General features: G+C 69.1%; 89 protein-coding genes (2 of these 89 cut by a window edge). 44 read left to right on the top strand and 45 right to left on the bottom strand.

Translation table 11 applies throughout. The features are described 5' to 3' along the window. Both HUA75_RS14610 and HUA75_RS14605 read right to left on the bottom strand, forming a co-directional pair. Positions 1 to 6,849 carry the 5' portion of a HAMP domain-containing protein gene (locus HUA75_RS14610; RefSeq protein ID WP_217446117.1) on the bottom strand. 330 nt of this gene lie to the left of the window's left edge, so 6,849 of the gene's 7,179 nt are visible here — the first part of the coding sequence; it begins with the start codon at positions 6,847 to 6,849; its stop codon lies off the left edge, out of view. A gap of 469 nt (positions 6,850 to 7,318) precedes the next feature. Next, positions 7,319 to 8,209, bottom strand: a complete 891-nt coding sequence (locus HUA75_RS14605; RefSeq protein ID WP_174454094.1) for a hypothetical protein — start codon at positions 8,207 to 8,209, stop codon at positions 7,319 to 7,321. A 182-nt stretch (positions 8,210 to 8,391) separates the two neighbouring features. Here HUA75_RS14605 and HUA75_RS14600 point away from each other — a divergent pair, with 182 nt between their 5' ends. From HUA75_RS14600 to HUA75_RS46670, 3 genes are all read left to right on the top strand, one after another. Further along, a complete protein-coding gene (locus HUA75_RS14600; RefSeq protein WP_174486741.1) occupies positions 8,392 to 10,887 on the top strand; it encodes a TonB-dependent receptor in 2,496 nt (831 codons plus the stop codon). 214 nt (positions 10,888 to 11,101) lie between these two features. Then, a complete protein-coding gene (locus HUA75_RS14595; protein ID WP_174486740.1) occupies positions 11,102 to 11,701 on the top strand; it encodes a transglycosylase domain-containing protein in 600 nt (199 codons plus the stop codon). Between the two features lie 202 nt (positions 11,702 to 11,903). Further along, positions 11,904 to 12,866, top strand: coding sequence for a hypothetical protein (locus tag HUA75_RS46670; protein ID WP_254627573.1), 963 nt, complete (start codon positions 11,904 to 11,906; stop codon positions 12,864 to 12,866). Positions 12,867 to 12,870: 4 nt separating this feature from the next. Here the strand turns inward: HUA75_RS46670 and HUA75_RS14585 are convergent, their stop codons facing one another. Genes HUA75_RS14585 through HUA75_RS14575 form a run of 3 tightly spaced genes read right to left on the bottom strand, consistent with a single transcriptional unit; the run spans position 12,871 to position 14,306 of the window. Then, positions 12,871 to 13,167, bottom strand: coding sequence for a cyclic-phosphate processing receiver domain-containing protein (locus HUA75_RS14585; protein ID WP_141646814.1), 297 nt, complete (start codon positions 13,165 to 13,167; stop codon positions 12,871 to 12,873). 25 nt (positions 13,168 to 13,192) lie between these two features. Then, on the bottom strand, positions 13,193 to 13,426 hold the full coding sequence (locus tag HUA75_RS14580) for a hypothetical protein (RefSeq protein WP_141646813.1): 234 nt from the start codon (positions 13,424 to 13,426) through the stop codon (positions 13,193 to 13,195). A 34-nt stretch (positions 13,427 to 13,460) separates the two neighbouring features. Further along, complete coding sequence (locus HUA75_RS14575; RefSeq protein ID WP_174486739.1) at positions 13,461 to 14,306, bottom strand: 2-oxo acid dehydrogenase subunit E2; 846 nt, start codon at positions 14,304 to 14,306, stop codon at positions 13,461 to 13,463. Positions 14,307 to 14,419: 113 nt separating this feature from the next. Here HUA75_RS14575 and HUA75_RS14570 point away from each other — a divergent pair, with 113 nt between their 5' ends. Next, positions 14,420 to 15,355, top strand: a complete 936-nt coding sequence (locus tag HUA75_RS14570; RefSeq protein ID WP_174486738.1) for a DUF1684 domain-containing protein — start codon at positions 14,420 to 14,422, stop codon at positions 15,353 to 15,355. A gap of 85 nt (positions 15,356 to 15,440) precedes the next feature. Here the strand turns inward: HUA75_RS14570 and HUA75_RS14565 are convergent, their stop codons facing one another. Then, a complete protein-coding gene (locus HUA75_RS14565; RefSeq protein ID WP_174454087.1) occupies positions 15,441 to 16,022 on the bottom strand; it encodes a type 1 glutamine amidotransferase domain-containing protein in 582 nt (193 codons plus the stop codon). A 205-nt stretch (positions 16,023 to 16,227) separates the two neighbouring features. On the opposite strand from HUA75_RS14565, the gene HUA75_RS14560 reads away from it, so the two are divergent. The 3 genes from HUA75_RS14560 to HUA75_RS14550 all read left to right on the top strand — a co-directional run bounded on the left by HUA75_RS14560 (position 16,228) and on the right by HUA75_RS14550 (position 20,190). Then, on the top strand, positions 16,228 to 17,394 hold the full coding sequence (locus HUA75_RS14560) for a sorbosone dehydrogenase family protein (protein WP_174486737.1): 1,167 nt from the start codon (positions 16,228 to 16,230) through the stop codon (positions 17,392 to 17,394). A 70-nt stretch (positions 17,395 to 17,464) separates the two neighbouring features. Next, positions 17,465 to 19,060: a sodium:proton antiporter gene (locus HUA75_RS14555; protein WP_246137899.1), complete on the top strand. Its 1,596-nt coding sequence runs from the start codon at positions 17,465 to 17,467 to the stop codon at positions 19,058 to 19,060. Continuing rightward, positions 19,057 to 20,190, top strand: a complete 1,134-nt coding sequence (locus tag HUA75_RS14550) for an NAD-binding protein (protein WP_174486736.1) — start codon at positions 19,057 to 19,059, stop codon at positions 20,188 to 20,190. The genes HUA75_RS14555 and HUA75_RS14550 overlap by 4 nt, the downstream gene beginning before the upstream one ends. A 133-nt stretch (positions 20,191 to 20,323) precedes the next feature. On the opposite strand, the gene HUA75_RS14545 is transcribed toward HUA75_RS14550, so the two are convergent. From HUA75_RS14545 to HUA75_RS14530, 4 genes are all read right to left on the bottom strand, one after another. Next, positions 20,324 to 21,496 (bottom strand): tetratricopeptide repeat protein, encoded by a 1,173-nt coding sequence (locus tag HUA75_RS14545; protein WP_174486735.1) that lies wholly within the window; start codon positions 21,494 to 21,496, stop codon positions 20,324 to 20,326. An 88-nt stretch (positions 21,497 to 21,584) separates the two neighbouring features. Continuing rightward, positions 21,585 to 23,303: an aldehyde dehydrogenase gene (locus HUA75_RS14540; protein ID WP_141648247.1), complete on the bottom strand. Its 1,719-nt coding sequence runs from the start codon at positions 23,301 to 23,303 to the stop codon at positions 21,585 to 21,587. Between the two features lie 80 nt (positions 23,304 to 23,383). Beyond that, on the bottom strand, positions 23,384 to 25,987 hold the full coding sequence (locus HUA75_RS14535; protein WP_174486734.1) for a M56 family metallopeptidase: 2,604 nt from the start codon (positions 25,985 to 25,987) through the stop codon (positions 23,384 to 23,386). Between the two features lie 4 nt (positions 25,988 to 25,991). After that, on the bottom strand, positions 25,992 to 26,375 hold the full coding sequence (locus HUA75_RS14530) for a BlaI/MecI/CopY family transcriptional regulator (RefSeq protein ID WP_141648249.1): 384 nt from the start codon (positions 26,373 to 26,375) through the stop codon (positions 25,992 to 25,994). Positions 26,376 to 26,679: 304 nt separating this feature from the next. Here HUA75_RS14530 and HUA75_RS14525 point away from each other — a divergent pair, with 304 nt between their 5' ends. Continuing rightward, positions 26,680 to 28,866, top strand: coding sequence for a PAS domain-containing protein (locus tag HUA75_RS14525; RefSeq protein WP_141648253.1), 2,187 nt, complete (start codon positions 26,680 to 26,682; stop codon positions 28,864 to 28,866). A 3-nt stretch (positions 28,867 to 28,869) separates the two neighbouring features. Here the strand turns inward: HUA75_RS14525 and HUA75_RS14520 are convergent, their stop codons facing one another. The 3 genes from HUA75_RS14520 to HUA75_RS14510 all read right to left on the bottom strand — a co-directional run bounded on the left by HUA75_RS14520 (position 28,870) and on the right by HUA75_RS14510 (position 32,328). After that, positions 28,870 to 30,261, bottom strand: coding sequence for a hypothetical protein (locus HUA75_RS14520; protein WP_141648250.1), 1,392 nt, complete (start codon positions 30,259 to 30,261; stop codon positions 28,870 to 28,872). A gap of 152 nt (positions 30,262 to 30,413) precedes the next feature. Beyond that, positions 30,414 to 32,024, bottom strand: a complete 1,611-nt coding sequence (locus tag HUA75_RS14515; RefSeq protein WP_174486732.1) for a phospholipase D-like domain-containing protein — start codon at positions 32,022 to 32,024, stop codon at positions 30,414 to 30,416. 64 nt (positions 32,025 to 32,088) lie between these two features. Next, complete coding sequence (locus HUA75_RS14510) at positions 32,089 to 32,328, bottom strand: chaperonin (protein ID WP_141648252.1); 240 nt, start codon at positions 32,326 to 32,328, stop codon at positions 32,089 to 32,091. 415 nt (positions 32,329 to 32,743) lie between these two features. Here HUA75_RS14510 and HUA75_RS14505 point away from each other — a divergent pair, with 415 nt between their 5' ends. Together HUA75_RS14505 and HUA75_RS14500 are read left to right on the top strand one after the other, a co-directional pair. Next, a complete protein-coding gene (locus HUA75_RS14505; RefSeq protein WP_141641306.1) occupies positions 32,744 to 33,307 on the top strand; it encodes a hypothetical protein in 564 nt (187 codons plus the stop codon). Positions 33,308 to 33,416: 109 nt separating this feature from the next. Then, positions 33,417 to 34,205, top strand: coding sequence for a hypothetical protein (locus tag HUA75_RS14500; protein WP_141641307.1), 789 nt, complete (start codon positions 33,417 to 33,419; stop codon positions 34,203 to 34,205). A 21-nt stretch (positions 34,206 to 34,226) separates the two neighbouring features. Here the strand turns inward: HUA75_RS14500 and HUA75_RS14495 are convergent, their stop codons facing one another. The 7 genes from HUA75_RS14495 to HUA75_RS14465 all read right to left on the bottom strand — a co-directional run bounded on the left by HUA75_RS14495 (position 34,227) and on the right by HUA75_RS14465 (position 39,644). After that, complete coding sequence (locus tag HUA75_RS14495; RefSeq protein ID WP_141641308.1) at positions 34,227 to 34,685, bottom strand: hypothetical protein; 459 nt, start codon at positions 34,683 to 34,685, stop codon at positions 34,227 to 34,229. Next, complete coding sequence (locus HUA75_RS14490; RefSeq protein ID WP_141641309.1) at positions 34,682 to 35,329, bottom strand: anti-sigma factor; 648 nt, start codon at positions 35,327 to 35,329, stop codon at positions 34,682 to 34,684. Before HUA75_RS14490 ends, HUA75_RS14495 begins: the two co-directional genes overlap by 4 nt. A gap of 73 nt (positions 35,330 to 35,402) precedes the next feature. Continuing rightward, a complete protein-coding gene (locus HUA75_RS14485; protein WP_141641310.1) occupies positions 35,403 to 36,017 on the bottom strand; it encodes an RNA polymerase sigma factor in 615 nt (204 codons plus the stop codon). Between the two features lie 76 nt (positions 36,018 to 36,093). Then, complete coding sequence (locus tag HUA75_RS14480; RefSeq protein WP_217446073.1) at positions 36,094 to 37,014, bottom strand: Immediate early protein ICP0; 921 nt, start codon at positions 37,012 to 37,014, stop codon at positions 36,094 to 36,096. A 429-nt stretch (positions 37,015 to 37,443) separates the two neighbouring features. Beyond that, on the bottom strand, positions 37,444 to 37,947 hold the full coding sequence (locus tag HUA75_RS14475) for a hypothetical protein (RefSeq protein ID WP_254627572.1): 504 nt from the start codon (positions 37,945 to 37,947) through the stop codon (positions 37,444 to 37,446). Between the two features lie 5 nt (positions 37,948 to 37,952). After that, positions 37,953 to 38,867 carry an oxygen-dependent coproporphyrinogen oxidase gene (gene hemF / locus HUA75_RS14470; RefSeq protein ID WP_141641311.1) on the bottom strand — a complete coding sequence of 305 codons (915 nt, stop codon included), beginning with the start codon at positions 38,865 to 38,867 and terminating at the stop codon, positions 37,953 to 37,955. 21 nt (positions 38,868 to 38,888) lie between these two features. Beyond that, entirely contained in the window at positions 38,889 to 39,644 is a 756-nt protein-coding gene (locus HUA75_RS14465; protein ID WP_174487036.1) for a hypothetical protein, read from the bottom strand. 169 nt (positions 39,645 to 39,813) lie between these two features. Here HUA75_RS14465 and HUA75_RS14460 point away from each other — a divergent pair, with 169 nt between their 5' ends. Next, entirely contained in the window at positions 39,814 to 40,407 is a 594-nt protein-coding gene (locus HUA75_RS14460) for a hypothetical protein (RefSeq protein ID WP_174486731.1), read from the top strand. A gap of 28 nt (positions 40,408 to 40,435) precedes the next feature. Here HUA75_RS14460 and HUA75_RS14455 read toward each other — a convergent pair whose 3' ends face one another. Then, entirely contained in the window at positions 40,436 to 40,726 is a 291-nt protein-coding gene (locus HUA75_RS14455; RefSeq protein WP_141641313.1) for a DUF3467 domain-containing protein, read from the bottom strand. Positions 40,727 to 40,795: 69 nt separating this feature from the next. Here HUA75_RS14455 and HUA75_RS14450 point away from each other — a divergent pair, with 69 nt between their 5' ends. From HUA75_RS14450 to HUA75_RS14400, 11 genes are all read left to right on the top strand, one after another. Then, positions 40,796 to 41,596, top strand: coding sequence for a carboxylesterase (locus HUA75_RS14450; protein ID WP_141641369.1), 801 nt, complete (start codon positions 40,796 to 40,798; stop codon positions 41,594 to 41,596). 54 nt (positions 41,597 to 41,650) lie between these two features. Beyond that, positions 41,651 to 42,367 (top strand): ABC transporter ATP-binding protein, encoded by a 717-nt coding sequence (locus tag HUA75_RS14445; protein WP_174454076.1) that lies wholly within the window; start codon positions 41,651 to 41,653, stop codon positions 42,365 to 42,367. After that, entirely contained in the window at positions 42,364 to 44,904 is a 2,541-nt protein-coding gene (locus HUA75_RS14440) for an FtsX-like permease family protein (RefSeq protein ID WP_174486730.1), read from the top strand. The genes HUA75_RS14445 and HUA75_RS14440 overlap by 4 nt, the downstream gene beginning before the upstream one ends. A gap of 4 nt (positions 44,905 to 44,908) precedes the next feature. Continuing rightward, positions 44,909 to 46,174 (top strand): lipocalin-like domain-containing protein, encoded by a 1,266-nt coding sequence (locus tag HUA75_RS14435; RefSeq protein ID WP_174486729.1) that lies wholly within the window; start codon positions 44,909 to 44,911, stop codon positions 46,172 to 46,174. A 200-nt stretch (positions 46,175 to 46,374) separates the two neighbouring features. Next, positions 46,375 to 47,241 carry a hypothetical protein gene (locus tag HUA75_RS14430; RefSeq protein ID WP_217446072.1) on the top strand — a complete coding sequence of 289 codons (867 nt, stop codon included), beginning with the start codon at positions 46,375 to 46,377 and terminating at the stop codon, positions 47,239 to 47,241. Positions 47,242 to 47,325: 84 nt separating this feature from the next. Then, positions 47,326 to 48,174, top strand: a complete 849-nt coding sequence (locus HUA75_RS14425) for a helix-turn-helix transcriptional regulator (protein ID WP_174486728.1) — start codon at positions 47,326 to 47,328, stop codon at positions 48,172 to 48,174. A gap of 105 nt (positions 48,175 to 48,279) precedes the next feature. Then, entirely contained in the window at positions 48,280 to 48,879 is a 600-nt protein-coding gene (locus tag HUA75_RS14420) for a TetR/AcrR family transcriptional regulator (RefSeq protein WP_174460831.1), read from the top strand. A 126-nt stretch (positions 48,880 to 49,005) separates the two neighbouring features. Then, positions 49,006 to 50,118: an efflux RND transporter periplasmic adaptor subunit gene (locus tag HUA75_RS14415; RefSeq protein ID WP_174486727.1), complete on the top strand. Its 1,113-nt coding sequence runs from the start codon at positions 49,006 to 49,008 to the stop codon at positions 50,116 to 50,118. A 42-nt stretch (positions 50,119 to 50,160) separates the two neighbouring features. Next, positions 50,161 to 53,280, top strand: coding sequence for an efflux RND transporter permease subunit (locus tag HUA75_RS14410; protein ID WP_174486726.1), 3,120 nt, complete (start codon positions 50,161 to 50,163; stop codon positions 53,278 to 53,280). 159 nt (positions 53,281 to 53,439) lie between these two features. Then, a complete protein-coding gene (locus HUA75_RS14405) occupies positions 53,440 to 54,879 on the top strand; it encodes a TolC family protein (protein ID WP_174486725.1) in 1,440 nt (479 codons plus the stop codon). A gap of 5 nt (positions 54,880 to 54,884) precedes the next feature. After that, the gene (locus tag HUA75_RS14400; protein WP_254627571.1) at positions 54,885 to 56,222 is read left to right on the top strand and encodes a POTRA domain-containing protein; all 1,338 of its coding nucleotides are present in this window, start codon (positions 54,885 to 54,887) and stop codon (positions 56,220 to 56,222) included. 63 nt (positions 56,223 to 56,285) lie between these two features. Here HUA75_RS14400 and HUA75_RS14395 read toward each other — a convergent pair whose 3' ends face one another. Next, a complete protein-coding gene (locus HUA75_RS14395) occupies positions 56,286 to 57,251 on the bottom strand; it encodes an MBL fold metallo-hydrolase (protein WP_174486724.1) in 966 nt (321 codons plus the stop codon). 439 nt (positions 57,252 to 57,690) lie between these two features. Here HUA75_RS14395 and HUA75_RS14390 point away from each other — a divergent pair, with 439 nt between their 5' ends. The 6 genes from HUA75_RS14390 to HUA75_RS14365 all read left to right on the top strand — a co-directional run bounded on the left by HUA75_RS14390 (position 57,691) and on the right by HUA75_RS14365 (position 65,692). Beyond that, complete coding sequence (locus HUA75_RS14390; RefSeq protein WP_254627627.1) at positions 57,691 to 59,313, top strand: hypothetical protein; 1,623 nt, start codon at positions 57,691 to 57,693, stop codon at positions 59,311 to 59,313. A gap of 52 nt (positions 59,314 to 59,365) precedes the next feature. Beyond that, positions 59,366 to 60,856 carry a glycerol kinase GlpK gene (gene glpK / locus HUA75_RS14385; RefSeq protein ID WP_141641323.1) on the top strand — a complete coding sequence of 497 codons (1,491 nt, stop codon included), beginning with the start codon at positions 59,366 to 59,368 and terminating at the stop codon, positions 60,854 to 60,856. Further along, a complete protein-coding gene (locus tag HUA75_RS14380; protein ID WP_174486722.1) occupies positions 60,853 to 62,238 on the top strand; it encodes a hypothetical protein in 1,386 nt (461 codons plus the stop codon). The genes glpK and HUA75_RS14380 overlap by 4 nt, the downstream gene beginning before the upstream one ends. Before the next feature lie 56 nt (positions 62,239 to 62,294). Further along, positions 62,295 to 62,606 carry a 4a-hydroxytetrahydrobiopterin dehydratase gene (locus tag HUA75_RS14375; RefSeq protein ID WP_141641325.1) on the top strand — a complete coding sequence of 104 codons (312 nt, stop codon included), beginning with the start codon at positions 62,295 to 62,297 and terminating at the stop codon, positions 62,604 to 62,606. A 44-nt stretch (positions 62,607 to 62,650) separates the two neighbouring features. After that, positions 62,651 to 63,919, top strand: coding sequence for a hypothetical protein (locus HUA75_RS14370; protein ID WP_174461198.1), 1,269 nt, complete (start codon positions 62,651 to 62,653; stop codon positions 63,917 to 63,919). 222 nt (positions 63,920 to 64,141) lie between these two features. After that, on the top strand, positions 64,142 to 65,692 hold the full coding sequence (locus tag HUA75_RS14365) for a hypothetical protein (protein ID WP_254627569.1): 1,551 nt from the start codon (positions 64,142 to 64,144) through the stop codon (positions 65,690 to 65,692). 120 nt (positions 65,693 to 65,812) lie between these two features. Here HUA75_RS14365 and HUA75_RS14360 read toward each other — a convergent pair whose 3' ends face one another. Both HUA75_RS14360 and HUA75_RS14355 read right to left on the bottom strand, forming a co-directional pair. Beyond that, the gene (locus HUA75_RS14360) at positions 65,813 to 66,232 is read right to left on the bottom strand and encodes a cell envelope biogenesis protein TolA (RefSeq protein ID WP_174486720.1); all 420 of its coding nucleotides are present in this window, start codon (positions 66,230 to 66,232) and stop codon (positions 65,813 to 65,815) included. A 128-nt stretch (positions 66,233 to 66,360) separates the two neighbouring features. Continuing rightward, positions 66,361 to 67,515 carry a hypothetical protein gene (locus tag HUA75_RS14355; RefSeq protein ID WP_174486719.1) on the bottom strand — a complete coding sequence of 385 codons (1,155 nt, stop codon included), beginning with the start codon at positions 67,513 to 67,515 and terminating at the stop codon, positions 66,361 to 66,363. Positions 67,516 to 67,700: 185 nt separating this feature from the next. On the opposite strand from HUA75_RS14355, the gene HUA75_RS14350 reads away from it, so the two are divergent. Then, positions 67,701 to 68,111 carry a hypothetical protein gene (locus tag HUA75_RS14350; protein WP_174486718.1) on the top strand — a complete coding sequence of 137 codons (411 nt, stop codon included), beginning with the start codon at positions 67,701 to 67,703 and terminating at the stop codon, positions 68,109 to 68,111. 34 nt (positions 68,112 to 68,145) lie between these two features. Here HUA75_RS14350 and HUA75_RS14345 read toward each other — a convergent pair whose 3' ends face one another. The 4 genes from HUA75_RS14345 to dapE form a co-directional block, all read right to left on the bottom strand. Then, entirely contained in the window at positions 68,146 to 68,916 is a 771-nt protein-coding gene (locus HUA75_RS14345) for a LytTR family DNA-binding domain-containing protein (RefSeq protein ID WP_141641330.1), read from the bottom strand. Further along, positions 68,913 to 70,064, bottom strand: coding sequence for a sensor histidine kinase (locus HUA75_RS14340; RefSeq protein WP_371745528.1), 1,152 nt, complete (start codon positions 70,062 to 70,064; stop codon positions 68,913 to 68,915). Before HUA75_RS14340 ends, HUA75_RS14345 begins: the two co-directional genes overlap by 4 nt. 81 nt (positions 70,065 to 70,145) lie before the next feature. After that, complete coding sequence (locus HUA75_RS14335; RefSeq protein ID WP_174467199.1) at positions 70,146 to 70,898, bottom strand: hypothetical protein; 753 nt, start codon at positions 70,896 to 70,898, stop codon at positions 70,146 to 70,148. 270 nt (positions 70,899 to 71,168) lie between these two features. Continuing rightward, entirely contained in the window at positions 71,169 to 72,251 is a 1,083-nt protein-coding gene (gene dapE / locus HUA75_RS14330; RefSeq protein WP_141641333.1) for a succinyl-diaminopimelate desuccinylase, read from the bottom strand. A gap of 243 nt (positions 72,252 to 72,494) precedes the next feature. Here dapE and HUA75_RS14325 point away from each other — a divergent pair, with 243 nt between their 5' ends. Next, positions 72,495 to 74,219 carry an ankyrin repeat domain-containing protein gene (locus tag HUA75_RS14325; protein WP_174486717.1) on the top strand — a complete coding sequence of 575 codons (1,725 nt, stop codon included), beginning with the start codon at positions 72,495 to 72,497 and terminating at the stop codon, positions 74,217 to 74,219. A gap of 66 nt (positions 74,220 to 74,285) precedes the next feature. Here the strand turns inward: HUA75_RS14325 and HUA75_RS14320 are convergent, their stop codons facing one another. From HUA75_RS14320 to HUA75_RS14305, 4 genes are all read right to left on the bottom strand, one after another. Continuing rightward, complete coding sequence (locus tag HUA75_RS14320; protein WP_174486716.1) at positions 74,286 to 76,043, bottom strand: hypothetical protein; 1,758 nt, start codon at positions 76,041 to 76,043, stop codon at positions 74,286 to 74,288. A 109-nt stretch (positions 76,044 to 76,152) separates the two neighbouring features. Beyond that, the gene (locus HUA75_RS14315) at positions 76,153 to 76,788 is read right to left on the bottom strand and encodes a cupin domain-containing protein (protein WP_174487033.1); all 636 of its coding nucleotides are present in this window, start codon (positions 76,786 to 76,788) and stop codon (positions 76,153 to 76,155) included. 62 nt (positions 76,789 to 76,850) lie between these two features. After that, the gene (locus HUA75_RS14310) at positions 76,851 to 77,675 is read right to left on the bottom strand and encodes a 2,3,4,5-tetrahydropyridine-2,6-dicarboxylate N-succinyltransferase (RefSeq protein ID WP_141641337.1); all 825 of its coding nucleotides are present in this window, start codon (positions 77,673 to 77,675) and stop codon (positions 76,851 to 76,853) included. A gap of 64 nt (positions 77,676 to 77,739) precedes the next feature. Further along, on the bottom strand, positions 77,740 to 78,045 hold the full coding sequence (locus tag HUA75_RS14305; protein WP_174486715.1) for a hypothetical protein: 306 nt from the start codon (positions 78,043 to 78,045) through the stop codon (positions 77,740 to 77,742). 205 nt (positions 78,046 to 78,250) lie between these two features. On the opposite strand from HUA75_RS14305, the gene HUA75_RS14300 reads away from it, so the two are divergent. Further along, a complete protein-coding gene (locus HUA75_RS14300; RefSeq protein ID WP_174486714.1) occupies positions 78,251 to 80,647 on the top strand; it encodes a carbohydrate-binding domain-containing protein in 2,397 nt (798 codons plus the stop codon). A 22-nt stretch (positions 80,648 to 80,669) separates the two neighbouring features. Next, positions 80,670 to 82,340, top strand: a complete 1,671-nt coding sequence (locus HUA75_RS14295; protein ID WP_174454053.1) for a DUF1501 domain-containing protein — start codon at positions 80,670 to 80,672, stop codon at positions 82,338 to 82,340. Positions 82,341 to 82,391: 51 nt separating this feature from the next. Here HUA75_RS14295 and HUA75_RS14290 read toward each other — a convergent pair whose 3' ends face one another. Beyond that, complete coding sequence (locus tag HUA75_RS14290) at positions 82,392 to 82,631, bottom strand: SelT/SelW/SelH family protein (protein ID WP_246137016.1); 240 nt, start codon at positions 82,629 to 82,631, stop codon at positions 82,392 to 82,394. Positions 82,632 to 83,027: 396 nt separating this feature from the next. On the opposite strand from HUA75_RS14290, the gene HUA75_RS14285 reads away from it, so the two are divergent. Continuing rightward, positions 83,028 to 84,470: an aminotransferase class I/II-fold pyridoxal phosphate-dependent enzyme gene (locus tag HUA75_RS14285; protein WP_174486713.1), complete on the top strand. Its 1,443-nt coding sequence runs from the start codon at positions 83,028 to 83,030 to the stop codon at positions 84,468 to 84,470. Here HUA75_RS14285 and HUA75_RS14280 read toward each other — a convergent pair. After that, positions 84,448 to 86,955 (bottom strand): ATP-binding protein, encoded by a 2,508-nt coding sequence (locus HUA75_RS14280; RefSeq protein ID WP_174486712.1) that lies wholly within the window; start codon positions 86,953 to 86,955, stop codon positions 84,448 to 84,450. The genes HUA75_RS14285 and HUA75_RS14280 overlap by 23 nt on opposite strands. A 200-nt stretch (positions 86,956 to 87,155) precedes the next feature. Between HUA75_RS14280 and HUA75_RS14275 the strand changes: the two genes are divergently transcribed. Further along, positions 87,156 to 87,875, top strand: coding sequence for a glycosyltransferase family 2 protein (locus HUA75_RS14275; protein ID WP_141641343.1), 720 nt, complete (start codon positions 87,156 to 87,158; stop codon positions 87,873 to 87,875). 39 nt (positions 87,876 to 87,914) lie between these two features. On the opposite strand, the gene HUA75_RS14270 is transcribed toward HUA75_RS14275, so the two are convergent. Beyond that, on the bottom strand, positions 87,915 to 90,026 hold the full coding sequence (locus tag HUA75_RS14270) for a cation:proton antiporter (protein ID WP_141641344.1): 2,112 nt from the start codon (positions 90,024 to 90,026) through the stop codon (positions 87,915 to 87,917). A gap of 168 nt (positions 90,027 to 90,194) precedes the next feature. Continuing rightward, complete coding sequence (locus HUA75_RS14265; RefSeq protein WP_174486711.1) at positions 90,195 to 90,671, bottom strand: hypothetical protein; 477 nt, start codon at positions 90,669 to 90,671, stop codon at positions 90,195 to 90,197. 361 nt (positions 90,672 to 91,032) lie between these two features. Between HUA75_RS14265 and HUA75_RS14260 the strand changes: the two genes are divergently transcribed. The 3 genes from HUA75_RS14260 (at position 91,033) to HUA75_RS14250 (ending at position 93,660) form a co-directional block, all read left to right on the top strand. Continuing rightward, positions 91,033 to 91,575, top strand: coding sequence for a hypothetical protein (locus HUA75_RS14260; protein WP_141641346.1), 543 nt, complete (start codon positions 91,033 to 91,035; stop codon positions 91,573 to 91,575). A 169-nt stretch (positions 91,576 to 91,744) separates the two neighbouring features. Next, complete coding sequence (locus HUA75_RS14255; RefSeq protein ID WP_141641347.1) at positions 91,745 to 92,779, top strand: rod shape-determining protein; 1,035 nt, start codon at positions 91,745 to 91,747, stop codon at positions 92,777 to 92,779. 119 nt (positions 92,780 to 92,898) lie between these two features. Continuing rightward, positions 92,899 to 93,660, top strand: a complete 762-nt coding sequence (locus HUA75_RS14250) for a hypothetical protein (RefSeq protein ID WP_141641348.1) — start codon at positions 92,899 to 92,901, stop codon at positions 93,658 to 93,660. Between the two features lie 7 nt (positions 93,661 to 93,667). Here the strand turns inward: HUA75_RS14250 and HUA75_RS14245 are convergent, their stop codons facing one another. After that, positions 93,668 to 94,453 carry a glutathione S-transferase family protein gene (locus HUA75_RS14245; protein ID WP_174486710.1) on the bottom strand — a complete coding sequence of 262 codons (786 nt, stop codon included), beginning with the start codon at positions 94,451 to 94,453 and terminating at the stop codon, positions 93,668 to 93,670. Between the two features lie 46 nt (positions 94,454 to 94,499). On the opposite strand from HUA75_RS14245, the gene HUA75_RS14240 reads away from it, so the two are divergent. From HUA75_RS14240 to HUA75_RS14225, 4 genes are read left to right on the top strand one after another with little or no spacing between them, the layout of a single operon-like run. After that, entirely contained in the window at positions 94,500 to 95,138 is a 639-nt protein-coding gene (locus tag HUA75_RS14240; protein WP_174486709.1) for a macro domain-containing protein, read from the top strand. A gap of 50 nt (positions 95,139 to 95,188) precedes the next feature. Continuing rightward, entirely contained in the window at positions 95,189 to 95,998 is an 810-nt protein-coding gene (locus tag HUA75_RS14235; protein WP_254627568.1) for a YdeI family protein, read from the top strand. 22 nt (positions 95,999 to 96,020) lie between these two features. Continuing rightward, positions 96,021 to 96,782 (top strand): ABC transporter ATP-binding protein, encoded by a 762-nt coding sequence (locus HUA75_RS14230; protein WP_174486708.1) that lies wholly within the window; start codon positions 96,021 to 96,023, stop codon positions 96,780 to 96,782. 2 nt (positions 96,783 to 96,784) lie between these two features. Further along, a complete protein-coding gene (locus HUA75_RS14225; RefSeq protein ID WP_174454045.1) occupies positions 96,785 to 97,591 on the top strand; it encodes an ABC transporter permease in 807 nt (268 codons plus the stop codon). Positions 97,592 to 97,595: 4 nt separating this feature from the next. Here HUA75_RS14225 and HUA75_RS14220 read toward each other — a convergent pair whose 3' ends face one another. Together HUA75_RS14220 and HUA75_RS14215 are read right to left on the bottom strand one after the other, a co-directional pair. Next, complete coding sequence (locus tag HUA75_RS14220; RefSeq protein WP_174460810.1) at positions 97,596 to 99,674, bottom strand: prolyl oligopeptidase family protein; 2,079 nt, start codon at positions 99,672 to 99,674, stop codon at positions 97,596 to 97,598. 149 nt (positions 99,675 to 99,823) lie between these two features. Then, entirely contained in the window at positions 99,824 to 100,819 is a 996-nt protein-coding gene (locus HUA75_RS14215) for a zinc-binding dehydrogenase (protein WP_174486707.1), read from the bottom strand. Positions 100,820 to 100,918: 99 nt separating this feature from the next. Between HUA75_RS14215 and HUA75_RS14210 the strand changes: the two genes are divergently transcribed. The 3 genes from HUA75_RS14210 to HUA75_RS14200 all read left to right on the top strand — a co-directional run bounded on the left by HUA75_RS14210 (position 100,919) and on the right by HUA75_RS14200 (position 109,760). Continuing rightward, positions 100,919 to 101,242: a helix-turn-helix domain-containing protein gene (locus HUA75_RS14210; protein WP_141641356.1), complete on the top strand. Its 324-nt coding sequence runs from the start codon at positions 100,919 to 100,921 to the stop codon at positions 101,240 to 101,242. A 49-nt stretch (positions 101,243 to 101,291) separates the two neighbouring features. Further along, entirely contained in the window at positions 101,292 to 105,488 is a 4,197-nt protein-coding gene (locus HUA75_RS14205; RefSeq protein ID WP_174486706.1) for an MG2 domain-containing protein, read from the top strand. 213 nt (positions 105,489 to 105,701) lie between these two features. Beyond that, positions 105,702 to 109,760 (top strand): MG2 domain-containing protein, encoded by a 4,059-nt coding sequence (locus HUA75_RS14200; protein WP_174486705.1) that lies wholly within the window; start codon positions 105,702 to 105,704, stop codon positions 109,758 to 109,760. A gap of 28 nt (positions 109,761 to 109,788) precedes the next feature. On the opposite strand, the gene HUA75_RS14195 is transcribed toward HUA75_RS14200, so the two are convergent. The 6 genes from HUA75_RS14195 to HUA75_RS14170 form a co-directional block, all read right to left on the bottom strand. Beyond that, complete coding sequence (locus tag HUA75_RS14195; protein WP_174486704.1) at positions 109,789 to 110,517, bottom strand: 2OG-Fe dioxygenase family protein; 729 nt, start codon at positions 110,515 to 110,517, stop codon at positions 109,789 to 109,791. A 139-nt stretch (positions 110,518 to 110,656) separates the two neighbouring features. Next, positions 110,657 to 111,376 (bottom strand): double-CXXCG motif protein, encoded by a 720-nt coding sequence (locus tag HUA75_RS14190; protein ID WP_174486703.1) that lies wholly within the window; start codon positions 111,374 to 111,376, stop codon positions 110,657 to 110,659. A gap of 4 nt (positions 111,377 to 111,380) precedes the next feature. Beyond that, positions 111,381 to 112,049: a TIGR02269 family lipoprotein gene (locus HUA75_RS14185; protein ID WP_174486702.1), complete on the bottom strand. Its 669-nt coding sequence runs from the start codon at positions 112,047 to 112,049 to the stop codon at positions 111,381 to 111,383. 53 nt (positions 112,050 to 112,102) lie between these two features. After that, positions 112,103 to 112,927: a c-type cytochrome gene (locus HUA75_RS46665; RefSeq protein ID WP_246137018.1), complete on the bottom strand. Its 825-nt coding sequence runs from the start codon at positions 112,925 to 112,927 to the stop codon at positions 112,103 to 112,105. A gap of 15 nt (positions 112,928 to 112,942) precedes the next feature. Then, complete coding sequence (locus tag HUA75_RS14175; protein ID WP_141641362.1) at positions 112,943 to 114,061, bottom strand: metallophosphoesterase; 1,119 nt, start codon at positions 114,059 to 114,061, stop codon at positions 112,943 to 112,945. A gap of 13 nt (positions 114,062 to 114,074) precedes the next feature. Beyond that, on the bottom strand, positions 114,075 to 115,343 hold the 3' portion of the coding sequence (locus HUA75_RS14170; protein WP_141641363.1) for a cytochrome-c peroxidase. 45 nt of this gene lie beyond the right edge of the window; only the last 1,269 of its 1,314 coding nucleotides appear in the window; its start codon lies beyond the right edge, outside the window; the stop codon is at positions 114,075 to 114,077.

Genomic DNA, 115,343 nt, shown 5'->3' with positions numbered 1-115,343 from the left:
GTTGCGCATGTCGTCATCGACGACGAGCACCTTCTTGCCCACCACCTCCGACTCCTGCTCGCTGCGCTGCGCCAGGGCCGCCCGCGCGCGGGGAGGCAGGTTCTGGTCCAGTCGGTGCAGGAACAGCGCCGTGTCACTGAGCAACTGTTCGGGACTCTTCGTTCCGCTCTTGAGGATGACGCTGCCGGTGTAGCGGCGCAGGCGCGTGTCGTCCTTCGGCGTCAGCTCCTTGCCCGTGTAGATGACGATGGGCAAGTCCCTGAAGCGCTGCTGCGTCTTCACCTCCTCCACCAGCTTGATGCCGTCCATGTCCGGCAGGAGCAGGTCGATGACGAGGCAGTCGTACTCACCCTCCTCCAGCTTCTGGAGGACCTCCTGGCCGGTGGCCACCGCCGTGACGGCGACGTCGCCGCCCTCGGCGAGCAGGCTGACCAGGCTGTTGCGCTGGACGTCGTCGTCCTCCACCAGCAGCAGCCTGCGCTCCGTGCGCTCCAGGAACTTCGCCAGTTGGTTGAACACCCGCTCCAGGCCTTCCTTGCTGACGGGCTTGGTGAGGTAGCCGAACGCGCCCTGGGCGTTGCCCAGGTGCTTGTCCATGACGCTGATGATGTGCACCGGGATGTGGCGCGTGCGCGGGTTGCGCTTGAGCCTGTCGAGCACGCTCCAGCCGTCGACGACGGGCAGCTGGATGTCGAGCGTCACCGCGTGCGGCTGGAACTCGTTGGCCATGGACAGGCCGGTGTCGCCCCGCGTGGCGACCAGGGCCTTGAAGCCCTTCTCCCGCGCCAGCTGCACCATGATGCGGGCGAACTTCAGGTCGTCCTCGATGATGAGCAGGACGCGGTCACCCTCGCGGATGTGGTCCCGGTCGTCCTCCACCGCGAGCGGCGGAAGCAGCGAGTCCACCTGAGGAGGCGGCAGCGCCGCGTCCAGCACATGGGCGTTCTCGGCGGCGGTCGGCGGCACCGGCACCGGCGAGGGCGTCGGGAACAGGGGCTCCGACGAGACGTGGGACATGCGAGACAGCGGCTCGAGCGGCGAGGGCATGACCGGCATGACCGGCATGACCGGCATGCCGTCGTCCTCGGGGCCCACGTACTCAGGCGGCAGGTACAGCGTGAAGGTGCTGCCCTTGCGCGGCTCGCTGTGGACGTGGATTTCGCCGCCCAGCAGCTTGGCGATTTCGCGGCTGATGGACAGGCCCAGGCCGGTGCCGCCGTACTTGCGCGCGGTGGAGCCGTCCGCCTGCTGGAACGCCTCGAAGATGAGGCGCTGCTTGTCCTTGGCGATGCCGATGCCCGTGTCCGTCACCACGAAGGCGAGCACGAAGCGCGAGCGCTTGAGCACCTCGTGGTCCAGGCGCGTGCCCGGCTCGGCCAGCTTCACCGTCATCTTCACGCTGCCTTCGTCCGTGAACTTGAAGGCGTTGGAGAGCAGGTTCTTGAGCACCTGCTGCAGCCGCTGCGGGTCGGTGCGGATGTGGCGGGGGGCGCCCTGCGCCACCTCCACCGTGAAGGCCAGGTTCTTCTGGTCCGCGACGGGGCGGAAGCTGCGGTCGATGAACTGGTTCAACTCCGACAGGACGATGTCCCGCGGCTCCACCTGCATCTTCCCGGCCTCCACCTTGGACAGGTCGAGGATTTCGTTGATGAGGCTGAGCAAATCACCACCGGAGGCGTAGATGGTGTTCGCGTACTCCACCTGCTTGGTGCTGAGGTTGCCGTCCTTGTTGTCGGACAGCAGCTTGGCCAGGATGAGCAGGCTGTTGAGCGGCGTGCGCAGCTCATGGCTCATGTTGGCCAGGAACTCGCTCTTGTACTTGGAGATGACGGTGAGCTGCTCGGCCTTCTCCTCCAGGCTGACGCGCGCGCGTTCGACCTCGTTGTTCTTCTCCTCGACGCGGCGGTTCTGCTCCTCGAGCAGCTTCGCCTTGTCCTCCAGCTCGCTGTTGCTGCGCTTGAGCGCGTCCTGCTGCTGCGTCAGTTCGCGCGACTGGCTCTGCAGCTCCTGAGTGAGTCCCTGCGACTGCTGCAGGAGCTGCTCGGTGCGCATGTTCGCCATGATCATGTTCAGGACCACGCCGATGCTCTCGGTGAGCTGGTCCAGGAAGATTTGATGGATGGCGCTGAAGGTGTGGAACGAGGCCAGCTCGATGACGGCCTTGACCTCACCTTCGAACAGCACGGGCAGGACGATGATGTTGAGGGGCGCGGACTCGCCCAGGCCGGAGGAGATGGTGATGTAGTCCGGCGGCACGTGGGTGAGCAGAATCGTCTTCCGCTCCAGGGCCGTCTGCCCGACGAGTCCCTCGCCCAGCCGGAACCGGTTGGCGATGTGCTTGCGCTCCCGGTACGCGTAGGTGCTCGTCAGCTTGAGCACCGGCGTGCCGGAGTCGGTGTCCATCAGGAAGAAGGCGCCGTGGTGCGCGGAGACCAGCGGCGTCAGCTCGCTCATGATGAGGCGGCTGACGGCGTCCAGGCTCTTCTGGCCCTGCATCATGCCGCTGAACTTCGCCAGGTTCGTCTTGAGCCAGTCCTGCTCCTGGTTCTTCTGCGTGGTCTCACGCAGGTTGACGATCATCTGGTTGATGTTGTCCTTCAGCGCGGCGACCTCGCCCTCGGCGACGACAGTGATGCTCCGGGTGAGGTCACCCTTCGTCACCGCGGTGGCCACGTCGGAGATTGCGCGCAGCTGGCTGGTCAGCGTACCGGCGAGCTGGTTCACGTTGTCGGTGAGCTGCCGCCACGTGCCGCGCGCACCGGGCACGCGGGCCTGACCGCCCAGTTTTCCTTCGATACCGACTTCGCGGGCCACCGTGGACACCTGCTCGGCGAACGTCCCCAGCGTGTCCGTCATGTTGTTGATGGTGTCCGCGAGCGCGGCCACTTCGCCCTTCGCGTCGACGATGAGCTTCTGGGTGAGGTCACCGTTGGCGACCGCCGTCACCACGCGCACGATTCCGCGCACCTGCGTGGTGAGGTTGGAGGCCATGAAGTTCACGTTGTCCGTGAGGTCCTTCCACGTGCCGGCCACACCGGGCACGCGGGCCTGTCCACCCAGCTTCCCTTCGACACCGACTTCGCGGGCCACCGTGGACACCTGCTCGGCGAACGTGCCCAGCGTGTCCGTCATGTTGTTGATGGTCTCCGCGAGGGCCGCCACTTCGCCCTTCGCTTCGACGACCAGCTTCTGCTTGAGGTCGCCGTTGGCGACGGCCGTCACGACCTTGACGATGCCGCGCACCTGCGTCGTCAGGTTGCGGGCCATGAAGTTCACGTTGTCCGTCAGGTCCTTCCAGACGCCGGACACCCCGCGCACTTCCGCCTGTCCACCCAGCTTGCCTTCCGTGCCGACCTCGCGCGCGACGCGCGTCACCTCCGAGGCGAACGAGTTGAGCTGGTCCACCATGATGTTGATGGTGTCCTTCAGCTCCAGAATCTCGCCCTTCGCGTCGACGGTGATTTTCTTGGAGAGGTCACCGTTGGCGACCGCCGTCGTCACCAGCGCGATGTTTCGCACCTGCGCGGTGAGGTTGGAGGCCATGCTGTTCACGTTGTCGGTGAGGTCCTTCCACGTGCCGGCGACCCCCGGCACCGCGGCCTGACCGCCCAGCTTGCCGTCCGTTCCCACTTCCTTCGCGACGCGAGTCACCTCGGCGGCGAACGCGCGGAGCTGGTCCACCATCGTGTTGATGGTGCTCTTGAGCTCCAGGATTTCGCCCCGAGCCTCGACGGAGATTTTCTGCGACAGGTCGCCATTGGCGACCGCCGTGGTGACCTTGGCGATGTTGCGCACCTGGTCCGTGAGGTTGCCGGCGAGGACGTTCACGTTGTCGGTGAGGTCCTTCCACACGCCCGCGACTCCGGGCACCGCGGCTTGCCCGCCCAGCTTGCCCTCGGTGCCGACTTCCTTCGCGACACGCGTCACTTCCGACGCGAAGCCTCGGAGCTGGTCCACCATCGTGTTGATGGTGTTCTTCAGCTCCAGCACCTCGCCCTTCACGGAGACGGTGATCTTCTGCGACAGGTCACCGTTGGCGACGGCCGTCGTCACCTTGGCGATGTTGCGCACCTGGTCCGTGAGGTTTCCGGCGAGGACGTTCACGTTGTCGGTGAGGTCCTTCCAGACGCCGGACACGCCCTTCACGTCGGCCTGACCGCCCAGCCGGCCCTCGGTGCCGACCTCCTTCGCGACGCGAGTCACCTCGGCGGCGAACGCGCGGAGCTGGTCCACCATCGTGTTGATGGTGCTCTTGAGCTCCAGCACCTCGCCCTTGGCGTCGACCGTGATTTTCTTCGACAGGTCGCCATTCGCGACAGCCGTCGTCACCTCGGCGATGTTTCGCACCTGGGCCGTGAGGTTGTTGGCCAGCAGGTTCACGTTGTTGGTGAGATCCTTCCACGTGCCCGCGACGCCCGGCACCTCCGCCTGGGCGCCCAGCTTGCCTTCGACACCCACCGTGCGGGCGACGTCCGTCACCTGCTGGGCGAAGATGGACAGGGTCTGCGTCATCGCGTTGATGGTCTCCGCGAGGGCGGCGATTTCGCCCTTCGCGTCCATGATGAGCTTCTGGGTGAGGTCTCCGTTGGCGACCGCCGTCACCACGCGCACGATGCCGCGCACCTGGCTGGTGAGGTTGGAGGCCATGAAGTTCACGTTGTCCGTGAGGTCCTTCCAGACGCCGGACACCCCGCGCACTTCCGCCTGACCACCCAGCTTCCCTTCGGTGCCGACTTCCTTCGCGACGCGCGTCACTTCCGACGCGAAGCCTCGGAGCTGGTCCACCATCGTGTTGATGGTGCTCTTGAGCTCCAGCACCTCGCCCTTGGCGTCGACCGTGATTTTCTTCGACAGGTCACCATTGGCGACGGCCGTGGTGACTTCGGCGATGTTGCGGACCTGGTCGGTGAGGTTGTTCGCGAGCAGGTTCACGTTGTTGGTGAGGTCCTTCCACGTACCCGCGACGCCCGGCACCACCGCCTGGGCCCCCAGCTTGCCTTCCACGCCCACCGTGCGAGCGACGTCCGTCACCTGCTGCGCGAAGATGGAGAGCGTCTGCGTCATCGCGTTGATGGTGTCGGCCAGCTCGGCGACCTCGCCCTTGGCCTCCATCTTCAGCCGCTGCGTCAAATCCCCGTTGGCGACCGCCGTCACCACCTTGGCGATGCCACGCACCTGGGTGGTGAGGTTGACGGCCATCACGTTCACGTTGTCCGTGAGGTCCTTCCACGTACCGGAGACGCCCTTCACCTCGGCCTGTCCGCCCAGCTTGCCGTGCGTGCCGACCTCGCGCGCGACGCGCGTCACTTCCGAGGCGAACGAGTTGAGCTGATCCACCATGGTGTTGATGGTGTTCTTCAGCTCCAGAATCTCGCCGCGAGCATCGACCGTGATTTTCTTCGACAGGTCGCCATTGGCCACCGACGTCGTCACCAGGGCGATGTTGCGCACCTGGGTGGTGAGGTTGGAGGCCATGCTGTTGACGTTGTCGGTGAGGTCCTTCCACACGCCAGCGACGCCCTTCACATCGGCCTGACCGCCCAGCTTGCCGTCGGTGCCCACCTCGCGCGCGACGCGCGTCACTTCGGAGGCGAACGCGCGGAGCTGGTCCACCATCGTGTTGATGGTGTCCTTCAGCTCCATCACCTCGCCCTTCACGTCCACCGTGATTTTCTTGGACAGGTCGCCCTTGGCGACGGCCGTCGTCACGTCGGCGATGTTGCGCACCTGGGCCGTGAGGTTGTTGGCCATCAGGTTGACGTTGTCGGTGAGGTCCTTCCACGTGCCGGCGGCGCCGGGCACCTGGGCCTGGGCGCCCAGCTTGCCCTCGACACCCACCGTGCGCGCCACGCTCGTCACCTGCTGGGCGAAGACGTTGAGCGTGTCCGTCATGTTGTTGAGCGTCGCGCCCAGGGCGGCGATTTCGCCCTGCGACGGCACCATCAGCTTCTGGGTGAGGTCACCGTTCGCGACGGCCGTCACCACCTTCACGATGCCGCGCACCTGCGTCGTGAGGTTGGACGCCATGAAGTTCACGTTGTCCGTGAGGTCCTTCCACGTGCCGGACACACCGGGCACCGCGGCCTGACCGCCCAGCTTTCCTTCCGTGCCCACTTCACGCGCCACGCGCGTCACTTCGGAGGCGAAGCCGTTGAGCTGGTCCACCATCGTGTTGATGGTGCTCTTCAGCTCCAGCACCTCGCCGCGCGCGTCCACCGTGATTTTCTTGGAGAGGTCGCCGTTGGCGACGGCGGTGGACACCTCGGCGATGTTTCGCACCTGGGCCGTGAGGTTGTTGGCCATCAGGTTCACGTTGTCCGTGAGGTCCTTCCACACGCCGGACACGCCCTTCACCTCGGCCTGTCCGCCCAGCTTGCCGTCGCTGCCGACCTCGCGCGCGACGCGCGTCACCTCGGCGGCGAACGAGTTGAGCTGATCCACCATCGCGTTCACGGTGGTGCCGATGCGCAGGAACTCGCCCTTCACCGGCTGGCCGTCGATTTCGAGGGCCATCTTCTGCGTCAGGTCGCCTTCGGCCACCGCCACCAGCACGCGAGCGACTTCCGTCGTCGGCTGCACCAGGTCGCCGATGAGCGCGTTGATGGAGTTGATGCTCGTGGCCCAGTCGCCGCGCGCGTCGCCCAGCGACACACGCTCGCCCATGCGGCCCTCGCGGCCCACCACGCGGGAGACGCGCACCATCTCATGCGTCATGGCCGAGTTGAGCGTCACCACCGCGTTGAAGGCGCGGGAGATGTCATCCATCACCGGGAGGGTGGAGAAGTCCGGCAGGCGCACGGAGAAGTCTCCGCCCTGCACGGCCCGCAGCGCGGCCAGCAGCGTCCGCATCGGGTCATCCCCTCGGATGCGCGCACCACCGCCGGGCGTCCTGGCGCCGCCGCCACGACTCCGCGCACCCTCGTCCGCCTGCCTGCCCGCCCCATGAGAGGGCTTCGAGTCACTCGCACGGGTGCGGGTGCGCTCGGCTTCCACGCGGTGGGCCGCGAGGGTGTCGCTGGAGGTCTGCGGGCTGGAAGCCACATCGCTCCGAGGCTGCTTGCGCGTCGAGGCGCGCTTCTTGCCATTGCTGGAGCTGGGAACCTTGGTGTCGTCCACGAGGAGAACCCTTCTGATCGGGATGAACGCCGTGAGCTGTGTTTCACGACGGACGGCCGGGGCGCGAATCTCCTGTGAGTTCGCGGGCTTGTCGATTCAAAGCCCGCCCTGACAGGACGATTTGTCGCCTACTGGACTTCCACTCCGGACTTCCGGACGCCCCGTGTGGAAACCACGGGACCCGGAGCCTTTGTGCAACATGTCAGGGCGGCGGCGCCGTGCAGGGAAAACCGTCACAGCCCTGGACATAGAGCGGCCGGCCGGAGAGCCGGCGAGCAGGGGCCAGACTCCGGTATTCCGGTGCTTTCTCACGCATTCCGGTGCGCACATCGACCGAGAACGACGGTGCCCCGGACGGTGTGCAGCCGATCAACAGCCGGTCCGGTTCATCCAGCCACCACACGGTCTCCACCGCGCAGGGGAGGTCCAGTTCAACGGGGGTGAGGGTGCGGGTGTCGAAGACGCGCAGCAGTCCTTCGGAGAGCACGGCGGCCAGCACGCCGCCCGAGCCCACGGAGAGTCGGCCCGTGGTTCCGGGAACGAGCGTTTGCGCGAGCACCGTGCCCCCAGGCGCCACGGAGACGAGCTGTCCGGAGGCATCCAGGGCCAGCATGCCGTGGGAGTGGCCGGCCAGGGCCATGGGCTCGAAGTCGCCCATGGGGCGCAGGGTGGCGCCGTCCTCGCGCAGCAAGCGGCCCGCGGCGGAGAGCCACAGCCGGTTGTCTCCGTCGAAGGCGAGGGCGAGGGTGCCGGTGAGTTCCCTGCGCGTGGCGGCGTCACCGGGGCCGCAGACGGCGACGGCGTGGGGGCCGTAGACAGCGGCGCGCGTGGCGTCCGGGGAGACGGCCCAGCCCAGCCGGGCTTCGGGGTGGGCCTTGGAGAGACAGTGGTTGAGGGCGCCGAAGTTCGGGTCCGTCGTCGGGGAGGAGACGAGGTAGGGCAGGCTGGTGGTGGCGACGTAGAGGAGGAGGCCCAGCGAGACGGCGGTGGCGAGGGTGAGCGGCCAGGGCCGGAGGCTGCGAGCGCGCGTATTCCTCGCGGACGCGCGTGCGCCCTTCCTTCCCGTGGTCACCGCGCTCTCGCGTCCACTCAAGGTTGAGACCTCGTGACAGTGCTGCCCCGGCCCTCGGCCTCACACGAATAGCGCCCGGCCCGCTTCCGAGCCACCCACCCCGAGGCTGGCTCCAGCACAGCACGGAATCATCACGGGTGCCTGCCTGCTTCGTGCGGAAACCATGACGAACGACGCTCGGGCCCCATGGAAGGTTCTGGGAGATGCGGAACCTGACCGTGTTTCACGTCGTCGTCGGAGTCCTCGTGGGGATGAGCCAGGCACCCACTGCCAGGGCGGAGCCCACGAGCAGCATCTCCGGCACGGTGATTGATGCCCTGAGCCGACAGCCCCTCGGGGATGTCGTGGTGACCGCTTCCGCGTCCGAGCCCCAGGGCGAGTTTACTGTCGTCACGGAAATGGACGGCACCTACCGAATCGAGCCCCTTCCCCCTGGAACGTATGAGCTGCGCTTCGAGAAGGAACAGTTCATCCCACTGACGAGGGACTCGGTCCTCCTGCGAGAAGCGCGTGCCTTGCGCGTGAATGTCGAACTCATCCCCGGGCCCTTGGGTGAGATGCTTGAGTTCCGTTGCTGGACGCTCCCCTCCTTGGACTACGAAAGTACGGGTGTCTCCGAGTCCTTCGACCATCTCATCACCGACCTTCTCCCCATCGCACGGCCCATCCCGGGCAGTGCGATGCGCTCGGTCGACAGGCTTCAGTCCTTGCGTTCGGAAGCAGTCGACACGGACCAGGGGCTCACACTCCTTGGCGCGAGTCCCTCGGAGAACGGATATGTGCTGGACGGCCTCTCCACCCAGGACGGCGTGTTCGGGCGCAATGCCGTACCCCTGAGCCTGGAGCTGCTTCAGTACAATAGGGGTGAGCTGCTGTTCCGTGGACGCATCCCCCAATACGGCCGAGCCACGGGAGCCATCATCGATGCGGGTGATAGCAATTCCGGTAGCAATGAGTTCAACGGGTCCGTATTCGCCCACTGGGCCACCGGATTGCTCCAGGGGCGTCAGCCGGTCCAGGACGGTCCCCATGAAGCGCTCCAGCATATGGGAGAGCTGGGCGCGGTCCTCTCCGGCCCCATCCTGAAGGACCAGCTCTGGTTCTCCCTGGGGCTGATTCCCTCGGTTCAGCGAGTGGAGAGCACTCGCAGGGAGTCGACTCTCTCCGAAGAGGAGACATCCCCTACCGTTCACTTCGACCAACGAGAGCTCCAGGCCTTGGGCCGCCTGACCTACCTGTTCAACGCGTCCAACAGAACGACGCTGACGTTCATCACAATACCAGCCACGCAGCGATGGCATGAGGGGGCGACTGCTTTCGCGCCACGCGCGCTGGAGCGCGACACCCTGTTGCTCGGACTCGGGCACAGCGGGGCGCTGTTGGACAATGCGCTGTTGCTCGACATCGATGCACGCTGGCTTCGACAGCACTTCGCCCAGCGCCCTGCTCCATCCGGGGAAACGGGGGCGGACACAAAGGGCCTCGCCTGTGGCTCAACGCTGTTGGCGCGCTACACCCGATGCGGAGACGAGGAGCACGACACGAATCAATTCCAGGTCCGTGGGTGGGCCCGCCATCGGACGTATCGAGCCCTGGGAATCTCCAAGCTGCAGCAGACCCTGAAGGTGGGGCTCGATGCGGAGTGGTTGGTCCACGAGGCGGTGCAGAGAGTCCCCAGCACGCAACGCTGGCCCCCTCGCGGCCTCCAGGCGGTTCCCCCGAGCATCGCGACCCGGACGAACCGCGACATGGTGAGCGGCTTCGTCCAAGGCTCCTGGGCGTACTCATACTTCCTGACCGTCAACGCCGGACTCCGTTACGACATGCAGCGACTCCTGCCCGCACATGGGGAGACTCGTGCCATCAGCCACGCGCTCTCGCCTCAATTGGGCGTGGTGGTGGACCCCTTCGAGCGTGGCGAGATGCGCCTCTTCGCTCATTACGGCAAGTATCGCGGGCAGACGCTGCTCGGACTGCTCCTTCCCGATGTATCGGGTGAACAGGTTCGCGACGTGGAGGTGGACCCCCATCTGTCACCCGCGTCCACCAGCGAGGCCACACTCGGCGCCGCCGTGGCAGTGCTGCGCGAAACGGTCTTGAGCGTGACCTATGCCCGCAGGGAGCTGGATACGGGACTGGGGCTCATGAGCAACCCGGGAGGCGATGAATGGCGGCTCGTCAATCCCGGGAATGGGTTGGGCTCCGACCTACCCAGGATGGAGCAAACTCATGACGCGGTGACGTTGGAGCTGGCACGAACGGCCGGTTACGACTGGATGGGGCAGGTCAGCTACACGTGGTCGCGCTTCGGCGGCAGTCGTGAGGACCCTCTGAACCACATGCTGCGAGGAACATCCGCCGTGGCACGGCGCACCCATGTCCTCAAGGCCTCCGGGGCAAGGCGGCAGCGATTGACCCCGGCGCTATCAGCCCGTCTGGGCCTGGCCTATGTCGCCGCGTCGGGCACACTCGAGGCAGGACAGCGTGCATCCACGCCTTGGTTGCATGTCGTCGATGCGCGGTTCGGAATGGACTATCACTTCGACCGCGGCAAGGCACTGTCCTTCGACCTCGATGCCTTCAATCTCTTCAACATCCAGACGGAGACGCGGATGACTTCGAGCAGCGATGGCCCCACCGTGGCCCTGGAGCATCAACCACCGAGACAGGTGCGCTTCGGGGCGCGGTACACGTTCTGAGTCCTGGCCTGAAGGCTGCACTGCGCCGAGGCCCATGCGATGGAAGCGCGGCTTGCGGTGGCTGGTGTGTCTGCTGGGACTCGCGGTTGTGGTGCCATTGGCCGCACTGGAGGGCTTCTACAGCCACACGCTCGCGAAGGTCCCTGTCCTTCCCTCCAAGCCCGTGCCTCTTTTCCGACCCGCGGAGCAACTCCGGCTCCGATGGTGGATGAGCATGGAGCGACCTCAGGTGACTCACGTCCAACCCATCTGGCCCTGGACAGTGGCCCTCGGTGTATTGCAATTGATCCCTTTTACAACCGCCTGCTTCGCAGAAATCGAACCCGAGGGATTCGGGCTCGCACTCGATGCCGCGTATCGCTGGAGTGCCGACCTGGAACAGCGCGGCGCCGACCGCATTCGGCCTGGGGAGCGCGTCGCGCTGGCGGTCTGGCTCACTCGCCACTGGAGCGCGGAGGACCTGGTGCTGCACGAACTCCGGCACCGCGCACTCCACGAGCAGCAACAGGGTGTCTTCGACGTTGCCAGGAGTATCTTCGGCAAGGAGTGGGCGGAGCTCGACTTCGCGAGCATCGCGCTGCTCAAGGCGGTCTACGACGCCCCCATGAGACAGGACCCCTGGTGCAATCCGGAGTTCAGCCTCGAGAGTCGCGATTGGTTCCTGCGAGCCTCTCACGCGAACGCGACCATCACCGTGGATGAACTGGAAGAAGCCCTCAGGGCGCGGCCCCTCCTCGCACCACGCCCCGTGCAGTGGCCTCCCTGCGAAGAGACTCGTGAGGGTGACACCTGGGATTCCTCCCCGCCTCATTGACGAGGACGCACCCGCCCACAACAGACACCACTTCTCCGTCGACGCCCGGCTGAGCCCTCCGCGCTCCCCTCCCTTCCTGCTCGCAGGGACGCCGCGCGGACGGACATCACTCCAGATGAATGCGAGCGTGCGAGCTTCCGCGAGGCTCGCTTGTCGCCAGGGCCCCAAGCCTCAACCTTGAGCACGAGGAAAGGACCCCACCATGCGACGAGCGCTCTTCTCCGCGGCCCTGACGTTCAGCTTCTTGATGACTCCCGTTGCCCTCGCGCAGACAGCGGGCGGTGGGTCGAGCGGTGGGTCGTCCGCTCCTGGAATGACCTCACCTCCACAGAACCAGCAAGGCCGAGGTGTCTCGGGAGATACCGGCACGCAGCCACCGGGCACATATGAGTCCGGCAGCTACTCTCCCGTCCCACAGGGCGCCACCGGAGCCGAGGACAACCTCGGTACGCCGAACACGGATTACTCGGGCACGGGTGGCTCCGGAAACACGAACAACACCCCGGCCTCGAACCAAGGCGCTGGAAACCAAGGCTCTGGAAATGACGTCCCCAGCGGCAGGGCGCCCCCCACGCAGGGAGGCACCGAACCTTCCGACGCGGCGGGTGACGCGCATGGCGGCAGCGCGGAGGCCGCTTCCTCGGGGAAGGACCTGAGCCCGAAGCAACTGACTCGTGAAGTCGCGATGCTTCGCTCCGATGTCCTGCGCCTCCAGCGACAGGTCAACGCCCTGCGCGGCCCGCACTCGGACAAACAGGACGAAGGCACCGGCGGCTCGGGACAGGCGGCCTCGGGACAGGCGGGCTCGGGACAGGCGACCTCGGACCAGAGCACGCCCCCCAAACAGAGCGCGTCCCCGGAGCCCGCGCGGGACACGGGGGCGGACCCCGAGAAGACCGTGGTCGCCAACGTCGTCATGCGCGGACAGGTGGCCTCGACCTCGAAGGGACGCGTCGTGGTCCGAGACGCGGAGACCGGAGACCTCTACAACCTCCGCGTCGGCCAGAACACCCAGGTGGTCCGCAACGGACAACGCATCTCACTCGAGAGCCTGCCCCAAGGCACCGCCGTCCAGGCGGCCTTCAGCCTCATCGCCGACGGCAGCACCAACGCGACCCGCATCCAGGTCGCCCCGAGCCCGAGTCCAACTCCGCGCTCACGCTGAGCCGTCACCGCTCGCGAACGAAACGCTCGATGCGCTCCATCGCCAGCTCCATCTTGTGGCGCGCGGAGCTGTTCGCTGAATGCACCCGGACACGCGGAGGAACAAAGCCCCGCGTGGCCACTGCTTCCTCGAGCCAGAGCAGCACGTCGTAGCCCGTGCCGTGCTCATCGTCTCCAAGGTCATGGTCGAGGCTGAGCTCGACCACCTGCCCACCTTCGAGCAACGCGATGGCCTCCTCCGGCCACCGCACCGCCACCCAGCCCTCCGGCGTGGGCCTCTCGTCGTCCAGATAGACCTTCATCGAAGGGCCTGCTCCACCGAAGACCTCAGCGCTCCTCGTCCTTGGACGACTTGCTCTCCGCGAGCTGCCGCATCTTCGCGGCGAAGGGGCTCTCCCCTTCCGCGCGATTGGGCCCGCCCGCCAGTCGCTGGCGTCGAGTCATCGCCAGTGGACCTTCCGCCGGGCCCTCGAGCGCTTCCTTCTCGTAGCGGTCCTGCCCTCCGAGCGCGCGCCCCACGGGACGGGCGGAGGCAACGCGACGATTGGTATCCACGGGCATGACGGGACCTCCAGCAGTGGCGACGTGTCCCGTTCTACCCCACCCGCGCGCCGCTCGCAGCCCCCCACGTCTCCTCGGGCGACTCCAGCGCCGCGCCCACGTGCCGCAGCACCTTCGCCACCACCTCCACGTCGAGCGCCCGCGCGTCCCACGTACACGTCAGCGTCATCATCCGCCCGGGAACCAGCTCGCCCGCCTCCACCACCGGCACGGACCGCACCGCACCCGGCGCGAGGATGAGCGGCACCCGCGTGTACGGCACCGTCGCCACGAAGCCGCGCTCCAGCCCCAGCGAGCCCAGGCTCGTCACCACCACCGAACCAAACGGGTCCCTGGGCATCCCCACCCAGCGCAGGTCCACGTTCAGCGTGAACCAGACGAAGGACAGGAGCCGCAGGGCCAGCCCCATGAACATCCCGGGGATGCGATACGAGCGACGCTTGCCCCGCTCGATGACCGCGTCCTTGCGCGAGCGCACCTGGGACACGACGGCCTCCATCGCCCGCGCGAACTCCTCCAAGGACAGGGTGTCCGCCCGAGGCACCGTGGCCGTCGTCAGGTCCGCCCGTCCCGACTCCTCGGGCTGCACGACGAGCACGCACACCCCCACGTCCACACGCAGCGAGGGCGCGCCCCAACGCAGGAGCACGTTGGCCTCGGGGTGCAGGCGCAGCGCATCCGCGGACGCCTTGGCCACCAGGTGTGTCACCGTGAGTCGCTGTCCGGTGCGAGCCCGCCACGCCTCCAGGAACGCGACGGCCTTCTCCATGCGCACTTCGAGGGACGCATAGGCGCTCGGGTCCTTGGGCGAACGCCACGCCCCCAGGGCGAGCTTGCGGAAGGCACCTGGCGGCGGTGCCGGCTTCAGGTCGAGTTCCACGGCGGGTGTCCGGCTTCGCACGGAGCCCGGTCGCCTGCAACCCTGCGCCGCGCACCCCACCCTGTTAGACAGGGGGCCGCTGCTGGAAGCCCCCTCTCACCGAGGCACCCGACATGACGCCCCTTGCCCTGGCCCTGTCCCTCGCCCTCCAGGCCGCGCCGGCCCCGCAGAAGGCCCCGCCGCCGAAACCCGCTGCCCCCGCCAAGACTGTGTCCACTCCCACGACGCCCGAAGACCTCACCGCCTCCACCCGCGCCTGGCATGAGCAGCGCATCCAGCGACTCCAGTCCGAGGAGGGTTGGTTGACGCTCGTCGGCCTCTTCTGGCTCAAGGAGGGCGAGCAGACCGCCGGCTCCGCACCCGAGAGCGAACTGGACTTCCCGGCCGGTACGCCCGCGAAGCTCGGCACCTTCACTCGCAAGGGCAACACCGTCAGCTTCCAGCCCGCGTCGGGTGTGCAGTTCACGCGCAACAACGCGCCCTTCACCGGGGGCGAGCTGAAGACGGACGAGAAGGGCTCTCCGGATGTGGTGAAGCTCGGCAGCCTCAACTTCCAGGTCATCCTCCGAGGCGACAAGCTGGGCGTGCGAGTGAAGGACTCGCAGGCGCAGGCGCGCAAGCAGTTCCACGGCATCGAGACCTATCCGGCGAGCCCCACGTGGCGCGTCACCGCGCGCTTCGAGCCCTCGGCCACGCCGCGCACGCTCCAGGTTCCCAACGTGCTGGGCACCACGGAGGAGATGAAGGCGCCGGGCACGCTCGTCTTCACGGTGGACGGCAAGGAGTACCGCCTGACGCCGGTGGAGGAAGAGGGCTCCAACCAGCTCTTCATCATCTTCGCGGACGAGACGAACCGCGATGCGACGTACGGCGCGGGCCGCTTCCTGTACTCGGACATGCCGAAGGACGGACAGGTGGTGCTCGACTTCAACCGCTCCTACAACCCGCCCTGCGCCTTCACGCGCTTCGCCACCTGCCCGCTGCCTCCGCGTGGCAACCGCCTGGCCCTCCGCGTGGAGGCCGGCGAGAAGCGCTACGGCGACCACTGAGGTCCAGGGAGCTGTTCATCCCGCCGTGCCCACCGGAACAGGCCACGAGCCGACACACCCCGTCCGCTCGTGGCCCGTGACTGAGTCAGTGCACGCTGGACGGCTGCTCCGAAGTGGCCTCGCGCCCGCGCGGTGATTCCAGGCGTGGGGCGATGCCCTGGGCCACCTGTCGCAGCAGCGCCTCAGTGAAGGCCGGCAGGTCCCCCGGGTTGCGCGAGGTGATGAGGTTGCCATCCTCCACCACCTCGCGGTCCACCCAGCGCGCGCCCGCGTTGATGAGGTCCGTGCGGATGGAGGGCCACGACGTGAGCGTCATCCCATCCGCGATGTCCGCCTCCACCAACATCCACGGCGCATGGCACACGGCCGCCAACGGCTTGTCCGCGCGGTAGAAGTCCCGCACGAAGCCCACCATGTCGATGTCCATGCGCAGGTGGTCCGGTGAGTAGCCCCCCGGAATCACCAGCGCATCGAAGTCCCGGGACGACACGTTCCGCACGGCCTTGTCCGGGGTGATGACCTCCTTGCCCTTCTTGCCCTTCACGGGCGTGTCGGCCTCCACGCCGATGACGACCGCCTCGTGCCCCGCTTGCTTCACGCGGTCATACGGAATGCGGAACTCGGAATCCTCGAAGTCGTCGGCCAGGATGAACGCGATGCGCGCCATAGGACGTCTCCTTGTTGCGAATGGACGGGTTGTCCCGTGCGCTCAAGGTGCCCACGCGCCCCGTGGCGACACAGGCGCGCCTCCGCGCTCGGCCCGCCCGCCTGCCCACCCTCCCGACGAGGGACGCCTCCCCGAGCGTCCTCACCCTCACGTCCGCCATCCGCCACGCTGGCGCCCCCACCCGACCGCGGACATTAATCGCCCCATGCGCGCCTCTCGCCTGCTCGCCTCCGCCCTCGTGGTGCTCGCCATGTCGGCCTCCGCCTGTCGCAAGAGCCAGTCCCAGGGCACCGCCTCACCCGAGGACTGCGTGCGCGTCGCGGACGACTGGGGCCCTGATGGCGCCGTGCCCATCACCGTGGACGTCGTCGCCGAGGGCCTGGAGGTCCCCTGGGGCATCGCCTGGCTGCCGGGTGGAGACGCGCTCGTCACCGAGCGACCCGGTCGCGTGCGACTGCTCAAGGCCGGCGTGCTCCAGCCCCAGCCCGTGGCCACCGTGCGCATCACCCGCGCCGCGGAGGGCGGCCTGCTCGGCATCGCCGCGCACCCGGACTTCGCGACGAACCGCCAGTTCTACGTGTACGTCACCACCGACGCGGGCGGCCAGGACGAGAACCGCGTGGAGCGGTGGACGCTCTCCGAGGACCACACCACCGCGACGTTCGACCGCGTCGTCTTCGGCGGCATCCCCTCCGCGACGTACCACGACGGAGGACGGCTGCGCTTCGGCCCCGACGGCATGCTCTACGCGGGCACCGGTGACGCCCGCGAGCCGGACCGCTCGCAGAACGTCAATGACCCGGCGGGCAAGCTCCTGCGCCTGACTCCCGAAGGACAAATCCCCCAGGACAACCCCTTCCCCGGCTCCCCCGCGTTCCTCACCGGCATCCGCAACCTCCAGGGCTGGGACTGGAAGGATGCCACCACGCTGTACGTCACGGACCACGGCCCGAGCGGCGAGACGATGCGCCGGGGGCACGACGAGGTGAGCCTCGCCCGTCCTGGGAGCAACCTGGGCTGGCCCGGCATCTACTCGTGCGAGCTTCACGCGGGGCAAATCACGCCCTCGCTCACCTTCGCGGACGCGATGCCTCCCGGGGGCGCCGCCCTCTACACCGGCACCGCCATCCCCGAATGGACGGGCTCGCTGCTGGTGGCCACGCTGGGCTCGCGGCACCTGCACCGTGTGCGGTTCGCCGCTGACAACCCCGCCCGAGTCACCCTCCACGAGGTCTACCTGCGCGACACGTACGGCCGGCTGCGCGAGGTGAGCATGGGTCCGGACGGCCACCTGTACGTCACCACGAGCAACTGCGATGGGCGTGGGGACTGCGGGGCGAAGAAGGACCTCATCCTCCGCCTGAGGCGCTGAAGCCCGCGGCCAGCCGGCCTCTCAAGATGGGGTCGTGACCTCGCTCTTCCGTTCTGGAAGACTGCGCGCCGTGCACTTGGAGATGCCTCTCGTCATTGGATTGATGGTGGCTGCCATCGTCCTGGCCATCGCCGCCAAGCGGGCGAACATGCCCTACAACGTGGCGCTCGTGGTGGGAGGCCTGCTCATCTCGGTGGGCAACCTGCTCCCCGGCGTGCCGCCACTCAACCCGGAGGTGGTGTTCCTCGTCTGCCTGCCGGCGCTGCTATTCGAGGGCGGCATCACCGCGGACCTCAATGGCATCCGCGCCAATGCCCTGCCCATCCTCATCCTGTCCACCGTCGGCATGGTGCTGGCCATTGGCGCCACGGGCACCGCGCTGCACTACCTGGTGGACCTGGCCATCTGGCCCGCGCTGCTCCTGGGCGCGCTGCTGGCCGTGACGGACACCGTCTCCATCCTCTACGCGTTCCGTCGCGCCCCGGTGCCGCCGCGCCTGTCCGGCATCATCCAGGGCGAGAGCCTCTTCAACGACGGCACGGCGCTGGTGGCCTACGCGGCCATCGCCAGCGTGGTGGCGGGAGCAGCGGCGCCGTCGCTGCCGATGTTGGCCGCGCGTGTGTTGCTCGCCTCGGCGGGTGGCGCGGTGGTGGGACTCGCGGTGGGCATGCTGGGCGCCTTCGTCATCCGCCGCACCGAGGACCCGCTGGCCGAAATCATGGTGACGACGGCCGTGGCCCTGGCCTCGTTCGTGGTCGCCGAGCAGATTCACCTGTCGGGTGCCATCTCCGCCGTCGTCGCGGGACTGGCCGTCGGTGTCGGGCTGCGCAAGGACGTGTCCCCGCAGAGTCGGGTGGCCATCCACTCCTTCTGGGAGTACGCCACGTTCGGGGTGAACACCTTCCTGTTCCTGGCGGTGGGGCTCACCACCAAGCCGGAGACGCTCAGCGGCTACCTGCCGGAGACGGCCATCGCGGTGGGCTGTGTGTTGGGCGGGCGCGCGGTGGCCATCTACGGGCCCTTCCTGCTCCTGCGGCTCATTCGTCCGGCGGAGGCGGTGCCGCCGCGCTGGCAGCACGTCTTCATCGTGGGCAACATCAAGGGCGCGCTCTCCATCGGACTCGCGCTGGGTCTTCCGGAGACGACGCCGGGCCGCGAGAAGCTGGTGGCCATCGCCTTCGGCGTGACGCTGGTGTCGCTGGTGGGCCAGGGATTGGTGCTTACCCACGCGTTGAAGTGGCTGGGCCTGTTCCAGCAGGACGAGGTGGCGCTGGCCATGTCCGAGCAGCGCGGCAAGCTCATCGCCAGTCGCGCGGCGCATCAGGAACTGGCGTCGCTGCATGAGCAGGGATTGGTGCCTCGGGCCGCGTATGACCACCTGCGCAGCGAGTACCAGGTGAGCATCGCCCGCGCGGAGCGCGAGCTGCGGCGGCTCAATGACCATCACCTCGCGCAGGGTGCAAGGGACCTCATCGCCATGCGGCGTCGGCTCATCGACGCGGAGCGCACGGCGCTGCAGGTCGCGCGCAGGAGCGGCCTCATTCCCGAGACGACGGCGGAGCACATGCTGGCGCAGTTGGATGAGCGGACACTGAATCTGGAGAAGGTGTTGCACGGAGCGCACGGCGACGAGCCGGCAACGGAGCCCGGGAGGAAGGCGTCGTGAAAATCGTCATCGCGGGTGGGGGACGGGTGGGCAGTGTGCTGGCGTCCCGGCTGGTGGCCGAGCAGCACACCGTGACGGTCATCGAGAAGGACGCGAGCATCTGCACGCGGCTCTTCGAGGAAGTGGGCGTGGTGGCGGTGTGCGGGGACGCGACGAGTCCGCAGGTTCTTGAAGCGGCGGGAGTGGCGTCCGCGGACGTGGCGGCGGGGGTGCTGGCGAGGGACCCGGAGAACCTGGCGTTCGCCATGCTGGTGCGCAGCATGTCCCCCGCGCGCATCATGGTGCGCATGCTGGACACGAGCTACCGCGAGGCGTACCGGCTGGCGGGAGTGAAGGAGCTGGTGGCGGAGGCGGAGGTGGTGGTGGCGAAGATGACCACGGCCATCGACTTCCCGCAGGTGGCGGGCTCGCTGCCGCTGGGCGACGGTGACACGGTGCTGTTCGAGCTGGCGCTGCCGTTGCGCGCGCGCGTGGCGGGACAGACGGTGGCGCAGGTGCGGGCCATGGAGGGCTTCCCGCGCGAGTGCATCTTCATCGGCATGGTGGACCCGCAGGGCCGCGCGGCGCTGCCGGATGGGAGCACGGTGCTGAAGGCGGGGCACACCATCATCCTCGTGGCTCGACGCGCGCAGCTCGCGGAGGCGGTGTCGTTCCTCACGGCGGAGCCAGTGGGGACGACAGGCGCGGCGGCGCTGGCGGCGACGCTGCGCAAGGTGGACTTCCTGGCGCCGTTGAATCCGGAGGAACTGGAGACGGTGGCGCGCGGCGCGGAGCACCTCCAGTGGCCGGCGGGCACGGAGCTGTTCCGACAGGGCGACGCGGGAGAGAGCTTCTACGTGGTGCTCGCGGGCGAGGTGCAGCTCAGGGACACGGGAGGACAGGCCGTGGCCACGGTGAAGCCGGGAGGCTTCTTCGGGGAGCTGGCCCTGCTGACGGGAGAGCCGCGCACGGCCACGGCGGTGACAGCCACGGCTTGCGAGCTGGCGGCGGTGGGCCGCGAGGACTTCCGCAGCGTCGTCATGGCCAACCCGGGCGTGGCGCTGGAGATGAGCCGCATCCTGGGAGAGCGGCTGTCGCGCGCGCAGGGAGGAAAGGCGCCCACCAAGCGCTGGGGCCTCTTCGGCCGGTAGCGCCCGCGAGGGTGGTGCGCACGAAGCATCAGGGCGTCTCCACCCCGGAAGCCTGGCGTCGCGCCTTCCATGGGCCGAGGCCCAAGGGTTGCTGGGCACACGGTGCCGTGCCCAACAACACCGCGCGAGGCCCTCAGCCCTCGTTCAGCTTCTTCAACAACCGCTCAGCCTGTTCCCGGACGACGCCTTCACCCAGCGCCTGCGCACGCTGCGCATGGTGGATGCACGCGGCGCGGTCGGTCAGAAAGGTGGCCACCGCCACGTTGAGGTGCGTCGTCGCGTCCTCGGGATGCGCGGCCAGCGCCCGCTCCAGGAGCGGCTTCGCGCGAGCGTGTTCGTCGTCCTGCATCAAGAGCAACGCCAGGTCATTGACGGGCCCCAGCTCGGTGGGCACCAGCGCCACCGCCTCCTCCAGTCGCCGACGAGACTCCGCGCGCTCACCCAACGCGCCATGCATCTGCGCCAGCGCCTGCAACGTCTGCCAGCTCCTGGGCGCCAGCCGCAGCGCCTCCTCGAAGAGGTCCTTCGCCTCCGCGAAGCTGCCCGCGCTCATCACCGCCAGCCCGTGCATGTACACGTAGTTGATGTGCGTCGGCTCCAGCTGGCGCAGCTCCAGCACGGTGCGCTTGGCGCCCTCGGGACTGCCCCCAGACAGGTACAGCTTGAAGAGGTCCTCCAGCACCGCGCGACGAAGGCCTCCCTGCGCCTTGTCCAACGCCTGCGTGCCCGCCTGGATGCCCAACCCCAGCGCCCCCTGTGCCGAGTGCGCGCGCATCAACATCAGCAGCGGCATCGCCTCCTGCGGCGCGCCCTCCGCCGCCTTCTGGAAGTGCGTCACCGCCGCGGCCGGCGTGCCCTGCTGCAGATGGATGCGCCCCAGCTCGAAGTGCGTGTGCGCGCTGTCGGGCGCCACCTGGAGGGCGGACTCATACGCGGCCCGCGCGCCATTCAAGTCGCCCCGGTCCAGCAACAGGCCGCCCAGGTTGAAGCGCTCGAAGTAGCCCGACGTGGGGGCCGCGGCCAGCACCTTGAGTGCCTCCAGCGCCTCCGCGTTGCCCGCCTGGGCCCTCAACATGGCGAGGTGCGCCTGCCCCTCCGCATGGTCCGGCTTCGCCTTCAGGAGCCGCAACGCCGCGGCCTCCGCGTCGCCCGCCGCGCCCGTGCTCAGGTACGTCCGGACGAGTCCCAGCAGACAGTCCACGTCGTTCGGGTCGATGGCGAGCCCCTTCTGGAAGCTCTTCACCGCGTCCTGGGGCTGACCCACCTGGAGAAACCGTCCGCCTTCCCGAGCATGCGTCGATGACATGCTCCGGGTTTATCACGGGGTGGCGAGCCCCGGCAGCCCGAGGAAGGGCCACCCCCGAGCCTCCGCTCACAGAGCGATTCCACGACACTCAGCGACGCAGCGCCGCCGCCGCGATGCCCGGCATCTTGAGCCAGGACGGGGACCGCTCGAACTGGACCAGCCTCCGCCCCAGGTCACGCACGCTCCGGTGTCCAGGGACCCACGGCGGGGCGAGCAGGCTCGTCAGCGGCGCGCGGAGGACGGACTTCTCCACCTGCTCCAACATGAGGCTGTTGTGAACCCAGCCCTGGCCACTCTGGATGTCCTGGGGCGTCGAGGACGGATGCCCACCCCAGGGCAGCGAGACGAGCGCATAACCCGCCGCGGGCCAGGTGTTCACCGCCACCGTGCCATACCGCAGCTCGCGAATGGCCTTCTCCAGCGCGGCCGCCACGGCCGGGTCCTTCAGCGAGCGCGGGTGGATGATGAGGGTGGCGTTCAGCGTTCCCCACACCTTGTCGTTGAGGAACGACACCGCGCTGTCGAGGAAGGCCACCGGGTCATCCGCGCCGGGCAACCCCGTCTCCGAGAGCACCGTGCACCAGGGCTCGTGACGGAAGACGCGGTCCTCGGACTGGCGCGAGTCCACGTCCGGAATCAACGCGAAGGGCAGCTCGCCCACGCCCGCGTGGCCCACCTGCCGCAGTTGGGAACGCCCCTCGGTGAACTGGCGCCAGCGCTGGTCCGCGCCCGGGTAGTACGCGCGTCGCACGGCGGCCTTGCCCAGGCTGACCTCCACCGCATCCACGACGTGCTCGCGCGGCTTCCAGGCCTTGGGCTGCACCAGCAGCTTCGCCGCGTTGCAGTTGAAGGACGCGTTGTTGGCCACCATGCCGGCGATGCTGTCCGCCTGGAAGCGCAGCTCCCCTTCCGAGTACGGCCCCGGCACCACCACCACCGGCGAGATGTTGCCCAGCTCGCTCGTGAAGGGCTTGCGCAGCAACGGCTCGTTGCGCGCGCGACGGGCCTCCGCCTCCGGACCCGGCGGCCCCCACACCAGCGCGTCATGCGTCTTGTCGCTGCCGGTGATGTGGACTTCGTCCACCGCCGCGTGCCCCACCAGCACCGCGCCCTCCTCCGCGCCGCCGTACACCACGGCGAAGACATCCCGCCGCGCCAGCGAGGCGAAGGCCTGCTCCAGCATGGGCCCCAGGTAGGCGTTCACCGGGTTCATCTTGAGGACGCACGCGGCGCCCTCGACGAAGAGCTTGTAGAGACAGTCAGCGGGCGGAATCGAGTTGACGTTGCCCGCGCCGAGCACCGCGCACAGGCGTCCGTCGTGTGGCTTGCGGTAGAACGAAGCCTGGTGCTCGCGGAGGTTGCTCGCCGTGACGCCGGGGAGGAAGTGGACCTCCCCCTCGGCGTGAGGCAGCAGCATCCCCTCGAGCGCGTTCATCGGGTAGATGCGCGCCGCGAGCCTTCCGTCCTCCAGCGTGCGCAGGCGAGAGGCCGGGATGCGCGGGACACCGTGACGTTGGATGTCTCGCAGGGAGGCGGCCAGCAGGCGCAGGTTGCGCACCACCACCATGGGCCCGGCCAGCCATTCCTCGCCAGCCAGGGGGCTGTTCGGGTCGATTCCCTTCGCCTCACACGCCGCGCGCACGCTCGGCTCGGCGATGGCCATGTAGCCACGGCTGAGGTCCTCCAGCAGCGAGAGTCGTTCGGGAATCCCGAGCTTCACCCACGCTCGCGAGCCTGCCTTCACCCGCTGGATGATGGTCTCCAGCGTACCGGTGGGAGTACTGCGGGGCGTGGCGGCGAGGCTCATGGGGACCTCCGGCAGCGGACGGGCTCCTCAAGGTAGAGGAGCGCCAGCCCGCGCGTCACAAGTCCCCACGCGGACCGTCATCAGGTGGGCAACGGCTTGCCCAGGCCCTTGCGCAGCGCCTCGTCGATGACGGACTGGACCTTCTTTTCCGCGTCGCGAACCTGGTTCTCATGTTGCTTGCCGAGCTTCTCCTGCTCGCGGCCCAGCTCCTCCTGTTGCTTGCCGAGCTTCTCCTGCTCGCGGCCCAGCTCCTCCTGTTGCTTCGACAACTCCTCCTGCTTCGCGTCGAGGGCGTCGATCTCCTTGTCGAGTTCGGCCTCCTGCTTGTCCAGCTCCGCCTCGCGACGCGCGCGCTCAGCCTCGGAGAGCGAGTCCAGACGAGCGGATTGCAGATGCAGCCCCGCCCGCTTGTGAGCCAGTTCGGCGTGCTGCAGGCCCAACTGTCCCTGCTGCACTCCCAGCGCGCCCTGCTTCATTCCCAGCTTGCCCTGCTCCTCGCCCAGCGCGCCCATGCGCGTACCCACTCCACCTTGGACCAGGCCGAACTTCCGGATGGGCTCCAGCGCGGCCTTCATCGCCGCCAGGGTGGCCGTGTCGCGGATGATGAACGCCTCGCCCTTGCGGCGGACGTAGAGCAGTTCGCCGCCGTTCTTGTCCTTGAACATCTTCGCGAGCTTCAGGTCCACCGTGCTGCCGCGCATCGTCGCCTTGTCACCGGAGAGCAGCACGTAGCTGGAGTCGTCGTCATCGTCGTAGTCGGGAGGCGAAGGCGGAGTCGGAGGCGCCACGGGGGCGGCGGGCACACCGGCCATCGCCAGACGCGGAGGCAGAGGGACAGCGCGCGGCGCCGCAAGGGACAGCATCGGCCTCGGCGCGACAGGAGACGGCCCGGAGGGAGACGCCACCGCCATCGGAGCGATGGGGCGCAGCCCCACCGGTGACGCCACCCCCACCGGAGCGACGGGGCTCGGTCCCACTGGAGACGCCACCGCCATCGGAGCGATGGGGCGCAGCCCCACCGGTGACGCCACCCCCGTCGGAGCGACGAGGCTCCGCCCCGCTGGAGACGCCACTCCCATCGGTGCAACAGGGCTCGGTCCAGTCGGAGACAGGGCCGCCACCGGCGCGACGGGGCGCGGCCCCACCGGAGACGCCGCTATCGGCGCAACAGGACTCGCAACGGCGATCGGCGTCGCCGCGTCCATCGTCCCGGTGCGCACCGTGCCCTGCTTCCTAGAAGGCACTGCCGCCGGCTGGGCGCTGTCGGTCGACGTCGGCCCACCGGGACGCGTCTCCGCCACGGCCGTCAACGCGGGAGGAGTGCTCGACGCGCTCCCCTGCTTCGACTCTGTCTCCGCCACCGACTTCGCTTCCTGTCGGGCGACGACCTGGAAGGGAATCAGGGCCACGAGCCCCAGCGCGGAGAGCGTCACCTTCAACCAACGACGGGAACGGGAGGAACCGATGTCGACGTGCTCCAGCATGCTCAACCTCCTGTGCAACGCGTGAACGTGGGCGGACGCACCGAGCGCGGCGGCGGTCCCATGAGGACGGGTGACTCCGAAGGCGAGCAGCAACTCGCCGTAATCCGCGGGCTCCGCGCCGGTGAGCCGCAGCGCTTCCGCGTCACACGCCTCCTCACGGGCCAGCGCGTATTCACGGGCCGCCCGACGCGCGAGCGGATGAAAGAAGAGCAGCGCCTCCGCGAGCGCCGGCACCCAGCCGAGCCACAAGTCACCGCGCTTCAGGTGCGCCACCTCGTGCGCCAGCGCCATGCGCAGCCCTTCCACCGGAAGCCGCCGCACCGCCTTCGTCGGCAGCACCACCACCGGAGACCACAACCCCGTGGCCAGCGGGCTCGCCACCTCGTCCGACACGAGCAACCTGGGCGCACGTCGCAGTCCCGCGCTCTCGGACAGCTCGAGGACCTCGGACTCCAATACCGGGTGCTCCAGCGGGCGGGCGTTTCGGCGCAACCGCCGCATCAACGCCCAGCTCCGCACCTGCGCTCGCACCTGCCACAGCACGCCCACCACCCACGCAGCCAGGAGCGCCAGCACGACGAACTGCTTCCAGCCTGCTCCCGAGGCACGTGCCCCAGGCGTCGACGGCTTCAGCAGTCCGCCCGCGATGGCGTGCCCGCCCTCCGTGAGATTCGGAGATCCTGCCTCCGACATCCTCGCGCCCTGCCCGCCTTCCGCGAGACGCGGAGACTCGGCCCCCGGCGCCTTCGTGCTCTGTCCCGCCGGCACCAGGTGGACGGCGCCTCCCACCATCCCGAGGTTGCCCACGTGCGCGTCACGCTCGCCCACCAGACCGTGCGCCGCGCCGATGGACGGAGCCCATCCCTCCGAACCTCGTGACACGGGCGACGCACCCACCGCTCCGCCCTCGACGAGCGGCGCGCCATCGGACTCCGACGACTCCGCCTGCCCGGAGAGGAACGCGAGCGACGCGGGCAGCACCGGCAGCGCCAGCGGACGCGGTCCCCCCAGCGACACCACGAACTTGAGCGCCACCAACCACCACATGCCCGCGCGCAGCGAGGCCGGCATCCGCGTCCACAGTCGCGTCACCGCCCACACCAGCGCGGCACACAGCGCGCCCTGCCACGACGCTCGCCACAATCCTTCCGGCCACGACGCCAACCACGTGGCCCCATCCATCAGCCATTCGGTCCGCATGGAGCTATTCCTTCCGCTTCTTCGAGCGAAGCCGCGCCACCACATCCTGGAGCTGCGCGAGGTCCTTGTCGGAGACGTCATCCGCGTCAGAGAGATACGCGGCGAACGGCGACAGCGAGCCGGACAGCGTGCGCTGGACGAAGTCACCCACCACGTCCCGCAGCAGCTCCCCCTCCCGCACCGGCGAGGCGTACTGGAACACGCCCTCCACCTTGCGCCGCGTGAGGTAACCCTTCAGCCGCAGCCGCTCCATCACCGTCAGGATGGTGGAACGCGCCAACCCCTGCGGCTCACCGAAGCGCTCCACCACCTCGCCCACCGTCGCGGGCCCGTGCTCGGCCACGTACCGCAGCACCGACAGCTCCTGCTCTCCCACCGGCTTCTTCATGACCGTCCTCTGACGACAACTGTAGTCACAAGAGAAGTACGCGTGACTACAGTCGTAGTCAAGCGGGTACCAAGGGAAGAAGCGACCCTTTCCCGCCACTGGGACGAGTCCCATGTTTGGGAATGAGCGGGCGACATGCCGCACGGAGGTGGCGCCAGTGTCGAAGGGCGACATGCGGGAGGGGCAGGCAAGGCCGGACGCCTCCGCTCCGGCGAGTCCGTCCCGTGCGCCAGAGCGACTCCTCCAGGTGGGCACAAGCCTCCACGCCGCGCTCATCGTGGACGCGAAAGGGCGCATCGTCTGGATGGACACGGTGCTGGCCCTGGCGGCCGGTTGGGAGCAGGGCGACGTCGAGGGACGGAGGTCTGAGGAGGTGCTCGCCCGGCTGCCCTGGCTCGCGCGCGCGGTGGAGTCCGCACTGTCGAGTGGACAGGGGCTGGGCGAGGGCAGTGGACGGGGGCAGCGGCTGCGAGCCCTGGTGCTGGCCGTCCATGGGGACGACGGCTCGGTGCTGGGAGCCTGTGCGCGACTCCAGCCTCGGGAGTCTCCAGAGGTGGCGCGAGACGCGCTGACCGCGGAGCTCTCACACGTCCGCAAGCGCTACGAGGACTTCATCGACAGCATCGACGGCATCGTCTGGGAGGCCGACGCCGAGTTTCGCTTCACCTTCGTCAGCAGACAGGCCGAGCGGCTCCTGGGCATCCCCGCGGAGGAGTGGATGCGCGGCCCGGATTTCTGGGCGCGACATGTCCACCTGGATGACTGGGCGGGGGTCGTGTCCTCCTGTCTGACCGCCTGGCGACAGGGGCGGCCCCAGGAGTTCGAGTACCGCATGCTGGCCGCCGACGGGCACATCGTCTGGATGCGCGCCCACGTCACGGCCGTCTCGGAAAATGGCCAGCAGATGCTGCTGCGCGGGCTGATGGTGGACGTCACCGAGCAGCGCCAGTCCCGCGAACGCCTGGAGCACGCCCACTCGGTGCTGCGCGCGATGTTCGACTCCATCGCGGACGGCGTCATCGTGGTGGACGCGGAACGACGAATCATCGCCTACAACAAGCGCTTCCAACTCATGTGGGGCCTCAGCGACGAGGTGATGGAGTCACGCATCGCGCAGCGGGCGCTCGCGGCGGCGGCGCCGTTGACGAAGGACCCGGCGCGCTTCGTCTCGCGCATCCAGGACCAGTACCTCCCCTCGGACGACATCAACGTGGACCCCATCGAACTGCGCGACGGGCGCATATTCGAGGGCACGTCCCTGCCGCAGCGGATGGGCGACGCCATCATCGGCCGCGTGTGGAGCTACCGGGACGTGACGGAGGAGCGCCGCGCGAAGGTGGAGCGCGAGCGGCTGCTCGTCGCGGAGCAGAATGCCCGGGAGCAGGCCGAGGAGTCCTTCGCGCTGCTCGACACGTTCCTCAACCACGCGCCCGTGGGGCTCGCCTTCATCAACCGGGAGCTGCGCTACCTGCGCATCAACGAAGCGCTCGCGTCACTGCATGGGCGCACGCGCAACGAGGAGCTGGGCAGGACGGTGTGGGAGATGAACCCCAACATGGCCCCCGCTTTCGCGCCGCTGATGCTCCAGGTCATGGAGACGGGCGTCCCCCTGAGCGACATGGAGATGTCCGGCCACGTGCCCGCGACGCCCCACGAGTTGCGGCACTGGCGCGTCAGCTACTACCCGGTGCGGACACCCAGCGGCGGCATCGTCGGCCTGGGCGCCGTCGTCATGGAGGTGACGGCGGAGCACCGCGCCCAGCAGGAGCGGGAGCGGCTGCTGAAGGAAGCACAGGAGGCCATCAGCGTCCGGGACGACTTCCTGTCCATCGCCGCCCACGAGCTGAAGACGCCGCTGACGCCGCTCAAGCTGCACCTCCAGATGATGAAGCAGCAGTCCTCCGCCGGCCATGCCCCCAAGCCGCACCACGTGGACAAGGCGCTCGCCCAGGTGACGCGGCTGTCCGTGCTCATCCACGACCTGCTGGATGCCACGCGCATCGAGGCCGGCAGGCTGGAGCTGCGCCGGGGGCCCGTGGAGTTGCAGGCACTCGCCAACGAGGTGCTCGCGGAGGTCCGCCCGCTCGGCCCGCAGCACACGCTGGAGTACGAGGCGCCCCCGGAGCCGCTCGTGGTGAAGGGAGACCGGGGGCGGCTCGCGCAGGTGCTGACCAATCTGTTGGAGAACGCCTTCAAGTACAGCCCCAGCGGGGGAGTGGTGCGGCTGACGCTGGAGCGCGACGGAGCCGAGGCCCGGATGTCGGTGAAGGACTCAGGCATCGGCATCCCCGAGGACCAGCGCGGGCACCTCTTCCAGCGCTTCTTCCGCGCGCGCAACGCGCCCATCTCCGGCTTTGGCGGGCTGGGGCTGGGGCTCTACATCTGCCGCGACATCGTCGAGCGCCACGGCGGCCACCTGGAGGTGGACACGGAGGTGGGCCAGGGCTCCACCTTCCGCGTCACCCTGCCCTTGGAGCCTGGGGACACCTGAGGCTCAGCGCTGGAAGTCCACGCCCACGCCCATGCCCGCCGTCACGCCGCGCACCAACTGCCCATCCGCCTGCGGGAAGTGCACCGTGCCTCCGGAACCCCAGGCGTACAGGTGGTTCACCAACCGCTGGCGGACCTCCACGCCCAGCGAGTAGCGCGGCCTGTCTCCCAGCGCCGTCAGCACCGCGCGCGCCAGGGCCCGGGTGCGGCCTCCAGGCAGCTCGAAGCCCGCGGACACATCCAGGTCGGTGCGGCCGAAGCCGTGGTACTGCGCGGCCAGGCTGCCCAACAGCAGCGTCGTGTCCGCACTGCCCTTGGCGATGGACGCCTCCAGGTAGCCGGCGAAGCCGTCGGGGAGTTCCTCGTCGGCGATGGGCTGCTCCGTCAGGCCCGTGCCAGAGAATCGCCCCAGCTCGTAATCCGGACCGAACATGCCGAAGCGGAAGCGCCCGCCCTGCTTGCGGCCCTGCAGCGTGAAGCTCAGCTGCGTGCCGCTCTCCATCTGCCCCTCCATCGCCACGCCCAGCAGACCCCCGACGGCCGGCGAGTGCGCCTCCGCGAAGCGCGCGCCACCGGCGAGCAGCGCCCACGCGCGCAGGCGCTCACCCTTGTAGAGCGCCACGTCGCCGCCCACCGAGGCCAACGTCATGTTCGGCGTCTCGCCACCCGCCTTCGCCGCGTCGTGCGCGGCGGACAGGCGCAGCAGGTAGCGGTCGAACTTGTTCGCGTCGTCACTGGCGGCGCGGCCCAGGTCCAACATCACCTCGCCCGCGAAGATGCGCGCGCCCAGCACGTCGCTGGCCAGAATCTCCGCGCGCACCGGCCCCTTCAACATCGTCAGCGAGCCACCCGCGGGGTGATAGTCCGGCGACAGCACGTTGCTGTAGCGACCCATCAGGTATCCACGGCCCAGCGACTCGTCGGCGAAGGGCTCCACGCGCAGGTAGAACGGCGACTGCCCCTCCTGGCCAATGCGCAGCATGCGCACCACCTGGCCGATATCGCTCAGCTCGTCCCAGTCCTCGCGGCGCAGGCGCCCGCCGTAGTCGCCGTCCGCCTGCTTCGGCTCCTCGTCCACCATGCGCAGCCGCAGGTTCGCGCCCAGTCGCAACACGAAGCTGTCCCCCTTCGTCAGCCCCAACGACGGGTACACCCGGATGAACAGGTCCTGCCCGCCGTCCGGCGTCCCGGAGGGAAGGCTCAGGCCACCGGCCTCGAGCTGACCGCTGAAGCCAAAGCCCTCGCCGCCCACGCGACTGCCGGGCGGCGCGGGCTCATCCAGGCGCGCCGCCGACACGGGCGTGTCCTGGCTGGAGGGCGCGGGCTCCTCCTCGTAGATGGTGGAGCTCTGGTTGGAGACGAGGGCGAAGAGAGCGAGAAGGGGGGCACCAGTCATCGTCCCCTGAGTCTACCCGGCCCCGTGCTCCAGCGAAGCAGCCAGCCCTCACGGTGTGGGTGACACTGCCGAGCCTCGGCACACCCGCCGCGCGGGGGTGACACCCATGTCACGCTCCGCCGCTGCCCGAGCGGGCCCGCGCACCGACGGCCTCAGCCTCCGCAGCGGCCGCTCTCGTCATCCGGGCCCGCGGGGAGAATCGCGCGGTGGGGACGCTCCTCCGCCGCGCCCACCAGCCAGCGCGACAAGAGCCGGACGCCTGAGGCGAACAGCCCGTCCTCCGCGCCGCGCAGCGCCTCGAAGAGGGACTCGTCCAGCACGGAGTCCTCCGGGTCGATGACCAGCTCCTCCGGCTCCAGCGACTTGAGCAGCGGGCTCTGGTCGAACACCGTCTCCAGGGGGTGCGGGCGGAGCCGGTGCAGGCCCGCGCTCGCCACCGCGTCCAGCCAGTCCACCCACGTCGGGTCCGCGCGAGCCAGTGGCATCAGCTCCTCCGCGCCCGACAGCCCCGCGTGCTCCGCCAGGAGCGACACGCGGACGCGGCGGATGGCACGAGCGACGACGTCGCCCGCCTCTTCCGACTCCCAACTCAGGTTCAGCTCCGAGTCCAACCCGAGGCTGCGATTGGTGGTGTTGGCCGAGCCCAGCGTGAGGAAGCGGTCATCCACCACCATCACCTTCGAGTGGATGTATGTGAAGACATCGGCGCCCGTCTCCGGATTGCGCCCCGCCGAGCAGTACACCCGGAAGGTGTGTCCCGTCTCCAGCGCCATCCGCTCCAGCGTGCGCAACAGCCGCACCTGGGCCACGCCCATGGCCAGCTGCTCGCGCAGGGCCTCCGGCTGCCGGGGCAACACCAGCACCACCTGAATCGGTGGACGTCCGGACGCGCGGAAGCGCTTCACCAGGGCCTGGAAGATGGCCCGCGACGAAAAGTATTGGTTCTCGATGTAGATGAACCGGTCGGCCGCCTCGATGGCGTCCAGGAACAGCGCGCGCACCTCCTGCACGGCCTCCTGCGGCGGCACGAGCGTCTTTCCGAAGGTGCGGCTGATGGCCACCGGCCCGGGTGGCGCCGGCACACTGGACGAGAACGTCACGTCATCCCGCGCCACGCGCGGCAGGTGCAGCTCTCCTCCGCCCGAGTGCGCCCAGCGCGCCTCGAACAGCTCCGTCAGGCGCTCCACCACCGGCCCGGTGAGCACCGACTGCACGTCATGGTAGGGCCCGTGCGGGTCCCTGCCGCTGTCACACCGCAGCGCCGAACCCACCCGGTGGTCGCGGTCATCCCAACGGCAATCACAGACATCCATCCCGCCCGTGAAGGCCTGCACCCCGTCCACCACGACCAGCTTCTGGTGATGGGCGCCGTACAAGGGACTGGAGGCGTCGAAGCGGAAGCGCACGCGCTCGTTCGTCGTCCAGTTGAACAACAGGTGCTGCATCCACTCGCGCTCCATGGCGAGCAGCAGGCTGAAATCCCACGCCAGGATGTAGACGTGCAGCTCCGGGTTGGCCCGGCACAACGCGTCCAGCATGGGCAGCAGGCGCACCTCGCCACCCCGCGCTTCCTCCAGGTCCTCGCCCCGAAGCAATGACACGTCACTGTCGAACTGCCAGCCCGTCATCGCGATGTAGCGACGGGCCTTCTTCGCGGCCCGGTACAGCTCTCGGTAGTAGGCGCGCCCGTCCACCAGCACGCCGCCGTCGCTCGCCTCTTCCACCGTCCAGCAGTTGCGCCCGGGAATGATGATGCGCTTCACGCTGTCCGCTCCCCTCGCCGCCCTCCCCCAGCGCCACGCCCCGTGGCGCCCCGCGCGCGCAACCTCAGCCCACGAAGACGATGTGCTTGCCGGTGGCCAGCGTCATGTCCGTGGAGGACATCACCTGCTTCACCTTCTTCACCTCGCCCCCCACGGTGTCGAACGCCGCCGCGATGAGGTCTCCCAGCGTCACCTGCACCTGCCGTGCGTGCTTCCCCGCACCCGACACCGCCCGAGCCGTCGTCGCCTTCACCTGCCGAGCCTTACGACGGATGACCTGCCCACGCTGCTGAGTCTTCGCCATGGTTCTTCTCCAAGGATGAGGGATGCACCGCGCCACCACACCGACCCGCCACCGCCGCCGCCGCCCGCCTGCCCCCAGCCCAAGAGCAACCCACGTGCCGAACGACAACCCCGCGTCTTCACTGGAATCGGGTGCTCCAACCCACCCCTCAGCCGGGGGAAGGACTGCCATTTTTTCAGTCCGGCGTGCGAACTCCGCACGACCTGACAGCCCCGCCGCGCCAGCACACCCGCGCCCCACTCCTCCCACGTGAGTGTTTGGAATCAGACACGAGACATCGAGACATGGGTCAGCCTTACCCCCAATGTAAAACGTATTCACGCCAGCGGAAAAGTTTAAACATATCAGTCAATTTGAAAAGACCTGAGAAAACGGCTTCAATGCGTGGCATCGCTTCTTCCGAGGACATCCACGTATGGAATTGAAGACTCCTCCCGCACAGCCCACCTTCGCGACCTACCAGGGCGTCGAAATCGTCGGACAGTCCATCCTCGCCATCGTCAACGGAATGGAGCTGGCGCAGGCCCGGGCGCTGCGAATCCTCGCGGAGAATGGCATCACTCCACTGGAAGCGAAGACGTGGTACCCGATGCCCGCGTTGCTGAAATCTTTCAGCCTGGTTTTCGAGAAGATTGGCCCCAGCACGGTGCGAACGATTGGCCGGAAGATTCCAGACAGCGCGCACTTCCCGCCAGACATCGACAACCTGGAAAAAGGCCTGCGCGCGGTGGACCTGGCGTACAAGATGAACCACCGGGGCAAGGGCAACATCGGGGGTTACCACTACGAGCCGGTGGACAAGCGCAACGCGAAGATGCGCTGTGACAATCCCTATCCGTGCGATTTGGACTACGGCCTGCTGGAGGCAATCACGGACAGGTTTCGCCCCAAGGATTCGCTTTGGGTGCGTATTGAACATGACCCCAGGAGTTGCCGTCGCAGGGGAGATGGGGCCTGCACGTACAACATCAGTTGGTAGCGCACATCGCAGGCCTCCAGGCCCGCGTGGCTCCCCGCGCGGACCTGGGCACGTCGTCAAAGACACTCCGCCTGGGCCGAGCGGAGACATGCATCCGGGAGGGACATCCATGAAGGCCGTGCTCCAACACATCGCGGTGTGCGAGGAGCGGTTCGCCTCACACCCTTTCTTCGCGGACCTGAAGCAGGACCGACCGATAGAACAGGTGATGGCATTCGCGCCTCGCCTCACCTTCTGGGTGATGACGTTCCAGGATGTGCTGCGCCTCAACGCGCACTTCATCCAGGACGCGCACCTGAAGGAGCTCGCCACGCATCACCATGCGGAGGAAGGCGGGCATGACCAGTGGTTCGAGGACGATATCGCCCAGCTCACCGGGGGCTCGCTGAGCATCGGCGCGCTCTACGGCAAGGCCCACGCGAAGACGCGCGACGCCGCCTACTCCATCATCAGCGAAGTCTACCGCTCGGTGGATGACCGGCTGCGCATCGTCCTCTTGTGGGCGCTGGAGTCCACCAGTCACGTGTTCTTCAGCCGCACCGCCGTCATCAGCGCGGCGCAGGGCGCGGACGACAAGCTCAAGTACTTCTCCGACCACCACATGCAGGCCGAAGCGCAGCACGCCATGTTCGAGCAGCAGCTGGCGGAGGAGCTGGAGGCCATGGTGCTGGCGCCGGAGGTGCGCGAGGACGCGCTGGCCATGGTGAACCGCATCTACGCGGCGTTCGACACCATGTTCGACGGGCTGCGCATCCACCTGGAGCACGAGCGCGCCGACCAGACGGAGCCGCGCCGCGCCACGCTGGCCCCGGCCGCGAATGCGGAGGCAGAGGAGCCCTTCGAGCTGGATGAGGCTGACTTCAGCGACGTGGCGCTGGCGGTGGACCGGGCCGCCTGAGGCGACCCGCGGCAGGTCCGACTACTTCGAGGGCGGGGAGAGCACCAGGATGAGCTCTCCGCCCACGTGTTTGCCCGCCTTCTGATAGACGGCGCCCTGCCGGCCCAGCTCCACGTCCAGCGTGGGCTGGCGCGGAATGGCCACGCGCACGGTGGCGGTGCCTTCCTTCATGCCCAGCAGGAGCAGCGACGCGTTGCTGCCGTTGGGCAGCTTCACCTCGGTGGCCGTCTTCGCGCCCACTTCCAGCTTCTCGTTGGACAGGCGCTTGAAGGACGTGAAGTTGAAGTTCTGCTTCTGGAACTGCTCCTTCATCTTCGCCAGCTCCGGGGGCTCCACTTCCGAGCCCTTCTTGGAGGCGAGCACCACCTCCACCTGGATGCTGACCTTCTGCTCCTCCTGGGCCTGGCCGACCACCGGCATCAGCAAGCCCAGGCCCAGCACGGCCAGCAGCAGCCGGCCGGACGACACGTTCTTCTTCACAGGGGACCTCCCGAGGGGCGCTCCACTTCGGTCTTCGGCTTGCCCAGGGGCTTGGGCCCCTTGCCCTTGTTGCGAAGCCCGCCGCCAATGTCCTCTTCCAGCTCCTCGTCCTCTTCCGACGGGGAGCCGTCCTGCGTCTCTTCATCCACCAGCCAGATGATGGTGCCACCGTTGTCGGTTTCCATCACCACCGGCGCCACGCGGGCGTCCTGGTAGGGCTGGATGGACTTCACCGTCATCCGCTCCGCGCCGTAACCCACCGGGGCCTTGTCGCTGAGCAGCAGCGGCAGCCCCACCAGCACGAGCACCGCCGCCGTCGCCAGCGAGGAGACCATCGCCGTGCGCTGGTAGAGGAACATTTCGGACAGCGCCAGCTTCAGCCGCTCCAGGAGGGGCGGCTTCTCCGGCGTCACCCGCGCCATGACCTTCTGCGCGAAGTCCTTGAAGTCGACGTCATCCACCGCCATGTCCAGGCCGACCCGGAGCAGGCCCGACTCGGCCCGCAGGTCCGCCGCGCGCCCCGTGCAGTCGCGGCACGCGCCAAGATGACGCTCCACGTTCACCCGCTCCGCGGGGGTCAGCTCCCCGTCGACATACGGGGAGAGCATGGGGACAAAACGCTCACATGCGGGATTTCCGGCCATAACCTTCACCCTGCTCGGTGGTGGATGCTGCGAACGCTGTGACGCGGGGGTCCCTCAGATATTCGAGGGCCCTTCATTCGCTGCCCACTCCGCTCTTCGCTTCGTCCAACTCCAGGTATTCACTCAGGATTTTCTGGACCTTCGCCCGGGCATGGAAGAGGCGGCTCATCACCGTGCCCTTGGGAATGTCGAGCGTCCGGGCCAGGTCCTCGTAGGACATGCCTTCGATCTCCCGGAGGAGGAGGATGGCGCGGTGCTTCTCGGGCACCGTGGCGAGCGCTTCCTGAATCTTCTCCGCCAGCTCACGCCGGAGCGCGCTCTTCTGGGGATTGGTGCCCAGGCGGCTGCCGAGCGCGCCGATGCGGGCCTCGGACAGGTCCATGGCCTGGTTCTCGTCGAACTCCACCGCCTCGCCTCCACCTCCGCGCTTGCGCAGCACGTCGATGCAGATGTTCACGGTGATGCGGTAGAGCCAGGTGTAGAACGACGAGTCGCCCTTGAAGTGGTCCAGGTACTTGTAGACCTTGACGAACGCCTCCTGGGAGACGTCCATCGATTCCTCCTTGTCCTTGAGCATGCCGAGCGCAACTGCGTACACCTTGCGCTGGTAACGCTCGACGAGGAGTTTGAACGCGCGCTGGTCGCCGCTCCGGACGCGCTTGACGAGTGTAAGGTCGTCGGTTGCCAATGGGTGCGGCAACGTACCACAAGCCGGCCAACGCCGAGGACTTTCCACCGCCGGGCAGCCTCCCCGGCAAGTCTCCCTAGAGGCTCACGAGCGCCAGCACCAGGAGGGCGATGCCCGCCAGGGCCAGCATGGCCCCGAAGGCCGCCCTGTCCCACTGCCCCTGCGACACCGCCCCGTCCTCGGGGTCCGCGCGGAACCGGTGCAGCACGTTCCAGAGCATTTGCGGCCCCAACCGCTTGCCCGAGGAGCGGCGCCGGCCGTCGGAATCCGAGGGCTGTTCGTCGGAATCCTCGGACTCGGACGCCCTCATGCCCAGCGGCGCGGGGCCGCCCCGGAGCGTGTCCGGTCCCCGGGCCTGCATGGCGAGAGCTCCCTCGGCCACCCCCTCCTTGCGGACGGCGGCCTCCGAGTGGCGGACCTCCGGGGGCGGCTCCAGCCGGACGGTGGCCACGCGCTCGCGGGCCTCGTCGGGTGTCCTGGCCTCCAGCACCCACAGGCCCTGCGTCACCCCGTCCTGGCCGGTGCGCGCGTCGCGCAGCTCCGCGAAGCCCTGGCCCTTGAGCGACTCGCGGAAGGCCTCCTGCCCCTCCTTCTGGGGCGGCTGGGCCACGGCGGCCTCGGCGTAGGCGGCGAAGAAGGCCCACAGCCGGGTGGCGCGCTCGGTGCTCGACAGCTGCGAGGGCTTGAGGTGCTGGGCCAGCAGCGCCGCGTCCGAGCCGAAGCGCAGCCCCAGCTCCTCCTGGCCCGCCACCTTCTCGAGCCCGGGGGGAATCAGCTCCGCTACCTTGCGCAGCGGCGCCCGCTCAGTGCCACCCAGGGTGGGATGGCCGCCGGGGATGGCGCCCTTGGTCCGGAAGGCGTCGTGCTTCCCATGGCCCCCACCCTCCAACCCACCTCCTTGGGGAACCTTGGGGCCGCGCGGCCCTCCCGCGGGCGACTTGAGGATGAGCTGGGCGAGCCGGCTGAAGTTGGAGGTGATTCGCGAGGAAGCGGACATGAGCGGTGCCTCGTCATCCGTCGTGGGAAGGGGCGTCTCTGGCACGTCCCCGGTGGGCTCCGCCGAAGGACTCCGGGAGCCTAACGCGGGCGCGTCCCGGGGGCTGTTTTGGGAGCTGAACGAAGTGTCCGCCAGCGACGCCGTGCCCCGGGGAGCATTTCCGCTCTCACGCGGTGTGTCGGAGACGGGGGCACGCCAGATGCGGGTGGGCTCCGCGCCTTCTGGCTCCATGCCATCCGCCAGCAGGGGCAGCCCCGCTGGGGGCGTCCGAGGACTGGCGCCCGAGTTGGACGACGCGCGCGGGCCATGCTCGCCACGAGGCTCCCCGCCGCCCCTTCCTGCCCGGGGGCCGTCGCGGGGCCCCCTCATGTCGCCGACGTGGCCCATTTCCCAGATTCTCGCCCGGAGCGAGGATCAGGTTGCGGCCAACTACTCGCCTTCGCGTTCCACCTCGACGGGCGTGGTCATTCCGTTGGCGTCCAGACGCACTCGGTAGACGGAGTTCAGCCCGTCGCCGTCGAAGTCGCCGCGCGCCAGGCACGACACCTCGGGCTCTCCCACGGGGCTCTCCTGCACCACCACCTCGTACTGGAAGCGCACCTTCCCCTCCGGCTCGAAGCCGAGGCGGTGGAAGACGTCGTTCTCCGGGAAGGGCACCGACTCGCCGCCGCGCGGCACGTCCCGGGGCGTGGGGCCCGCGACCTGATAGGCGCCATGCTCGTCGCGGTACGCCTGCACCGCGTCACACAGCGCCAGCACGTTGAGGCGCGCCTCGGTGTCGGTGGGTCGCTCGCTCGACTGCCCGACGTGCCGGAGGCCGAGGACGCCCAGGATGGCGGCGAGGACTCCCAGCCCGGCGGCGAGCAGGGGCCACCGCTTGAGGAGGTTGCCCGGCGGGGACGGAGGCGGCGGGGATGTGAAGGGGTCGGACATGGGCCTCAGCTCTCCCGCGTCCAGGCGGCCCAGTCGCGGGGCTGCTTCAGCACGTCCACCAGCCGGGACTCCCAGCTTCCGGGCTCCGGGTGATGGTCATAGCGCCACCGCGTCTGGGGCGGCAGGGACATGAGGATGGACTCGGTGCGCCCGCGCGTCTCCAGCCCGAAGACGGTGCCGCGGTCATAGACGAGGTTGAACTCCACGTAGCGCCCGCGCCGCACCTCCTGCCAGAAGCGCTGGGCCTCGGAGAAGGGCGTGTCCTTGCGTCGCTCGGCGATGGGCAGGTACGCGTCCAGGAAGGCCCGGCCGCAGTCGCGCACGAAGTCCAGCTCGCGCTCCAGGTCGCCGCCCATGTTCTCGAAGAAGATGCCGCCCACGCCGCGCGTCTCCTCCCGGTGACGCAGGTGGAAGTACTGGTCGCACGCGGCCTTGAAGCGCGGGTAGTACGCCAGGTCGTGCGCGTCACACGCGGCCTTGTGCACGCGGTGGAAGTGCGCCGCGTCCTCTTCGTAGAGGTAGTACGGCGTCAGGTCCGCGCCGCCGCCGAACCACGCCTTCCCGCCCTGATGGATGAAGCGGTAGTTGGCGTGCACGGTGGGCACGTGAGGGTTGCGCGGGTGCAGGACGAGGGAGATGCCGCCGGCCCAGAAGGAGCGCCCCTCACCCTGGAGCTTCTTGGCGAACTGGTCCTCCAGCTCTCCGAAGACCACCGACGTGTTGACGCCCGCCTTCTCCAGCACGGCGCCGTCCTCCAACACGCGGCTGCGTCCACCGCCCCCGCCGGGCCGCGTCCAGGCGTCCTCGCGAAAGCGTCCCGTGCCGTCCAGGCGCTCCAGTGCGCCGCAGATGTCGTCCTGCAGCGACTGGGTGAAGGCGGCCATCCGCTCCTTCAGACTCTCCACGTCCACCTTCGTCATGCGTGCTCCTGGCGATTGCCGCTACGGCGCGGAGTAGTCGGCCGGCGCCTCGAAGTCCACAGGCGGAACGGGGGGCGCGTTGTGGCCCGCCGCATCGAACGCCTCGATGCGCGCCCGGTAGCTGCGGCCATCCTCCATGGCGAACGTCCCGCTGCACGCCTCGTGGCCGATGAAGGCCGTGTTGTTGTGCACCGGCACCACGTACTGCTGGATGCTGGGGCCCGGACGCCGGGGCTCCAGCTTCACCACGAGATACGCGGGGCTCTCCTCCTTCAGCGACAGGTTGAGGCGCACGAAGCGCGCGGTGCCCTGGGCCGTGCGGCGAAGGAAGCCCTCCGAGACGGCGGGGCGCTTCTGCCAGCGCGGCGGCTGGGTGTCGGCGCCCTTGCCCGTGTTCCATTCGGGCAGCGCCCCCGCCCGGCCGTTGAGCACGGCGACGTTGGGCAGCAGCTCGTCGAGCCGCAGCGTGTAGCGCTTGTCCGGCTCCAGCTTGCCCACCACCTTGAGGACGATGGTGGCTCGACCCAGGCTGCTCTCCCAGCCGCGCTGCGCCTTCACCTCCACCTCGTGGGTGTCCGCCACCAGCCGCAGCTTCTTGCCCACCAGCGCGACCACGGACTCCCGGGCCGTGCCCACGCCCTCCAGCAGGAAGCGGCTGTTGATGGGGACGATGGCGCCGGGCGTGGGAAACAGCTGCACTCCGTCACCCAGGCATTGGGCGGAGGCGGCACGAGCGAACAGCAGCACGAACAATGAGACGAGGATTCTGAGCACGATTTCCCAAGTCTGCGCCCCTGCGGGATGGATGCCAACCCGTTCAGTGCCCCCGGCGATATGGGGGACACGCACCGTGCGTTTCCAGGAATAGTCCCCCGCGCGCCGGGCCCCGGGCTCGCGGGCAGCTGCTCCCTCCGTTTTCCTCCGGGGACGTTCCGAGAACATCACCATGCGCTCACGCCTTTCGACGTGGGTGACGGTCGGGCTCCTGTGGGGAGCCTGCGGCTGCGCCGTCACGCCTGAAACCCGCCAGCAGTTGGTGGAGACCACCAGCGGCAACGCCGTCTACAACCTGTCGGCGGACGCCCTGCTGACGACGACGCGGCGCCTGCTCGCGGAGCAGAAGTACGAGCTGCTCCCCAGCTCGGACCCGCTCTACATCCACACCACCTGGCGCATCCGGGGCAACACGGACATGGGCGCCAGCTGGAGTCGCATCTTCGTGCAGGTCCATCCGCTGTCGGACGGCCGCGCCGTGGTGCGAGCCTACCGGATGGCCTACACCACCAACGGGCGCGCGCCCATGCACCCGACCCTCGGTGCTGGCACTCGGGACTCGAAGTTGGGGGATGGAGCGGCGACGGCCTACGTCCAGGGAGAGCCCATGTCGCCGGCGAAGCCCATCGTGCGCCGCGCCTCGGATATCGAATGGGAGGTGCTGTCGCGCGTGGAGCCCAGGCTCGCCGCCCACCTGGAGGCCCGCGCGGAGGCGTACCTGGCCACCGGACGGAAGGACCCGAGCGCGCCCACCGAGGAGGAGTGAGCGCGCCGCCGGGCGACGTGGCTTCGCGTCAGTGCATGCCGCCGTCGTCCTCGCGCAGGACGATGGCGCCGTACTTCGCCTCGTAGCGGTTGAGGTTGTCCTGCATGGCCAGCATCAGCCGCTTCATGTGCTTGGGGCTGGTGATGATGCGCGAGCGCACCTTGGCCCGGAGCTGCTGCGGCTGGACGTAGATGAAATCCAGCGTGAATTCCGTGTCCGTATGGTTCACGAGGGCCATGTTGGCGTACTGACCATTGGCGACGTCCTCGTCGATTTGAATCTGCAACTGCATGTCCGGGGGCTTCGGAGTGTCCGCCATGAGGCATGGGGCATAGCGCCTGCGCCTCCGCGTGGCCAGCCTGACGTCATGATGGATGCCTCGCTCGCCATGGACGCGGAGAAGACGGAGCCCTTCGAGCTGGGACGGGGCCCGGACGCGTGCCTCTTGCTGCACGGCTTCACCGGCAGTCCCTGGGATGTGCGCCCGCTGGGAGAGGCGCTGGCGGCGCGGGGGATGCATGTGGTGGCGCCGCTCCTGCCGGGCCACGGCACCACGCCCCAGGCGCTGCTGGGCGTCACCTGGCGCGACTGGCGGGACGCGGCCGAGCACGCCCTGGGCGCGCTGCGGGGTCACCGGAGCATCTTCGTCGCGGGGCTGTCCATGGGCGCGCTCCTGGCGCTGGGGCTGGCGGCGGACCATCCGGAAGCGGTGCGAGCGCTGGCGCTCGTCGCCCCGGCGGTGCGCTTCCGGGGACCTCGGATGATGCTCATCCGGCAGTTGTCGCGCACGCCGTTGTTGGAGTGGGCCCGGCCGTGGGTGGAGAAGACGGGCACGGACATCTCGGACCCGGTGGCGCTGGCCCAGGCGCCGGTGCTCTCCGGCTTCCCGGTGGCGCGCCTGCGGGATTTGGTCACCCTGCAGGACGCGGCGGCGCGAGGTGTGTCGCGGGTGCGCTGTCCCGTCCTGGTGGCGGTGGCCGAGCAGGACCACGTCGTGGACCCGGAGGGGGGACGGTGGCTGGCGCGCCGGCTCACCGCGTCGCCGAGCGTGCGCGTGGTGTCGCTGCGACGCGGCTTCCACGTCATTCCCCGGGACACGGACGGCCCCCTGCTGGCGAGCGAGGTGGGTGGCTTCCTGACGCAGTGGCGTGACTTCGGGGAATGGGAGCCACAACCGGCGGGCGCGTGAGCGGGGCTCGGGACGCGGCGAAAGGGGCCGCATCCGTATATCAAGGGCACGCACATGCCTGAGTCCGACACTCCTCCGCTCGTCGAGCTGCGTGACGTCACGAAGTCCTATGCCGAGGGCGACACCGCGCGCGAGGTGCTCTCCGGCGTGCGGCTGACCCTGCGCCGGGGTGAGTTCGTGGTGCTGCTGGGCCGCAGCGGCTCGGGCAAGTCCACGCTGCTCAACCTCATCAGCGGCATCGACCTGCCCACGCGCGGCGAGGTGCTCGTCGACGGCCGGAACCTGGGCACGATGAGCGAGCGCGAGCGCACGCTGCTGCGCCGCGAGCACGTGGGCTTCATCTTCCAGGCGTTCAACCTGCTCCCCACGTTGACGGTGGAAGAGAACGTGCGGCTGCCGGTGGAGCTCAACGGGCACGACGCGGCGGAGGCGAGCGCGAAGGCGCGGGCCCTGCTGGAGCGCGTGGGACTGGCCTCGCGCGCGAACAGCTTTCCGGACCGGCTCTCCGGTGGCGAGCAACAGCGCGTGGCGGTGGCGCGGGCGCTCGCGCATTCGCCGCCGCTGCTCCTCGCGGACGAGCCCACGGGCAACCTGGATGAAGCCACGGGGCGACAGGTCCTGGACCTGCTGGAGGGCCTCACGCGGCAAGGTCACGCGTGCGCGTTCGTCGTCACACACGAGCCGGGCCTGGTGGCCCGCGCGGACCGGGTGCTGGAGATGACGGGCGGACGGCTGGTGGAACGCGACGTGCCGCGAAGGGAGCCGCGGTGACAAACCTCTTGGTGCGCTCCAGTCTGCGCCACCTGGGCCGCCATCCGTGGCTGACAGCGCTGTCCCTGCTGGGCATCGCCCTGGGTGTCGCGGTGGTGGTGTCCATCGACCTGGCGAGCGGCAGCGCGCTGCGGGCCTTCGAGCGCTCCACGGACGCGGTGGCGGGACGCGCCACGCACCAGCTCGTGGGGGGCACCTCCGGGCTGCCGGAGGGCGTGTATCGGGACTTGAGGCTGCGTCCGGACGCGCCCGTGTCCGCGCCGGTGGTGGAAGGGTACGTGCAGGCGGCGGTGGGGGACCGGCGCACGCTCACGGTGCTGGGCGTGGACCCCTTCGCGGAGACGCCATTCCGCGACTACGCGGGCGGCGAAGCCGTGGGCGACGTGGGCGCGCTGCTCACCCAGCCGGGCACGGTGCTCCTGAGCGCGCGGGCCGCGCGGGCGCTGGGCGTGGAGGCCGGCGGCGTGTTGCCGGTGCGCGTGGAGGGACGCGAGGCCTCGCTGCGCGTGGCGGCGCTGCTGGCGCCCGAGGACGAGGACACCGCGCGGGCACTGGAGGCGCTGGTGCTGACGGACCTGTCCACGGCGCAGGAGGTGCTTGGGCGCGTGGGGCGACTGACGCGCGTGGACCTGCGACTGCCAGGCGGAGAGGCGCAGGCGGACCGACTGCGCGCGACGCTGCCGACAGGGACCGAGGTGGTGCGCGCGTCGGCGCGGGCCGGCACGGTGGAGCAGATGACGAAGGCGTTCCGCACCAACCTCACCGCGCTGTCGCTGCTGGCGCTCGTGGTGGGGATGTTCCTCATCTACAACACGATGACGTTCTCGGTGGTGCAGCGGCGCGGACTGCTGGGGCGGCTGCGCGCGGTGGGCATCACCCGGGGCGAGCTGTTCGCGCTGGTGCTGGGCGAGGCGCTGGTGTTGGGCATGGTCGGCACGGTGGCGGGCCTGCTGCTCGGCATCCTGCTGGGACGCGGGCTGGTGGGGCTCATCACCCAGACCATCAATGACCTCTACTTCGTGGTGAGCGTGCGCGGGCTGGCGCTGGAGCCCTTCACGCTGGCCAAGGGCCTGGCGCTGGGCCTGGGGGCCACGTTGCTGGCGGCGCTGGTGCCCGCGTGGGAGGCGGCGCGCTCGGCGCCCGCGACGACGCTGCGCCGCTCGACGCTGGAGGACGTGTCTCGCACGCGAGCGCCGAGGCTGGCGCTGCTCGGGTTGCTGGTGCTCGCGGGAGGCATCGGCCTTCTGGGCTGGCCCACGCAGGCGTTGGTACCGGCGTACGCGGGACTCTTCGCCGTGTTGATTGGTGCCGCGCTGCTGGTGCCGTGGGTGACGGAGCGGCTGTCCCTCTTCGCGGCGGTGCCGTTGGGACTCGCCTTCGGTCTGCTGGGACGCATGGCGGCGCGCGGGGTAAGGACGAGCCTCAGCCGAACGGCGGTGGCGCTGGCGGCGCTGATGGTCGCGGTGGCGACGACGGTGGGCGTGGGCCTCATGGTGTCCAGCTTCCGAGGCACGGTGCTGTCATGGCTGGAGGCCTCGCTCCTGGCTGACGTGTTCATCTCCCCGCCCTCGCTGGTGGCTCGACGCGGAGACTCCACGCTGGTGCCGGGACTGGTGGAGCGACTGCGCACGACGCCGGGCGCCTCCGGCAGCAGCACCCTGCGCGTGACGCGGGCCCGGGTGAATGGCGTGCCCACGGACTTGCTCGCGGTCGATTTCAGCCGTTCGCCGGCACGGCCCTATCGCTTCAAGCAGGGCGACGAGGCGGCCGTGTGGCGGGAGCTGGATGCGTCCACGGATGCGCTCATCGTCTCGGAGCCCTTCGCCTTTCACCGGGGCGTGGGTGTCGGCGACACGGTGCAACTGGCCACGGACCGAGGGCCTCACGACTTCCGCGTGGTCGGCGTGTACTTCGACTACGGCTCCGACGTGGGGACGATGCTGATGCCTCGCGCCACGTATGAGCACTGGTACGAAGACCGGGGTGTGAGCGGCGTGGCGCTTTACGCGGCGCCGGGACAGGACGTGGATGCACTGGTGGCCTCGGTGCGTGAGCGCGCGGGAGGCGAGCAGGCGCTGCTGGTGAGACCCAATCGCTCACTGCGACAGGCGTCGATGGAGGTGTTCGACCGCACCTTTACGATTACGCAGGTGCTCCGACTGCTGGCCATCGGCGTGGCCTTCGTGGGGGTGCTCAGCGCGTTGATGTCATTGCAGTTGGAGCGGGCGCGGGAGTTCGCGGTGCTGCGGGCCACGGGGCTGACGCCTCGACAGCTCTGGGGGCTGGTGTCGCTGCAGACGGGCCTGCTGGGCCTGCTGGCGGGGTTGTTCTCCATGCCGCTGGGGGTGGGGCTGGCGTACATCCTCGTGTATGTCATCAACCAGCGGTCCTTCGGCTGGACGCTGCGGCTCGCCGTGACGCCGGAGACGCTGGGACAGGCGATGCTGCTGGCGCTGGTGGCGTCGGCGCTGGCGGGGCTGTATCCGGCGTGGAAGATGGCACGCGCCAATCCCGCGCTCGCGTTGAGGGAGGAGTGACGCCATGAGCAACGGCCGAGGGCTCGTCATCGGGACGGCGGTGGTGCTGGCGGCGTTGGCGGTGGCGGCGTTCATCGTCACGAGAGAGACGGAGCCGCCCGCGCTGGCGAGGAGCGGGACGCTGACGGTGGCGAAGGCGCTCGGTGGAAGTGATGGGGGAATGGAGGGCTATGCACGCGCCTTCGAGCCACGTCCGTTCCACTTCCCCGAGGACCACGGCCCGCATCCGGAGTTCCGCACGGAGTGGTGGTACTGGACGGGAAATCTCGAGACGGCGGACGGGCGCGCCTTCGGCTATCAGTTCACCCTGTTCCGCAATGCGCTGGCGCCCGGTGCACCAGCACGGGACTCCGCGTGGGGAACGCGAGAGGTGTACCTGGGGCACTTCACGGTGACGGACGTGGCCGCGGGACGCTTCCACGTCGCGGAGCGCTACAGCCGCGCGGCGCTGGGGCTCGCGGGCTCGCGCGCACAGCCGTTCAAGGTGTGGCTGGAGCAATGGGAAGCGGCGAGCGTGGGCGAGGCGATGTGGCCCGTGCGGCTGCGCGCGGAGACGGACGAAGTCGAGTTGGAGTTGTTGCTGGAGCCGGGCAAGCCGCCGGTGCTCGAAGGCGACCGGGGGTTGAGCCAGAAGAGCGCGGAGCCGGGCAACGCGTCGTATTACTACTCGATGACACGCATGCCCTCGCGCGGCACGGTGCGACTGGAAGGACAGACGTACGCGGTGACGGGTGAGAGCTGGATGGACCGTGAGTGGAGCACCAGCGCATTGGGCGCGGACCAGGTGGGATGGGATTGGTTCTCGCTCCAGCTCTCGGATGGTAGCGAGCTGATGTATTACCAACTGCGTCGCGAGGACGGGACGGTGGACCCGTTCAGTTCGGGGACGTGGGTGCCGCCCGTGGGTGCGGCGGACAGCGCTTCCGTGCATCTGACCCGGGATGACGTGGAGCTCGCGGTGCTGGACACGTGGAAGAGTCCGCGCGGCGGGGTGTATCCGTCCAAGTGGAAGCTGCGGGTGGCGAAGCTCGGGCTGGAGCTGACGGTGACGCCAAAGCTCGCGGACCAGGAGCTGCCGGTGAGCGTGCGCTACTGGGAGGGCAGCGTGAACCTGGATGGCGTGCGCCAGGGCCAACCCGTGAAGGGACGCGGCTACGTGGAGCTGACGGGCTACGCGGACACGGCGGCCTCGACACAACGGCCGGAGGCCCGGGCCCGGGGGACTCCGGAGGCCCGAAGCACACCAACGACAGACAGTCCTCGCCACTGATTCCAGCGAAACCACACCCCTGTCGCGGCTCGCTGAAACGGACTTCGTGAGGAATCACCCCGAGTTGCACGGCTGGATACAGCTCAGAAGCCAACTGCCGTGACGATGGGTGGCGATGTAACCATTGCGCACACGAGGGTGCGCCCTTGGCGGGCAGGCTGAAAGAAAGCCTATGCTTCACCCCTCACCCGGGGGGTGTCATGAGTCATGACAATGAAGCGAACACCAGTACAGGAGTGTCCGCCGTCGCGGCTGTGCCATCTCATGGGGGCCTCGCGCCTCCCTCGACAGGCACCATCACCGCCATTCCCCACCCCCAGAATCAGCGACTGCTGATCCTCACCACCGCGCTGCCGCTGCTCAGCCTCGCGGCGGCGTGGTTCGTCGCGCCCGGCTGGAGCTACATCGCCGCGTCCGCCGTGCTGCTCGCCTTCCTCGCCGTGCTCGGCCAGAGCATCACCGGGACTCCCTTCGGTGTGCTCATCAGCGAGCGCAACATCATGAGCCTGTCTCGCTTCCAGGCCGTCACGTGGACCGTCGTCGTCGTCGCCGGCTACCTGACGATGGTCATCGCCCGCGTGAAGGCAAACACACCCAATGCCGTCGACGTCGCAATCCCCCAAGAACTCTGGTGGGCCATGGGCATCGCCTCGACTTCACTGCTCGGCACCTCGCTGCTGCTCAGCGGCAAGCGCTCCAAGACCCCTGACGCCAGGGCCGTCGACGCCACCGCCGCCCAGCTCGCGGAGACACCCTCCGAAATCAACGCCCAGCGCCAGGGCGCCCTCTACGCCAACAAGGGCATCCAGGACGCGCGAATCTCAGACATGTTCCAGGGAGACGAGGTCGGCAACACCGCGCAAATCGACCTCGCCAAGGTGCAGATGTTCTATTTCACCGCCATCGCCGCGGTGACCTACTTCGTCGACATCTCCATGGCCATCCAACGCGGCTCCCTCACCAGCCTCCCACAGCTCTCCGAAGGCCTCGTCGCCCTGCTCGCCATCAGCCACGGCGGATACCTCGTCAGCAAGACCACCGACCACTCCAACTCCAAGCCCGCCTGAGGCACCCGCCCGCCGTATGCTCGGCCCCGGCGCGCCCTCACGAGCGCCGGGCGCCCGAGCACGCAAGCACGGAGGAACGTCGCGGTGCCCAAGCCCCTGGTGGACGTGGACGCGGCCCCCGCGTCCTCCTTCTGTCTCACCGACACGCTGACGCCCCTCACCTCCGGCTGGCACACCCACCGCCGCCACCAGCTCCTCTACGCCGCTCGCGGCGCCCTCCACCTGGAAGTCGCCGAGGCCCAGTGGCTCCTGCCACCCCAGCGCGCCGCCTGGCTCGCCGCCGGCACCCGCCACCGCGTGCGCTCAACCCAGCCCGCCACCCTCTGCACCGTGTACCTGGAACCCTCGCGCGTCCCCTCCGCCCCCGAGGGAACCTGCCGCGTCTTCGTCCTCCCCCCACTCGCGCGCGAGATGCTCCTCTACTCCACTCGCTGGGGACCCGAGCGCTCCCCGCGCGATGCCGTGGCCGAGAGCTTCTTCTCCGCCCTGGCCCACCTGCTCTCGGAATGGGCCGCGGAACCTCGTGAATGGCGCCTGCCTCGCGCCCGCACGCCCGAACTGGAACGCGCCATGGCCTACACCCTGGCCCGACTCGCCGGCCCCGCCACCCTCGCCGGCGCCGCACGCGCGGCGGGACTGTCCCAGCGCACCCTCGCGCGCCGCTTCGAGGAGGAGGCCAGCACCTCCTGGCGCCGCTTCCTCCACGACGCCCGCATGCTGCGCGCCATGGAGCTGCTCGCCGAGGACGGCGCCCGCGTCACCCAGACGGCCTACACCGTCGGCTTCGAGAGCCTCGCCGCGTTCACCCACGCCTTCACGTCCTTCACCGGCGAGAGGCCTCGCGACTTCCGCCAGCGCGTCGCACGAGGCGTCGTCGTCCCACCGCCCCGCGCCACACCCCGCCCCAGGCGACCTGCCAGACGAGCCCCTTGAGGCCCGCCCGAACTCCACGGCGCTTCAGGTAGGCGCCGGCGGCACATCAATCCCTGCCGAAAGGGGACTTGCGATGACCAACTGACCAGATTACCATTCTGGTCAATGAGTTCCGACCCTCGCATCGCCATCCTCAAGGCCGCCGGCGAAGTCTTCGCCCGATTCGGCTTCAAGAAGGCCTCGGTGGAGGACATCGCCAAACGAGCAGGCGTCGGCAAGGGCAGCATCTACCTGCACTTCGAGAGCAAGGAAGCGCTGTTCGAGGCGATTGTCCGGCAATCGCACGAGATGAGCCTCGCCGAGCTCAAGGCGAGCGTCCAGCGCGCCACGACGCCCGAGGCCCAGGTCCGCGCCTACATTCGCTGCAAGCTGGAGCAGAGCGTCCGCAAGCCCGACGGGGAACGCCTTGAGATGGCCACGCTCTTCGAGCTGGGCACCCAGGTGATGCACCTCGTTCCCCAGATGCAGGACGCGGATGCGGCCATCCTGGCGCGCGTCTTCGAGGACGGAGTGGCGGGCGGGGTCTTCACCGTCAGCGCCCCCCAGTTGGCGGCTCGCGGCTTCGTGGAGCTCATCACGATGCTCGTTCCCAAGCTGATGACCCAGGAGACCAGCCCCCTGACGCTCGAAGCCCTGGACGCCTCGTTCGAGCTCTTCATCCGCGGCCTCTCGGCCCCACCCGGCCCGACTCCACCCACTCGCTGACTCCCCAGGCCCCACTCCGTGCCCGGAGGATGGGGTGTTCGTTTGCCCGGGACTGACCAGAAAACCAATTCAGTCATTCAGTGCCGGAGTCCCATGAGTGCCGGCCCCACGACGAGGAACGCAGCGATGAAGACGACCTTGAAGGCAGCAGTGGTGGTGGTGGCCGTGGTGGCGGGGGCGTGTGGTGGCGGTAGCAAGCCCGTGGCGCCGTCTCCCTCGGCGCAGGCCGTCCAGAAGCCCGTGGGCGTCAAGGCGCTCACGCCGGCCACGAAGCTGGAGGCGAGCGTCCTGCAGGCCACCGGCAGCGTGCGCGCCAAACAGGAGGCGACGCTGAGCGCGGAGGCCTCCGGCACCCTGACGAAAGTCACCGTGAACGCGGGCGACGCGGTGAAGCGCGGTCAGTTGCTCGCGCAGTTGGACACCTCCAACGCACGCCTCACCGCAAACCAGGCACGCGCCGCCAAGGCAGCGGCTGAAGCGGCACTGGAGGGCGCGAAGACGGAGGTGGAGCGGGCACGGATGCTGGCGCAGTCAGGCAGCCTCGCGCGCGCTTCGCTCGACAAGGCGGAGGTGGGCTACCGACAGGCACAGGCCCAGGCCGAGCAGGCCGCCGCGGTCCTCGCCAGCGCGCAGGAGGCGCTGCGCGACGCCACCCTCACGGCGCCCTTCGACGGCGTCATCACCAGCCGCAGCCGCAACGAAGGGGACTACGTGTCGCCAGGCACAGCCATCTTCGGCCTCGTCAACACGCAGGCGCTCGAGGTGCGCGCCCCGGTGCCCGAGGCCTTCGTGGACCGCGTGAAGGTGGGCACCATCGTCAAGGGCACGCTCAACCCCTCCGGCGCGCCCTTCGAGGCGAAGGTGCGGAGCCTCGGCGCCGTCATCGACGCGCAGACGCGCACCGTGGAGGTGCTCGCGGACGTACTGCCCTCGAAGGAGGACGGGGCGCGGCTGCGCGCGGGCGCCCTGGTGGAGCTGGACTTCTCCGACATGATGGCCACCGACAGCGCCCCAGGACAGGCGGGCCTCTTCCTGCCGTCACAGGCCGTCAACGCCAAGGGCCAGCAGGGCTTCGTCTGGGTGGTCCAGGACGGCAAGGCGCAGCGCCGTGACGTCAAGGTGGAGCGCGTGCTGCCCGGCTTCGTGCGCGTGGTGCATGGGCTCGGCCACCAGGAGCGCGTCGTCGCCGACGCCAGCCTGCCGCTCCAGAACGGCGTCGCGCTCCAGGTCGTCCAGTAGCCCTCTTCCCTTCCCTCCCATCTTCCGACGAGCGCCACTGCCATGCTCCAGACCTTCATCAAACACTCCGTCTTCACCGTCATGCTGATGGCGGCGGTCGTCGTCTTCGGCCTGTATGCCTATCCGCGCATCGGCGTGGACCAGTACCCCAACGTCGACATCCCCGTCGTCACCGTCACCACGCTGCTGCCGGGCGCGGACCCCGAGTCCATCGAGAAGAACATCTCCGACCCGCTCGAGGAGGCGCTCAACACGCTCAGCGGCGTGGACGAGCTCAACTCCATCAACCTGGAGAACGTCAGTCAGGTCACCATCAGCTTCAAGCTGGGCACCAACGTGGACGTGGCGGCCCAGGACGTTCGCGACCGGGTGCAGGCCACGCTGCGCGAGCTGCCCGACGACATCGAGACGCCCGTCGTCGAGAAGTTCGACATCGGCGCGGCGCCCATCCTCACGCTGTCGCTCTCCGGCGCGCTGCCCATCGAGGAGCTGACGCGCGTGGCGGAGGACGTGGTGAAGCCCTCGCTCCAGAGTCAGGCGGGCGTGGGCAGCATCGGCGTGGTGGGTGGCCGCGAGCGGGAGATTCAACTGGTGGTCGACCCGCAGCGGCTGCGCGGCTACGGGCTGGCCATCGGCGACGTGAGCCAGGCGCTCCAGGCGCAGAGCGTGGACCTGCCCGGCGGCCGCGCGACGCAAGGAGGCCGCGAGCGAGTCGTCCGTCTGACGGCCGAGGCGCGCAGCGTGGAGGAGATTGGCGGCATCATCGTCGCCAGCCCCAACGGCACGCCGGTGCGCGTGCGTGACGTGGCGGCGGTGGTGGACGGCGCGCAGGAGGCGCGGGGTCTGGCGCGCTCCGACACGGGCACGGCCCTGGCGCTCGTGGTGCGCAAGCAGTCGGGCGCCAACACGGTGCAGGTCGCGGAGAACGTCAAGGAGTCGCTCGCGGAGCTCAACTCCGAGCTGCCCCAGGGCGTGACGGTCAGCACCATCAGCGACAACTCGACGACGATTCGCGCCTCCATCCACGCGGTGCAGGAGGACATGCTCATCGGCGGCGTCCTCTCCGTCCTCATCGTGCTCATCTTCCTGAGGGACTGGCGCTCCACCTTCGTTTCGGCCATCGCGCTGCCGGTGAGCGTCATCGGCACGTTCGCGGTGATGGCGATGCTGGGCTTCACGTTCAACATCATCACCATGCTGGCGCTGACGCTCTCCATCGGCCTGCTCATCGACGACGCCATCGTGGTCATCGAGAACATCGTGCGCCACCTGGAGGAGGGGAAGACGCCCATGCAGGCGGCGCTCGAGGGCACCTCGCAGATTGTCATCGCCGTGCTCGCGGTGACGCTCGCCATCGTCGCCGTGTTCATCCCCGTGGCCTTCATGGAGGGGACGATTGGCCAGTTCTTCTACCAGTTCGGCGTCACGGTGGCCGTGGCGGTGCTCATCTCCTACGCGGTGTCGATGACGCTCACGCCCATGCTCTCCAGCCGCCTGCTCAAGGCCCACGCCCACAGCGGGCCTCGCAACCGCGTGAGCGCCGCCATCGAGCGCGTGCTCGTGGGGATGGAGCGCGGCTACCGCCGAATCCTCGGCTGGGTGCTGGAGCGGCGCGCCCTGGCCATCGCCGTCGCGGTGGGTGTGCTGGTGCTGACGTTGGGCATGGCCCGCTTCCTCAAGTTCACCTTCATCCCGCCCTCCGACAACGGCGCCGTGCGCGTGACGGTGGAGCTGCCCGTGGGCTCCACCCTGGAGGACACCGAGCGCGAGCTGGGAATCGTCGCCGCGCAGGTGCGCCCGCTGGAGGGCGTGAAGGAGACGTTCAGCACGGCCGGTGGTGGCACGCTCGAGGAGGTGCACAAGGGCGAGGTGCTGGTGAACCTGGTGCCGCGCAAGGAGCGCGCCTTCGACCAGGAGGCCTTCAAGGTGCGCCTGCGCGACGCGCTGGCCGAGCGCCCCGGGGTGATGCTCTCCGTCCAGGACGTCTCCGGTGTCGGCGGTGGTGGCCGCACCCAGCAGGTCCAGTACGTGCTGCGCGGAACGGACTGGCCCCAGGTCGTCGCGTCCAGCGAGAAGCTGCTCGCCACGATGAAGTCCCACCCGGGCTTCACCGACGTCGACACCACGTTCCGCAGCGGCAAGCCGCAGTTCGACGTGCGCGTGGACCGCGAGCGCGCCGCGCAGATGGGCGTGCCGGCGGCCCAGGTGGGCATCGCCCTGCGGGCCTACCTGGGGCGCGACGAGTTCATGACCTACCGCGAAGGCGGCGAGACGTACGACGTGAAGCTGCGCCTGCCCGACGCGACGCTCGCCTCCGAGGAGGCGCTGGGACAGCTCACCGTGCGCACCACGGGCGGGCAGTTGGTGGAGCTGCGCAACGTGGCCACCATCACCCCTTCCGAGGGCCCGGTGCAGATTGACCGTCAGAACCAGAAGCGGCAGATCACCCTGCTCGCCAACCTCGCGCCCGACTACACCCTGGGCGAGGGCATGGGCTTCCTCACCGCGCAGGCGGAGCAGGACCTGCCCCAGGGCGTGGTGGGGAGCTTCGCCGGCAACGCGAAGGAGATGAACAAGACCGTCGGCGCCTTCGCGACCGCGCTGGGGCTGGGCATCCTCCTGCTGTACATGATTCTGGCGGCGCAGTTCGGCAGCTACATCCACCCGTTCACCATCATGTTGTCGCTGCCCTTCGCGCTCATCGGCGCCATCGGCGCGCTGCTGCTGTCGGGCAACGCCATGTCGATGATTGCCCTCATCGGCGTCATCATGCTGATGGGTCTGGTGGTGAAGAACGGCATCCTGCTGGTCGACTTCACGCAGCAGCTTCGCGACGCGGGCAAGAGCGCTCGCGAGGCACTGCTGGAGGCCGCGCCGGTGCGCTTGCGTCCCATCCTCATGACGACCATCGCCATGGTGGCCGGCATGATTCCGGTGGCGCTCGCCAAGGGTGACGGCGCGGAGACTCGCGTGCCGATGGCGCTCGTCATCATCGGCGGCCTCATCAGCTCCACGGTGCTGACGCTGGTGGTGGTGCCCGTCGTCTACTCGCTGCTGGACGGGCTCTCCGCCCGCTTCAGCCGCCGCGAGAGTAACGCCCCCGCATCGGAGGACGTGGTCGCGCCGAGTGGCCCGCTCCTCGCGGAGGAAGGCTCCCACTGAAGCACGAGCCCACTCCCCGCTGACGGCGGAACCGGGAGCCACATGCCCGGTTCCGCCTCTTCCACCTGACTCGCGAGGTCGACGCTCCGGTCCTTTCAAGCGACCGCGACGCACCTCGTGTGCCCTCTCTTCCCTGACGCATCCACCTCGGTCTTCACCATGCTCCTCCACGCGCTCCTCACCAGCGTCCTGCTGACGCAGGCCCCCAGCGTCGCCGCCACTCCCGGACGCGCCCCCACCTCCCCGTCGGCCCCCGCCGCCACCGACACGCCCGTGCGGGACGCGGCTTCCAGCGACTCCGCCGTGCCGATGTCCGCGTCCGGCACGAAGGCGACCGCGCTCCCTCTGCTCACCCTCCAGGAGGCCATCGCCCTCGCGGAGAAGCAGAGCCCCAGCCTCGACGCCGCACGCGCGCGGCTCCAGCAATCCAAGGAGCTGGGCAACAAGGCCTGGTCCGGCTACCTCCCCAGCGTCACCGCGAGCGGCTCGTACATCCGCAATCCGAAGGAGCTGAGTTTCGCGCTCCCCGGTGCTCCGGACCCCGTCACCCTGCAGAAGCAGGATCAGCTCTCCGGGCAAATCTCCGCGCGGCAGGCCCTGATTGTCCCCACGCTGTGGCCCGCCATCAAGAATGCCTACCTGGGCGAGAAGGTGGCGGGGCTGACGGCGGAGAACTCGCGACGCGAGATTCTCTTCTCCGTGGCCCAGGCCTATCTCGGCGCCGCGAGCCTGCGGGAGGCCATGGCGGTGCAGGAGCAGCTCCTGGAGGTTCGTCGCGGCTTCGAGCGCGACGCACAGAACCGCTTCGAGGTGGGTGACGTGGAGCGGCTGGCGCTGCTGCGCGCGACGCTGGACCGAAAGCAGGCCGAGCAGGAGGTGGTGCGCAGCCGCAACGCCTATGCGACAGCGAAGAGCTCCCTCGCCGCGCTCCTCGCTCGGCCGGTGGACTTCGACGTGGCGCCCCCCCAGGAGACGGCCGTGCCACTCCCCGCGGAGACAGGGGATGTGGCGTCCGCCGAGAAGACGGCCCTCGACCGGCGGCCGGATGCCTCGGCGGCGCGCCTCAACGTGGACCTGGCGCGCGGCGGGCGCAAGCAGGTGCTCTTCGAGTACCTCCCCAACCTGCATGCCACGGGCAACGTCTCGACGAGCAACACCGCCGGCCTCACCGGCGTCGCGTCCACGTGGACAGCGGGACTGGCCCTGTCATGGAACCTGTTCGACGGCGGACTGCGCGAGGCCAACCTGCGGGAGTCCTCTGGAAAAATCGCCGAGGCGAGCGCCAACCTGCGCGGCACCGAGGAGAAGATTCGCGATGAGGTGCGCAAGGCGCGCAGCGAACTGGAGAGCGCGGAGGTCAACCTCAGTACGGCCGAGGAGCGGGTGAAGCTCGCGTGGGAGAGCGCTCGACTCGCGAAGCAGAGCTTCGACGCGGGGGCCACGACGTATCTCCAGGTGACGGACGTCAACGCGACGCTCGCGAGCGCGCAGATGTCCGCCGTGACAGAGGCGCTCAACGTGCAGTTGTCACGCCTGGCCCTGGCCCGAGCAACGGGACTCTTCGACCCCACCGGCAACTCGCTGGCGCCCGTGCCTTGAACGCCATGAAGAACGCATCCGTCATGAACGCGTCACTGACCCAGGTCCGCCGACTCGTGGTGCTGCACGCGGTCGGGCTCACGTGCACGGCCTGGGCGCAAGACACAGCGCCCACATCGAGCCCCTTACCAATCGCGGGAGAAGTGACGATTGAAGCCTCGGCGCCACCACCCGCGACGCTGACGGGGCGCATCGAGCGCATCGACATCCAGGGCAACACCCGCACCCAGGAGTCCGTCATCCTCCGGGCCATGCGAATGGCTCCGGGGGACATGCTCACCACCGGGGACGCCGCCGAGCTGAAGCGCAGGCTCCTCAACCTGCAGCTCTTCAAGAGCGTGGAGGTGCTGACACGCCCCGAGGGCGAAGGCGTCGGACTCCAAATCACGGTGGAGGAGCGCTGGACGCTGCTGCCCATCCCCGTCTTCTCCTCGGGAAAGGGGCAATGGCAGGCCGGTGTCTTCGCCGTCGAGAGCAACCTCTTCGGGCTGCGCAAGACGCTGGTGGGCGGAGGCATGTGGGGCAACCGGGGCGGCACCCTGTTCTCCATGTACCGGGACCCGAGCATCGGAGGCAGCCCGTGGACGGGCCTCCTCTCGTTCCAGTTCGCCAAGACGGACCGGGAGCGCCACGTCCGCGATGTCATCAGGGATACGTACACGGACAGGCGCTTCGACATCGCGGGGACGCTCGGCTACCAGGTAACGCCTGAGCTGAATGTCGGCGCGGGTTGGTTCTCCCTCATCAACAAGCCCCTGGCCTTGCCGGAGGGCCCGGAGACACCCCAGCGGGGAGAGGTGCACGGGGTGAGCGTCTCGGCCGAGTACCTGGGCCAGGACTTCCACTTCTATTTCAACGAGGGGCTGGTGGCCCGGGCGCTCTACCGTGAGGGATTGGGCTTCCTGGGTTCTTCTCGCGAAATGCGTCAGGTGTCGCTCTTCGCGAGCTACACGCTGCCTGTCTTTGGCAACCATGCGCTGACCTTGACGGCCCAGCACGGACAGACGCGAGGAGACGCGTTCCTGGACGCGCAGCTCCTGGGCGGCCGCACGGGGAGCCGGGGCTTCGCCGCTGGAACACTGTGGGCGGAGATGGCGACCTCCGCGACGCTGGAGTACCAGGTGCCACTCTGGAGCCCCAGCATGCTGACCCTCACCGCGCATGCCTTCGTGGATGTGGGCCGGGTGGAGTGGAGGAACTCACTGCTCAAGTACGTCTCCCCCGGCGTGGGCGTTCGCGCCTATGTCCGCGAAGTGGCCATTCCGGCGGTCGGCATCGAGCTGGCGCGGGACCCTCTGTCGGGCGACATCGTGACCTCGGTCGCGGTGGGCTTCGGTTTCTAGAGTTCTTCTGAGCGCGGGCCGCCGTTCTCGCGGCGGCCCGTGAAGCCTGGGCCCGGACGGAACTCACCCGCCGCAGGCGACGCGATGGACCAGTCCGTACACACCGTAGCGCACCATGTACGGCAGCGCGTACTCCGGGAAGGCCGCCGCCGCGCGCTTCTCCAGCTCCGCGTGGTGGGGCGCCGCCGCATCACCGCACAGCTCCGACTTGCGCCCGCCCAGCTCCGCCGCGTACGTCGTCACCACCGTCACCATTCCATTCAGGTAGCGCTGCTGCGCGGCAATCGCCTCCGCCACCGGCGCTGACATCCCGCGCCCTCCGTACACCGTGGCGCGCGGCCACGCGGACAGCTCCCCCAGCGCCGCCTTCCACGCCTCCACGTCCGGCACCACCTTGCCGTCACGCACCCCACCCTCCAGCCACGCATGCGCGCCGTGGTGCACCAGGTCTCCGACGATGAGCGCCTCACGCCCCGGCACGTACGCCACCGTCTGCGTCACCGTGACACCCGCGTGCTTCAGCTCCGTCAACTCCACCTTCGCGCCGCCCTCCAGCGGCAGCGAGTACGCCCCCTGGAACGTGACATCCACCGTGGCCTGCGCCGGATAGGTCTCCTCGGTGAAGGCCTTCGCCACGTTCACCCAGAAGTACTTCTTGTACGCGTGCACGGCGGGAATCGCGGCGGCGGTGGCCTCGCTCGCCACCACCTTCGCACCCGCGCGCTGGAACACCGCCGCGCCGTTGAACTTGTCGGGGTTCGGATGCGTGATGACCACGTAGCGGATGGGGTGGTCGGTCCGTGAGCGGATGTGCTCCAGCACCCGGTTCGCCTCCGCCTCGGTGAACTGCGCGTCGAAGACCACCACCTCCGCGCCCGTGTCATAGAAGAACGAGTGCGTGTCGAAGCCGTTCGCGTCACTCGTGTAATGCGCCACCTCGGAGTCGCCCAGGTTCGCCTTCGTCCCCGCGCACCCCAGCACCAGCAGCGCCCCCAGCGTCAGCACCGTCGAGTTCTTCGTGAAGCCCATGGTCATCGTCCTCGCGTTGGAATGCCGGGACCTCCACAGGGGCCCCGGCGAGCGAGGCGAAACATGCGCGCGTGGCGGCTGGCGTGCTTTCGCGCATCGGCCATCGATTTGTTCGAATCCGCCAGATGTCCCGGCACGTCGACCATGAAGACAGGCGCAGCCGCCCTGTCGACGGGCTTCGCTCGAGTCGCGCTGCTCACCACGTGACGCCGTTCCCGACCTCGGGTGCCAGGCCGCGCATTTCCTCCCGTGGGCAGCGCGACGCTTCCTCACGCACCTCGCGTCACCCAGTCAATCCCGCGCTGCGCCCCATCCCGGCCTCCACGCGGCTGGCACCTGACTTGCCTGTGAGCCACCGGCGCTCGAGGGACGTTCGCCCAAGGACGTCGGAGGCGGGACAAGCATGTGCGGGCATGGACGAAGCGGATGGTGGCTGGGATTGCTGGGCGCGCTCTTGCTCGCCGGCTGCAAGGAAGGCGCGGAGACGCGGACTCCTCCCATCGAGGACCAGGACGGACAACCCGACGCGGGCACGCCTCCCGTCGATGATGACGCCGGAGTGCCCGATGCCGGCGAGCCTCCCGACGCGGGACTCCCTGACGATGCGGGCACACCCGACGCGGGCCCACCGGATGCCGGAGCGCCCGACGCGGGCCCGGCCAGCGGCCCTCCCATCCCTCCGGATGCGAGCGGCTGGCGCTTCCTCGGCTCCGCGCAGGGCGGACCGCGCGAGGTGCTGGGCGTCACCCAGGACGAGGGCGGAAACATCTGGGTCGCGGGCGGCGAGGACGGCCTGTGTCTGGTGCGCCCCGGTGCGAACACCTTCCAGTGCTTCGCGATGGCGGACGGCCTGCATCCCTGGGCCGCGTGGAAGGGCAAGGACCCGCTGCCGGAAAACCGCTACCTCAAGGTGACCGCGGTGACAGGCGGCCCCTCGGGCGTCGTCTTCGTCGGCTACCAGGGCCGCCCCAACTGCGAGAACGAATTCTACAAGCCCCCCGGCCAGCCCGAGGACCCCGCCATCTACAAGAGCGGCGACGCGGACCGCGTGGAGCTGAAGGCCGATGGAACCTTGTCCGTCGTCCACTATGACATCCACTCGCCAGCGCACTCGGTGCCCGGCTACGGCCACCGCGAGAAGCTCTGCACGGTGAACCGCATCGTCTGGGACAAGGCGACCCAGGGCCTGTGGTTCGCCGCCAACCATGGCCTCGCGTGGGGTGAGGCGACCTACCAGGGCGGCGAGGCCTGTGCCAGCGCCCAGGTCCGCGCCGTCAACGAGTGGGCCCATGTCACTCATGACGCCCAGGGCAACGAGGTGGACCGCGAGCTGCGCCAGCGCTGCAAGTTCGGCGTCATGGAGCACGTCCACCCCGCCATCCAGATGCACGGCACGGACGAGACGGACGAGGACAGCCGGCTCGCGGGAGATGTCTGGGGCGTGGCGGTGCGTCCGGACGGCGACGTGTGGATGGGCACGGCCATCCGCAGCTCGCGCTTCCGCATCATGACCAACGGCGTGGGCCACGTGGGCACCGGCGCGCCCTGGAACTTCGAGGCGGCGCGCAAGCAGTCCGAGGAGAAGAAACACAAGGCCAACCGCATCGACATCTGGCCCGACGCCGTCGCCGAGCCCATTCCCCCCACGCCCGCACAGCGCAAGGACGACGTGGTGAGCGACCTCGCGCTGATGCCGGATGGCACCGTCTGGGTGTCCAGCTTCGCCTGGGGCATGGCGAAGCTGAGCGACGCGGGGCTGGTGGTGGACCAGGCGCTGACGGGTGACGCGGAGCGCTTCGTGTCCTCGCTGGAGCGGGATTCGCGCGACGGCAGCCTGTGGATTGGACACCGCTGGGGCCGGGGCCTGATGCGCCTGCACACCGAGGGCACCTTCATCACCCATAACAAGGTCCTGGGGGGCCTGGCCGGCCAGCCCGTCTGGGATATCCAGGTGGCGGGCACGGGCGATGCGCGCGTGGTGCTGGTGGCCTTCGGGGCGACACGTGATGGTGCGAACAACATCACCCGTCCGGGCTCCATCGGCATCTACACCGGCCATTGACGTGGAGTAGGGTCCTCCCAACGCGCCGTCCATCGTTGGGAGGACCCACCCCATGCCGAAGGCGAAGTACGTCCTGGCCCTTGACCAGGGCACCACTGGCACCCACGTCTCCATCCTCGACTCGAAGCTCAAGGTGGTGGGCCGCTCCTACAAGGAGTTCACCCAACACTTCCCCAAGCCGTCCTGGGTGGAGCATGACTTGGATGAAATCTGGGCCACCAGCGAGTGGTGCATCGGCCGCGCGCTGAAGGACGCGGGGCTGGTGGGCCGGGACATCTCCGCGGTGGGCATCACCAACCAGCGCGAGACGACGGGCCTGTGGGCTCGCGACTCCGGCAAGCCCCTGCACCGCGCCATCGTCTGGCAGGACCGGCGCACCTCGGAGCTGTGTCGCCAGCTCAAGGAGCGCGGCGTGGAGCCGCGCGTGCGCGAGACGACGGGCCTCGTCGTGGACCCGTACTTCTCCGGCACCAAGCTCCACTGGCTCTTCGAGCACGTCAAGGGCGCTCGCGCCAGGGCGGAGCGCGGGGACGTGTGCTTCGGCACCATCGACACATGGCTCGTCTACAAGCTCACCGGCGGCACCACCCACGTCACCGACGTGTCCAATGCCAGCCGGACGCTGTTGATGGACCTGAAGACCTTGCAGTGGAGCGACGAGATGCGCGCGCTCCTGAAGATACCGGCCGCGTGCCTGCCCCAGATTCGCGGCTCGGCGGAGGTCTACGGCACCACGCGCGGCATGCGCAGCCTGCCGGACGGCGTCCCCGTCGCGGGCATGGCGGGAGACCAGCAGGCCGCCCTCTTCGGTCAGGCGTGCTTCGAGCCCGGCGAGTCCAAGTGCACGTACGGCACCGGCGCGTTCCTCTTGATGAACACGGGCACGGAGCCGGTGCGCTCGTCGGCGGGCCTGCTCACCACCGTGGCGTGGCGGCTGGGCGGCACGGGCTCCACCACGTACGCGCTGGAGGGCAGCAGCTTCATCGCGGGCGCCGCGGTGCAGTGGATGCGCGACGGCCTCAAGGTCATCAAGCGCGCGCCGGATATCGAAGCGCTCGCCGCCAGCGTGAAGGACACCGGCGACGTCGTCTTCGTCCCCGCGCTGGCGGGCCTGGGCGCGCCCCACTGGCGCCCCGAGGCACGAGGCCTGTTCGCCGGAATGGACCGCTCCACCACGGTGGCCCACATGGCGCGCGCGGTGCTGGAGGGCATCGCCCTGCAGATTCATGACCTCGCGGAGGCCATGCGTCGCGACAGCGGCCGGAACATCCCCGTCTTCAAGGCGGACGGCGGCGCGGCCGCCAACAACCTGCTCATGCAGTACCAGGCGGACCTGCTCGGCGTGCCGGTGGTGCGCCCGAAGAATCTCGAGACCACCAGCCTGGGCGCGGCGTTCCTCGGCGGCCTGGGCGCGGGCGTCTGGGACAGTCCGGACGCCATCCGCCGCGCGTGGAAGGCGGACAAGGTCTTCAAGCCGAAGATGAAGGCCGACCTGCGCGAGCGTCACCTGGGCAAGTGGAAGCGCGCGGTGGAGCGCGCATGAGCCGGGGGGCGCGCACAGGCCCGCTGCTCGCCGCCATGCTCGCCCTGGTTGTCGGTGCGGGCTGCCCGGGCGATGTGCCGCCGGAGTCGTGTATCAGCGGCGACCCCATCGGCCCGATTCCGCCGTTGGTGCTCGTGCCGGTGGGCGAGGAAGCCAGCCTGCGCGTCACCGCCAACCCGAACATGAACTGCGCCCTCGATGAGGGCAGCTTCCCCGAGTCCGTCACCGCCGAGGTCCAGGACCCCGACAACCTCCCCGTGCAGGCCACGGTGGAGCTGACCTCCGGTTGGGGGGCCACGCTCCGCTTCACGCCGACGATGACGGGCCGCTACCACGTCATCGTCGCCTTCGCGCCGGTGGGCAGCCTGAGCCAGTTCGACGTGTACGTGGCGGAGGACGAGCGCCAGCGCCCCTCCGTGGCGCGGCTCTCCGGCGTGCCCCAGTGCCAGCACCTGGACCGCACGAGCAGCGGCACCTGGGTGTGTGACGGCCGGGCCCATCGGGGGTCGGGGTTCCCGGAGCAGACGGTGGGCAGGGACCACCGCCCTTCGACGGCCGTGGTGGGGAACGTGGTGTGGACGATGGTCGAAGGCCAGGTGCGCCGCTTCGTCGACACGGGCGAGGGGCCCCTGGTGCGCGCCGGCAGCGCGCTCTACCCCACCAGCATGGCGACGGACGTCTCCCCCCACACCCGCCTCGCCACGGAGACCGAGTACCTGGTGCTGGATGCCACCACCCTGTACCGCTACACCTTCACCGAGGAGCTGGGGCTCAGCGTCGCCCGGACGTCCAAGTGGACCGAGCAGCCCGGGCTGGCCTTCGGCTCGGACTCCACGCAGGTCATCGCCATGCGCGTGGGTCCGACGCTGTGGCTGGTGAGCCGGTTCCAGGCGCCGGTGACCTTCCTCGCGCGCACGCGGGCCTGCCCCTTCCAGCTCGACGCGCAGGACCACTATGTCCCCGTGTCGGGCCAGCCCTGCCAGGTCCTCGCCGGTGAGCCGCTGGGCCATGGCGACGGCGTGCTGTGGACGCGCGAAGTGACCTCCACCCCACGAGGGTTCACCAGCATCCTGCATCGCCACCTGGTGACAGCGGAGCGCGGCCTCGTGGAGGAAGGCGTGCTGGCCCTGGGTGACGGGCTCTCCGTCTCCGTGCCGGAGCTGCGCGCGGGCCCCGCCCTGCCCGTCATCACCTCCTTCGGAAGCACCGGACCGGCCGCCACCCCGCGCTGGGACGCGGAGCGCAACGCGCTGTTGCTCGTGTTGTTGCCCGGCCCGGGAACGAACACCGGCATTACACGCGTCTCGGACCATTTCACCTGGACGGTGAACCTGGACGGGCTCACCGACCTGCGCATCCACCCGTGGACGTCCAGCCCCTGACGTCGCCATTCGGATGGCTTCCCTCGGGCACGAGAGCGGATATGAAGGAGGTCATCATGGCCCACGACCGCACCCTGCTCGCTCCCGAGGCGCTCCAGTCCTTCCTCACCCAGCATCCCGACTGGAAGCATGAGGGCGGGATGATTCGCCGCACGTACGAGGCACCCTCCTTCCTCGCGGGCATCGCCTTCGTGGAGAAGGTGGCCCAGGCGGCGGAGAAGGCGGACCACCACCCGGACATCGACATCCGGTGGCGCAAGGTGACGCTGGCGCTCGTCACGCACGACGCCGGGGGCCTCACGTTCCGCGACACCGCGCTGGCCGCGGACGCCGACCGGCTCTTCGCCGAGGTGGTGCGGGCTCGGTGAGGCACTTCGCGGTGAGTGCCTCCAACAACGTGATGGACTCCAGGATGGGCGGCTCGACGCGGTGGAACGGATGGCTTCGCGCGCTCGGCGGATGCGCGGTGCTGGGCCTCGCGCCCGCGGCCTGGGCGCAGGATGAGGAGCCCACCCAGCCGCGTCCGGAGCGGCTGTATTTCAATCCCGGCGCGCTCCTGGGCTCGGCGCGCGTGGTCGCGCTGGGCGGCGCCTACGTGGGCATCGCCGAGGGCGCGGCGGGATTCCCCAGCAACCTGGCGGCGCTGGCCCACCGGGGCCCCGCGCTGGAGAAGGACTGGGATTTGGGCGTCACGCTGTCCTGGCTGGACCTGCCGTTCACCAGCGGACGCGCGCGCGACGTGGACAACGACGGGCGTCCGGACGAGTCCCAGGACCGGCGACAACTGCTGGGCGGACTGCTGTTGCAGTACAAGCGCTTCGGCATCGGCTTCGCGCTGCGCAACAGCGCCGTCTCCTACTGCGCGACGGAGGCCTGCGCCGGGGACAGCGAGCGCATCCGCGTGTCGCTGACGCAGTCGGTGCTGGCCGGAGCGGTGTCTTTCGGACAGGACGACTTCATCCTCGCGCTGGGCATCTACGCGGCGCAGGCGTCCTTCCGGCTGCAATCCGGCGGGACGGAGCTGCGCTACGGCGACACGGGCGTGGCGGTGGACATGTTGTACCGCCCGCATGGCCGTCCCTGGCGCATGGGTGTGACGGTGCGGCCGGAGGTCGTCGCGGACTGGAGGCGAGAGGAAGGCCAGGCGCCGGTGCTGGCGGACCGGACGCTGTTCGGCGCGGTGGTGTCCCCGGCGGTGCTGTCGGTGGGCGCGAGCTGGCGACTGGGCGAGGGCGCGGAGCGCTACAACCGCCTGTCTCCCGCCGCCCGACGTCAGCTCGTCATCGAAGGGGACGCGCTGCCGGTGCCGGAAGAGGAACCCAAGGATGCTCCGGCGGGACGGTGGCTCATCAGCGCGCAGGTGGACCTCCTGTCCGGCGTGGACAACGCGGTGCCGCTGCGCAGCTTCGCGTCGACGGCGGAGGAGGAGCGCGTGGGCCACGGCTCCGAGTTCGCCCCCCGGCTGGGCGTGGAGCACGACACGGTGCCGGGGATGATTCGGCTGCGAGCGGGCGTGTACGCGGAGCCCTCGCCCTTCGACGGTCGGCCGCCCCGCCCCCACCTCACCGGCGGCTTCGAGGTCTTCATCCTGCGCTATTGGGAGGACTGGTCCATCAGCACCTCGTTCGACCTGGCGAGCCGCTACACCAACGTCGGCCTGTCCGTGGGCTTCTGGCGCTGAAGCCCAAGGAGCGAGGTGCGCGTTGCCCGGGATGGGAAGCGCGCCTCCCTCACAGGAGAGGTCCGGTGCGCAGGCGAGGCACACGGACGCCTCGCGGGTGATGCGTCGCGCGCTTCGGAGCGGGCGGGCGGGCAAACGTCGCACACGGTATTGCTGGCACCTACCAGCATGGAGAACCTCCGAGGGGCGGGAGGGGGCTTCATGCATCAGGGGCGGCGATGGTTGCGGACTGTCGCGTTCGCGACAGCGGTGGGCTGGGCGGGGCTGCTGACAGGTTGTGACGACGCGGAGGCCGACACGCCTCCGGATTGTCCGAACGAGTCGCGAAGCGACTGTCCCGCGCAGGAGACGCCTTCGGAGGAAGATGACGCGGGGACGCCGCCTCCCGGGGAGACTCCGGACGCGGGCGCTCCGGATGCGGGCGGCCCACCGCCGATAGAGCCACCGCCTCCGCCACCCCCGGCGACACCGGGAAGCACGTTGTGGCTGGCGCGCGAGGGCACCGCGCAGGATGACCTGGCGCTCGGCGCGGCGGTGGATGCGAATGGCGACATCCTCACCGTGGCCTTGTACGAGATGGATGACCTCCAGGAGCGTCAGCCCACGGACAACACGGTGCGGCTGACGCTCGCGCGCCGCATCCCGACGGGAGAGATGCGCTGGACGCGCAGCTTCGCGGTGCGCGTGGCGGAGACGCCCGAGTCGCTGCGCGCGGACGTGAATGCACGCGTCGCCCCCGCGCCCGACGGGGGACTCTTCGTGGCGGTGGATGCCCGGGGGCTCGTGGACTTCGAGCCGCTGGAGCTGGGCAACGGCGCCTTCCTCGTCCGCCTGGACGCGGCGGGCAATGTCCTCTGGTCCGCCACCGTTCCAGGCAGGGATGCCACCGTGGCGGACCTGGTGCTGGATGCCCAGGGACGGCCAATGGTGGCGTTCAACACCTCCGGCCCGACGGACTTCGGAGGGGGCGTGGTGGGCTCCGGCGCGGTGGTGGTGACGTACTCGCTGGACGGCAAGCCCGAGCAGGCGCTGTCCATCGGCCGGGCGGAGGGCTCGGACTCGCGGGTGACGGTGACCACCCTGGCGCGCGGCGCGAATGACAGGCTCGTGGTGGGTGGGCGCTACCTGGGCGCGGCCCGCTTCGGCACCCAGCGCACGGAGTCCTCGAAGGACGGCAGCCCGTTCGTCGCCGTGTACCAGGCGACCGGAGCCCTGGTGTGGGCAAGGCCGCTCTCCCAGGCCAGCGGCACCGTGAGCGACGTGGGCGTGGACAGTCAGGGCACGGTGGTGGCGCTGGGCTCCTTCCTGGGCACGGTGTCCTGGGGCACGACGAAGCTCCACGGACATGTGTACCGGGCCAGCCCGTTCCTCGTGTCGGCGGATGCCACGGGCAAGGAGCGCTGGAGCCGCAACCTGGGGGATGGACTCCAGGCGGGAGCGCTGGGCGTGGAGCCCACGGGCGGAGTCGTCGTCGCCGGGTTCACCTACTCGCTCATCGTGGATGGCGCGTCAGGACCGGACGGGCTCGGCTCGGCGCAGCCCCTGGCGCTGCGCTACGGACCGGATGGCGCGTCGCTCGGGTTGCGCCTGTACCTGTCCGACCCACCCCGCCCCCGAGGCGAGCTGTATGGGCTGGAGGACATCCGCTTCGTGCAAGTGCTCCCGGACGGCGATGCCCTGCTGTTCGGCCACACGGACCGCGAATCCGACTTCGGCACGGGCCGTCGGTCGCCCGCGCGGAGTGATTTGTTCCTGCTTCGCATGAAGCGCTGAGCGCTGGGAGGAGGCCCGTGGGGACCTTCTCGAAGGGTCCTCGGCCTCACCTGAAGCGCTGAGCGCGGCAGCGGGGACCCGTCTCTTACGAGGGGTCCCCGCTTGCTTTCGCGTCGCGAACTAGCGGCGCGTCGTCCGGCGGGTGGTCTTCCGGGCGCCCTTGCGCGCGGTGGTACGGGTGGTGGTGCGACGGGCCGGGCTCTTGCGCGCGGTGCGTCCCGCGGCCGCCGTCCGGCGCGTGGTGGCCTTGCGGGCAGCGCCCTTGCGCGTGCCCCGGACGGCCGTCTTCCGCTTGGCCGTCTTGCGCGTCGTCGACTTGCGCGTCGTCGACTTGCGCGCGGCGGTCCTGCCCCGCTTCGCGGAGGCACGGCGCGAGGTGGTCTTCTTCGCACGAGCACCGGTGCGGCCAGCGGCCTTCTTCGTGGCCCGACGCCGCCGCGCGGGCGACTTGCGCGTCACGGACGACGAGTCTGAGGCCCCACCCAGGTCCGCGGGCGCCAAGGCATCGGTGATTTGCGAATTGACGGTCTCGTGAGTCATTCCATCTCCTCCAGAAAGGGGAACCGCGTGAATTACGAACCACAGCGTACGCCGATGCGCACGCGATGAGAGCCATCCCCTCGGGAAGATGAACGACAGCGGACGAATGGCGCGTCAGCCTTCACGCATCACGGTGCGCGAGCCAGCTCGCGTTCGACCTTCTCCACCTGCGCGAGCGACGCCTTCAGTCCATGGTCCGTCGCCACCGCACGCGCCCGTCGCAGTCGCTCCTCCACTCGCGCTCGTTCGCCACGCAGCGCGTGGGCCCGCGTCAAATCCAGCAGCAGGTCCACCGTCGAGAGCCAGTCCTCGTGGGACTCCGCGTTGGAGAGGGACTGCTCCAGGAAGGGAAGCGCGGCGGTGGCGTCCTCGCGGCGCAGGTGGATGCGGCCCAGGACGGCCCGGGCCTCGCGCTCTCCCGACGGGTCCTTCAGCTCCAGCGCCAGCGCCAGCGCCTTTCTCGCGGGCTCCAGCGCGGAGGTGCCCTTGGGCTCGATTCGGGAGCGGACCTGGGCCACCGTCACGAGCGCGAACAGCTCTCCGGTGCGAAAGCCCACCTGCTCCCTCAGGCGCAGCGACTCCTCGAACTGCTCCAGGGCCAGCTGAAGCTCCCCCCGGTCCTCGGCCAGCCCCGCGAGGTGCCGCAGGTTGTAGGACTCCATCAACGCGTCTCGCGAGGCGCGGGAGAGCGCCAGGGAGTGCTCGAAGGTCGCCCTGGCGCCCGCGAAGTCCTCCTGGAACTGCTGGGTGAGGCCCAGGTGGAAGAGCGCCACGATGTGTCCGCGCGTGTCCCCGGAGGACTCGGCCAGGTCCCGTGACTGCTCGAAGAGGGCGACGATGGGCGCCCACTCGCCCTTCCCCGCCAGCAGCTTGTCGAAGTAGTGGAACATGCCCTCGGCATCGAGCGCGGCGACCCGCGCGCGCGCATCCCCCGAGTCCTCCGCGAGCCTCCGCGCTCGACGCAGCAAGTCGAGGACCTGGGCCGCATCCAGCCCAGGCTCATGACGGAGCTGGCGGGACAGGACGCGTCCCAGTTCGACCTGGAGGCGGGCCTCGCCGCCCGGGTCCTTCAGGAGTCGAGCCCGCTCACTGGCGAACCGGCCCAGCGCCGCGGCCTCCTGGAAGCGGCTCTCCAGGTCATACGCCTGCATGACGGTGACGGCCGCCTCCGTGAACCGTCGTCCCTCTTCCAGGGTGACGGGGTCTCCGCTCCCACGCGCCGACTTCCCGGCGGCGCAGGCGGTAACGAGCGCAGCCAATCCCACACACACGACAGGCCTCATGACGTCCTCCATGGGGAGGCGACCGGCCTCCCAGCGCGAGGAAGACTAAGAACGGAGCTGTCCGGTGGGGCACGGATGGGATGAGACGCGGAATCGGGGGACGAGCCGAAGCCGGACGAGGACGAGTCACGACGCCTCACGGGCGATGGCGCAGGCGCGTGCGTGCGTCTAGCCTCCCGAGCGCCATGACTCCCGAGGAGAAGCAGAGACTCATCGAGCGCGCTCGCGCCATCCTCCTGGAGCAGGTGCCCCACTGGGAACCGGCGACTCCCGAGGAGAGCGACCCCTCCAGTGGCTACGAGCAGCTCGCGGCCGCGGTCAGGGGTGCCCTCGCGGGAGAGCGCGGCGGGGTCCCCACGCTGCATCGCGTCTTCGACGAGAGGTTCTTCGCCGCGACGAACTCACATCATGAGTATGCGCTGGCCGCCCTGAGCCTCGCCCTGCTCGGAGACCGCGCGTCCATCCAGCGCATTCGAGCGGTGTCCGCCATCAACCTGAACCGTGAAGCGAAACCGCTCGCCCTGGCGATTCTCGACGCCACGGAAGAGCCGCTCCCGGCTCACGGGGAGTCGAACAGCTCGCCCGAAAAGGCCTGAAGGCGAAGCAGCTTGGAGTGAGGGGAGGCACACGTCACAGGGGATGGCCGAGCACCTGCTCCAGCCGGGCCCGGTACGTGCGGCTCAACGTCAGCTCCTGTCCGTCGCGCAGCACCAGCCGGTGGTCGCCCGACAGCGTGGGCGACAGCGAGACGATGCGCTCCACGTTCACGAGCGCCGAGCGGTGGACCCGAGCGAACCGACGCGGCGGCAACCGCGCCTCCAGCTCCGCCATCGTCTCGCGCAAGAGGTGCGCCTCCGCGCCGACATGCAACGTGACGTAGTTGCCAGCGGACTCCACCCAGTCCAGGTCCTCCACTGGGACGAGCAGCGTCCGGCTCCCCGTCTTCACCACCAGCCGCTCGGTGGGCACGGCCACGGGCTCCGGGCGCAGCTCCTGGAACAAGCGCTGGAGCTGCTGACGCAAGTCCCCAGGAGGCGCGGCCAGTCGCTCGCGCACCCGGACCAGCGTGCGCCGGAAGCGCTCCACCGTGAACGGCTTGAGCAGGTAGTCCACTGCGGCGGCATCGAAGGCCCGCAGCGCGTGCTGAGGCCAGGCCGTCACGAAGACGATGACGGGCGGAGGCGTCAGCGCCGCTTCGGCCAGCACACCGAACCCGTCGCGCTCCGGCATCTCCACGTCCAGGAAGACGAGCGCGGGCCGCTCGCGGGCCATGACCTCCAGGGCCTCGTGCCCGTCGCAACACTCGGACACCGGATGAAGGTCCGGCTCCGAAGCCAGGAGGGTGCGCAAGCGCTCCCGGGCCAGGGGCTCGTCGTCGACGATGAGCGTGCGGACCGTCATGCCCGGGCGCTCCGGAAGGGCAGCGAGAGCGAGACGACGAAGCCTCGGGGCGCGTTGGCCTCACACGTCAGCGACTGAGAGACACCGTAGAGCCGCTCCAGCCGGGCGCGCGTCGAGCCCAGTCCGATTCCCTCGCTCAGCCCGGAGAGCCCCTCCGCGGGCGGCCCGACGCCGTCGTCTCGAACCTCCAGTGACAGCCGGTCCCCGGCCCGCTGGACGCGGACCCAGACCCGGCCGGGCCCCCGACGCGGCGCGATGCCATGACGGATGGCGTTCTCCACCAGGGGCTGGAGCACCAGGGGCGGAACCAGGGCGTCGTGCACATCGGGCGCCACCTCCACATCCACCTGGAGCCGGTCGGAGAAGCGGGTGCGCTCGATGTCCAGGTAGGGCGCGAGCAGGTCCAGCTCCTCGGAGAGCGGCACCTCGTGGCGACCATCGCGCTCCAGGCTGGCGCGCAGCAGCTCACTGAGCTGGCCCACCATGCGGTCCGCCGCGTCCACGTCGCGGTGCATGAGGGTGGAGATGGCGTGCAGGGTGTTGAACAGGAAGTGGGGCCTCAACTGGCTGCGCAAGAGGTGGAGCTGCGCCTGCGCGAGCTGAGCCTGGAGCCCCGAGGCGCGAACGGCCTCCTCACGCACCTGTCGCGCGTAGCGCAGGGTCGCATCGAGCCCCACTACGGAGAGGTAGATGAGCAGGTCGAAGTCCGTGGTCTTCGACAGGAGCCAGGTGAAGTAGGTCCACGCGGCGGCCCCACCGCCTCCCGCGGGCTGGAGCAGGAGTTGACGCAGCCCCGCCAGGAGCGCCAGGTGTGCCGTGGCGAAGAAGACCGCGGGGGGCAGGTGCAACGCGAGCTGGACGGGCCAGGGGCGCCCCGTGCCTCGCACCCGGCGGGCCACGGCGAGGATGAACGGCGTCAACGCCGCCCAGCCCCCCCAGACGATGGCCCCCGTGAGCAGCGTCTCGCCGAAGACGGGGGGCGCGCCAATGGACGCCTTGTAGACGGAGAGCTGCGCACCGTAGATGAGCGCGAGCACCGTGTACCCGGCCAACACCAACGCGGGCCCGAGCCAACGCGAACGGAACGTGCGGGCCTCCTCGCCGGAGGACACGGGGTGCGGCCCGGTGATGTCTTTCAGTCCCACCACGAGGGCCTGACTCTAGCAGGCCCCCAGGAAGGGAAGCGCGGCGGCGCGAACGGCCCCCGAGTGACACGTCCGCGCGCGGGCCTACGGCACCACGTAGACGCAGACAGCCAGCGCCCCACAGGCAAACTCGGCCTCCAGCTTGTTGCAGCCCGGCTTGAAGTCCGAGCGATAGAGGGTGTGGTTCTGGGTCCGACGGTAGGGCCCTTCCACCCCTACGCCGCTGTAGTTGATGGACACGGTGAGCGTGCCGTTGTTTCCCGACCCGGACGGGATGAGCGTGGTGACGCTGCACGTCTCCGTCGCGTGGATGGGAATGGCTTCGCCGCCAATCGTCACGCTGTTGATTTTGAGTTCTCCGCTGTTGTTGAAGCGCAGATAGGCGGTGGCCGAGTTGTCGACGAGCTGCCCGTTCTCCAGCGTCAAATCACACGCCCCGGCCGTCCAGCTCCCCTTCTGATACTGGCCCAGGAACGTGTTGCTGCCGTTCTGCGGCCGGAAGCGCATCGTCTGGTCCTCGAATACGACCTCGTAGTCGGGCAGGTTGTGCTCGGAGTCCCAGCGAATCATCCGAGGGCTGATGAGCCGCCCCTTGTAGAGCCCCGCCGAGGGCGAGCCGGGCAGCTCACACATGTACACCCGGTCCGAGGACTGCCCCGCGATGCCGCCGTAGGCCACATCCGTGTGATAGCCAAACTCGCTGCCAAAGCGATTCCAGACACCCGTCACGGCCGAGTCGCCGCCCCCCGGGGTGTCATCCTCCGCGCTGGAGTCACACGCGAGAAGGGGAGCCAACAACAGACAGCCAAGAGTGAAACGCGCGAGGAAGAGGTTCACCGTGCATCCTTGATGAGCCAGCGATAACGAGGCTCGTCTCGCTGGATTTTTCACAGGGAACCTAGACAGTCACGGTGTCTCCCGTAAAGCCGTCCTCGCTCGGAAAACACCCTGCGCCAAGGAACCGAGACCCCTGCTTCATGATGGATGCGACGTGATGAACCTTCAGACACCGGGAGGGTTCAAAACGACATCATCGACCCTCGGGAAGAGCCCTCCAGAGGGCGCGGTGGACTCGAGTCCTCCCGCGCCCCTCGCGGAGTCCGTCCCTCAGCCCTTCAGGAACGCGGCCAGCTTCTCGTACGCCACGGCCAGGGGAGCGATGGGCGCGCTCTCGTTGGCCTGATGCGCCTGCGCCGTCTCACCGGGGCCGTAGTTGATGGCGTCCACGCCCCACTCGCCGAAGCGGGCCACGTCCGTCCACGCCTGCTTGGACGCGGCGGGCAGCCCGGTGATGGCGAGCAGCTTCTGGAACAGGGGGTTGCCAGCGACGACGGGCCCGCTGGGCGAGGCGTCGGTGATGTCCACCTCCGCGCGGCCCGCGACGAGCGCATGCACGTCCGCCTTCGCCTGCTCGATGCTCTTGCCCGGCGCGAAGCGGTAGTTGAGGTTCAGCTCGAACGCCTCCGGGATGACGTTCCGCGCGCGGCCGCCCTTGGCGAGCGTGGCGTTGATGACCTCGTAGAAGCGGAAGCCATCCACATCCACCTCCACGCGCTGACGGGCCAGCAGCTCCGTGAGGAACGGCCCCGCCTTGTGGATGGCGTTCTCCCCCTGCCACGGCCGCGCCGAGTGCGCGCTGCGTCCGGTGAAGCGCACCGTCACCTGCATGGAGCCGACGCAGCCCACCTGCACCTCGCTGTCCGTGGGCTCCATGGCGATGCCGAACTTCACGCCCGCCAGGTCCGGACGCTTCGCGAAGAGGGGGATGAGACCACTCTCCGCGTAGGCGCCCTCCTCGCGCTCATAGAAGAGGAACGCGAGATTCACGGGCAACGTGTCGCGGCGCAGGTCCTCCGCCAGCGCCATCATCACCGCGAGCCCGCCCTTCATGTCCGAAGCGCCCAGGCCGAAGATGCGCTCACCCTCGATGCGAGGCTCCCGCCCCACGTCACTGGGGTGCGCGGGCACGGTGTCCAGGTGGCCGATGAGCGCCACCGTGGGTCGTGGGTCGTCCAGGCGACCGAGCAGCAACGTGTGCCCTACCCGGAAGACTTCCCTCGCGGGGAAGTGCTGGAGCGCCCAGCGCTCGACGAAGTCGGCGATGGGGCCTTCGTGGGTGATGGGGCTGGAGATGCGGCACAGCTCGAGCGTCGTGCGGGCGAGCCTCGTAGCGAGGTCTTGAGAGGACATGCGCCTCCCACCATAGCGCCACCCCCACCTCGCCCGCTGATCTCCCTCCACCCCGACGACAATCAGGGCCGCCAGGCAGGCGAGTCAGGTCCTGAAATTATCGATTACTGGAAAACCCGCTGACAGACGGCCCCAGGCATGCCGCGAGTGAAGAGGATGCCCGACGAACCCCTTCCGGGATTACGAGTGACAGTGCTCGGGCGTTCACTGACACTCGCGCCGCTTTCCACCTCCGAGGATGAAATGTCGGCCAAGTCGAACAGTGACGCGACCCAGGCGCTGCTCTCGCTCTGCGAGGCCAAGTCCCGCTGGAAGGACGAGCTGACCCCAGAGGCCGTGAAGAAGGCCGTGGCCGAAGGCGCTGACGTGAATGCCGGCAACAAGTACGGCCAGACGGCCCTGCATCTCGCCGTGCAGTCGCCCTACACGAAGGGCGAGCCGCTCCCCAGCGTCGACGTGGTGCGCGCGCTCATCGAGGCGGGCGCGGACGTGAACGCGCGCGACGCCCATCAGCAGACGCCGTTGATACACGCCGTCAGCTACGAGCCGGACAAGGCCAGCGAGGACCGGGCGCTGGAGATCATCCGGGTGCTGCGCGCCGCGGGCGGCAAGGTGCCCTCGGAGGTGACGGACAGGAGCGGCGGCGCGTTCAGACTGTCGACCGAGGCGCTCTATCGAGAGGTCCTGGACGCGGGCGCGACCGTCAACGTGCGGGACGATTCGGGACAGACGCCGCTTCACCGCGCGATGGGCGTGGGCAAGCCGGAGCTCGTGAAGCTGCTGCTCGAGCGCGGCGCCGACGTGAATGCCATCGACGGGTTGGGGCGCACGCCGCTGGGCGTGGGGCTGCGCACCAAGGAGGAGGTGTGGGTGGCCCACAACAAGCGCACGCCGGGCTTCGTCGCGGCCATCAGCGCGCTGGAGGCCGCCGGAGGCAAGGCGAGCATTCCCATCCAGCACGACCCCACGGACCCGTTCGCGCCCTTCCCCATCGACGAGGCCGCGCTGACGAAGGCCCTGGCGGGCAAGAAACTCTCCTTCAAGCACGCGGTGAGTTCGGCGCAGGAGCTGGCCACGGGGCTGCACAGCTTCGGTGACCCGAGCGATGCGTTGGACAAGCTGGAGGCCGTGAGTGACGTGCTCGGCGTGGAGGAGCGGACGGTCCGGCTGAAGGGCCCGCTGACGCTGAAGCGCGTCTTCTTCCACCACGGCGACCTGGAGGTGGACGGCGACCTGGAAATCCAGAAGCCGTTCGCGGTGACGGGAGATGTCATCGTGCACGGCGTGGTGCGGGACGCCGGGAATGACTCGCTCGTGAACATCCTGGGCGACCTGAAGTGCCACGCGCTCTACACCGACGGAGAGTTCAGCGTCGGGGGTGACATCGAGGCGCGGGACGTGGTGCTCGGCTACTACAACGACCACATCCTGAGCGCGGACACCATCCGGGCCAAGGTCGTCATCGAGGATGAACACGCCGTCGATGCCACCGTCGAGGCCGAGCACCACTTCGACATCGACACCTACGCCCAGGGCTACGGTGATGGCGTGGCCGACGACCTCCGCGCCATCTTCGTCGACCAGGTGTTCGAGGGCGAGACGGACAAGCCCGAGGAAGAGGAGTCGGAGGACGAGGAGGAACTGGACGAGGAGGACTCCGAGGTCGAGGACATCGACGACGGGGACTCCGAGGATGTCGACGACGAGGACTCCGACGACGACGAAGCGGACGACGACGGAGACTCCGACGACGACGAAGCGGACGACGACGAGGACTCGGACGACGACGAAGAGACTTCGGACGACGAGGACTTGGACGACGACGAAGAGGCTTCGGACGACGAGGACTCCGACGACGACGAAGCGGACGACGACGACGACGAGGAAGAGAAGCCTCGGCTCGACAAAGGGGCGCTCTTCGACCGAATCAGCAAGGGGCTGCCCGTCTTCCGCAAGGCGAAGAAGTAGGAGTTCCGCACAGCAGGCGCGGGAGCTTTCCTCCCGCGTCCGCCGCGGCTCCAGGGCACTCCTGGGTCAGAACGTCCGGATGAAGTCGAGCTCCACGCCGGGCTTCTTCGCGCCCCCCGCGTCGGCGGGCGTCACCGCCTGGGCCTTCGCCGGAAGCGCCGGGCTGCCCGACGCCTGCCACGTGGACACGTGGCGGAACGAGTTGGCGTCGAAGCCCGCGAGCATCAACACGTTGGGCACCTGCGAGGGCAGCGGCGCGTTGTCGTAGGCCGCCAGGTTCCACAGCACCACGTCCACCGGACCCAGCACGTGGTGCCACGCCTGGAGCACGGCCTGGAGCGGCGGCACGCTCGCGTCGAACTCGAGGCCCCTCTTTCGCAGCGACTCCACCAGGCCCGGCTCCACGCTCTGGACCTCCGGCGGATGGAACTGCATGTCGGAGAAGAAGTAGAGCGTGCGGGGCCTCGGCCTCGAGGGATTCTTCAGCAGGAGGGAGATGAGGTTCACCACCGAGTTCACCACCTGCGTGCTGCCCCACCCCGGCCCGCTGCGCAGCTTGGTGGCCAGGTCGAGAACCCCCTGCCCCCGCGCGCGGTCCTCCACGAAGATGTCATCGGAGAACGTCGCCGCGTACCCCAGCTCGCGCGCCATCACCGCGGCCAGCACCACCGCCACGTCGCCCACGTGCGCGGAACCCTTCACCCCGCCCACCTTCGCGCCGAACATGGAGCCGGAGATATCCGCGATGCCAAGGCTCTTGCCCGCCGGCAACAAGCCCTCGCACACCTTCTCCAAGATGACCTCGAAGACAGGCGCGATGGCCGGCACCGGGTCCGCGTGGAAGCAGTCCTCCCCCTGGGAGTCCTCCCGCGTCTTGCCCGCCATCGCCGCCCACCACCCCATGTACACCTGGTGCGGCCACAGCCCCGCGAAGCGGCGCTTGCGCGCCTCCGCCAACAGCACGTCCAGAGGGATTCCTGCCTGATACATCGCTCGGAGGTAGCCCTTGAAGGCCATGTCCGGCAGCAGCCCCGGTACGTCGAGCACCCGGCGCCACGTCTCCTGCGTCGACCCCATGAACGACAGCGCCTGCTCCGTGGTCAGCCGCCCCTTCACGAAGTTCTCCAGGCTCGCCTCGCCGCCGAAGAACGCGCGGCGCGCCTCCAGCAACTCCAGCCCCTGCGCCAGGGCCGTGCGCTCGCGCGTGGGCGCGTGCAGGTAGTGGTAGAGCTTCAGCGTGCGCTCATCCAGGTGCGCCTTCGCCACGCCCATCGCATCCACCAGCCGCAGGCTCGCGCGCTGACCGTTCTTCCGGCGCCGCGACAGCGCGAACTGTCGCCCCGCGTACTTGAGCAGTTGATACAGGTCCATGCCCACCAGCGCCCGCGCCATGCCCTTGCGCGCCGCCTCGGGTACCTCGCCCAGCCCCAGGTTGTCGAAGTGCGTGAGGAACAACGCCACGTCGTCCGCGCGGTGTCGCAGACAGCGGAACGTGTACTCCTCCGTGAAAGGGCCCTCCGGGTCCGCCGCCGCGAGGATGGCCGGCGCGACGCTCCCCTGGATGCGATTGCCCTTCCCCTTCACCGGGTCGCGCATGTACGCGGCGAACTTCCAGCCGAAGCCGCGCTCGTGGCGCTCCGCTCCGAGCAGCGCCGCCGCGTAGCTCCGAATCTCCTCCACCTGGGTGCGGTAGAAACTCTCCTCGAGCAGCGCCGCGCCCTTGGTGAAGGTCAGATGCGTCAGCGGGTCCGTCTGGGACAGGTCGAAGGCCGCGGCACCCTCGTGCGTCAGCGCTCCCACCACCTCACGCAACACCCGAGGCATATCCCCTCCCGACCTTTGAAGAAAAAGTCGGCGCCCCGCCCCTGATGGCAAGCCATCAGGAGCTCATGGACGAAGTAGGGGCGCCAGATGTCTCGAAGGCTATGACAACTCAGCCCGGCGTGGCGAGTTCTTCCTCGAAGCTGATCGCACCCTCCAGCAGCGTCGCGCACAGACACGCGGGCCCCCGCAGCGCGCTGAAGCCGTGGGCACTGCCGTCCGTCTTCTCCTGCTCCTCGCCCGGCCACACCTCGTGCCCGGTGTCCTCGCGCAGCCCGCCCTCGAGCACCAGGTTCAGCTCGCGGCCATGGTGGGTGTGCAGCGGGTAGTGAATCCCCGGGTTCAGCCGCAGCATCGCGCCCATCATCCCCTCGCGCGCGGGCCCCGCCTCCACCGGCATCAGCGCCGAGCCCTCCACCGGCCCCGGCATCCACCGCGACGGGTCCGCCAGGGACTCCAGCAGCTCCAGCGCCCGCTCCCTCGACAGGTCGAAGAACGCGGCCACCCGGTCCGCGAAGCGCTCGAAGCGACGCGGCCCCTCCATGCGCTCCATCAGGGCCTGGAGCACGGCGGCGGGCGGCTCGACGGGAGGCACCGCCATCGACAGTCCCTGGCGAGCCATGGACAGGCGGTCGGCCTCGACCCGGCAACGAGAACACGTCGACAGGTGCCGCTCCGCGGCCTCCCAGGCGGGGGAGTCCAGGGTGCCGAGGGCCCACTCAGCCAGGATGTCGTCGAGGTGCTCCATCGTCACATTCCGTCCCGTCACACTCCCTCTACGGAAGTATCAACCGCTCTGGATTTCTGGGGTCAGACCGGCACGGCGAAGTCGCGCAGGGCCGAGTTGAGGCTCGTCTTCTTGTCCGTCGACTGTGTCCGCTGGCCGATGATGAGCGCACAGGGAACCATGAATTTTCCGGCGGGGAACTGCTTCTCCCTCATCCCCGGAATCACCACGCTGCGCGCGGGGACGCGGCCCTTGTAGACGCGCTCCTCGGGTCCAGTGACGTCGATGATTTGCGTGGACGCGGTGAGCACGACATTGGCGCCCAGCACCGCCTCCTCCTCCACCACCACGCCCTCCACGACGATGCAGCGGCTGCCCAGGAAGGCCCGGTCCTCGATGATGACGGGCGACGCGGTGGGCGGCTCCAACACGCCCCCCAGGCCCACGCCACCGGACAGGTGCACGTCGCTGCCCACCTGCGCGCAGCTGCCCACCGTGGCCCAGGTGTCCACCATGGTGCCCGCGCCCACGCGCGCGCCGATGTTGACGTAGCCGGGCATCACCACCGCGCCGCGCTCCACGAAGGCGCCGTAGCGCACCGTGCCCGGAGGCACCACGCGCACCCCCGCCTTGTCCAACCCCTTCTTCAGAGGGACCTTGTCGTGGAACTCGAAGGGCCCCACCTCCATCACCTTCATCTCCGACACCGCGAAGAACAGGAGGATGGCCTCCTTCACCCAGGCGTGGACCTTCCAGCCCTCCGCCCCCTTCTCCGCCACGCGCAGCTCGCCTGCGTCCAGCCGCGCCACCGTCTCGCGCACGGCGGACACGAAGTCCGGGTCCTTCAATTTCGTCCGGTCCGCGAACGCGGCGGAGACCTTCTGGGCAAGCTCGTCGATGGGCAGCATGGCGCCTCCTTGAATCACAATTTGGAGCGCCGCGCCGCACCCAACCGCAGGCCCCGCGCGAGGCTCAGGTCCGCGCCGCGCCGGGCTCCACCAGGGGCAGCGTCTGCGTGGTGATCTCCTCGTACAGCTCCGGAGTCACCGCGTCCGCGGGCCCCCGCCCCTCCAGCACCACCGTGCCCGGCGTCACATGCCGAACCCGGGACATCGGCAGCTGGCCCCACCGCCGGCTGAACGGCCAGCGCCTCACGTAGATGTGCGCGCCACTCAGCAGGGCCACGTACCCCAGGAACGTCCCCGCCTCGTCGCGCACTCGCATGCCTCGGATGATGGAGCGCCGCTCGTAGGGCGACGCCATGTCGGGCCAGGCCATCCGTCCACCTCCTTCCACCAACCTGCACCTTCCTCCGCCTACCCGGGAGCACTCCGCACTCGCCCGTTTCCTTGCCAGCGCAGGCAACTGCTTCCCCAACGAAGTCGATAACTTCCTGTTTTCTCTGAATTCACCATGTTGACGACTGGTCAATCGCACCACGGTCGTGCCAGCATGGGGTCACCCCTCACCCCTGGAGGGCAACATGAGCGCTACCCCCCCGCGCCCGTGGAGCCTCGCAGTGGCAGTGCTCGCGTCGTTCGCCGCTGGTTGCCTCGGCGAGGCGTCGCTCGACATGCAAGGTGTGCCGGATTACGACAATCCGAACCCACCGCCTCCCCCGGTCCAGCAGGACGGCTCGCTGCCGTGTGATTTGGAGAGCGTCCCCGCCGGGGTGACGCTCGCGGGCATCGCCAGCGACTTCGAGCGGGTGGTGCAGCCCGCACTGGTGCGGGAGGTGTCGGGCTGTATCTCCTGCCACGCGCCCACCAGCGGACGGCTCTTCCGGGTGGGCCTCAACGGCGTGGAGAACTTCTACGCCATCCGCGCCGCCGGCTATCTCACCCCGTCGTCGGGCTCCATGTTGTCGCGCCTGGTCACCACGGACGAGAGCGCGCGCATGCCCAGGGCCCAGCCGGCCTGGAACGCGCAGGAGATCGCCGCCGTGGCCAGCCTCACCTGCCAGTTGGCGGCGGTGGAGACGCGCCAGCCGTCGTCGCCGCCGGACGAGGAGTTCCCTCCCGCGCTGCTGGAGGCCTACAGCGGCCCGTCCGTCGCCACGTATGACAATCCCTTCCTGAGCTACGAGCAGCTCAAGGGCAAGGTGAAGGCCGTCTTCAACGACGACTGGGTGCGCGGCGGCCAGGACCGCTTCGCGCAGAACGTGGGCGTGTTCGGCGGCGTGGACTACAAGGACCACTTCGTCGAGGCGCGCGTGGCCTCGGCCGACTTCTTCCTGGGCCTGGATGATTTGTCGCGCGACGTGTGCCTCACGGCCGCCACCGCGAAGACGGGGCCCTTCTCCGGCCTGGACCTGGCCCTGCCGCTGACGGACATCCCCGCTCCCTCCACGAAGACGTACGAGATGGAGGCCGCCGCGAAAGATGGCACCACCATCCCCGCCGGCACGCAGATTCTGGCGAGCACCGGCGGCAAGTCCGGCAGCACCGGGTGGAACCTCTACACCACCGGCACCCTCACCACGCTCCAGCCGTACGCCTTCCCCGCCTCCGCCACCTACCGCTTCACGGTGAAGGCGAAGGGTGACCTGTGCGGCCCGGACCTGCCGAACCTGCAGCTCAAGGTGGACGGCGTGCTGGTGAAGGAGTGGGCCGTCGCGAACAACACGGCCTACGCGGACTTCGTGCACACGCAGGCCGTCACCAGCGGGGACCACATCCTCACGGTGGCCTTCACCAACGACTATGGCGAGACGGGCGTCTGCGACCGCAACCTGCACGTGGACGCGCTCGTGGTGTACGGCCCCACGGAGGCAGCCACCGGCACGCAGCGCGCGGACGCGGCGAAGGCCAAGGTGGACACCATCTACCGGCGGATGCTGTACCGCGCCGCGACGTCGCAGGAGCGCGCCAACGGCTATGCGCTGGTGACGGGCCTCCTGGACATCGAGGCGAACGCCACCAAGGCCTGGAGCGGCCTGTGCGAGGGCCTGATGCGCGCCCCCGACTTCCTCTTCACCCTGCCACCCTCTTACGAGGCGTTCTCCGGCAAGGAGCGCGACAAGCTGCTGTTGGTGAAGCTGGCGCAGGACCTGCTGGGCCGCCCGCCTTCCGCCGCGGACTTCACCGCGCTGGAGAGCGGCACGAAGACGTGGGAGGCCATGGTGGACGGCTACCTGGCCTCGGCGGACTTCCGCTCCAACTACTTCCGCCGCATGCGCGTGCGCACGGAGAGCGAGGGCACCCCCGACACGGACGAGCCCGCGCGGCTGTGGACCTTCCTCGTCGAGCAGGAGCGGCCACTGCAAGAGTTGCTCGTCGGTGACTACTCGGTGGACGCGGCCTTCCAGCAGGTGACGCGGCCCACGCAGCACGGCAAGACGGGCGTGCTCACGATGAAGGGCTTCATCAAGAACAAGCCGGGCCTGCCGCACTACAACTACGCGGCGCGAGTGATGACGGACTTCATGGGCACGCTGTACGAGGTGCCCGCCGAGGTCTTCGACATGCGCGGCGCGGCCACGGCCTCCTCCACGGTGGACCCCAGCAGCATCTGCTTCTCGTGCCACCAGACGCTCACCCCGCTGGCGCACCAGCGCCTGAAGTGGGACGACGAGGGCAACTACCGCACGGCGGACGAGCAGGGCGTGTCGCTGGACGACACGGACCGGAACCTGGCGGCCACCTACGCCTTCAAGGGCCCGGGCATGGAGGCCTTCGCCACCCAGGCGGTGAAGAAGGAAGCCTTCGTGCGCCGCACGCTCAACGCCCAGTACGCGCTCTTCTTCGGCCGGGAGATGCGGCACCAGGAGGACGAGCGCGTCATCTACAAGCGCCTGTGGGACGTCAGCCAGGCACAGCACGGCAACTTGAAGGCCGTGCTGAAGACCATCGCCACCTCGCCCGAATACCTGCGCCAGTAACCGCGCCCAAAGGACCGCCGCCATGAACCGCCGCCGATTCCTCGCGGGCGCCGCAGCGGGCGCCGCCATCAGCACCCTGGACTGGCTCCGCTTCTTCCGCTCCTTCGGAGTGCCGGGGACGAAGAAGGAGCTGGGCTTCGCCGAGGCCGCCGCCGCCGAGGCCGACGACCCGCACTTCCTCATCTACTGGTTCCAGGAGGGAGGCTGGGACGGGTACTCGATGTTCAACCCCGTCCACACGCCCAATGACGCCATCCGCGTCGTCCCGGCCGGAGAGCTGCGCCCCACGCCCTCCTGGACGCAGCACCGCTACCGCCCGAAGAACTACGGCACCACGCCGTCGGACCCGCCCAGGATGCAGGGCAACATCCAGTACGGCTACCTGGCGCAGGACGGCCTGGACCTGTTCCCGGACCTGGCGGTGGTGTCCAGCCACAACGGCAACACCTTCCACTCCGGCGGCCGGTGGGAGTACCACTACGGCAAGTACAGCGCCTCGCTGTCCGGCAAGCGCAACGCGGACGAACGCACGGTGATGCAGGCGTTCTGCGAGGCCTACGGCACCGGCTACCTGTTGCCCCACGTCTCCTGGCACCGCTGGCTGTCGGACGGTGAGCTGTCCATTCCGTCCTACCCGGAGGGCACCGGCTACTACGAGAAGCTGGGCCCGGTGCATGCCCACACGCTCTACGGCAAGACGCCGGGCGCGATGCGAGACAGGCTGTCCTCACTGGGCAACGTGGCGCAGGGCCAGCGCGACGCGCGCATCCGCCAGTTCACCGACAACCTGCAGGCCAGCTTCCTGGCGGAGAAGAACAGCGAGTCGGTGCGCGCCTTCTCCTCCGCGCTCCAGATTCACCGCGCGCTGACGGCGGGCGGCAGCATCAACCTGGACCCGCGCACGCTGTTCACCGACACCACGCTGCGCGCAGAGTTCGGCATCACCGCCGCGGACGAGGCCACCGACTCCTCGTCCATCAACGGCAACCCCGCTCGCACCAAGGAGACGCCCAACACCAACGTGCAGGCGTTGATGACGTACGAGCTGATGACGAAGGGGCTGTCCATCGGCTTCTTCATCGAGAACCGGGGCCTGCGCCAGTTCGACACGCACCGGGACCGGCGCTCCATCATGAACAACAAGGGCCAGACGGAGCAGCGCGACACCATGCGCAAGCACCTCTGGAACCCGCTCAAGACGCTGGTAGCCAAGCTCAAGTCGACGCAGTACGGGACGACGGGCAAGAGCTACTACGACTTCACCACCATCGTCCTCGCCTCGGAGATGGGCCGCACGATTCAGGGCGACGTGGAGGGCATCCTCACCAAGGCGGACGTGACGGATGCGCAGAAGTACGAGGAGATCATGCTCCAGGACTGCTGCCAGCACTGGCGGGTGAACAGCGCGGCCTTCCTCGGCGGCACCGTGCGCGGCAACACGCAGTACGGCCGCGTGGGCAGCGTCTCGCTGGACGGCATTCCCATGATGCCGGATGGCACCTTGGACCCAGCCTTCAACCCGGACACGGGCCTGCTGATGACGGGGCGGACCAAGAGCGCCAACAGCTTCATCTCCGACGCGGGCCACCTGTACGCGACGGCGTTGCACCTGTCCGGCCTGGACCCCGTGGCGCTGAAGGCCGCGGGCAAGGGCAAGAACGACAGGCCTGCGATGAAGTTCATCAAGCGCTGAGTCGACGAAGGCGACCTGGAGTGCTCCTCCGGGTCGCCTCGCGCGCGAGGGTCATCCGTCCAGGGCGCGCGCCACCGCGTCGACCACCTCCTGGTCCGTGGGGAAGGCCAGCGAGTCCTTCCGGATGACGACCTTGTCACCCACCCTGACCTCGTAGCTGCCCGACGGGCCTGGCTTCAGCTCCGTCTCCACATCCAGTTCGTCCTTCAGCACGGCCGCCGCACGGGCGGCCCGAGGCTTGTAGCCTCAGGAATTACAGTAGGTAATCGAGACCGGCTTCGCGTCCGCCATGGTGCGTCTCCTCGCGTGGGCGCAGCGACCGTGCGCACGTCCTGGAGATAATGCGTTTCAAGCGCGCGAGCCAGCATGCTTGCCTGCCTCGACCGGGGACGCGCACGAGGCCCGGGGGCCCTTCGTCCCACCTGCTCGCGACGCCCGTCCGCTCGAGACCTGCGCGAGCCTCCGAGGTGCCCTCCCGCCTGCCTGCCCCGACCGGGGACGGGTGAGAGCTCGGGGAGCCGTCGTCTCGCCGGCCCGCACCTCCTGTCCGCGCAAGACGCGCGCGAGGCCCGGAGGAGCCTGCCCTCATCCCAGCCTCTCGGGTCGTTCATCGGTGAGTGGGACTTGGGGCTCCGCGCTCGTACCCGAGGACGTCGCCATCCATCGCGGCTAGGTTCCCGGTCCGCCATGACCGACTTTCGTGAGCGCATCGCCGCCGCCTATGACACCGAGGCCTTCCGTCGCGAGGGTCGCCAGTTGGTGGACACGCTGGCGGACTATCTGCGACAGGCCGAGCGCGGCGAGGGCCTGCCCGTGTTGCCCTGGGCGGCGCCCGCGGTGAACGTGGACCGCTTCGCCGCCTCCTTCCCGGAGGAGCCCACGGGAGACTTCGCGGAGCTGATGGCGAGCGTGCTCTCCGGTTCCAACCACCTGCACCACCCGCGCTACGTGGGCCACCAGGTGACAGCCCCCGTGCCGCTGGCCGCGCTGTGCGACGCCGTCTCCTCCCTGCTCAACAACGGCATGGCGGTGTACGAGATGGGTCCGGTCTCCACCGCCATGGAGCGCAACGTGCTGCGGTGGATGGCGGCGCGCCTGGGGATGCCGGAGTCCACGGACGGCGTGCTGACCTCGGGCGGCTCGCTCGGCAACCTCACCGCGCTGCTCGCCGCGCGGCAGGCCCGGGCCGGCTACGACGCCTGGAACGACGGCGCGCACGCGGGGCCGCCGCTCGCCGTGCTGGTGCCGACGACCGCGCACTACTGCGTGTCGCGCGCCACGCGGGTCATGGGCTGGGGCTCGGGCGGCGTGGTGCCCGTCCCCGTCGACGGCCGCTTCCGCCTGCGCCCGGAGGCCCTGGGGCCCGCGCTGGAGTCGGCCACGCGCGCGGGGCGCAAGGTCATCGCCGTCGTCGCCAGCGCCGGCTCCACCGCCACCGGCGCGTTCGACCCGCTGGAGCCCGTGGCCGACTTCTGCGAGCGCCACGGCCTGTGGTTCCACGTGGACGCCGCGCATGGCGCCGCCGCCGTGCTCAGCTCCGAGTACCGCCACCAGACACGTGGCATCGACCGCGCGGACTCCGTCGTCTGGGACGCGCACAAGGGCCTGTTGATGCCCGCGCTGGTGACGGCCGTCCTCTTCCGCGACGGCGCGCGCTCCTTCGAGTCCTTCGCCCAGGAGGCCAGCTACCTCTTCGGCAACACCGAGCGGCCCTGGAGCGACGTGGGCCTGCGGACGATGGAGTGCACCAAGGAGATGATGGCCCTCAAGCTCTACACCTGCCTCCGCGTGCTGGGCACGCGCCTGTTCGCGGACGCGGTGACGGAGTCGTACACCCTGGCCCGTCGCTTCGCCGAGCGCCTCTCCGCCGCCCCCGACTTCGACGTGCCGGTGGCCCCCGACTGCAACATCGTCTGCTTCCGCCACACGCCCGCGCACGTCCCGCCCGAGGAGTGGGATGCCCTCCAGGCCCGGCTGCGCGAGCGACTGGTGACACGCGGGGACTTCTACCTGGTGCAGACGAAGCTGCCCACGGGCGTCTACCTGCGCGTCACCCTCATCAACCCCCTCACCACCGACGCGGACCTGGACGCGCTGATGGAGGCGCTCAGGACGGCAGCTCGACGGTGAACTCGCTGCCGACGCCGGGCTCGGAGGCCACCGAGACGACGCCGCCCAGCACCGACACCATCTCCCGCACCAGCGTCAGCCCCAGGCCCACGCCCGGCTTGGACTTGTTCTCCAGGGGCTCCAGGTGCTCGAAGGGCTCGAACACGCGCGACTGCGCGGCGCGGGGGATGCCCGGGCCGGTGTCTCGCACCCGCAGGCGCCAGCCCTGGGGGCGCTCCTCCACCGCGACCGACACGCCGCCCTGCTCGGTGTACTTCACCGCGTTCGTCACCAGGTTGAGCAGCACCATCTGGACGATGCGCGGGTCCGTGCGCGCCACCGCCTTGCCGGGCGGCCGCTCCAGCTCCAGCGCCAGGCCCTTGCGGCGGGCCTCCGCGCGCGCCTCCTCCACCACCTCCTCCACCACCTCGCCCAGGTCCACGGCCTGACGCCGCACCACCAGCCGGCCTTCTTCCAACTGGTTGTACTGGAGCACCATCTCCACCATGTCCCGCAAGCGCACGGTGGAGCGGTGCATCCGGTCGAACATGTCCAGCGCGCGGGGCGGCATCCCTCCCAGCTCCCGCTGGAGCGCATGTTGGGTGAGCTGGAGCACCGACAGCGGCGTGCGCAGCTCGTGCGACACCAGTTGGAGCAGCGTGCTGCGCGACGTGCTGGCGCGCTCGGTGGTCTCCAGCGCCACCTCCAGCTGCCGCTTGCGCATGCCCAGCTCGCGCGCCATCGCCTCCAGGTCCACCGAGCGCGCGGCCAACAGGCCCTGCAGCACCTCGCGCGTGCGCTTCACCACCGCCAGGTTCGTCACCCGCGCCACCAGCTCCTCGGAGACGAAGGGCTTCACCACGTAGTCCTGCGCCCCCGAGCGCAGCAGGTCCACCCGCAGCGCATCATCCGCGCGCGCGGTCAGCAGGAGGATGGGCGTGGACTCGATTCCGGGACGCGAGCGCACCGCGCGCACCAGCTGGTCTCCCCCCATGCGAGGCATCATCAGGTCACTGACGATGACGTCCGGCTGCATCCGCTCCGCCTGGACCAGCCCGTCCACGCCGTCCACCGCGGTGGCCACCTGGAAGTCCTTTGACAGGGTCTCCACCACGAAGCGGCGCATCTCCCGCGTGTCCTCCACCACCAGCACGCGCGGGCGGCTCGAGTCCTCCGCGCGCGTCGACGCCACCACCTCCCGCGCCTCAGGTCGCAGCAGGTCCAGCTCCGCGCGCGCCGCCGCGTGATGCTCCACCCGCGCCTCCACCTCCGGACGCGCCGACAGCTTCGCGCCCGAGGGCGCCATCAGCGGCAGCTCCACCACGAAGCGGGCGCCGCCCCCCGGCCGGTCCTCCACCCAGACGCGCCCCTCGTGCAGCACCACGAAGTCCCGGGCAATGGCCAGGCCCAGCCCCGTGCCCCCCAGGTCCCGCACGGTGGCCTCGTCCCCCTGGCGGAAGCGCTCGAAGATGGCCTCACGCAGCTCCAGCCGCACGCCCGGCCCGGTGTCCTCCACCACCAGCCGGCCTCGCCCCGCCTCCGCGCTCAACGCGACGCGGATGCTGCCTCCCGGGGGCGTGAACTTGGCGGCGTTGGACAAGAGGTTGAGCACCACCCGGTCCACCTTCTCCGAGTCCACCTGCGCCGGCAGCATCGCCGGCAGCTCCAGCGCGAAGTCCAGCCGCCGCTCCGCCGCCAGCCCCTCGAAGTTCTCCGCGCCCAGCCGCACCAGCCTCGCCAGGTCCACCTCCTCGTACTGGAGGCGCATCTTCCCCGCGTCCAGCTTGGCCACGTCCAGGAGCGCGTTCACATGCCGCAGCAGCACCCGCGCGTTGCGGCGCACCACCTCCAAGTCCTTGTGGGCGGACTCGGACAGCTCCCCCTGGTTCAGCAGCCGCTCCACCGGCCCCAGGATGAGCGTCAGCGGCGTGCGCAGCTCATGGCTGACATTGGCGAAGAAGCCGGTGCGCTGCGCCTCGGATGCCTTCAGCCTCGCGTACAGCTCCTCCAGCTCCACGGAGCTCTTCTCCAGACGCACCCGGCGCTCCTCGGACAGCCGCGCCGCCTCCGTGAACTCCACCACCCGCCCGCGCAACGGCACCAGGTACATGCCCGTGGCCACCGACGCCACGGCCGTCACCACCTTGATGCCACCCGCCAGGTAGTAGGCCGAATACCAGACGTTCCACACCTCCATCAGGTGCGTCAGCCCACACGCGGCGATGAAGACGCCAAACGACAGAATCATCCCGCCAAAAGGCAGCCGGCTGCGTCGCACCATCGCATACAGCGTCAGGGAGATGAAGAAGTAGGCGGCGCCGATGAGCGCGTCCGACAAGACATGCATCACCACCAGCTCCTGCTTCCACAGATAGCAGTGGCCGTGAGGCATGTTCCAGGCACCGTAAAGCACGTCCCGCAGACCCGCCCAGGGTCCCTCTTCCGCCAGGGAAGACCGCACCAGGGAAACCGCGCCGCGCACCGCATGTCCGAGCTGGTCGTTCATGGCGTTCCCTTCCACTGTCCGCATGACAGGGGGGCCCCCCATGGCCCTCCCCCCAAGAAAGCATTCCACGCAAAACAGGCACCTCTTGCTACCCCCCCATCTCACACTGGCGCGAGGGGAAAGGGCATTCACCCCGGCTCCACGCGCCGGGTGCTGGACAGTCGCCCTCCCCCCCGAAATGAGGTAGAGGGCTCAACGCCATGCTCGTCTCTCTCGTCATCCCCGTTTACAATGAGATTCCCACACTCGCGGAGCTGCTGCGCCGCTGCATCGCCGTCGACTTTCCGAAGGAGCTTGTCCTGGTGGACGATTGCTCCCGGGACGGAAGTCGGGAACTGCTCCAGCAGCTCGCGGAGCAGGGCGTGGGCGTGTTGGGGGGAACCCCCAAGAACCGCAACGAAGTCCGGGTGCTGTTCCAGGAGCAGAACCAGGGCAAGGGCGCCGCGCTGCGGCGCGGCTTCGCGGAGTCGACGGGGGACATCATCCTCGTTCAGGACGCGGACCTGGAATACGACCCCAAGGACATCCCGAAGGTGATTCAGCCCATCCTGGACGGGGATGCGGACGTCGTCTTCGGCAGTCGCTTCACGGGGACGCCCCGGCGGGTGCTGTACTTCTGGCACACCGTGCTCAACAACATGCTGACCACGCTCTCCAACATGACGAGCGGGCTGAACCTCACGGACATGGAGACCTGTTACAAGGCCTTCCGCGCCGAGGTGCTGCGCTCCGTGGAGGTGGAGGAGAACCGCTTCGGCTTCGAGCCCGAAATCACCGCCAAGGTGGCCCGAGGCAACTGGCGCATCTTCGAGGTGCCCATCAGCTACCACGGGCGCACGTACGAAGAGGGCAAGAAGATTGGCTGGAAGGACGGCGTGCGCGCCCTCTACGTCATCGGCAAGTACGCGCTGAAGCGGTAGGGACGGCGGGACATGGCCGCCGCCCCCACCGGGGCGGTGCTACCCGTGGGCCCGCGTCTCCGGAGCCGGCGGCTCGGGCGGCGGCGCGGCGGGCTCCACACCCATCAAGAGCGCCTTGGCCGCGTCCACCGCCTCGCACGTGCCCGTCAGCGCGAGCACGTCTCCAGCCCGCAGCACCTCCTGCGCGGTGGGCACGGAGAGGCTCTCCTCACCGCGCTGAATCGCGAGCACCGTCGCGCCGGTGAGGCCGCGCAGGTTCACCTGGGCCAACGTCTTGCCCGCCACCGGGCTCTTCTCCTCCAGCCGCACGGACGCCGGCGCGCCCAGGCCCGGCAACAGGCCCTGGACGTGGTCCAGCGCGTGCTCGTCCCCGCCCGGCTCCTTCGAGTGGGACTGCGCCGCCAGCGCCGCGACGATGACCTGTGCTCCGGCGCGCACGTGTCCGTGCAGGTTGGTGGCGCCGCGCCAGAACGCCACACCCAGCGCGCCCACCAGCGTCAGCACGATGAGGGGACCGGTGGCGCCCTTGAGGAAGGGCTGCGTCACCATGACGACGGGGATGCCCACCAGCAGGACGATTCCCACCTGCAGCGTGACGAGCAGCACCCGCCGGGGCGCCGCGGCCAGGTCCAGCTTGCCGTCCTTGCGCGCCGGCAGCGCGGCTTCCGCCAGCGTGGCGCCCAGCCGCCGGGCGATGCCGATGACGCCCAGGATGAACGGCACCGACAGCAGCACCGCGCCGCCGAGGATGACGTTCTTGGACACGTCCTCGTCCAGCCCCGTGCGCGTCTCGACGAAGCCCGCCATGCGCTCGGCCGACATCGTCGTGCCAATCACCAGCGTCACCAGCAGCACGGCGTCCAGCACCAGCAGGCGAATCAGCCGCCGCACGTCCGCGCCCAGCGTCTCGCGCCGGGGCGCCTGCCGCAGCCGCTCCACCCAGGTGCCGTACAGCGTGACGAAGGTCTGCAGCGGCTTGGGCAGCTTGCGGTCCACCCACGTCGCCACCGGCCCCGACACCTTGATGAGCAAGGGCGTGGTGAGCGTGGTGATGGCCGACACGGCCACCGCCACCGGATAGATGAACGAGCCCGTCGCCTTCAACGACAGCCCCAGGCCCGCGATGATGAAGGAGAACTCACCAATCTGCGCCAGGCTCATGCCCGCCTGGACGGACGTGCGCGTGCCGTTGCCGGTGAGGAACGCCCCCAGCGTCACGCTGAGCAGCTTGCCCAGGATGACCACCGCGGTGAGCACGAGGATGGCCGCCCAGTGCTCGACGATGAGCTCCGGGTTGATGAGCATGCCCACCGACACGAAGAAGATGGCCGCGAACATGTCGCGCACCGGCTGCACCAGGTGCTCCACCAGCTTCTCCTCGCCCGACTCCGCCACCAGCGAGCCCGCGAGGAACGCGCCGAGCGCCACCGAGTAGCCGAACGACTGCGCCAGCAGCGCCACCGCGAAGCAGATGCCCACGCTCGTCACGAGCGTCGTCTCCGGCCGGTTCAGCTTGATGACCGCGCGCATGGCCCGGGGGATGATGAACAGGCCCACCGCCACCAGCCCCACCAGGAACGCCACCAGCTTGCCCGTGGTGAGCGTGAGGTCCTTCACGTTCAGGCCCGCGCCCGTGGAGACGGCCGTCAGGGTCGCCATCAACAGCACGGCGATGAGGTCCTCGACGATGAGCACCCCCACCACCAGCTCCCGCAGCTTTCCGCGGATGCCCTGCTCGTCGAACGCCTTGGCGATGATGGTGGTGCTGGAGATGGCGATGAGCGCGCCGGTGAAAAGACTCTCCAGCGTCGTCCACCCGAAGGCCCGCCCCACCACGAAGCCCAGCCACACCATGATGCTGCACTGGATGACGGCGGTGACGCCGGCGGTGAAGCCCACGGAGAACAGCTTGCGCAGGCTGAACTCCAGCCCCAGCGAGAACATCAGCAGGATGACGCCCAGCTCCGACAGCGTCGTGACGACCTCTGGATTGGCCACCAGCGGAATCGGCACGAAGGGCCCCACGACGAGCCCCGCGAGGATGTAGCCCAGCACCACGGGCTGTCGCAGCTTCTGGAAGAGAACAGTCGTCACCGCGGCGACGCACAGGACAATGGCAATGGCCTGGAGGACCTCGTGGGCTCCGTGCATCAGGTCACCTCAAGAATGAAAAACTCGGATGGGAAACGACCCGCCGTCGCTCCGACGAAATCGGAGACAAAGGCCGTCGCGCGTGAAGGAAGGGAAAAGACGTCGTAACGCCGGAAATGAGCGCGGGCTCGAACAAGCGCCGGACGAAGCCGGCACGACGCTCGCGGCTCAGCGGCCCCGGGGAGGACCGCGCAACGGCCGGGTGACGATGGAGGGACGGTCCGCGATATCCCCGCTCGAGGTCGGGGCCGCCGCGGACCGACGTTCTCTCAAGGTGACGCGCGCGACGGCGTGACGCCGCTCACGGCCCCAGCGATGGAGCGCCTGGAGGTCCGGCTCGAAGGAGGCGCGGCCTCGCGCGGAGGACGGCGGGGTGAAGGCGAGGCCGGAGCCGACGTGCAGACCCGAGTCCCAGCCCCCCAGGTCGGTGACGTGGAACTGCGCGCCCCACCGACGTGAAGGCCCTTTCGAGGACTTCGAGCCCTGGCGGACGGAGGTCGCGCCGCTGTCCAGGTAGAAGCTCCGCTCGGAGGCCCACACGGTGGGGCACTCGGCGGCCTCGGCGCGAAAGACCGTGGCCAGCACGAGGCTCACCCCCAAGACGAGCAGCACCGTCCGGAGCGTCTCGCTCCCGGAGCCGGGCATTCGCGATGTCGTGCCGGGGGAGCGCATCACTCGTTCAGGTACTACGCCGGACCTGGGGCCGTAAAGCGCGCCCTGCCTCACGCTCGCCAGTCCGCTGGAGTCAGGCTACTGGCGCGGGACAACTGCTCCACCGGTTGTCGCGCTCGCTGACGCGTGAGGCTGACGCCTTGCTCCAGGCCGACGCGTCACAGACCTGTAGGGCCATGTCCTCCCCCCGCGTGGAGCACCGTCGCGTCGGTGAAGGGGCGCGGGGCCCTTCCGTGTGGAGGGGAGAACGTCCACCCGTGCACATCGACGGCAGGCGTCGATTCGTCGTGGGGCGGGGCCTGCCGGTTGCGAGGATCGGCCCTAACTTGAGGGCGTGCTTTCACGATTCTTGCTCTACGGGTGCACGGGTTGGGTGTTGGAGGTCCTCTTCACCGGGGCTGGCGCGGCCTTGAGCAGGGACCGGAGCGCGACGGCGCGGACCTACCTGTGGATGCACCCCATCTATGGAGGCACGGCGCTGGCGCTGGAGGAGGTCTCCGCGCGGCTCAAGCCCCTGCCTCGGCCCCTGCGGGCGCTGGCCTACACCGCCCTCATCTTCGGCGCGGAGTACGCCACGGGGTGGATGCTGCGCAAGCTGCTCGGCCGCTGCCCGTGGGACTACGCGCCGCACCGGTGGAGCGTGCACGGCCTCATCCGCCTGGACTACGCGCCCGCCTGGTACCTCACCGCGCTGATGTTCGAGCCGGTCCGGGACGGGCTGCTCCACGTCACCAGCGAGGCCCTGCGCCACACCCCCGAGTACCGGGAGGCGGAACAGGCGGGGGAATTGCCCGTGTGCCTGCCAGAAGGCCAGGCGGAGCAGGCCGGCGTGGTGGCCGCGCGCTTCGAGCAGGCCCACTCGGAAGCGGCTCCCTGAGCCCCCGAGCCTCGGGTCTCCAAGTCCGGTGGCCGACTGCCCCCCAGGCGGTTATTGGAGCGCCGCCGGCTTTTCTTCCTCCGTGCCGCGTCGCGTAGTACCTTCGCGACCGCTCTTCCCACGCGCCAGCGGGAAATTCCGCCGACTCTTCGAAAGTTTCCGCCCTCGTATGTTCGACTGGCTTCACACCCTTTTTTCGCGCGACCTCGCCATCGACCTTGGGACGGCGAACACGCTCATCTACATCCGCGGTCAGGGCATCGTGTCCAACGAGCCCTCTGTGGTGGCCGTCCAGCATGACGCGCGCGGGGGCAAGAAGGTCCTCGCGGTGGGCAAGGAAGCCAAGGAGATGCTGGGGCGGACGCCGGGCAACATCGTTGCCATCCGGCCGATGAAGGACGGCGTCATCGCCGACTTCGAAATCACGGCGGCGATGCTGCGCTACTTCATCCAGAGCGCGCACAACCGCAAGACGCTGGTCAATCCTCGCATCATCATCGGCATCCCCTCTGGCATCACCGAGGTGGAGCGCCGCGCGGTGCGTGAGGCGGCGGCGAACGCGGGCGCGCGCGAGGTCTACCTGATTGAGCAGCCCATGGCGGCGGCCATCGGCGCGGGCCTTCCGGTGACGGAGCCCAGCGGGAACATGATTGTGGACATCGGCGGCGGCACGTCCGACGTCGCGGTCATCAGCCTCGCCGGCATCGTGTTCGCCAAGAGCGTGCGCATCGGCGGCGACAAGCTGGACGAAGCCATCATTCAGTACGTGAAGCGCAAGTACAACCTGCTCATCGGTGAGCGCACGGCCGAGCTCATCAAGATGGGCATTGGCACCGCGTACCCGACGGACGAGGTCATGACCATGGAGATCAAGGGTCGCGACCTGGTGGCCGGTGTGCCGCGCACGCTGACGGTGTCCAGTGACGAAGTCCGCGACGCGCTCGCCGAGCCCGTCAACGGCATCGTCGAGGCCGTGAAGCTGACGCTGGAGCGCACGCCGCCGGAGCTGGCGGGTGACATCGCCGACAGGGGCATTGTGCTGGCCGGTGGTGGCGCGCTCCTGAAGAACCTGGACACGCTCTTGCGCGAGGAGACGGGCCTGCCCGTGTTCCTCGCGGAGGACCCGCTCTCCGCCGTCGTGATGGGCGCGGGCAAGGCGCTGGAGTCGCTCGATATCCTCCGGCAGGTCTGCCAGCCGGGCTGAGGCCCGGAAGTCACTTCCCGCCTGCGCCCACGGCGCCGAGCCTTTCACGAGGCCGGCGCCGTTCGTGTGTCTGGGGACGGGTTTGACAGCCATGTGGCGCCTGGATTGTGGTGCACCGCATGAGCTCATTCTCGGTTCGTCACACGCTGTCGGGAGTCCTCGCCGCCACGCTGCTCTTGTCCACGCCCGCCCTCGCCGACTGGGTCGGGGACCTGCGCGTGAAGAGCGCCCCACTGCCCGGACAGAAGGGCGCGCCCCCGGAGACGAAGGGCAAGATGTACGGCCGTCCGGGGATGATGCGCATGGACCTGGCGCCCGCCGAGGTTCCCGGCGGCATGTCCATCATCTTCGACTGGGACAAGCGCACCGGCACCACCCTCTTCCACTCGAGGAAGGCCGCCACCAGCCGCAGTCTCGATGACATGTCGGTGAAGATTCCCGGCACCTGTGTGGGCAAGGACCAGGACTTCGACGCCTGTTTCAAGGAGCAGGGCTTCAAGAAGGTCGGCACCGAGAAGGTCAACGGCCACCCCACCGTCGTCTACGAGGGCGTTCCTCCCGGCGCCGAGGGCAGCATCCAGCGCCAGAAGGTCTGGCGCCCCACCGACCTGCCCGAGGTCGCCTACGTGCGCAGCCAGACCTTCGACAAGCAGGGCAAGGTCCAGGCGGACATCGACGTCACCAACATCCAGATGGGCGCGCAGCCCGCCTCGCTCTTCGCCGTCCCCGCGGGCTACCAGGAGCTGGACGCCGCCAGCGCCGCGCCCCCCATCATGGGGTCCTTCAAGCCCGAGGACCTCCAGGGCAAGACGCCCGAGCAGATTCAGGAAATGATTCGTCAGCGCATGCAGCAGGGTCCTCCGCCCGCGAAGAAGAAGTAACCCCTCGTCACCCCGTGCGGGACGCCGCGCCGCCGCTTCCAGCGCCCAACGCTCGGGCCTGGGGGCGGCGGTGCTTCGCATACAGGTCGTCCCGCCACGCGAGCAGGTCGGGGTACGCGGCGGCGAGTGACTCGTGATGCCAGATTTCGCGCGTCCCCGGCCCGAGCGGCAGCCACGCATCATCCACCGGCCGCGCGAACTGGAGCATGGCGCACGCGGTGATGTCCGCGTAGGTGAAGCCATCCTCCAGGTAGGGCCGTCCACGAAGCTCGGCGCGCAGGTGCTCCAGCGCGGGGATGGCCGTCTGACGAATCGCCGCCTCCGGGTCCGACATGGCCTTGTGCTTGCGTGCGATGAAGCGCGCGCCCAACCGCGCCGTCGGAGCGGACACGCCCCGGAGGAAACCCGGGATGAACGAGGGCAGGCTCTCCGCCTGCGCGCGCGGGTTGTGGAGCAGGCGGCTCACCACGCTGGCGCGGGCGATGCTCAACACCTGGTCACTCACTGCCTCCCAGCGCTGGATGGCGGCCATCGCGTTGGCGGGGAACAAGGCCGAGCCCTGCCCCAGCGCCTCGGCGCGGCGGGCGATGGCGAACGAGCCCGTCGTCGCGACGTCCTCCTCGACGAACAGCGGCACGGAGGGATGCGTGCCTTTCGGAGTGCGCCAGCGCAGGGCCAGCTCACCGATGAGCGGCATGTGCTCACGGTAGCGGTGGTCCACGCGGTGGTGGTCCAGCGCCCAGCGGGCCTTCTCCGTCCACCCCGAGTAGCTCAACCCGTAAAGAGTGCGCATGCGCCGGGACGCTACCGCCACCACGGGCCCCGTGCATACTGGCCCCATGCCTTCAACTCTCCAGCTTCATCTCCGAGACTTGAGCAGCACCCTGGTGGCGGCCTGGCGCCAGGAGTTCGCGGACCTGCCCGGCATCACCATCTCCCACGGCGACATCTTCTCCGAGCGGGAGGGAGTCGTCTCCTCCGAGGCCCCCATCGACGTGCGCGCGGACGCCATCGTCAGCCCCGCCAACAGCTTCGGCTTCATGGATGGAGGCATCGACGCGGTCTACACGTACCAGCTCGGCCCCCAGGTGCAGGAGCAACTGCGGGAGCTGCTCGCCCAGGAGCACGGCGGAGAGTTGCCCGTGGGCTGCGCCGTGATTGTGCCCACCGGTCGCGAGGAGATTCCCTGGTGCATCAGCGCGCCCACCATGCGCGTCCCGTCGGACGTCAGCGACACCGTGAACGCATATCTGGCGCTCCGGGCCTCGCTGCGCGCCGTCCTCGCCCATAACGTCACCGCGAAGAATCCCATCCGCACCGTGCTCTGTCCGGGGCTGGGCACCGCCGTCGGTCGCATGCCACCGGCGCGGTGTGCGAAGCAGATGAAGGAAGCCTGGCTGAGCACCGTGCGAGGACCTCCCTCCATTCCCGTGTCGGTGAGACAGGCCGCCGAGGATGACTGGCGGCTGCGGCAGTAGCGCCTCACCGGCCCTCCACCTCCGCGGCCCCGTGGTACAAGCCGGCCCCGATGAGCCCCGCCAAGAAGACCCTGTCCGCGAGGAAGAAGTCTCCGGCCCAGAAGCCGTCGGTGCCCGAGAAGGCTGTTCCCCGCAAGCCCATGGCCCGGAATGCAACGCCCGATAAGCCCGCTCCCGCGAAGGCCCCGGCCCGGAAGGCAACGTCCAAACCACGGGCTCCCACGCCGAGCCAGGTGGCGACCCCAAAGCCGGCATCCACTCCAGGCGCCTCCGCCACCGCGACGCCGACTGGCGAGCTGCCCCTCGTCTTCTTCGCGAGCATGGATGCCTTCGACACATGGCTCCAGAAGCACGCCGCCACCTCGCGCGGCGCGTGGCTCAAGCTCACCAAGAAGGGCCACAGCCCCGCCTCGCTCACCTATCAGGAGGCGCTGGAGGTCGCGCTGACGTGGGGATGGATTGACGGCCAGAAGGGCCGCTTCGACGACACGGCCTACATCCTGAGGTTCACCCCGCGCGGCCCGCGCAGCATCTGGTCGACCATCAACCGCGACAAGGCGCTCGCCCTCATCGACGCGGGCCGGATGAAGCCTTCGGGGCTGGCCGAAATCGCGAACGCGAAACAGAACGGACGCTGGGAGGCCGCCTACGAATCCCAGAGCAAAATCACCGTGCCCGCCGACCTCGCCGCGGCCCTGGCCGCCAATCCCCGCGCGGAGGCGTTCTTCGCCACCCTCAACTCCGTCAACCGCTACGCGGTGCTCTTCCGCATCCACCACGTGAAGAAGGCCGAGACGCGCGCGCGCAAAATCGCCGAGTACGTCGAGATGCTCGGCAAGCACGAGAAGCTTCACAACTGACGCAGGACGCTCCACCCCCGACATGGTCGAATCCTCCAGCAATCCACCGGTGCTCTCCGTCCGCGAGCTCTGCAAGTCCTACGCGAGCACCGTCGCCGTGGATGGCATCTCCTTCGAGGTCGGCCGCAACGAAATCGTCGGACTGCTCGGCCCCAACGGCGCCGGCAAGACGACGACCATCAACATGGTGCTCGGCGTCCTCGAGCCCACCTCCGGCGCCATCCACATCCAGGGCGTGGACCTCTCCAAACGCCGCTCGCAGGCGCTCGAGTACACCAACTTCGCCGCCGTCTACGCGCCGCTCCCCGGCAACCTCACCGTCGTCCAGAACCTGCGCTACTTCGGCATGATTTACGGCGTGAAGCGCGTCTCCGAGCGAATCGAGGCCCTCCTCCAGGAGTTCGACCTCGCGCGCTTCCGCGACACCAAGTGCGGCGTGTTGTCCTCGGGAGAGCAGACGCGCGTCGCGCTCGCCAAGGCCATGCTCAACCGGCCCCAACTGTTGCTGCTCGACGAGCCCACCGCCTCGCTGGACCCGTCGACGGCGCGTGACATCCGCGCTCGCATCCGCGACTTCACCGCGAAGGGCACCGGCGGCGTGCTGTGGACCTCCCACAACATGTACGAGGTGGAAGAGGTGTGTGACCGCGTCCTCTTCATGTCGCGCGGCAAGGTGCTCCTCCAGGGAGACCCGCGCAAGCTGCCCCAGGAGCACGGCAAGGCGACGCTGGAGGAGCTGTTCATCACCGTGGCCCGCGAGCCCCTCGCCCTGGAGCACGCCTAGCCATGCGCCTGTCCCGCGCCGCCGCCATCGTCCTGCGCCAGTTCTACCTGCTGCGCGGAAGCCCCTCGCGCGTCTTCCCCCTCTTCGTCTGGGTGGCCATCGACATCGTCCTGTGGGGCTTCATCACCCGCTACCTGGGCACCATCACCCGCGAGCCGGGCATGGACCTCCTGCCGGCGCTGCTCGGCGCGGTGCTCCTCTGGGACTTCCTCACCCGGGTGATGCAGGGCGTGACAATGGCGTTCTTCGAGGACGTCTGGTCGCGCAACTTCCTCAACGTCTTCGCCACCCCCATGACCATCGCCGAGTACGTCACCGGGCTGGTGCTCTCCAGCATCGCGACCAGCTCGGTGGGACTCGTCGTCATGATTGTCGTCGCGGGCGCGGTGTTCGGCCTGTCGATGCTCGTCTATGGCGCCATGCTGGTGCCGTTCCTGCTGGTGCTGTTCCTGTTCGGAATCGCGCTCGGCATCGTCGGCACGGCGGTGGTGCTGCGACTGGGCCCTTCCGCGGAGTGGTTCATCTGGCCCATCCCCGCGCTCTTGTCCCCGTTCGTCGGCGTCTTCTACCCGCTGTCCACCCTGCCCTCGTGGATGCAGGCCATCTCCCGGCTCCTGCCCCCGTCGTACGTGTTCGAGGGCATGCGCACCATCGTCGCGGGGGGCTCGGTGTCGTGGACGACGGTGCTGATGGGGGGCGGCCTCGCCATGCTCTACATCCTGCTGGCCGCCCTGTTCTTCACCCGCGTGTTCCGCCACGCCGTGCGCACGGGCCTCATCGCCCGCTACAGCGCGGAGAGCGTGAGCTGAGCGCTCAGTCCATCAACTGCTGCGACAGATAGACATGGTGCAGCGCCCACCGACGCGCGTTGAGCATCGGGTCGGAGTCGTTGGAGTGCCCGCCGTCGGTGTTCTCGAAGTACAGATACGGCAGCCCCATGGCCTCCAGCTTCGCGGCGAACTTGCGCGCATGGCCCGGGTGCACACGGTCGTCCTTCGTGTTGGTCGTGATGTACGGCTTGGGGTAGCGCACGCCCGGCTTGAGGTTCTGGTAGGCGGAGTACTTCGAGATGAACGCCGCGTCCTCGGGGACGAACGGGTCGCCGTACTCGCCCACCCACGACGCGCCCGCCGGCAGCTTGGGGTAGCGCATCATGTCGATGAGCGGGCTCTCGATGACGGCCGCGTTGAGCAGCTCCGGATGCTGCGTCATCACCACGCTGGTGAGGACCCCTCCGTTGGAGCGCCCATAGATGCCGATGTGACTCGGTGAGGTGAGCTTGCGGCGGACCAGGTCCTCCAGCACGGCGGCGAAGTCGTCGAACGCCCGCTGACGATTCTCGCGCAGCGCGGCCTGATGCCAGCGCGGGCCGAACTCGCCACCGCCCCGGATGTTGGCGACGACGTACGCCCCACCGCGCTCCAGCCACAGCTTGCCCATCTCCGGCAGGTACATGGGCGGCTTGGAGACCTGGAAGCCGCCGTAGCCGTACACCACCGTCGGCGTGACGCCGCCCGCCTTGGGCTTCAGGGGCCGCACCAGGAAGTACGGCACCCTCGTCCCGTCCTTCGACTTCACCCAGAACTGCTCCACCCGGTGCTTCGTCGCATCGAAGCGCGCCGGCAGCGACTTCACCTGCTTCACCGAGCCCGACGCCGCGTCACCGAGCCACAGCGACGTCGGCTCCAGGAAGCCCTCCGCGCCGGCGAACAGCTTCTCGTGCGAGGACGACGTGGCGACGATTTCCACCGCCGCGTTCTTCGGCATCGCCAGTCGCTTGCGAGTCCAGCGACCCTTGTTCGACGAGTAGACATCCAGCGCGCCCTTCACGTCCTCGTACAGATTGACGAGCAGCCGGGTGCGCGTGGCCGACACGCGCTCGATGGCCTGACGCGGACCGGGCTGGAAGATGAGCGTGGGCTTCGCCTTCGCGGCGTCCTGCTTCAGCGCGTCCAGCGACCAGGCCAGCAGCGCACCCTGCTTGAAGCGGCCCCAGTCCTCTTCAATCGTGAAGACGACCTGTCCCTGGACGAACGCCTGGAAGGACACCTTGCGCGGAAAGGGCAACCGCACCGGCGCCGCGTCTCCGAGCAGGAACAGCTCCGACTCGTAGAACGTCACCGCGCGATTGATGAGCACCCCTTGGAGCTGCCCGTCCGCGTCATGCAACACAATGGGGGAGGCGGACACATCCTTGCGCTCGCCCCGGAAGACCTCGGTCGCCTGCTCCACCGGAGTGCCGCGCTTCCAGCGCTTGAGCACGTAGGGGTAACCGGACTCGGTGAGGGTGTCACCGCCCCAGTCCTGACCCACGAGCAGCGTGTCCATGTCCAGCCACGACACGGACGGCTTGCCCTCCTTCAGTCGGAAGCCGCCCTCGACGAACTGCTTCGTGCCCGCGTCGAACTCGCGCGACTCCACCGCGTCCTTGCCGCCGTTGGAGAGGAAGACGACGCATCGCAGGTCCGCGGGGGGCAGGCAGTCGTGGCCCTTCAAGACCCAGGGCGCGCCCTCCTTCTTCGCCAGCGCATCCACGTCCAGCACCGTCTCCCAGGGGATGGTGGCGCTCGCGTAGCCGTCCGTCGTGGTGTGCCGCCACTGGCCGCGCGGGTTCGTCGCGTCCTGCCAGAGGGTGTCCACGCCACCGGCGCGGAAGGACGGCGTGGGGATGCGGTCCGTGGCGGTGAAGATGCGCAGTGCTTCGGCCTGGAACGGCTCGAAGCGCGGGTCCTTCTCCAGCACCGCCTCCGTTCTGGCGTTCTGCGCGCGCACCCACTCCAGCGCCCGCTGCCCCTGCACCTCCTCCAGCCACAGGAAGGGGTCCTCCTCCGCCATCGCCGAGGAAGCGGTCAACAGCCCGGTCAGCAGCGGCACGACAAACAACCTGCCCATGTCCACATCTCCTGATGGCGGTGCGGCGCGGCCTCCAACACGGCGCGCCAGCTCCCATTCCGATGGGCCAGCTTCGCCCAACCCCGGCGCCCTGGCCACCCGCACCCCGTGCTCCCACCCACGACACGCCGAGTCCTGCCCTCGCGGGCTCAGGGAATGAGCAGCACCTTGCCCGTCGTCTCACGGGCCCGCAGCGCGCGGTGCGCCTGGGCGAGGTCCGCGAGCGGATATCGCTGGCCGATGAGCACCTCGACCTGACCCGAGCCCACCAGCGTGAACAGCTCGTCGTAGCTCCGCGCGAGCAAGCCCGGCACACCGAACAGCGGCCAGCCCGAGAAGCCCGTGACGAACTGATTGCGGCTGTAGAGCCCCAGCACCTGCGCCGAGTCCAACTCGCCGAGCTGGTGCGTCGCCGCGCCGCCGTAGATGACGAGCGTGCCCTGGATGGCCAGCACCTCCAACCCGAGCCGCCGCACCTCCCCGCCCACCTGGTCGTAGATGACGTCCGGGCCTCGCCCCTCCGTCTCCACGCGGACCCGCGCCGGCCAGTCCGGCTCCGCGTAGCTCACCACCACGTCCGCGCCGAGCCTCCGCGCCACCGCGAGCTTCTCCGGCGTGCTCGCCGTGGCGATGACGCTCCGGGCCCCTTTGAGCCTGGCGAGTTGCACGAGCCAGGAGCCGACGCCCCCAGCCGCCGCGTGGACCAGCACCGCCCGCCCCGCCGGAGGCACGTGCGCCAACATCCACAGCGCGGTGAGCCCCTGGAGCATCATCGCCGCGCCCTGCTCGAAGCTGATGGCATCGGGCAGGGGCACCAGCAGCGATGCCTCCACGACGAGGGCCTCGGCGGCGGCGCCTCCCAACCTTCCCGCGACGAAGAGCGGAACGACTACCCGCGCGCCCACGCCCACCCCCGTCACGCCCGGCCCGAGGGCGTCCACGACTCCCGCCGCTTCCATGCAGGGGATGAAGGGAAACTCGAGCCGGACAGGAGCATCTCCCTGCCGAATGACGGTGTCCCCGAAGTTGAGACCGATGGCCTTCACTCGCACCCGGACCTGTCCCTCGCCGGGCGTGGGAGTCGGGACTTCTTCGTACGTCAGCACCTCGGGCCCACCGTTGCGGGCCAGCCTCACGACCTTCATGCGTGCACCTCCGGAAGGCAGTGAGCCATGGCCTCGCCAATGGCCTCTACCCACTTCGTCGTGGGATACCCACCTGGAGGTCAGCATGGAGCGACGACGATGAAGAACCTTCCCGAGGTTCCGGCCGAGCGGGCGCTGCGAGTAATTGGCGGGCGCTGGAAGCTGCATGTGCTGTGGCATCTGCTGGAGCACCGGCGCCGCCTGTCCGAGCTGCAGCGCCTCATCCCCGGCATCACCCAGAAGGTCCTGATTCAGCAACTCCGTGAGCTGGAGGCACACGGCGTGGTGAGCCGCGAGGTCTTCGCCGAAGTTCCGCCCCGCGTGGAGTACGAAGCGACACCCCTGGGCCTCACCCTGCGGCCCCTGCTCGAGTCCCTGTGCTCCTGGGGACGTCAGCACGCCCAGGCACGGGGAGCGCGCTGATCACCCCACCGTCCAGAACTTCCCACGCGGTCAGCCGTTCAGAGTCGACATGACCCTCCCTGTCCCGCGCCTCCTCGGGGTGCTCCGCGCCCTGGGCCTCGCCGCGTCAGTCCTGCTGGTGCCTGGCCTGGTGCTCGCCGCCCGCCCCAATGCTCCGTCTCCCGAGGGTCGCGACCGCCCCCTCACCTTCGTCTCCACCGACAAGCCCTTCTACCGCCCGGGAGAGTCCGTCCTGGTGCGCGGGCTCGTGCTCCAGGCCCTCACCCACAAGCCCATGACGGGCGGAGTGAACGCCGTCATCGAGGTTCGCGGCCCCCGGGGAGACCTCATCGCCCAGGGCCGGGTGTCCTCCCCTGAGACGGCCTGGGGCTACTCGTGGTCCATCCCCGCCGGACAGGCCGGTGGTGAGTACACCCTGCGCGTCAGCGACCCCTGGACGTCCGGAGCCCCGGTGGAGCGCAAGTTCGAGGTGCGTGCCTACCGCGCGCCCCGCCTGAAGACGCAGGTCCAATTCCTCCGCGACGGCTACGGCCCCGGGGACACCGTCACCGCGACGCTCGACGTGACACGCGCCGAGGGCGGCGTGCCCGAGACGGCGAAGGTGTCCGCCACCGCGCTCGTCGACGGCGCCAGCGTGGCCGAGCAGACCTGCGCGGTGGACCCGCAGGGCCGCTGCACCGTCCGCTTCAACCTGCCGAAGGCCATGGAGCGCGGTGAAGGGACGCTGGCCTTCACCATCCAGGATGGCGGCGTGGTGGAGACGGCGGCGAAGACGATTCCCATCCTCCTCCAGACGCTGGACCTGGCGATGTACCCGGAGGGCGGTGAGCTGGTGGCGGGGCTGACGTCGCGCGTGTACTTCGAGGCGCGGACTCCCGCGAGCAAGCCCGCGGACCTCACGGGCGTGGTGCTGGATACGAAGACGGGCAGGATTGTCGCCACCGTGCGCTCGGAGCACGAGGGCCGGGGCCGCTTCGAGCTCACCCCTCGCGCCGACACGAGCTACGCGCTGCGCATCGACTCACCGGCCGGCATCAAGAAGACCTTCCCGCTGCCCACCGTGAAGGCGACAGGCGCGGTCATCCGCGCGCGCGAGGATGTGATTGCGCCGGGCGGACTGGTGCGGCTCGTCGTGAGCAACACGGGCGTGGGCCGGACGTCGGTGACGCTGAGCCAGCGCGAGGTGCGCGTCGCCTCGGCGGTGCTCGACGCCGAGGACGAGAACCCCGTGACGCTGGACCCGGGCAAGGCGGATGGCGTGCTCATCGCCACGGTGTGGGACGCGGACGGGCGGCCCCTGGCGGAGCGACTGGTGTTCCGCCAGCCCGCGAAGGAAATCACCGTGGAGCTGAAGGCGGACCGCACCCGCTATGAGCCGGGCGCGTCCGTGGAGCTGACGGCGCGCACCCTGCGCGGCGGCGAGCCCGTCTCCGCGCTGGTGATGCTCACCGTCACCGACGACGCGGTGCTGCAGCTCCAGGAGAAGCGCGAGCAGGCACCGTCGCTGCCGGTGATGGTGCTGCTGGAGCACGAGGTGAAGGAGCTGGCCGACGCGCAGCTCTACTTCGACAAGACGAACCCGAAGTCGCGCCTCGCGGTGGACCTGCTGCTGGGCACCCAGGGCTGGCGGCGCTTCGCGTTCATCCACCCGCGCACCTTCATGTCCAGCCACGGAGACGCGGCCCTGCGGACGCTGGCGATGCATGCGTCGCTGCGGTTGCCGGGCCTGCGAGACAAGGCGGACCGGAATCAACGCCTGCCCAAGATATCCAGGCGGTTCATGCGGGCCGAAGCGGTCCCGGAAGAGGTGGAGAAGGAGGAGGGCGCGGGCGATGGCCTGGCGTTCAGGGATGAAGACAGGGCCCTGATGGGCGCGGTGGCTGCTCCCGCGGCCGCCGTGGCTCCCGCGCCCCCTGCCCCTCCCGCGGCCGAGCCCGTTCTGGCCAGGGCGCCAGAGATGCAGGCTCCGGCGGACCTCAAGGTGGCGATGGAGGTCCTCGAGGCCCCCATCCAGGATGAGCAGCCCCGGAAGAAGAGGGCGCACGCCGGCCGTGGGATGGCGGCTCCGGTGTGGCAGGAGCCGGGGGTGCCCTCGTCGTTCATCTACCTGCGTGAGTACGCGCACGTGACGCGACCGGGCCGCAAGTCCGGGGACCGGGTGGACTTCGCGGAGACGCTCTACTGGAACGCGGGCGTGCGCACCGACGCGCGCACCGGCGAGGTCCGCGTGCGCTTCGCGACCAACGACTCCGTGACGACGTTCAAGGCCACGGCCGGCGCGGTGGGTGACGGGGGCGAGCTGGGCTCGGCCGTGGCGGAGCTGGAGTCCTCGCAGCCCTTCTACGTGGAGCCGAAGCTGCCGCTGGAGGTGACGTCGGGTGACGTCGTCCGTCTGCCGGTGGCGCTGGTGAACGGGACGGACGCCGCGCTGACGGGTGTCTCGCTGAAGGCGGAGCTGAAGGGCGACGTGAAGCTCAGCGGCAACCGGACCATGGACCTGGCGGCGAACGGGCGCGGGCGACAGCTGCTCTCCCTGGAGATTGGCCAGCAGTCGCAGCCGGTGGACCTGAAGCTCATCGCGAGCACGGGCAACTACACCGACACCGTCACCCGCACGCTGTCCATCAAGCCCCGAGGCTTCCCGGGCAGCGTGTCCTTCGGCGGGCTGATGTCCTCGAAGAAGCCGGCCACGCACACCATCACCCTCCCCGACAGCGTGCTGCCCGGCAGCGTCCGCGCGACCATCGCCCTGTACCCGGGCCCCGTGTCCAACCTGACCGAGTCGCTCGCGCGCCTCATCCGTGAGCCGAGCGGCTGCTTCGAGCAGACCAGCTCCACCACGTACCCCATGACGATGGCGCAGCAGTACTTCCAGACGCACACGGGGGTGAACCCGGAGCTGGTCGCCTCCGCTCGCGAGAAGCTGACGTCGGGCTACCAGCGACTGGTGGGCTTCGAGACGAAGGAGCAGGGCTACGAGTGGTTCGGCGAGGCCCCGGGCCACGAGGCCCTCACCGCCTTCGGCCTGCTCCACTTCACGGACTTGCAGCAGGTGCACAACGTGGACACGCAGATGCTGCTGCGCACGCGCGAATGGATGCTGAAGCAGCGCGACGGTCAGGGCGGCTTCAACCGCAAGCGTCGCGCGCTGCACGTCTGGGTGGAGGACCCCGACACCTCCAACGCCTACATCACCTGGGCACTGCTGGAGAGCGCTTCCCAGAAGGCCGCCACGGCGAAGGAGCTGACGCGCGAGGTGGCCGCGGTGAAGCAGGCCGCGACGAAGAGCACCAACAGCTACGTCGTCGCCCTGGCGGCCAACGTGCTGTCGCTCGCGGGTGACAGCGCATCAGCCCGGTCGCTGATGGGCAGGCTCGCGAAGCTCCAGCAGCAGAACGGCGTGGTGGGCGGCGGCACGCAGTCCATCGTCGGCAGCTCGGGGGACACGCTCGAAATCGAGACGACGGCGCTGTCCGTGCTCGCCTGGCTGCGCGAGCCGGAGTACCTGGCGAACGTGCAGCGCGCGATGAAGTACATGGCGGAGTCCAGCGACGGTGGCCGCTATGGCGCGACGCAGAGCACGGTGCTCGCGCTGCGCGCCATCATCGCCTACGACAAGGCCCACGCGGCCAACGTCTCCCCGGGACGGGTGCGCGTCTTCGTGGAAGGCCGTCCGGTGGGTGAGCCGGTCAGCTTCACGGGTGCTTCGCAGGAGGCGCTCAAGCTGCCGGACGTGAGCAAGCTGCTCGGCCCGGGAGGGCGTCAGTTGGAGTTGCGCATGGAGGATGGCTCGGAGCTGCCCTACACGGTGGAGGTCACCTTCAACGCGCTGGTGCCGGACAGCTCCAAGCAGACGCAGGTGTCGCTGGAGGTGGCCCTGGCGAAGCACGAGCTCATCGAGGGCGAGCCCACCGAGGCCCGCCTCATGGTCCTCAACCGCACGGGTCAGCACCTGCCGACGGCGGTCGCCATCTTCGGCGTGCCCGGTGGCCTGGAGGTGCGGCATGACCAGCTCAAGGAGCTGGTGAAGCGCAAGGTGGTGGATGCGTACGAGGTGCTGGGACGCGACGTCGTCCTGTACTGGCGGGGCATGGAGGCGAAGAAGCGCATCGACGTGCCGCTGTCCCTGGTGGCGTCGGTGCCCGGCACGTACACCGGTCCCGCGAGCCGCGCGTACCTGTACTACACCGACGAGCACAAGGTCTGGACCGAGGGCGTGAAGGTCACCATCGCCCCGAAGTCCTGAGTCACTGAAGCCCACATGGAGCTTCCAGGGGGCCTGCGTCGAAGCACGGCCTCCTGGAAGCTTCTGCTGTTGCAGCAGAAACCCCGGAACAGAAACACCATGAGTGCGACTCCTGGTCGCCTCCGAGGTATCGTCGCGCGGAGTACGAGGAGCCACGGCCCCACGCGATGAGCCGGCGTGGAGCTTCCCACGGCGCCTGCGCACAGAGCCGACATGACCTTGTTCCGCTCGCTGAGTCTGGGAGTGCTCGCGGTACTCGCCGTCCTGGTGGGTCTCGCCACGACCTTCCCACGGGTGCCGGTGCTCCCCCGGAAGGAGTTCGTGGGGGGGCCCGGGGCCCGGCCAGAGGCGCTCACGGCCCAGGACCGGCCGTACACCTACGTGAGCCTCGACAAGCCGATGTACCGCCCGGGCGAGCAGGTCTTGATTCGCGGCCTCGTGCTCGAGGCCCTCAGCCGCAGGCCCCATGTCGGCGCCCGGCGCGGGCAAATCGAAATCACGGGGCCCCAGGGAACCATCGTCGGACGGGGCGAGGTGGAGACCTCGGACGCCGTCTGGGGCTACGCCTGGCCCATCCCTCGCGACCTGCCCGGCGGGGGATACACGCTCGTCGTCAACGACCCCTTTACGGGCACCGCCCAGGTGATGCGCAAGTTCGACGTGCGCGACTACCGTGCCCCCCGACTCAAGTCCCAGATTGCGTTCCTCCGCGACGGCTACGGCCCCGGTGACACCGTCACCGCCACCCTGGAGGTCAAACGCGCGGAGGGCGGCATCCCCGAGGGCGCCAAGGTCACCGCCACCGCGCTCGTCGACGGCAAGAGCGTCGCGGAGAAGCCCTGCGAGGTGGATGCCCAGGGCCACTGCACCGTGAGCTTCGAACTGCCCGAGGCCATCGAGCGCGGCGACGGCACGCTCTCCTTCACCCTCCAGGATGGTGGCGTGGTGGAGACGGCGGCCAAGACGATTCCCATCCTGCTCCAGACGCTCGACGTCGCCCTGTATCCAGAGGGCGGAGACCTGGTCGCGGGGCTGACCTCGCGTGTCTACTTCGAGGCGAGGACGCCCATGCGCAAGCCCGCGGACCTGACGGGCGCGGTGGTGGACCTCGCGACGGGAAGGGAGGTCTCCGTCGTCCGCTCCGAGCATGAGGGCCGCGGACGCTTCGAACTCACACCCACCGCGGGTGTTCGCTATGCGCTGCGCGTCGACTCACCCGCTGGAATCAAGAAGACCTTCCCGCTGCCCGAGGTGAAGGCCACGGGCGCGGTCCTCCGAGCGAAGGACGAGGTCATCGCCGCTGGCCAGAAGGTGCGGCTCGCGGTGGACACGGCGGGCGTGGGCCGCACGAAGGTGACCCTGAACCAGCGCGACGTGCGCGTCGCGGAGGCGACGCTGAGCGAAGACGGCGACGTGACACTGGAAGCCGGTGTTGCGGACGGCGTGCTCGTCGCCACGGTGTGGACCGAGGATGGGCGCCCGCTCGCGGAGCGACTGGTGTTCCGCCAGCCCGCGAACGCACTCTCCATCGAGCTGAAGGCGGACCGCGCGCACCATGCACCGGGCGACGAGGTGGAACTCACCGCGCGCACGCTGCGCGACGGCAAGCCCGTCTCCGCGCTGGTGATGCTCACCGTCACCGACGACGCCGTCCTCCAGCTCCAGGAGAAGCGCGAGCACGCGCCCCTGCTTCCGGTGATGGTCCTGCTGGAGCCCGAGGTGAAGGAGCTCGCCGACGCGCACCTCTACCTCGACACCTCGAACCCCAAGTCCCCGCTCGCCACGGACCTGCTGCTCGGCACCCAGGGGTGGCGCCGCTTCGCGCTCGTTGATCCGCTCACCTTCATGGCGGACCACGACGAGGCCGCAAGGCGCGTACTCGCGGCCCACACCTCGCGACGATGGCCTCCCTCTCCTCCGGAAGCGGAGCTACGACGCGGCAGGGGCACGCCCCCCGGCGCCAAGAAATGGAACAGGGGGTACTTCGACCCGAACGCCCAGAGGGACCTGCTCGCCTCGGCGTACCTGTTGATGGAGGGGAATGAGCGGCCGTTCGACCCGGCGCGCGGCAACCCCTTGGAGCTTCACGGCGCGCTGGCGAAATTCGAAGGCATGAAGGTCGTCGGCTTTTCACGGGTACGGGACACCCTCGTGTATCAACGCGAGTACGCCCACCTCGCATCACCCGACCGACAGAAAGGCGAGCGGAGGGACTTCGCGGAGACGCTCTACTGGAGCGCGGGCGTGCGCACGGACGCAGCCACCGGTGAGGCGCGGGTGCGCTTCGCGATGAGCGACTCGGTGACGACGTTCAAGGCCTTCGCCGGGGCGGTGGACGTGGACGGCGCGCTCGGTGCATCCGTGGCCGAGCTGGAGTCCGTGCAGCCCTTCTACACGGAGCCGAAGCTGCCGCTCGAGGTCACCTCCGGCGACGTGGTGCGCCTGCCGGTGGCGCTGGTGAACGGGACGGACGCCACGCTGGCGAACATCGCGGTGAAGGCGGAGGTGAGCGGTGACGTGAAGCTCACCGGGGACGCGCCTCGGGACCTCGCGGCGCGAGCGCGTGAGCGGCGACTGCTCACGCTGGAGATTGGCCAGCAGTCCCAGCCCGTGGAGGTGAAGCTCACCACGAGCGCCGGCGGCCACACGGATGTCGTCACCCGCACGCTGGCCATCCAGGCCCAGGGCTTCCCGGGACGCGAGTCCTTCGGCGGCGCGCTGTCGCGGACGCAGCCCGCGGTCCACACCCTCACCCTGCCAGACACGGTGGACCCCGCCAGCATCCGCGCGTCCGTCGTCGTGTACCCGGGCCCCCTGGCCAACATGACCGAGTCGTTCGCCCGTCTCATCCGCGAGCCGACCGGCTGCTTCGAGCAGACCAGCGCCACCACGTTCCCCATGACGATGGCGCTCCAATACTTCCAGCGGCACCCGGGAGCGCGGGCGGAGCTGGTGAAATCGGCGAAGGAGAAGCTGGAGAAGGGCTATCAGCGGCTGCTGGGCTACGAGACGCCGGAGCAAGGCTTCGAGTGGTTCGGCAAGAGCCCCGCCCACGGAGGGCTGACAGCCTTCGCCCTGCTGAGCTTCACGGAGATGCGTCAGGTCATCGAAGTGGACGGGGCCATGCTGGCGCGCACGCGGAACTGGCTGCTGAAACAACGCGACGGGCGAGGCGGCTTCACACCTCCAGGAGACCAGGCGGACACCTCCAACGCCTACATCACCTGGGCCTTGCTGGAGAGCGCACCCCGGCCCGCCGACATGGCACGGAACCTGGAGCGCGAGGTCGCCTTCGTGAAGAAGAGCGCGGCGAAGAGCTCCAACAGCTATGTGACGGCGCTGGCCGCCAATGTGCTGTCGCTCACCGGCGACCACGCGGGCGCGAAGGTGTTGATGGCCCAGCTCGCCAGACGCCAGGGGAAGACGGGCGAGGTCGAAGGGGGTTCGCAATCCGTCGTCGGCAGCACGGGGCAATCGCTGCTCATCGAGACGACGGCGCTGGCGATGCTGGCGTGGCTGCGAGAGCCCGCCTACCTCACGAATGCGCGGCAGGCGTTGAAGTTCCTCGCGCGCTCGAACGACGGCGGGCGCTTCGGGTCGACGCAGGGCACGGTGCTCGCGCTGCGCGCCATCCTCGCCTACGACGTCCACGCCATGAAGCCGGCACCGGGCAAGGTGGGACTGTTCGTGGAGGACGTCCTGGTGGGCGAGCCCGTGAGCTTCGAGGCCTCCGCGCAGGAGACCCTCAAGCTGCCCGACATGAGCGGCCTGCTCGGCCCTGGAGGACGCCGGGTGGAGCTGCGCATGGAGGGGAGTTCGGAGCTGCCCTACTCGGTGGAGATGACCTACAGCGCGCGGATGCCGCGCGACTCGGAGAAGAGCCTGGTCGCGTTGGAGGTGTCCCTGTCGAAGCAGCAGCTCACCGAGGGCGAGCCCATCGAGGCACGGCTCATGGTCCTCAACCGCACGAACCAGGCGCTGCCATCGACGATGGCCATCTTCGGCGTACCGGGCGGGCTGGAGGTGCGGCATGACCAGCTCAAGGAGCTGGTGACGCGGGGACTGGTGGACGCCTACGAGGTGCGCGGTCGCGACGTCGTCTTCTATTGGCGCGGCTTCAAGCCCCGCATGCGCCTGGAGGTCCCCCTGTCGCTGGTGGCCACCGTGCCCGGTACGTACACCGGCCCGCCGAGCCGCGCGTACCTGTACTACGCGGACGAGCACAAGGTCTGGGCCGAGGGCCTGAAGGTCTCCATCACTCCGAAGACCTGAGACCTCCGCGCGGCGGCCAGGGGAACCGTCAGGGCCCCTGGAAACCCTTCGCGCGGAAGGTGAGCACCAGCGTGTCACGGTGCCCCTGACCGTCCACGGGTTGAATCGGAGTGCTCTCGTGGATGACGCGCTCGTCGTCCAGCAGCAGCGCCGACCATGGCTCCGTCAGGGTGAAGCGGATGCCATTGGGGCCGGCGGCCTCGAACACGCGCGTCTCGCCGCCCTTGATGCCCTGGCGACCGACGAGCAGGACGACGACGAAGTCCACGCCGTCGCGATGCGCGCCCTCGGGCGTCGGGCGGCCGATGCCATCCGTCGTGTCGATGCGGAACTGGTGCGACTCCACGTACCAGGGTTGAGCGCCCTTCAGCGCGGAGCCGAGGGCCGCGAGCCGGCTCAGCAACTGGGGCCACTCGGGCCGCGAGACGACGGCGGGAGGCATCGGCTCGAACCAGCGCTCCAGGCCGCCGTGCAGCGCGTTGTATTCGACGGGCTGCCAGTGCGCGCGATGGGGCACGGGGGTAACGGTGTCGCCGTCGACGACGAAACACGAGTGTCGACGCGAGCGATACCGGCCACCGTCGCGCAGGTAGCCGTCCGCCGGGAGGTCATCCCAGGTGGGCCGCCAGAGGTCCATCGTAGCGGCGGGGATGGCCACCAGCTCGGACAGGCCCGCGCGGTCCAGGACGGCGTAGCCCCGGCCTCGCAGGGTGGTGAGTGCATCAGAAGGAACGGAGATGGGCGGAGAGAAGCTCATGGGCGCGAGGACGACGTTGCCGACGAGTCATCGTCCTTCCGGCCACCGTCGTCAACACTCGCGTCTCATGTGGGCTCGTCGGTCCTCCAAGCGAAACGCTCGGCGTGCTGGCGGGCGGCCTTCTCAGGGGCTGGCGAGGTCAGCGCACGGGCAGTTCGCGGAAGCTCAGTCCATCCAGTTCGAGCTGTTCCACGGCGTCCTTGAAGCGCTGGGTGACGACGAGCACCATCGCGAAGTTCCTCAGTCGCATGAGGTCCAAATCCAGCGGGAGTGACGCCGCGTCGAGGACGGGCTCCTTGGGAAGACTGAAGCCATGTCGACCACACTTCGGACATGGAGGCTGCGTCGAGCGCGGGATGCAGTCAGGGTGCAGCAGACCGCGCGGTTCGACCGCCAGTTCCAGCAGCTCCTCGACATCCTTTGGCCGAAAGCGCAGCTCGGTGCTGACACCCTTCAGTCCCCTGAGTCCGGCGGCATGTAGACGAGCCAGCGCGTCCGGGCGGACGAGCACGACGTCCCCATACTGCTGCAGGAAGGCAGCGAAGGGTCCGCGCGCCGTTCCCACCAGGGGGCCGAACAAGGCGCCCGGCATCAATGGACTGTCTGGTGGCAACAAGGGCCGGAGCTGCTCGCACAGCAGCTCGAACTCCTCGAAGTCCTTCTCCAGGTAAGCCTTCGCGAGCTTCTTCGCCGCGGGATGGTTCGTCAGGTCCAGGGCGGGATAGTTGAAGCCCGTGCTGGCCCAGGTCGCATGACAGTGAGGGCAGGTGACTCCCGGCAGCCCCCACTTGTGCCGGGCTTTGTACGTGCCCTTCTGTCGCTCGCCGGCACCACGCTCCAGATGGAAGAAGCGCGTCATGGGCTCAGTAGTCGAGGGAAGGGCCCACGAGCAGGTGGTACGGCAGAATGGGTCCCACCAGGTCGAAGCGGATGATCATCTCCCGAGCGTATCGGTACATGTCCTCTTGGGTCGCCCCAGTGTGGTTATCACGGAACTTCCGCCATTCTCCATTCCAAGGTCCACCGCTGAACCCCTTGTGGATGCGGTGATGGGTGTCGATGTCGATGAGCATCGTCTCCTTGTGGATGTTGATGCCCTGCCGCTCGAACCAGTCTTTGAACTCCTGGGGAAAGATGTGGTGCTTCTCGCGCGGCTTCGTCGCAAGCGCCTTCGCCATCTCCAGCAATCGCCTCTGACTGGGCAGCAGCTCCCGCCCATACCAGCGAATGACGAAGATGGGCTGCGCATGCCCGGGAAGTCCCTGGACGTTGCCCCAGTTGCGCTGCGGTGAACGCACCGCGCTCGGCGGCAGCACGAACGACGCACCCCGCGCCGGCACCACGCGGCCCCAGGACTCCACGTCCTCGCACCGATAGAGGCCACACGCCTCCTCCGCGCACAGGAACGTGACGCACGCGCCTTCCTCCAGGCGCGTGTACTCGTCCGGATACTCATGCTCACTCTCGGGCGTCGGCGTCGTCGCGCACGACAACAGCCAGACACCCAGCCAGCACCACAGCCACCGCTTCATGACGCCCCCCGGGCAGACCTTCCACCCGAGGGGTCATATCAACAGCGCGGGGCCTACTTCTTCCCGTACTCCAGCTTCGTGCCCTTTCGCTGCGCGTAGATATACGCCTCCATCGCGCGCAACCTCGGATCCCCATCCGCCAGCGGCTTGCCGCGCACCGGGTTCTCGATGCACCAGTTGATCATGTCCCGCAGCAGCGCCACGCGGCCCAGCTGCACCTGGTACTTCGGATAGGTCTCCGGATGCGTGTTCGACGCATCCGGGTGGCACATGTCACAGGACACCGCAATCGTCCCACCCACCGCGTCCGCGTCGTGGAACACGCGGTGCCCCTCGTCCACGAACTGCTGCGTGGACGCCGCCCACACCGCCTCGTCCCGCTGCGTGAACGCACCGTAGGAATGTCCGTCCTGGATGTTCACCCCCGCCTGCTTGCGGACCTCCTTGCCGCCACTCTCCGCCGTCACTCCACCCTCGCGCACCGCCCCTCCCGTCGCGGGCTTCTGCGTCCCCATGGGCGGGTTCTTCTGCTGCGGCGCCTGCTTCTGTCCCTGTGCCACCACGGGCGGCGGCGCCGGGTCCCAGTTCGCATCCGGGTTCTTCTTGCGCCACGCGTCCATCAGCTCGCCCGACACCCGCGCCGCCTGCGCGCGCGTCAGCTTCTGCCCCTCCTTGACGCCCTTCACCTCCAGGGACGTCTCCCCGTCACACATCCCCACCACCAGGTTGCCGTCCTTCGACACCGGCACCTGATGCCGCGGCAACTCCGTCGTCTGAAGGGCCTCGGGACGCGGCGCGGGACTCGTGGCCAATGCCACGCCCCCCGCGAAGGACAGCAGCGCTCCCGCTCCCACCCACAGCTTCATCCGGTAGGTCATCGTGTCCCCTCGCGCTCAGTAGCTCGGAAGCTTCGTCCGGGGCGGCGCATCCTGCTTCCCACCCGACGCGAGGTAGCTCCCGCGCACGGTGATGGGATTGCGCTCCCAGAGGTTGTACAGCTTGTCCACCAACCCCGACTCCAGCACGTCCACCCGCCCATCCCCGCAGCCGTCGAACTGGCTGAACGGGTCCGGCCGATTCATCTGCACCGTGAGTTGCGGCAACCCCTCCGGCGCATACGGCCACGGCCACGCCGTGGACAACATCCCGTGGAACTGGATGTTGTCGATGCGGTTCGTCAACAACTGGTGCGTGTGTCCATGAATCACGGTGACACGCTCGAAGGGCTTGAGCAGCGCCTGCACCTCGTCCGCGTCGTCCGTCCAGAAGTTCCAGGGCCGGTAGTACTTGTAGAGCGGCGAGTGGCTGAAGACGATGACCGGCGTCTTCTTGTCCACCTTCGCCAGGTCCTGCTTCATCCACGCGCGCTGCTCACCGCCCACCTCGAAGCGCGACTGGATGCCATTGTCCAACCCGGCGACAATCTTCATCCGCTCCATCGGCGTGAGCTTCCGCTCCGTCCAGAAGTCCTTCTCCAGAATCGAGTTGAGCACCACGAAGTGCACGCCCTTGTGGTCGAACGAGTAGTTCGGCGCGCCGAACAAGTCCCGCCACAGCTCCCCCATGTCGAGGAACCAGTCGTGCTCGCCCACCATCATCCGCACGGGCGCCTTCACGCTCTTGAGAATCTGCGCCCCCAGCTTCAGCTCTCCCGCCTGCCCCAGCTGCGCCAGGTCTCCACCGAACAACACGAAGTCCGGCTGCGGGTCCAACCCGTTGACGTCATCCACCGCCTTCAGGATGGAGCGCACGAAGCGGTCATTCAGCTTCTGCTCGTACAGGTGCGTGTCGGAGATGTACGCGAAGGTGAAGCGCGGCTTCGTCCCCTGCGCCTCCGCCACGTTGACGAGCTGGAAGCTCTGCGGCGTCCTCAGCCCCATCCCCGCGACGATGCCCGCGGACATGCCCGCCACCCGCAGGAAGGCCCGCCGGTCCAACCGCTTCAGGCCCTCGAAGAAGGCGTCGCGTTCCTCATAGTGCTTCGTCTCGATGCTTCGGAACTTGTTCCCCATGGACGGCGCCTCCTCAGGGCTGCTTCGTCGAAGCGGGTTTGGGCAGCGTCTCGGTGCCGTACACACCGATGTCCGCCGGGTTCTTCACCGACAGGTCCGGATTGGGCGCCAGGTCTCCCAGGTTGCCCTTCTTCCCCAGCGCCACCGCCGTGTCCCGCTCCGGCCGCTGGCCCTTGCGCGCACGCTGCCGCGCCAGCTCCTGACCATTGAACTTCGTGAAGCGCTCATCAGTCAGCGTGAAGACGAAGGCCACCAGGTCATCGATTTCGGGCTCCGTCAGCCCCAGTCGCTGCATGCCTCCGTCCAGGTAGGGATTGGCCACTCCGCCCTTGTTGTAGTGGTCCATCACGTCCCACAGCGTCGTCAACGAGCCGTCGTGCATGTACGGGCCCGTGATTCCGACGTTGCGCAGCGTGGGCGTCTTGAACGCGCCCACGTCGTTCTCCTGCTTCGTCACCAGGAAGCGCCCCAGCTCGGAGAAGCGCGTCTGCAGCGCCAGCTCGTCAATCTGCCGCTCGTCGCCCAGCCGGACGACCTTCACACCCTCGCGCGCCAGCTGCGGGAAGTCCTGCTTGTGCGCGGCGACGCCGATGTTGTGGAACTTCTGGTCGCTGAACAGCGGCGACACCGCGTTGCCCGCGTGACAGGAGTTGCACCGCGCCTTGCCGTTGAAGAGGGCCCAGCCCCGTCGCTCCGACGCGTTGAGCGCGTTCGTCTCGCCGTGGATGAAGCGGTCGAAGCGCGCGTTGCCGGAGAACTGCGTGCGTTCGAAAGCGGCGATGGCGGACGCCAGGTCGTCGTAGGTGATGTCCCGCTTGAAGACAGCCTGGAAGGCGGTGACGTACTCGGGAATCCCCCGCAGCTTGGTCACCACCGCCTCCGGCGAGGGCATGGCCATCTCAATCGGATTCAGGATGGGCAGCTTCGCCTGGTCCTCCAGCGTGGACGAGCGCCCGTCCCAGAACTGAGAGGCATTGAAGAGGGCGTTGAGCACCGTGGGGCTGTTGCGCATGCCCTTCTGGCCCTTCACGCCTTCGGCCACCGGCTTGCCATCCGTGAAGCCCTTGTTCGGGTCATGGCAGGTGGCGCAGGACGTGCTGTCATCCAGGGACAGGCGTTTGTCGTTGAAGAGCTTCTCCCCCAGCGCCACCCGTTCGGGCGTCGGCGCCGCGCTCGCGGGCACCGACAGCTTCCACAACACGGCCGACACTCCCGAAGGCAACGGCGAGGGTGGCGGAGCCGAGCTCTGTGTTTCGGGCGCGGCGTGGCTCTCATGGACCCA

It is taken from the genome of Myxococcus sp. CA040A (genome assembly GCF_013336725.1).
Taxonomy (GTDB): Bacteria; Myxococcota; Myxococcia; order Myxococcales; family Myxococcaceae; genus Myxococcus; species Myxococcus llanfairpwllgwyngyllgogerychwyrndrobwllllantysiliogogogochensis.
Note: the sequence above shows the minus strand (reverse complement) of the source record. Positions and strands in the feature narration are given on the sequence as shown.

Excerpts from the sequence above, each read along its gene's own strand:
- HUA75_RS14375 (WP_141641325.1), top strand. The coding sequence starts at position 62,295 with ATGGCCCACGACCGCACCCTGCTCGCTCCCGAGGCGCTCCAGTCCTTC.
- HUA75_RS14595 (WP_174486740.1), top strand. The coding sequence starts at position 11,102 with ATGGAGCGACCTCAGGTGACTCACGTCCAACCCATCTGGCCCTGGACA.
- HUA75_RS14300 (WP_174486714.1), top strand. The coding sequence starts at position 78,251 with ATGAGCGCTACCCCCCCGCGCCCGTGGAGCCTCGCAGTGGCAGTGCTC.
- HUA75_RS14480 (WP_217446073.1), bottom strand. The coding sequence starts at position 37,014 with ATGTCCGCTTCCTCGCGAATCACCTCCAACTTCAGCCGGCTCGCCCAG.
- HUA75_RS14530 (WP_141648249.1), bottom strand. The coding sequence starts at position 26,375 with ATGAAGAAGCCGGTGGGAGAGCAGGAGCTGTCGGTGCTGCGGTACGTG.
- HUA75_RS14560 (WP_174486737.1), top strand. The coding sequence starts at position 16,228 with ATGCGCGCCTCTCGCCTGCTCGCCTCCGCCCTCGTGGTGCTCGCCATG.
- HUA75_RS14600 (WP_174486741.1), top strand. The coding sequence starts at position 8,392 with ATGCGGAACCTGACCGTGTTTCACGTCGTCGTCGGAGTCCTCGTGGGG.
- HUA75_RS14190 (WP_174486703.1), bottom strand. The coding sequence starts at position 111,376 with ATGACGCGCTTCTTCCATCTGGAGCGTGGTGCCGGCGAGCGACAGAAG.
- HUA75_RS14345 (WP_141641330.1), bottom strand. The coding sequence starts at position 68,916 with ATGACGGTCCGCACGCTCATCGTCGACGACGAGCCCCTGGCCCGGGAG.
- HUA75_RS14565 (WP_174454087.1), bottom strand. The coding sequence starts at position 16,022 with ATGGCGCGCATCGCGTTCATCCTGGCCGACGACTTCGAGGATTCCGAG.
- HUA75_RS14360 (WP_174486720.1), bottom strand. The coding sequence starts at position 66,232 with ATGACTCACGAGACCGTCAATTCGCAAATCACCGATGCCTTGGCGCCC.
- HUA75_RS14445 (WP_174454076.1), top strand. The coding sequence starts at position 41,651 with ATGCCTGAGTCCGACACTCCTCCGCTCGTCGAGCTGCGTGACGTCACG.
- HUA75_RS14585 (WP_141646814.1), bottom strand. The coding sequence starts at position 13,167 with ATGAAGGTCTATCTGGACGACGAGAGGCCCACGCCGGAGGGCTGGGTG.
- HUA75_RS14285 (WP_174486713.1), top strand. The coding sequence starts at position 83,028 with ATGACCGACTTTCGTGAGCGCATCGCCGCCGCCTATGACACCGAGGCC.
- HUA75_RS14475 (WP_254627572.1), bottom strand. The coding sequence starts at position 37,947 with ATGTCCGACCCCTTCACATCCCCGCCGCCTCCGTCCCCGCCGGGCAAC.
- HUA75_RS14325 (WP_174486717.1), top strand. The coding sequence starts at position 72,495 with ATGTCGGCCAAGTCGAACAGTGACGCGACCCAGGCGCTGCTCTCGCTC.
- HUA75_RS14210 (WP_141641356.1), top strand. The coding sequence starts at position 100,919 with ATGAAGAACCTTCCCGAGGTTCCGGCCGAGCGGGCGCTGCGAGTAATT.
- HUA75_RS14225 (WP_174454045.1), top strand. The coding sequence starts at position 96,785 with ATGCGCCTGTCCCGCGCCGCCGCCATCGTCCTGCGCCAGTTCTACCTG.
- HUA75_RS14270 (WP_141641344.1), bottom strand. The coding sequence starts at position 90,026 with ATGCACGGAGCCCACGAGGTCCTCCAGGCCATTGCCATTGTCCTGTGC.
- HUA75_RS14185 (WP_174486702.1), bottom strand. The coding sequence starts at position 112,049 with ATGAAGCGGTGGCTGTGGTGCTGGCTGGGTGTCTGGCTGTTGTCGTGC.
- HUA75_RS14540 (WP_141648247.1), bottom strand. The coding sequence starts at position 23,303 with ATGAGCCTCGCCGCCACGCCCCGCAGTACTCCCACCGGTACGCTGGAG.
- HUA75_RS14380 (WP_174486722.1), top strand. The coding sequence starts at position 60,853 with ATGAGCCGGGGGGCGCGCACAGGCCCGCTGCTCGCCGCCATGCTCGCC.
- HUA75_RS14315 (WP_174487033.1), bottom strand. The coding sequence starts at position 76,788 with ATGGAGCACCTCGACGACATCCTGGCTGAGTGGGCCCTCGGCACCCTG.
- HUA75_RS46665 (WP_246137018.1), bottom strand. The coding sequence starts at position 112,927 with ATGACCTACCGGATGAAGCTGTGGGTGGGAGCGGGAGCGCTGCTGTCC.
- HUA75_RS14235 (WP_254627568.1), top strand. The coding sequence starts at position 95,189 with ATGAGCCCCGCCAAGAAGACCCTGTCCGCGAGGAAGAAGTCTCCGGCC.
- HUA75_RS14435 (WP_174486729.1), top strand. The coding sequence starts at position 44,909 with ATGAGCAACGGCCGAGGGCTCGTCATCGGGACGGCGGTGGTGCTGGCG.
- glpK (WP_141641323.1), top strand. The coding sequence starts at position 59,366 with ATGCCGAAGGCGAAGTACGTCCTGGCCCTTGACCAGGGCACCACTGGC.
- HUA75_RS14430 (WP_217446072.1), top strand. The coding sequence starts at position 46,375 with ATGAGTCATGACAATGAAGCGAACACCAGTACAGGAGTGTCCGCCGTC.
- HUA75_RS14275 (WP_141641343.1), top strand. The coding sequence starts at position 87,156 with ATGCTCGTCTCTCTCGTCATCCCCGTTTACAATGAGATTCCCACACTC.
- HUA75_RS14500 (WP_141641307.1), top strand. The coding sequence starts at position 33,417 with ATGAAGGCCGTGCTCCAACACATCGCGGTGTGCGAGGAGCGGTTCGCC.
- HUA75_RS14535 (WP_174486734.1), bottom strand. The coding sequence starts at position 25,987 with ATGCGGACCGAATGGCTGATGGATGGGGCCACGTGGTTGGCGTCGTGG.
- HUA75_RS14410 (WP_174486726.1), top strand. The coding sequence starts at position 50,161 with ATGCTCCAGACCTTCATCAAACACTCCGTCTTCACCGTCATGCTGATG.
- dapE (WP_141641333.1), bottom strand. The coding sequence starts at position 72,251 with ATGTCCTCTCAAGACCTCGCTACGAGGCTCGCCCGCACGACGCTCGAG.
- HUA75_RS14220 (WP_174460810.1), bottom strand. The coding sequence starts at position 99,674 with ATGGGCAGGTTGTTTGTCGTGCCGCTGCTGACCGGGCTGTTGACCGCT.
- HUA75_RS14245 (WP_174486710.1), bottom strand. The coding sequence starts at position 94,453 with ATGCGCACTCTTTACGGGTTGAGCTACTCGGGGTGGACGGAGAAGGCC.
- HUA75_RS14305 (WP_174486715.1), bottom strand. The coding sequence starts at position 78,045 with ATGGCCTGGCCCGACATGGCGTCGCCCTACGAGCGGCGCTCCATCATC.
- HUA75_RS14295 (WP_174454053.1), top strand. The coding sequence starts at position 80,670 with ATGAACCGCCGCCGATTCCTCGCGGGCGCCGCAGCGGGCGCCGCCATC.
- HUA75_RS14370 (WP_174461198.1), top strand. The coding sequence starts at position 62,651 with ATGGGCGGCTCGACGCGGTGGAACGGATGGCTTCGCGCGCTCGGCGGA.
- HUA75_RS14310 (WP_141641337.1), bottom strand. The coding sequence starts at position 77,675 with ATGCTGCCCATCGACGAGCTTGCCCAGAAGGTCTCCGCCGCGTTCGCG.
- HUA75_RS14420 (WP_174460831.1), top strand. The coding sequence starts at position 48,280 with ATGAGTTCCGACCCTCGCATCGCCATCCTCAAGGCCGCCGGCGAAGTC.
- HUA75_RS14355 (WP_174486719.1), bottom strand. The coding sequence starts at position 67,515 with ATGAGGCCTGTCGTGTGTGTGGGATTGGCTGCGCTCGTTACCGCCTGC.
- HUA75_RS14195 (WP_174486704.1), bottom strand. The coding sequence starts at position 110,517 with ATGAGCTTCTCTCCGCCCATCTCCGTTCCTTCTGATGCACTCACCACC.
- HUA75_RS14545 (WP_174486735.1), bottom strand. The coding sequence starts at position 21,496 with ATGTCATCGACGCATGCTCGGGAAGGCGGACGGTTTCTCCAGGTGGGT.
- HUA75_RS14215 (WP_174486707.1), bottom strand. The coding sequence starts at position 100,819 with ATGAAGGTCGTGAGGCTGGCCCGCAACGGTGGGCCCGAGGTGCTGACG.
- HUA75_RS14350 (WP_174486718.1), top strand. The coding sequence starts at position 67,701 with ATGACTCCCGAGGAGAAGCAGAGACTCATCGAGCGCGCTCGCGCCATC.
- HUA75_RS14450 (WP_141641369.1), top strand. The coding sequence starts at position 40,796 with ATGGACGCGGAGAAGACGGAGCCCTTCGAGCTGGGACGGGGCCCGGAC.
- HUA75_RS14510 (WP_141648252.1), bottom strand. The coding sequence starts at position 32,328 with ATGGCGAAGACTCAGCAGCGTGGGCAGGTCATCCGTCGTAAGGCTCGG.
- HUA75_RS14405 (WP_174486725.1), top strand. The coding sequence starts at position 53,440 with ATGCTCCTCCACGCGCTCCTCACCAGCGTCCTGCTGACGCAGGCCCCC.
- HUA75_RS14415 (WP_174486727.1), top strand. The coding sequence starts at position 49,006 with ATGAAGACGACCTTGAAGGCAGCAGTGGTGGTGGTGGCCGTGGTGGCG.
- HUA75_RS14205 (WP_174486706.1), top strand. The coding sequence starts at position 101,292 with ATGACCCTCCCTGTCCCGCGCCTCCTCGGGGTGCTCCGCGCCCTGGGC.
- HUA75_RS14525 (WP_141648253.1), top strand. The coding sequence starts at position 26,680 with ATGGACACGGTGCTGGCCCTGGCGGCCGGTTGGGAGCAGGGCGACGTC.
- HUA75_RS14320 (WP_174486716.1), bottom strand. The coding sequence starts at position 76,043 with ATGCCTCGGGTGTTGCGTGAGGTGGTGGGAGCGCTGACGCACGAGGGT.
- HUA75_RS14505 (WP_141641306.1), top strand. The coding sequence starts at position 32,744 with ATGGAATTGAAGACTCCTCCCGCACAGCCCACCTTCGCGACCTACCAG.
- HUA75_RS14520 (WP_141648250.1), bottom strand. The coding sequence starts at position 30,261 with ATGACTGGTGCCCCCCTTCTCGCTCTCTTCGCCCTCGTCTCCAACCAG.
- HUA75_RS14460 (WP_174486731.1), top strand. The coding sequence starts at position 39,814 with ATGCGCTCACGCCTTTCGACGTGGGTGACGGTCGGGCTCCTGTGGGGA.
- HUA75_RS46670 (WP_254627573.1), top strand. The coding sequence starts at position 11,904 with ATGCGACGAGCGCTCTTCTCCGCGGCCCTGACGTTCAGCTTCTTGATG.
- HUA75_RS14400 (WP_254627571.1), top strand. The coding sequence starts at position 54,885 with ATGAAGAACGCATCCGTCATGAACGCGTCACTGACCCAGGTCCGCCGA.
- HUA75_RS14280 (WP_174486712.1), bottom strand. The coding sequence starts at position 86,955 with ATGAACGACCAGCTCGGACATGCGGTGCGCGGCGCGGTTTCCCTGGTG.
- HUA75_RS14250 (WP_141641348.1), top strand. The coding sequence starts at position 92,899 with ATGAGCTCATTCTCGGTTCGTCACACGCTGTCGGGAGTCCTCGCCGCC.
- HUA75_RS14230 (WP_174486708.1), top strand. The coding sequence starts at position 96,021 with ATGGTCGAATCCTCCAGCAATCCACCGGTGCTCTCCGTCCGCGAGCTC.
- HUA75_RS14255 (WP_141641347.1), top strand. The coding sequence starts at position 91,745 with ATGTTCGACTGGCTTCACACCCTTTTTTCGCGCGACCTCGCCATCGAC.
- HUA75_RS14570 (WP_174486738.1), top strand. The coding sequence starts at position 14,420 with ATGACGCCCCTTGCCCTGGCCCTGTCCCTCGCCCTCCAGGCCGCGCCG.
- HUA75_RS14240 (WP_174486709.1), top strand. The coding sequence starts at position 94,500 with ATGCCTTCAACTCTCCAGCTTCATCTCCGAGACTTGAGCAGCACCCTG.
- HUA75_RS14200 (WP_174486705.1), top strand. The coding sequence starts at position 105,702 with ATGACCTTGTTCCGCTCGCTGAGTCTGGGAGTGCTCGCGGTACTCGCC.
- HUA75_RS14175 (WP_141641362.1), bottom strand. The coding sequence starts at position 114,061 with ATGGGGAACAAGTTCCGAAGCATCGAGACGAAGCACTATGAGGAACGC.
- HUA75_RS14580 (WP_141646813.1), bottom strand. The coding sequence starts at position 13,426 with ATGCCCGTGGATACCAATCGTCGCGTTGCCTCCGCCCGTCCCGTGGGG.
- HUA75_RS14265 (WP_174486711.1), bottom strand. The coding sequence starts at position 90,671 with ATGCCCGGCTCCGGGAGCGAGACGCTCCGGACGGTGCTGCTCGTCTTG.
- HUA75_RS14455 (WP_141641313.1), bottom strand. The coding sequence starts at position 40,726 with ATGGCGGACACTCCGAAGCCCCCGGACATGCAGTTGCAGATTCAAATC.
- HUA75_RS14395 (WP_174486724.1), bottom strand. The coding sequence starts at position 57,251 with ATGGGCTTCACGAAGAACTCGACGGTGCTGACGCTGGGGGCGCTGCTG.
- HUA75_RS14490 (WP_141641309.1), bottom strand. The coding sequence starts at position 35,329 with ATGGCCGGAAATCCCGCATGTGAGCGTTTTGTCCCCATGCTCTCCCCG.
- hemF (WP_141641311.1), bottom strand. The coding sequence starts at position 38,867 with ATGACGAAGGTGGACGTGGAGAGTCTGAAGGAGCGGATGGCCGCCTTC.